67 protein-coding genes (1 of these 67 running past the window's edge) are annotated in these 115,343 nt (G+C 52.6%); 34 read left to right on the plus strand and 33 right to left on the minus strand.

The features are described 5' to 3' along the window. Window positions 1-128: 128 nt before the first annotated feature. From JIN87_RS06115 to JIN87_RS06130, 4 genes are all read right to left on the minus strand, one after another. Window positions 129-1,706 (minus strand): sulfatase, encoded by a 1,578-nt coding sequence (locus JIN87_RS06115; RefSeq protein WP_200354653.1) that lies wholly within the window; start codon window positions 1,704-1,706, stop codon window positions 129-131. A 29-nt stretch (window positions 1,707-1,735) separates the two neighbouring features. Further along, complete coding sequence (locus JIN87_RS06120; protein WP_200354654.1) at window positions 1,736-3,166, minus strand: BNR-4 repeat-containing protein; 1,431 nt, start codon at window positions 3,164-3,166, stop codon at window positions 1,736-1,738. A gap of 136 nt (window positions 3,167-3,302) precedes the next feature. Further along, window positions 3,303-6,158, minus strand: a complete 2,856-nt coding sequence (locus JIN87_RS06125; RefSeq protein ID WP_200354655.1) for an alpha-L-rhamnosidase — start codon at window positions 6,156-6,158, stop codon at window positions 3,303-3,305. Between the two features lie 128 nt (window positions 6,159-6,286). Further along, window positions 6,287-7,432: a thrombospondin type 3 repeat-containing protein gene (locus JIN87_RS06130; RefSeq protein ID WP_200354656.1), complete on the minus strand. Its 1,146-nt coding sequence runs from the start codon at window positions 7,430-7,432 to the stop codon at window positions 6,287-6,289. 186 nt (window positions 7,433-7,618) lie between these two features. Between JIN87_RS06130 and JIN87_RS06135 the strand changes: the two genes are divergently transcribed. Continuing rightward, complete coding sequence (locus tag JIN87_RS06135; protein ID WP_200354657.1) at window positions 7,619-8,527, plus strand: AraC family transcriptional regulator; 909 nt, start codon at window positions 7,619-7,621, stop codon at window positions 8,525-8,527. A 46-nt stretch (window positions 8,528-8,573) separates the two neighbouring features. Here the strand turns inward: JIN87_RS06135 and JIN87_RS06140 are convergent, their stop codons facing one another. From JIN87_RS06140 to JIN87_RS06160, 5 genes are all read right to left on the minus strand, one after another. Continuing rightward, window positions 8,574-9,959, minus strand: coding sequence for a cellulase family glycosylhydrolase (locus tag JIN87_RS06140; RefSeq protein WP_200354658.1), 1,386 nt, complete (start codon window positions 9,957-9,959; stop codon window positions 8,574-8,576). A 109-nt stretch (window positions 9,960-10,068) separates the two neighbouring features. Then, the gene (locus JIN87_RS06145) at window positions 10,069-11,424 is read right to left on the minus strand and encodes an MFS transporter (RefSeq protein ID WP_200354659.1); all 1,356 of its coding nucleotides are present in this window, start codon (window positions 11,422-11,424) and stop codon (window positions 10,069-10,071) included. A gap of 148 nt (window positions 11,425-11,572) precedes the next feature. Continuing rightward, on the minus strand, window positions 11,573-14,890 hold the full coding sequence (locus tag JIN87_RS06150) for a TonB-dependent receptor plug domain-containing protein (RefSeq protein ID WP_200354660.1): 3,318 nt from the start codon (window positions 14,888-14,890) through the stop codon (window positions 11,573-11,575). 309 nt (window positions 14,891-15,199) lie between these two features. Then, the gene (locus JIN87_RS06155; protein ID WP_200354661.1) at window positions 15,200-17,464 is read right to left on the minus strand and encodes a glycoside hydrolase family 3 N-terminal domain-containing protein; all 2,265 of its coding nucleotides are present in this window, start codon (window positions 17,462-17,464) and stop codon (window positions 15,200-15,202) included. Window positions 17,465-17,589: 125 nt separating this feature from the next. Continuing rightward, window positions 17,590-20,265, minus strand: a complete 2,676-nt coding sequence (locus JIN87_RS06160) for an alpha-L-rhamnosidase (protein ID WP_200354662.1) — start codon at window positions 20,263-20,265, stop codon at window positions 17,590-17,592. A 236-nt stretch (window positions 20,266-20,501) separates the two neighbouring features. Here JIN87_RS06160 and JIN87_RS06165 point away from each other — a divergent pair, with 236 nt between their 5' ends. After that, complete coding sequence (locus JIN87_RS06165; protein ID WP_200354663.1) at window positions 20,502-22,076, plus strand: sulfatase family protein; 1,575 nt, start codon at window positions 20,502-20,504, stop codon at window positions 22,074-22,076. A gap of 152 nt (window positions 22,077-22,228) precedes the next feature. On the opposite strand, the gene JIN87_RS06170 is transcribed toward JIN87_RS06165, so the two are convergent. After that, a complete protein-coding gene (locus JIN87_RS06170; protein ID WP_200354664.1) occupies window positions 22,229-24,076 on the minus strand; it encodes a DUF5060 domain-containing protein in 1,848 nt (615 codons plus the stop codon). 832 nt (window positions 24,077-24,908) lie between these two features. Between JIN87_RS06170 and JIN87_RS06175 the strand changes: the two genes are divergently transcribed. Beyond that, a complete protein-coding gene (locus JIN87_RS06175; RefSeq protein ID WP_200354665.1) occupies window positions 24,909-28,859 on the plus strand; it encodes a TonB-dependent receptor plug domain-containing protein in 3,951 nt (1,316 codons plus the stop codon). A 193-nt stretch (window positions 28,860-29,052) separates the two neighbouring features. Here JIN87_RS06175 and JIN87_RS06180 read toward each other — a convergent pair whose 3' ends face one another. Then, window positions 29,053-30,096 (minus strand): LacI family DNA-binding transcriptional regulator, encoded by a 1,044-nt coding sequence (locus JIN87_RS06180; protein ID WP_200354666.1) that lies wholly within the window; start codon window positions 30,094-30,096, stop codon window positions 29,053-29,055. 252 nt (window positions 30,097-30,348) lie between these two features. Between JIN87_RS06180 and JIN87_RS06185 the strand changes: the two genes are divergently transcribed. Next, window positions 30,349-32,421: a BNR repeat-containing protein gene (locus JIN87_RS06185; protein ID WP_200354667.1), complete on the plus strand. Its 2,073-nt coding sequence runs from the start codon at window positions 30,349-30,351 to the stop codon at window positions 32,419-32,421. A gap of 331 nt (window positions 32,422-32,752) precedes the next feature. Here the strand turns inward: JIN87_RS06185 and JIN87_RS06190 are convergent, their stop codons facing one another. From JIN87_RS06190 to JIN87_RS06205, 5 genes are all read right to left on the minus strand, one after another. Next, window positions 32,753-34,318: a sialate O-acetylesterase gene (locus JIN87_RS06190; RefSeq protein ID WP_234033266.1), complete on the minus strand. Its 1,566-nt coding sequence runs from the start codon at window positions 34,316-34,318 to the stop codon at window positions 32,753-32,755. 114 nt (window positions 34,319-34,432) lie between these two features. Continuing rightward, window positions 34,433-35,842, minus strand: a complete 1,410-nt coding sequence (locus tag JIN87_RS06195) for a sulfatase family protein (RefSeq protein WP_200354669.1) — start codon at window positions 35,840-35,842, stop codon at window positions 34,433-34,435. A gap of 133 nt (window positions 35,843-35,975) precedes the next feature. Beyond that, entirely contained in the window at window positions 35,976-36,110 is a 135-nt protein-coding gene (locus JIN87_RS28545) for a hypothetical protein (RefSeq protein ID WP_267909361.1), read from the minus strand. 40 nt (window positions 36,111-36,150) lie between these two features. Next, entirely contained in the window at window positions 36,151-37,554 is a 1,404-nt protein-coding gene (locus JIN87_RS06200) for a sulfatase (protein WP_200354670.1), read from the minus strand. 75 nt (window positions 37,555-37,629) lie between these two features. Next, window positions 37,630-39,552: a beta-galactosidase gene (locus JIN87_RS06205; protein ID WP_200354671.1), complete on the minus strand. Its 1,923-nt coding sequence runs from the start codon at window positions 39,550-39,552 to the stop codon at window positions 37,630-37,632. Between the two features lie 417 nt (window positions 39,553-39,969). Here JIN87_RS06205 and JIN87_RS06210 point away from each other — a divergent pair, with 417 nt between their 5' ends. From JIN87_RS06210 to JIN87_RS06235, 6 genes are all read left to right on the plus strand, one after another. Next, window positions 39,970-41,517 carry a SpoIIE family protein phosphatase gene (locus JIN87_RS06210; RefSeq protein ID WP_200354672.1) on the plus strand — a complete coding sequence of 516 codons (1,548 nt, stop codon included), beginning with the start codon at window positions 39,970-39,972 and terminating at the stop codon, window positions 41,515-41,517. A gap of 186 nt (window positions 41,518-41,703) precedes the next feature. Beyond that, a complete protein-coding gene (locus JIN87_RS06215) occupies window positions 41,704-43,482 on the plus strand; it encodes a sodium:solute symporter family transporter (RefSeq protein ID WP_200354673.1) in 1,779 nt (592 codons plus the stop codon). A gap of 247 nt (window positions 43,483-43,729) precedes the next feature. Beyond that, entirely contained in the window at window positions 43,730-46,438 is a 2,709-nt protein-coding gene (locus JIN87_RS06220; protein WP_200354674.1) for an alpha-L-rhamnosidase, read from the plus strand. A 19-nt stretch (window positions 46,439-46,457) separates the two neighbouring features. Beyond that, window positions 46,458-47,777 carry a sulfatase-like hydrolase/transferase gene (locus JIN87_RS06225; protein WP_200354675.1) on the plus strand — a complete coding sequence of 440 codons (1,320 nt, stop codon included), beginning with the start codon at window positions 46,458-46,460 and terminating at the stop codon, window positions 47,775-47,777. Between the two features lie 444 nt (window positions 47,778-48,221). Then, window positions 48,222-49,304 carry a LacI family DNA-binding transcriptional regulator gene (locus JIN87_RS06230; RefSeq protein ID WP_200354676.1) on the plus strand — a complete coding sequence of 361 codons (1,083 nt, stop codon included), beginning with the start codon at window positions 48,222-48,224 and terminating at the stop codon, window positions 49,302-49,304. 79 nt (window positions 49,305-49,383) lie between these two features. Continuing rightward, complete coding sequence (locus tag JIN87_RS06235; protein WP_200354677.1) at window positions 49,384-50,715, plus strand: family 43 glycosylhydrolase; 1,332 nt, start codon at window positions 49,384-49,386, stop codon at window positions 50,713-50,715. On the opposite strand, the gene JIN87_RS06240 is transcribed toward JIN87_RS06235, so the two are convergent. The 5 genes from JIN87_RS06240 to JIN87_RS06260 all read right to left on the minus strand — a co-directional run bounded on the left by JIN87_RS06240 (window position 50,693) and on the right by JIN87_RS06260 (window position 57,540). Continuing rightward, window positions 50,693-52,327, minus strand: a complete 1,635-nt coding sequence (locus JIN87_RS06240; protein WP_200354678.1) for an SLC5 family protein — start codon at window positions 52,325-52,327, stop codon at window positions 50,693-50,695. The two genes, JIN87_RS06235 and JIN87_RS06240, sit on opposite strands and share 23 nt — an antisense overlap. Window positions 52,328-52,434: 107 nt before the next feature. Continuing rightward, window positions 52,435-52,617, minus strand: a complete 183-nt coding sequence (locus JIN87_RS06245) for a hypothetical protein (protein WP_200354679.1) — start codon at window positions 52,615-52,617, stop codon at window positions 52,435-52,437. 20 nt (window positions 52,618-52,637) lie between these two features. Beyond that, the gene (locus JIN87_RS06250; protein WP_200354680.1) at window positions 52,638-54,050 is read right to left on the minus strand and encodes a purine-cytosine permease family protein; all 1,413 of its coding nucleotides are present in this window, start codon (window positions 54,048-54,050) and stop codon (window positions 52,638-52,640) included. Window positions 54,051-54,281: 231 nt separating this feature from the next. After that, window positions 54,282-56,414 carry an alpha-L-rhamnosidase-related protein gene (locus JIN87_RS06255; RefSeq protein ID WP_200354681.1) on the minus strand — a complete coding sequence of 711 codons (2,133 nt, stop codon included), beginning with the start codon at window positions 56,412-56,414 and terminating at the stop codon, window positions 54,282-54,284. Between the two features lie 43 nt (window positions 56,415-56,457). Next, on the minus strand, window positions 56,458-57,540 hold the full coding sequence (locus JIN87_RS06260) for a LacI family DNA-binding transcriptional regulator (RefSeq protein WP_200354682.1): 1,083 nt from the start codon (window positions 57,538-57,540) through the stop codon (window positions 56,458-56,460). A 275-nt stretch (window positions 57,541-57,815) separates the two neighbouring features. Here JIN87_RS06260 and JIN87_RS06265 point away from each other — a divergent pair, with 275 nt between their 5' ends. Continuing rightward, the gene (locus tag JIN87_RS06265) at window positions 57,816-60,035 is read left to right on the plus strand and encodes a glycoside hydrolase family 3 N-terminal domain-containing protein (RefSeq protein WP_200354683.1); all 2,220 of its coding nucleotides are present in this window, start codon (window positions 57,816-57,818) and stop codon (window positions 60,033-60,035) included. Window positions 60,036-60,039: 4 nt separating this feature from the next. Next, entirely contained in the window at window positions 60,040-60,900 is an 861-nt protein-coding gene (locus JIN87_RS06270) for a hypothetical protein (RefSeq protein WP_200354684.1), read from the plus strand. Between the two features lie 140 nt (window positions 60,901-61,040). Here JIN87_RS06270 and JIN87_RS06275 read toward each other — a convergent pair whose 3' ends face one another. Further along, window positions 61,041-62,789, minus strand: a complete 1,749-nt coding sequence (locus tag JIN87_RS06275; protein ID WP_200354685.1) for a sodium:solute symporter family transporter — start codon at window positions 62,787-62,789, stop codon at window positions 61,041-61,043. A gap of 341 nt (window positions 62,790-63,130) precedes the next feature. On the opposite strand from JIN87_RS06275, the gene JIN87_RS06280 reads away from it, so the two are divergent. From JIN87_RS06280 to JIN87_RS06315, 8 genes are all read left to right on the plus strand, one after another. Beyond that, entirely contained in the window at window positions 63,131-64,894 is a 1,764-nt protein-coding gene (locus JIN87_RS06280; protein WP_200354686.1) for an ulvan lysase-like protein, read from the plus strand. 3 nt (window positions 64,895-64,897) lie between these two features. Further along, window positions 64,898-65,881 carry a Gfo/Idh/MocA family protein gene (locus tag JIN87_RS06285; protein WP_200354687.1) on the plus strand — a complete coding sequence of 328 codons (984 nt, stop codon included), beginning with the start codon at window positions 64,898-64,900 and terminating at the stop codon, window positions 65,879-65,881. A 193-nt stretch (window positions 65,882-66,074) separates the two neighbouring features. Beyond that, window positions 66,075-67,274 carry a prenyltransferase/squalene oxidase repeat-containing protein gene (locus JIN87_RS06290; protein ID WP_200354688.1) on the plus strand — a complete coding sequence of 400 codons (1,200 nt, stop codon included), beginning with the start codon at window positions 66,075-66,077 and terminating at the stop codon, window positions 67,272-67,274. Window positions 67,275-67,630: 356 nt separating this feature from the next. Further along, complete coding sequence (locus JIN87_RS06295) at window positions 67,631-74,074, plus strand: DUF6288 domain-containing protein (RefSeq protein WP_200354689.1); 6,444 nt, start codon at window positions 67,631-67,633, stop codon at window positions 74,072-74,074. After that, window positions 74,071-74,787, plus strand: a complete 717-nt coding sequence (locus JIN87_RS06300) for a YdjY domain-containing protein (protein WP_200354690.1) — start codon at window positions 74,071-74,073, stop codon at window positions 74,785-74,787. Before JIN87_RS06295 ends, JIN87_RS06300 begins: the two co-directional genes overlap by 4 nt. An 83-nt stretch (window positions 74,788-74,870) precedes the next feature. Further along, window positions 74,871-77,669, plus strand: coding sequence for a DUF6797 domain-containing protein (locus JIN87_RS06305; RefSeq protein WP_200354691.1), 2,799 nt, complete (start codon window positions 74,871-74,873; stop codon window positions 77,667-77,669). 141 nt (window positions 77,670-77,810) lie between these two features. Continuing rightward, window positions 77,811-79,217, plus strand: coding sequence for a Gfo/Idh/MocA family protein (locus JIN87_RS06310; protein ID WP_200354692.1), 1,407 nt, complete (start codon window positions 77,811-77,813; stop codon window positions 79,215-79,217). A gap of 134 nt (window positions 79,218-79,351) precedes the next feature. Next, window positions 79,352-80,851: a hypothetical protein gene (locus JIN87_RS06315; RefSeq protein WP_200354693.1), complete on the plus strand. Its 1,500-nt coding sequence runs from the start codon at window positions 79,352-79,354 to the stop codon at window positions 80,849-80,851. Between the two features lie 19 nt (window positions 80,852-80,870). On the opposite strand, the gene JIN87_RS06320 is transcribed toward JIN87_RS06315, so the two are convergent. After that, window positions 80,871-82,355, minus strand: a complete 1,485-nt coding sequence (locus JIN87_RS06320; RefSeq protein WP_200354694.1) for a sulfatase family protein — start codon at window positions 82,353-82,355, stop codon at window positions 80,871-80,873. 21 nt (window positions 82,356-82,376) lie between these two features. Beyond that, on the minus strand, window positions 82,377-85,049 hold the full coding sequence (locus JIN87_RS06325) for an outer membrane protein assembly factor BamB family protein (protein ID WP_200354695.1): 2,673 nt from the start codon (window positions 85,047-85,049) through the stop codon (window positions 82,377-82,379). A gap of 1,108 nt (window positions 85,050-86,157) precedes the next feature. On the opposite strand from JIN87_RS06325, the gene JIN87_RS06330 reads away from it, so the two are divergent. The 6 genes from JIN87_RS06330 (at window position 86,158) to JIN87_RS06355 (ending at window position 94,110) form a co-directional block, all read left to right on the plus strand. Beyond that, window positions 86,158-86,367 carry a hypothetical protein gene (locus JIN87_RS06330; protein WP_200354696.1) on the plus strand — a complete coding sequence of 70 codons (210 nt, stop codon included), beginning with the start codon at window positions 86,158-86,160 and terminating at the stop codon, window positions 86,365-86,367. Window positions 86,368-86,798: 431 nt separating this feature from the next. Beyond that, window positions 86,799-87,650 carry a VPDSG-CTERM sorting domain-containing protein gene (locus JIN87_RS06335; protein ID WP_200354697.1) on the plus strand — a complete coding sequence of 284 codons (852 nt, stop codon included), beginning with the start codon at window positions 86,799-86,801 and terminating at the stop codon, window positions 87,648-87,650. 176 nt (window positions 87,651-87,826) lie between these two features. Continuing rightward, the gene (locus JIN87_RS06340; RefSeq protein WP_200354698.1) at window positions 87,827-88,963 is read left to right on the plus strand and encodes a hypothetical protein; all 1,137 of its coding nucleotides are present in this window, start codon (window positions 87,827-87,829) and stop codon (window positions 88,961-88,963) included. 1,024 nt (window positions 88,964-89,987) lie between these two features. Beyond that, entirely contained in the window at window positions 89,988-91,616 is a 1,629-nt protein-coding gene (locus JIN87_RS06345) for a sulfatase family protein (RefSeq protein WP_200354699.1), read from the plus strand. A 16-nt stretch (window positions 91,617-91,632) separates the two neighbouring features. Beyond that, entirely contained in the window at window positions 91,633-93,357 is a 1,725-nt protein-coding gene (locus JIN87_RS06350) for an arylsulfatase (RefSeq protein ID WP_200354700.1), read from the plus strand. Window positions 93,358-93,396: 39 nt separating this feature from the next. Then, window positions 93,397-94,110, plus strand: a complete 714-nt coding sequence (locus tag JIN87_RS06355) for a 3-keto-disaccharide hydrolase (RefSeq protein ID WP_200354701.1) — start codon at window positions 93,397-93,399, stop codon at window positions 94,108-94,110. 85 nt (window positions 94,111-94,195) lie between these two features. On the opposite strand, the gene JIN87_RS06360 is transcribed toward JIN87_RS06355, so the two are convergent. Further along, window positions 94,196-95,626 carry a sulfatase family protein gene (locus tag JIN87_RS06360; protein WP_200354702.1) on the minus strand — a complete coding sequence of 477 codons (1,431 nt, stop codon included), beginning with the start codon at window positions 95,624-95,626 and terminating at the stop codon, window positions 94,196-94,198. Window positions 95,627-95,824: 198 nt separating this feature from the next. On the opposite strand from JIN87_RS06360, the gene JIN87_RS06365 reads away from it, so the two are divergent. The 6 genes from JIN87_RS06365 (at window position 95,825) to JIN87_RS06390 (ending at window position 102,499) form a co-directional block, all read left to right on the plus strand. Beyond that, window positions 95,825-97,015, plus strand: a complete 1,191-nt coding sequence (locus tag JIN87_RS06365; RefSeq protein WP_200354703.1) for a glucosidase family protein — start codon at window positions 95,825-95,827, stop codon at window positions 97,013-97,015. 240 nt (window positions 97,016-97,255) lie between these two features. Then, a complete protein-coding gene (locus JIN87_RS06370; protein WP_200354704.1) occupies window positions 97,256-98,086 on the plus strand; it encodes an aldo/keto reductase in 831 nt (276 codons plus the stop codon). Continuing rightward, window positions 98,083-99,045 (plus strand): aldo/keto reductase, encoded by a 963-nt coding sequence (locus JIN87_RS06375; RefSeq protein ID WP_200354705.1) that lies wholly within the window; start codon window positions 98,083-98,085, stop codon window positions 99,043-99,045. Before JIN87_RS06370 ends, JIN87_RS06375 begins: the two co-directional genes overlap by 4 nt. Window positions 99,046-99,146: 101 nt before the next feature. Further along, entirely contained in the window at window positions 99,147-100,586 is a 1,440-nt protein-coding gene (locus JIN87_RS06380; RefSeq protein WP_200354706.1) for a sugar MFS transporter, read from the plus strand. Between the two features lie 28 nt (window positions 100,587-100,614). Beyond that, window positions 100,615-101,397, plus strand: a complete 783-nt coding sequence (locus JIN87_RS06385) for an SDR family NAD(P)-dependent oxidoreductase (RefSeq protein WP_200354707.1) — start codon at window positions 100,615-100,617, stop codon at window positions 101,395-101,397. A 7-nt stretch (window positions 101,398-101,404) separates the two neighbouring features. Then, the gene (locus tag JIN87_RS06390) at window positions 101,405-102,499 is read left to right on the plus strand and encodes an Ldh family oxidoreductase (protein WP_200354708.1); all 1,095 of its coding nucleotides are present in this window, start codon (window positions 101,405-101,407) and stop codon (window positions 102,497-102,499) included. A 226-nt stretch (window positions 102,500-102,725) separates the two neighbouring features. On the opposite strand, the gene JIN87_RS06395 is transcribed toward JIN87_RS06390, so the two are convergent. The 4 genes from JIN87_RS06395 to JIN87_RS06410 form a co-directional block, all read right to left on the minus strand. Continuing rightward, a complete protein-coding gene (locus tag JIN87_RS06395) occupies window positions 102,726-104,117 on the minus strand; it encodes a glycoside hydrolase family 99 protein (RefSeq protein WP_200354709.1) in 1,392 nt (463 codons plus the stop codon). Between the two features lie 137 nt (window positions 104,118-104,254). Continuing rightward, on the minus strand, window positions 104,255-105,877 hold the full coding sequence (locus JIN87_RS06400; protein ID WP_200354710.1) for a sulfatase family protein: 1,623 nt from the start codon (window positions 105,875-105,877) through the stop codon (window positions 104,255-104,257). 81 nt (window positions 105,878-105,958) lie between these two features. Beyond that, on the minus strand, window positions 105,959-107,458 hold the full coding sequence (locus JIN87_RS06405; protein WP_200354711.1) for a sulfatase family protein: 1,500 nt from the start codon (window positions 107,456-107,458) through the stop codon (window positions 105,959-105,961). A gap of 21 nt (window positions 107,459-107,479) precedes the next feature. Beyond that, window positions 107,480-108,532: an aldose epimerase family protein gene (locus JIN87_RS06410; protein ID WP_200354712.1), complete on the minus strand. Its 1,053-nt coding sequence runs from the start codon at window positions 108,530-108,532 to the stop codon at window positions 107,480-107,482. A 156-nt stretch (window positions 108,533-108,688) separates the two neighbouring features. On the opposite strand from JIN87_RS06410, the gene JIN87_RS06415 reads away from it, so the two are divergent. Both JIN87_RS06415 and JIN87_RS06420 read left to right on the plus strand, forming a co-directional pair. Then, complete coding sequence (locus JIN87_RS06415) at window positions 108,689-109,747, plus strand: lactonase family protein (RefSeq protein WP_200354713.1); 1,059 nt, start codon at window positions 108,689-108,691, stop codon at window positions 109,745-109,747. A gap of 77 nt (window positions 109,748-109,824) precedes the next feature. Then, window positions 109,825-111,090, plus strand: coding sequence for an enolase C-terminal domain-like protein (locus JIN87_RS06420; RefSeq protein WP_200354714.1), 1,266 nt, complete (start codon window positions 109,825-109,827; stop codon window positions 111,088-111,090). A 105-nt stretch (window positions 111,091-111,195) separates the two neighbouring features. On the opposite strand, the gene JIN87_RS06425 is transcribed toward JIN87_RS06420, so the two are convergent. From JIN87_RS06425 to JIN87_RS06440, 4 genes are all read right to left on the minus strand, one after another. Beyond that, window positions 111,196-112,383: an aldo/keto reductase gene (locus JIN87_RS06425; protein ID WP_200354715.1), complete on the minus strand. Its 1,188-nt coding sequence runs from the start codon at window positions 112,381-112,383 to the stop codon at window positions 111,196-111,198. A gap of 139 nt (window positions 112,384-112,522) precedes the next feature. After that, window positions 112,523-113,461: an aldo/keto reductase gene (locus JIN87_RS06430; protein ID WP_200354716.1), complete on the minus strand. Its 939-nt coding sequence runs from the start codon at window positions 113,459-113,461 to the stop codon at window positions 112,523-112,525. After that, the gene (locus JIN87_RS06435; RefSeq protein ID WP_200354717.1) at window positions 113,458-114,282 is read right to left on the minus strand and encodes an aldo/keto reductase; all 825 of its coding nucleotides are present in this window, start codon (window positions 114,280-114,282) and stop codon (window positions 113,458-113,460) included. The genes JIN87_RS06430 and JIN87_RS06435 overlap by 4 nt, the downstream gene beginning before the upstream one ends. 40 nt (window positions 114,283-114,322) lie before the next feature. Beyond that, window positions 114,323-115,343, minus strand: partial view of a sulfatase gene (locus JIN87_RS06440; RefSeq protein ID WP_200354718.1) — the 3' portion only. 461 nt of this gene lie beyond the right edge of the window; 1,021 of the gene's 1,482 nt are visible here — the last part of the coding sequence; its start codon lies off the right edge, out of view — the gene reads right to left on this strand; its stop codon occupies window positions 114,323-114,325.

The raw sequence follows: 115,343 nt of genomic DNA on the forward strand, positions 1-115,343 counted from the left end.
CAAAAGACGCAACACTTTGGAGCGATGGGACAGACTCGTCACCCAGATGGAGAACTTAAGTTGACGCCAATGTGCATTGCGGCTGACTGGGCCAGTCAGCCCTACCGAGAGCCCCTTTTAGTCTCGTCCTAATCGGCTTTTACCTTGCTCCCCCACCAAGAGGTTTCCGGCTCATAGTCAGGGTGAAGAATTGCCGCGGCTTCCTTCTCTCGTTTCGGTAGCTCTACCTCGACCTTTCTCACTTGGCTCTTGGCAAAGGCTTCTTTGTCGAAGTTCGGATTTTCAGTCGGGAACTGCGCATCAACATCTAGCAACCATTTGTCCAACAGCTCGCGGAGCTCGCGAACCTTATCGGGATAACGCTGAGCTAGATCTCGCGATTCCATCGGATCATCGGCCAAATAAAACAGCTCGTCCGGATCGCCTTCATGATAATGGATCAGCTTCCAGTCCTTGAATTGAACAACGGAACTCGGATCTCCCCCTTGATTTCCGTAGTGCGGATAATGCCAAAACAGCGAACGTTCCGGAAACGACTCTCCACGCAACACGGGGGCGATGCTTTCACCATCGACGTGCTCCTCGAAGCGAGCGGGCAATCCTGCTAATTCTAGGAGGGTTGGGTAAACATCAGTCCCAATCACCGGTGTATCCAGATTTATCATCGGCTCAATGTTACCCGGCCAGGAAACGATAAACGGAACACGAAGCCCGCCTTCCCACTGGTAGCCCTTGCCTCCCCGGAGCGGAAGATTGGAAGTCGCCCAATTATCACCTGAAGACACACCTCCATGATCGGAGGTGAAGAGCACGATGGTATTCTCGGTCTGGCCCGCTTCTTCGATCGCATCGAGGACACGTCCTACCGCTGTATCCATCGCTTCAACAAGGCCGCCGTAAATCGGGTTGTCCTGCACAACTCGAATGGGGCGACGCCGTTCGATCTCCAATCGGCTTGTGGGTTGAGGCTGCGCCTCCGCCTTCTTCCGGTACTTTTCCCAAAGCGCCTCAGTTGTCTGTAGTGGAGCATGAACCGCGTAGAAACAGAGTGTCGCAAAAAAAGGTTCGTCTCCATTGCTCCGTATAAAATCTGCCGTTTCATCCGCGAGTCGCAGAGGCAAGTACTCACCCGGATCCTTATCTTCCATTCGCGGATTATTGTGCGGGGAGAAAAAGCCTCCCGGAGGGGATCCTTTATTGAATCCGCCTACGTTTATGTCGTAGCCGTGATGCTCAGGCCAATCCGACGGATCTTTTCCCAGATGCCATTTGCCAGCAAAAAAAGTCGTGTATCCACCTTCTTGGAACGCTTCTGCAATTGTGGTACGTTCGTGATCGAGTCGCTCTATGTACTCCGCAGGAAGCAGCTTCGTATTTCGTTTCCAATCCGTACCCGCCTTTGCACCAAACCAATCGGTTGTATTCATACGAGCTGGATACTGCCCAGTCATCAGACTCGCCCTCGAGGGACTGCATACCTGGCAACTCGCGTAGCCATTTAGGAAACGCACTCCACCAGCTGCGAGTTCATCTATATTCGGCGTCTCGTAGAAGGAACTGCCCTGGACCGAGAGATCCTTCCAGCCAAGGTCGTCCACCACGATGAGGAGAACATTTGGTTTCTTCTCATCTACTACCGTCTCAGCTGACACGAGTTGTGCCATCAACGAAAACACCAACAAAACTAACGACATCGAATTCTTCATATCAAAAACGAATAAAGGTGAAGCGACTCCTAGAGTCCGAGATCATAGATCAAGAGATGGATTGGCTGAGCACTTCCCTCACCGTTCTCCATGAGGAAATAGTAGAGTTTTCCGTCCCGGATTATAGCATTTCCATGCTTGAACAACGGCCCTTCAGCCGCTTGGTAAATGACCTTCCAGTCGTTCGTTCCCCCTTGAGCAGCGGAAACATACGGGTATCCATTTTCCAACCCTATGAGGTAAACCGTACTGCCCACTGAATACAACTGCCCGCCCGGAACTTCGGTGGACACCTTAAACTCTTTCTCACCCGCTTTTTTGTACGCGTGGACATCTATCGACTTACCGTTGTGACGAGCGTCGTTGATGAAGTGAATCGAGTCATCTTCGGTTACCGTCCAGTCCGTACCCTGCGTGAGATAGAGCGAATTCGGCTCTGCATCCGGATAAAGATCCCCCGGTTCATAGAACTTTAGAGGTGTAGGATCGATGATCGGCAACGCCACGGGTTCACCCTTATGCGTAAACCACTCACCTCGCCCTTCCGGGTCGTTCGAGTAAGCGTAGTGGAACCCATTGTTGTACTTATACTTGTCGGTTTCGATCGCTAGACGCGTCTCGAAGCCGGCTCGCAGTTTTCCATTCTCGAACTTCAAATCGCCATAGAGCCCCCAGTCATGCGGGTGCCCATGCTCGCTTGCCGAGAGGATGTTAAAATCCCAGAAATCGCTCCAAGACTCTCCATCATATTTCGCCAGCATGTATTTACCGTTGTTGTGGCCACCACGACGAATTCGGACAAAAAGCTCATCTTTCTCATTTATATGAAAATATGGATACGTGAGATGCGTATAGTCTTCCCCTTTCTTTAGGTACAGTCGCTTCGGTCCAAACAGTTGCTTGGAAAACTGCTCATCCGATGCGACAGCAGCACCCTTCTCCGAAATTTGATAGCGGAAATAGTCGTTACTCAATGTCCCATTGAGCGGCTTCGTCGGCCCATAGGCATGCATATCATAGAGCAGGTGAATCGTATCGTCGATCGGACAGATTCCCACTGCGATCGTATTATGCGATTCGCCGATGTGCGGGTTGTTCACAAATCCCGTATGTCGATGATCGAACTCTACCGTGACGAGCGAACCTGTCTTCATGTTGTATCGCGATAGCATTACGTTTCTTACCGCCTCCGGACCTTTGTACCAGGTCATGAACACATAGTCCCCGTAAACCTCGATACAATCGCCATGCGGGGTGATCCTCGGTCCATAAGCGTAGTCGTACTTCGGACTATCTGGATAGTCGAAACCATCCTTCGGCTTCACCTTCTGCCCATCGAAATAGAGCCCTAAATCGGAGATTTTTACGGAGTCAATCAATTCGACCTTGCCAACATTGCAGGAACACAAAGCCGCACAAACGAGCGTCGTAGTAATGGTTTTAAGGAGTAAACGAGTCATAGGGTAATTCATTCTAAAAGCGACCAATCGAGCTTAGGACTAAAGAAACGGAAAGCAGCTGAGTCTGGTTCGATACATATGTAGACGACGGGACCGCTTAAGACACGCCCTAATGCACACCGATAGAGAGCCCCTCTTAGATCGACTCCTTTCCGACAAGAAACGAGTATCGGCCAGATCCTAAAGTAACTTTCAGGCTATCTCGTCTCGCATCAAGCGCGGGTTCTACGCTAAGTACTCCATCAACCTGAGAGAGCGGCATGCCAGATTCAGTGACCTTTCGCAGATCGGCAACTGGTAGGTAAACTACTCCCGTTGAGTTGATAGGAACCTCTATTTCCCATGCCAGACCGCCTCTGGTTCGTTTCCAGTCGCTCTTGATAATTCCATAAGGTGTTTCCTTGGAAACACGGGCCCACTCCAACTCCCTTGTCAGTCGCGGACGTAGTTCAAAGGTTTTGTATCCCGCACCTTCGTACAAAGGACGTATGCCTCCAACTCCCTCGTAGAAAAATGCTGCGAAGCCGCCTTGCATGGGGTGATTCATCGAGTTCCTATACCGAGGCTCCTCGTCCCAATTGAACTGTCGCTCCGGCCACGTAGAAAAGCCATGATCCACCAAATATCCCGGGCCGGGAAAGCTCCGGTCGACGAGCATGCGAGCAACCAACGCTTCATGCCCATAGTCCGACAACACCGTGTAGATATGCCGCAGTCCGTGAATCCCTACAGTGTAGTGTCCTTGGTGCTCTACCTCTATATCGTGAACGAGTCCACGAACCACCGCGTCGATTCTTTCTTCTGGAACCATGCCAAACTTGAGAGCCATCACGGTGGCAGTTTGACTGCCGTAGAAAAGCGAGTCCTCCGCTCCTCCTTCAACTAGGTAAGCTTCGTTGAAGGCATCCTTCACATCGGCAGCGAGCTTCGAGCAATAATCGCCATACACTTTATCTCCAAAGACCTCGGCCATGTCGCCCGCGATTTGCAGAGTCCTGTAGAAAAAGGCCGTCCCCGAAACATGAGGGTGGCAAAGCATGTACTCAGGAGCGTGCTTGCGATCCCATAGCGGTGGGCACCAGTCGCCTAAGCCACTGGGCAAGATTTCGTTAGGGCCACGCATCGACTCAAAGTAGGCGACGAAGTTCTTGATGTTCTGGTAATGCCTAGCGAAGACATCGACGTCACCAGTGTGTAAATACAGGTCCCAATTAAGGATAACATAGGCCACCGCCCAATCGATCTCCGCAGGACGATCCGTAACACGCTTACCTGGGGCAACAAAAGTGGGAATTCCCGGGCCATGCCCAACTACCTGATCGTAGCGTGCATTCGTCTTCAGACTATCTTCGATATCGCGAAGGTACTTCCCGAGGAAGCGAGTCATGTCGTAACCATAAAAACTGATATCGGAGGTGGCGTGGGCGTCGCCTAGCCACCCACATTTCTCACGAGCTGGACAGTCCTCCGGAATCGAATGCCAGTTGGCTTCCAGGGTCCTCTGAGTGATCTCGTACTGTCTGTTCAGAGTCTCCTCAGAACACGAGAAGCTTCCAGTCGTTTCAATCTCGCTGTGGACAAGCTTCGCGGTGAAATCACTCTTCTTCGGAGGAGAGCGCAGTCCACTCACCTCCACGTACTGAAAACCGTGATACGAGAAACGAGGACTCCAGCGCTCACGCCCCTCGCCCTTCCCTACATAGATCATTTCCTGTTTTCTGCCAGGAGCTCCACCGGAAGTTCCAGTATTCACAGTAATTCCGTCCGGCTCCATAACCTCGCCTGCGGTGAGCGTTAGAATCTCACCCGCTTCGAGCTCTACATCAATCGCTACCCAACCGGCTAGATTCTCCCCAAAGTCGACTACATACGTTCCATTTCCAACATCCTTTACTTCCACAGCCTCGATTTCACGCTGCACTCGAATAGGAGCGATCAACTGCGAACGCAGCCGATCAGTTGGACACGGTTCCTCCAATACTACTGCGTCTTGCCATTCACTCTCATCGCAAGCAACCGAGGCCCATTCTGGAATCTCTAGTCGAGCATCGTAGGTTTCCCCCCAATACACGTTATCGAAGACTATCGGGCTAACCGTTGCTTTCCAACTCGCATCCGTACCAAACACCTCGCTCGTACCATCTTCGTATTCCACAAAAAGCTTCGCTCGGGCTCGTGGTTGACCGTAATCAAAATCGTGTTTCCAAGCAACATTCTGTCCGAAGAACCCACTACCAAGCCAAAGTCCCAAGGCATTTCGCCCTTTTCGGAGAGCATCAGTGATGTCGTGCGTCACATAGAGCGTATGTGTCTCGTAGTTCGTCTGCCCGGGATCCAAGACTGCGTCTCCGACCTTTTCTCCATTCAGATAGAATTCACTGTAGCCAACTCCCGCGACATAAGCCATCGCTCGCGCGATTGGCTTGGAAAGCACGATCTCCTTCCTAAGCAAAGGCGAAGCATAGGAGCGCATCATACCGGGGCTGTCACGAGGAGCGACAAACTCGCGCTCAGCAAGAGATGACGTTCGTGTATCCTCGCCTAGTCCGATCCAATCGGAACCCTCCCAATCCTCAACCTCAAGCAAAGCCATAGTCCATCGAGCATGCTTTGACCAGTCGCTCTCGACACCAGACTCATCCCAGACACGCACCTTCCAATAACACGCCTGCCGACTCACCAAGGCTTCTCCCGCATATCTGATTAAAACAGAATCGTCACTCTCGACCCGTCCACTATCCCAGAGATCGCCTCTCTCTTCCTGAAGCAGTTCCTTACTAGATGCTACAAGTACACGGTAAGCACTCTGCCCTCGACCGCGGTCAGAATTGGATTCAGCAACAAGCTTCCAACTCAGTTGAGGTCGCTCCACGTCAAGCTGGATTGGATTTTCGAGATGCTCACTCTTCAGATCGACGACAGCGAGCGGAGCCGAGGAAAGTAGCGAGGCAAAAACGAGGAAAATTGCTGAGATAAGAAAAAAACGATTCATAGAAAAAAGTCGAAACTCAGGATCAGTAATGGCCCACCAAGATCGCACGAAGAGTCCCCACTGTTTGGCCGTACTTCTTCGTGTTCATTCGTGCCCTTCGTGGGAGAATATACTGCATTTAATCAGGCTCACTCAGCAACACGTTCGATCCGAAGCTTCATAAAGAAAGCATCGTCGACTGCAGAAACCGGCATTCTCATTCTAGCAATCGAAACTCCTTCAACTCCCGATTCGACAATGTCTTGCACACCGCCAAGAGAATCGTTTTCAGCCCAAGCACCTAGATCAAGCGAGTACGCTGGCACAATCCGATAGAAGGAAACGGCTTCCTCAGAGAAAGAGTATGAGTAATCGAGATAACGCGCCCCATCCACAAAAGCCTGCTCTACTCTAATTCCTTCCGACGGACTCCTAGGATCAGTCCCCAAGACATATTCCATCCCATTGCTTAGTCCGTCACCATCCGGATCGGAATCCGCTTCAAGCGACAAATCAGCGTAGCGCTCTTCAAACGTGTCCGGGAGTCCATCCCCATCCGTATCGACTTCTACATTACGCTTAGACTCAGATAGAGCGTCCATAGGAGCTTCTGACGCCACCCGCCCCGTTACCTTGTCACCAAAATTCTGCAGTGATTGATTCCATAGGACGATACGATCTAACCCGGCACCGGCCGATCTCACCGAGATTTCAAAATAGTACGTTTTGCCTGCTTCCAGATCCCAAGCGAGCGCGACCCCCACTCCATCCAAATTCTTGGAGTCATAGGACCATTGCCCAAGTCGGTTCATGAACACCTTGTACCAATTCGGGTCCGCATCGCGCTCATTTTCGTGGTTCACTGTATCCAAAAGGTTTTCTTCTGAATCCAGAATTCTCGCAAACGCATCATTGTGTTCGCCGCGGTGGTCACCAGTTGTGATCCTCACCTTCCAGTTCAGCTGGTAAACTCCCGAGGTTTCCACCTTGAACGGATATCGCAATTTACCGAGCCCACCCTTTTTGAAAGTGTCCGTTTTACCCACCAGGTACCCGGAACCGCTGTATCCATCAATCGATGTCTCTAAATCCCAATGCTCCGGATCATGTGACATAGATTCCACTTCCATCACAACAACCCCGTCATTTTCCAAAAACACATCCGCTTCCTCCGGATTGAACCCCTCGTCCAGATCTGAGAAAACAGATGCATTAAGCGGTGAAGCAGCTCCAAATCCCAACGAGAGAAGGAGGACAAAACAAAAAGGTCTGAATTTGAGGTATGGGATCTTCATACGAAACGTCTCGCAAAAAAAAGGGCCCGCTTAACAACAAGCCCCTAGCCTAACAGTATGAGAGAACGACCGCGCCGCTCTCGACCCAAGGAACTCGGAAAGGCTTGTATCAATGAGGAAAACCAAGAATTCCAAACAAAAGAAAACAGGATAGACAGAGAACCTATTGAATGTACAAATGAATCTATGTCACTCGATTCCCCTAGCTTCGAAACCGATGGCCCCCTAATCGACCCAGCCGTTTGCAGAGCCGGCTACCTCCAGTTTTCCGGAAGTCGCTTTTTCAACAACCCCTGCGTCCAGAGCAGAGGTTTCTTTTGGTGCAAAAGCGGAAAAGGATCATTTGTGGTAAATGGCACTGAATACCCCCTCGAGGCACAGGATCTTTACCTGCTCCCTTGGAATAGAACCATCAAGTATCAGCCTGACAAAAACGACCCGATGTTCACCGGCCACGTGCACCTCGTACCCTACTACCGGCAAGGAGCAAAGTGGATCCCGAACGTTCCCCATCAACGCTCAGATGAAGAATTCGACTCCCCCGATCGAGCTGACGCCAACTGGCCGGGACTCGAGGACGTCGTTCACTTCAAGATTAAGGTAGGAGACAACATTGCCCTCCTTCTCGACTACATTATTCGCAGCTATCTCCGAAACAAGGGGGCCAACGAAACCGAGTTTCGCCAGCTAGGTAACCTCCTTGTTGGCGAACTGATGCATCTCAAAAGCGCTGAAAACGTCGAAGCTCAGAACTACCCAGAAGAGCTGCTCCGCATGGTCGCCCACGTCGAGGCACGTTACATGCGATCGATCACTGTATCCGAATTGGCTGACATGATTGGCCGCAGCCGCTCCCACGTGCTAAAGCTCTTCCGCAACCACATGGGAATTTCCGCGAAGCACTATATCATCAACCGCCAACTTAAACAGGCTTGCGAACTCCTACTTAGCACCACCCGCTCCATCGCAGAAGTTGGCCAAGCAGTTGGCATCTCCGATCCCTACCATTTCTCGAAACTCTTCCGCCGACACCTCAAAGTCTCCCCCACCGCCTTCCGGACCAGCCACGGCCCGATACGCTTGGCGTCGGACTGATAGGAGGGCAATGCTCCGTCATTGCCGTATTGCGACCTCCAACGACCTAGTCGTCCAGCAGAGCAATACCCGGCGTAATCTTAAGCGTGGTCTCGACACCATCAACTGGCCAGCGAAGCACGATCAACTGTTGAGTCGCGTCATTCCAAACAAAGTCAGCTGGAGCGCTGTTCGCAGGAGCCTTGAGCACACTCAGCTGACCGTTCCCAAGCGGACTCTTTGCCAAAATAAGATCGTCGCCACAATGGATTGAAAAACCATCCGGATAATGGCGATCAGCCGCAACGTAAATGCGTGAAGCGCCTCTGCTATTATCAGTCTTAATATTCACCTCGAGGGTACGCGTCGCGTGGTGAAACATGAAGGAGTGGATATCTCCCGCAATAGCCTGCGGATAAGGGCGACAGATAATGTCCGTTATGTACTTACGCTCAACGGTTCCCGCCGCTCGCTCTTCTACAAAGATAGACCAAGTCGACTCCCCACCTGGCAGAAAATTATTGTACTTCCGCGTCCCCAGAAACCACGCCTTGATCGACCCTACTCCCATCTGATCAAAGACCTCTGCTGTCTTCGCGTAATGAGCAATGTATTCAAGTTGCTCGGACAGGCTGCTGTCAGCACTCCGGTAAGTGGGGAAACCCCACTCCCCAATTAGGATCGGAGCATCCAGCATCGCTGATTCCTTTTCAAAACGCTTCATGGTCGGCTCGATGTACGGAAGTCGTTCTTGATAGATGTGTGGGGCGAACACAACGTTCGGGCGGTCGATCGGCTTCTTGATTTCCGCGTATTGATTGAACTCTATCGCCTCCCCTTTGTTCATGAATATCGTCTGACACAAGAACAACTTCGAGTCACTGTACTGCATACCCGCATCGATCAATTGCTCGTAGTAAGGAATCAAGTACTGTTCGGTGAGTTCATCATACGATATATCCATGGTCAGCTTTCTCGGTTCATTCACCAAGTCGTAACCGATCACCGATTCATCATCCTTGAATCGCTCCCAAATAACTCTCCACGCATCAAGATAGATGCCCTGTTCATTCTTCTCATTCGCCCAGAAAGCCTCCCATCCGAAACCTTTAGCACCATACACCGTGAGCTTGAACACAGTGCTCAAGCCCGCCTCACGACCACGCCGCGTCAAGCGATCCAGTTTCTCAAGATACTCTTCCTCTACCTGACAACCAGGAAAGGAGCTGATCCGTCCCAACTCCAAGCGGATAACTTGATAGTTAGCTCCCATCCGCGTCATGCGAGCATAGTCATCCTCAAAGAATTCTATCTGCCCTAAAGCGTCGTTTGTATTCACAACAAAACCACGCGGAACGACATGTCGCCCCTGAGAATCACGAAGGGCGTGTTTTATCTGCGCCGAGAGCGGTGCAGCAATAACGAGGAATGCAATTAAGATTCGTATAAACATAATTCTAGTTCGAGATCCTTGTGGGAAGCGGCCTTGTGCCGCGATCACTCAGCTAAAGTTCGCGACACAAGGTCGCTTCCCACCTCAACAACAAGAGACAAAAAACGCCTCAGCTTTGCCGCTCCTCTCTATCATCCAAGTTGTAGAAGCGAAGGACCAGAGACGCTGCTATCGCGAGTACGATGGTACCCATACTGAATACCCAGCGCATCGTCTCAAAGGTTCCAGGGGCCTGTTCAATTCCAGCATCATGATCCCAACCCGCAGCTTTGAGTACGTATCCAGATCCTACTGCAGTGAGCGAGAGAGCCAGCTTTGTAACCCACGCTAAACTCGCAGCATACATCCCTTGTCGCGAGGTTCCATGCTGCTGCTCATCATAGGCCGCCACATCCGCCATTAGCGACGGAGCGAGCACGATCACCGCAACGAGCCCAGGTGCTAAGAAAAAGTTAGGCACGATCACCCACCAGTCCGCGTTCGGCACATACACAAAGAGCTTAATTATACCGCCAACTACAATCGATGCGGTGCAAAACTCGAAGGCCTTCCTTTTACCAATCTTTTTGGCAAAGGCTGCCATCAGAGGAATGCAAACGATACCAACCACGTGAAAGGTCGTTCCCCCAATCCCCTTAAAAAAGCCCATCTTCGCTTCGTCTCCTCCAAATACGTTGTAAACCATGAGGAAAAAGCCGAGCGTATCCACCAACAATATACTGGAAAAAATCAGTACAGTGGCGACCGCGAGAACCAAGAAGTTCCGATCCCGCAAGGTAAGTCCCCAGCTCTTGAACAAAGGTACGCGTTCTACCGTTTGAGCTGGATGCGCCACTTCCTTGATGAACAAGGCTGGCAGCAGCCCCGTGATCACGATCACAAGCCCAACCACCGCGCCGACAACTCGAGCTCCTGCGAGTGTTCCGGCAAAGAGCGAAAGCGTCACCAGCCAATACATCCACTGCACTCCCACTCCTGAGAGTTTATGGAAGAACGAACGCCAAGCCATCCAAGCCGTGCGCTCATTTTTCGAGGAGGCGCTCTCCATTCCAAGCGCTACATAAGGTACAGCGAAACTTGTAGTACCGACCGTTGAAATCAGCAGAAACGAAACGAGCCAGTAAAACTGGAAGTCCTTTGAGGCTGCTTCCGGCGTCCACCAAAGGCCAGCAACGCACAGTCCACTAAAGATCGCTCCAAAAGCGATAAAGGGCCTTCTCCTTCCCCAACGCCCTTTCCAATTGTCCGATATCGACCCCATCAACGGATCCGTAAATGCGTCCACTAATCGGGGTATCGCCATCGCCCATCCGACAAGTACAGGATCGACTCCCAAGGCGATCGCGAAGATCGGGTTCACCAACTGAGCAACCGCGTTGACCGAGATATTCTCCGCGAATCCTCCCGGACCGTAGTACTTCTTCAATCTAGATTCCGACTGCAGATGCGCATCATCACTTTTCATAACTCAAATCATTCATGATAAAGATTTCCGTCGCAAGCGACAGGGGCACTTCCCACCCATTTTCGAACAAAAGCGACCTCACCTGATCACAGGCAAGGCCGCTGGATACCGTTTGAATACAAACGCTAAACGTCTAATAATCGATTAGCTAGAAATTAAAAGTATTCGTCCACTGGATATAGCTCTCTCGTCCCGCACGGTAAGCAGCAGGGGTGCCATCCGGATTCATTGCACTCAGCACGATCTTGTCGTCGCCTATCACATTATTGACCTGAAGACGCGTAACCCAATTTACCGAGTCGTTAATAATCTTCTTCCGGTAGGAGGCATTCAAACCGACATTCAAGTCCGAATCGCTAATGAACGGGTTGGCGAGATCGGAAGCAGGACCATTTTCCGTCTGAATAATTGGATACCCAAGCGAATTTCCTTCACGCCAGCGAACATTCGCGCCGATGGACAGTCCCTTGTACTTGCCATCACGGAAGCTGTAGTTGGTCACGAGGTTAGCGGCGTATTCAGATTGCCCTACATTGATCCGACCCTCACCCGCTGCCGCAGTATTTTGAGCTGCTAAGATACGGTTAACAAACTCGTCGTACATGAGCTTGTTGGATGCACGGTCCTGGAATCGGATTCCCTCTTCCGCACGAACAAGCGTGCCGTCCGCTTCAAAGAGCGACCATGGCTGCCAAGTCTTGTCCCAGATAGCGATACGAGCGTCGACGTACTCGTTGAATCCTGGACCAATGTTGTCCTGAATCGTCTGCACCTTCGTCGCGTTGAAGGCCACACGCCAATTCTCGGTAGGATTATAGGTCAATTCCAACTCGTAACCCGTCGCATCCACATCAACCGTGTCATCCACGTTAACAGGGGAGAAGTAGCGAGCTTCCGTATTCGGACCGACCTTATTCGGGGCTTCCGGATCGAACCATGCGTAACGGAAGAAATCGTCCATCTCCTGTTGGGACAGTCGCTGACCATCAAGTTCCATGTAACGACCTTTGTTATAGTCCTTGTTACGGTTGTTTCGGAAGTTGCGAATGGTCGCCCAAGCGAAACGCTCATAGGTGTTCACTCCAAAACGAGCTGTATTCGCGAGCGTACCACGACCGGACACGTTTTTCTGTGACGACTCAAACTTGTTGATCTTAACCTCAACCTTGTTGTCAGGCGTACGCAATACGATGCCTATGTCCTCGCCTACACCGGAAGAGTTCGGGATTGGGTCCAGAGTTGGATAGACACGAGTCGGGCTGACCGCGAAGTTCTCAGATTCGTTGTAGTGAACGGAAAGCCACTTGAAGGGATGGAATACGATACCCTTCGTAGCTGTCGAACCGGTTTGAGCTGGCTCAGAGTCATCAAGGGCAGGTCCCCAGATTTCAGGATTGCTAGGGTCCACGAGACTATCTTCGCCCCTTACCTGATTGGCAGAACGCGAAGCCACCGTGTCTTCACGCCAGCCAAAGGTAGTCGCGATCTTGTTTTCCCAAAGGTAGCCCTGCCAAGTGATCCCCTCACCTTCCACGTCTAGGTCCGCCCAAGAGGCACGGCTGTAGGTGGTTTGAGTCGGAACGGGATCTGCATAGCTCCAGTTAAGAGGATCATTTATGCTAGCGCCGTTGGTAGCGCGGTAGACGGATATGGGAGTGCTTGGATCGATCTCCTGCGTCGTGTAAGTCGTGTAGTTCGGGAAGTCCTGATCTGGCGTAAATGGATCGCCCAAGTACCAAGCTTGAAACACCCAGCTACCATAAATCGAGCGATTCAGACCAAACGTCTCGATATCGTCGGAAACCACAGAACTCGGGCTTCCGCCAAAACTCGTGTTCCACTGCTCGCTGTCAAAGAGCATCCCTGAAAATACGTGTCGGCCTAGGAAGCCAAGCTTGTCGCTCACATCTGCGAAATCAAGATCGTACGCCATCGTGAAACGATGGGCCTCGCTGAATCTCTCAGATTCGCTCAAGCCGCCACGTCCGGAAATATAGGGACGCAGGTATCCAGGATTCGGAGTCACCCCATCCAGCAACACCGGGTTTAGATCGATCGAAACGGCTCGGTCCGCCCCGTTGAATCGCGAAATATTGAGGTTATTCGTGCGATCACGAAACCCGGATAGCTCGAAGTGAAAATCGTTTGTGATTTTCTGCGTCCACGTCAAGTGGTGCGTCTCTCCCTCACGTTTCTGACTATTACCCGGTAGCGCTGCGAGGTTAATATCGTAGATCGGAAATATCCGTGGATCGGATACGCTGGTGTTGATGAAGTTATCAACTTGGTCGAAGGCGCTTCGACTGCGAGCAAGAACGCGTTCCGTGCCTTCCTCTTGCAAGTTTACTTCCTTCGGCGTTCCATCGTCATTGAACTGGCGATAGCCTGTACCCGACTTGGTCGTGATGAACGGCACCGTTGGATCGGAGCTGCCTGGAATGAATAGCTGAATGTTAGAGAACGGGAAAGGACTGTTAAACTCCTCTACCCCTCCGTTCAAGGTCGCCGGTGATGCCGGGTTATCGCTACCCGAAGGCCCACCCGGAAAGTTCTCAGCTGGGAATACACCTACATTCGCCTCGTCACGTATGTCCCATGTAGGACGACCACTTGCCATCCAGTGCGAAATATTGTCGATTGGTAGCGAGTAGTTCGGACGACGCGCATCGTTGTCGGTCATCTCAAAACTGTAGTGGATGCTTGCCCCCTTAAAAGGCTTGGCGAGAAGCGACAAGGTGAGACGGTCATCCCTATCAAACGAAGTGTCGTACTGGCTCTTGGTGTTTTCATCCAATTTCATCAGGCGGATGGCAAACTTCTCACCAATCGCGCGGTTGAAATCAAACGTAGCGCGAAGCGATCCGTAGCTGTCTACCCCCAAAGAGATCTGACTGATGTCCTTACCAACTGTCGCCTTCTTTGTAGTATAGTTGATGATACCAGCTGGACTTCCCAACCCAAACAAGATCGAATTTGGACCACGCACGAGGGCGATACGATCGACATTGTAACGATCCAAATTCCCATTACCAGTCTGGAAAAAGTCGCGCGTCACGTCTGCTCGAGCTAAACCGCGTACGCGGTTGTTACCCGGCTGAGTATTGATATTGCTGTCAGCGAGTTCACCCGCAGAACCTCTTTCGGAAGTATCCGTATTTAGTGCGGTTTCCACGCCCGCAATATAAGAGAACGCAGTCTCGATGTCCGTAGCTCCAACGTCATCTAGAAATTCAGCCGTCAATACAGAAACGGAAGCCGCGACATCCTTAAGCTCCGTATTCAGGCGAGAGCCTGCCAGGGTAGAATTCGCTCGGTAGCCCGAGCTGTCATCTGCTGTCACCTCAAAGGGAGAAAGCTCAAATATGTCTTCCTCTTTGTCAGTATCTTGCGCATGGGCAATCGAGCAAGGAAAGGCGATAATCGCCGAGAGCAGCAAACGCTGCTCGAAACGGGTCGTTGTTTTCATAGTTCAGTCATTAGGGTAGTATCAGCTATGATCCGGATACAAAGCAGACAGCAAATGCGTCAAAGATCAAAGAAGCTGAAGATAGGTAGGCGCTCTACCCCCACTACACCCTACCACAAATGAGAATCTTTTTCACGAATACCTACATTCATAGATCCGCGCAATGGATACATCAAAAGGGTAAGCAGCTCAGATTATTCCGAGCAGCGTAGAGGAGCAATAACACGCTGCGATACTAGCCCAAAACGGTCTCAATTTGCAATGGACGAGCAACAAATCCTTTGTACTTTTGCATTCAAACGTGAGAAACTAAACTAACTCGAAGGAGCTTCGAAGCGAAATATCGACTGAAGATCCCCCTATTTCCAGGTCAAACCAGCCTTTTTCAACAATTCGCTCTCCAGTTCGCCCAGAAAATGACATGTGTTTTTCAGGACACAAAACGATCTTAATCGTAGTCTCCGCACCCACCTCGAGAAAAACCTTCTTAAAGAACACGAGCAACTTATCTGGCCTAACAACAGAGGCGACTCGATCCCGCAGATAGACCTGCACAACCTCCTGACCATCACACGCACCCTTGTTTCGGATTTTCAGCGATAGCTCCACAGTTTCCGACATAGGAACCTGCACTGACTTGAGTCGTAACTCAGAGTATTCAAATTCAGTATACGACAGTCCAAAACCAAACGGATACAGCGGTCCAGGCTCCTCATCCAAATAATCCTTGTAGAACGAGATTCTCTTCTGCGAGTAGTACATCGGCAATTGACCGACTGAGCGGGCAATCGTCACCGGCAAGCGCCCACTCGGGCTACAGTCGCCAAAGAGCACTTTGGCCAAGGCGTCACCATTGGCTTGTCCAAGATAAAACGTGTTCAACAAGGCCACCGACATACCAGCGATCTCAGGGATCGAATAAGGTCGTCCCCCTTGCAGCACAACCACAGTTGGCGTCCCGGTCTCGACCACTCGCTTCACCAACTCCAGCTGATTGCCGAGCAGGTCGAGCGTGGCACGATCTCCCTTGATACCATCCACATAAAACGCTTCGCGGCTGGTTTCGGTAGTACCGCCCACACAGACGACTGCCACATCGGCGGCGGATGCGAGTGCGACAGCCTTCTCGATCGAGTCCTCTTCCTCGGCCAAAGTCTTTTGGGACAAGGTCGTTTGCGATCCATCCCAACCAAGCTCCGCGATCGAGCAACCGCGAGCATGGGAGATTTCGAGATCATCGCCGGCAGCCCCCTTGATGCCGTCAAGGAAGCTGCTAATTTCCGAACGTCCCACGGTATAGTTGCCAACCTGCTTCGAGTCCGCGTTCGGACCGACAACTGCGACTTTGCGAAGAGCCGCTTTCTTCAGAGGGAGAATGCCCCCCTCGTTTCGCAACATCACGATCGATTCCAGAGCGATGTCTTCCGCTACCTTGCGATGCTCCGCGCAATCGACGATCTCCTGAACCGCTTGCTCGTCGACAAACGGATTCTCAAATAGGCCTAGCTCGAACTTGAGACTGAGTATCCGCCTCACACTTACATCGAGCTCCTTCTCTAATTCGGGCCGAATCTCGATCGCCTTGATCAAGTTCGCGTAACCAGCTCCGACAGGCAAATCCATATCCATCCCGGCGGTCAAGGCCATGTCACAGGCATCTTCAACTGTCTCCGCGACACGTTGAAAAAACTCGAGACGCGGCACATCGTTGTAGTCAGAAACCACATACCCGTTGAAGCCCCATTTCTCCCTGAGGAGATCAGTGAGCAAACGTCGATTTCCGTGGGCAGGAACCCCATCGACCTCACAGTGCGATGCCATCATGCCGCGGGCCTTAGCCTCCTGAACCACTGCCTTGAACGGCGGGTAAACTTCGTCCGCCATCGTCAGGCTGTCGATCGGAGTCGCCGCAAAGTTACGTCCGCCCACGACCTGACCGTAACCCGCAAAATGTTTCGGAGCGGAGATGACATGGGTGCTGCCTGGGTCGCCATCGCGGCCGCCCTGGAGTCCGGAGACCGCTGCGAGTCCCATTTGCGTCACGAGATGCGTATCTTCGCCAAGCGTCTCCTCTATGCGCCCCCAGCGTGGATCCCGTCCGAGATCCAAGACCGGCGTATGGGCTTCATGCGCGCCGCGTGCTCTGGCTTCGCGCCCTGCTACGTCGAAGGCTTTTTCCACGAGCTCTACATTCCAACTCGAGGCCATTGCAATCGGCACCGGAAGGATGGTCGATTCCTGTCCGGCGTGTCCGTGGGCGCACTCGCTGCCGATCAAAGCCGGGACACCCAGACGCGTTTCCTCGAGTAAAATCCGTTGCAGATCATTGACCTCCCTCACGCTCTCGATGGGCGTACGAGGATCAAAGGTGTTCTCGATTTGGCCAATCCCCTCAGAAATACCGTCCCGAACCGCTTGCACGATTCCGCCTTCTTCTGCCGCCGTTGAGTCGCGCAGACTGACCGCCTGCACCTGAGCCGCTTTCTCGGCCAAGGTCATTCTGGAGATTAGATCCTCAACACGCTCTTCAATTGAAGCGTTCGGATCTCGATACAATTCAGATTGGGTTTTCATTACGAAAGTGTGTTGTATTCAAATTTTTGAGAAACGTCTCTACTTGGAATATGTTAGAATGAGAGAACCGCGAATGAACGCGAATGGTCGCGAATAGTTAAAACACAGAAGGTCATTAGCGTTAATTAGCGTACATTCGCGGTTAAAAGCTCGGCCTGGAAATGATACCGCCCAGCGGACATATCGAACGATACTCTCCCCTTGTCCACCCTGAGGTCCGTCACCGCCTCATGGATTGAGAGTGGAGCCCCTTTTTCTGACACAGCTTCGCAGGACTTCACTGGCAACGTAATGCTACAAGTAGTATTTGCGGGGATCTCAACTTCGATCTCGAAGCGATCTCCACTCTGCTTCCAAGACGACACGATCTTTCCATACGGCGTCTCCAGCGACGCAGACGCATAGCTCAAGCCCCCTCCCAGTTCCGGAGCAATGAAGAACCGCTTCCAGCCCGGATACTTGGGGTCGAGGCGAATTCCTGCTACCGTCTGGTAAAACCACTCCACCACCGCTCCATAGGCATAGTGGTTAAAAGAGTTCATCCCTTTCGGGTGAAAGCCTTCTTCAGGCGTCCAGCTGTCCCAGCGCTCCCAGATCGTAGTCGCTCCGTTCTTAACGCTGTACAGCCAGCCTGGATACGTTTCTTGCAGTACGACTTTATAAGCCAAATCCGTGTGACCGACCGAACTCAAAACCGGATTGATCAGCGGCGTGCCAATAAATCCAGTGGCGAGGTGGTCATCTTTGATCTCGATCGCTCTGACCAAGTGCTCTACCATCGCAGCACGCTTTTCCTCCTGCACCAAGTCAAAGCCGAGAGCTAGCAGGTAAGCAGTTTGCTCGTCACTCTCGATTTTACCGTCAGCTGAAATGTACTCGCGTTGGAAGGCAGTCTTTACTTCGGCGAGTAACACGCTGTACTCCGCCGCTCTCTCGAATTCACCCAACTCCTCCGCCATCCAAATGGCAATCTGCGTTGAATACGCATAATAGGCGGTCGCGATCATTCGGTACGGCGTAGGGGCTTCGAGCTGCGGGTACCACGGGGCCAGCCAATCCCCCCAGCCTTCTTTGCTGATTCGGATCCCGTCCGGTGCCGACTCACGCATCAGATCCACCCATTCGCAAACGACTGGAAAATTCTCCTCTAGTATCGCCCGATCTCCGCTGTGCAACCAAGCAGTCCAGGGAACCACCGCTCCACCGTCCGCCCAACCAGCAGAGCCACGGGCGAATCCAGTGTAAGGAGCGACACTGCCAAAACCGCCCTCCGGACCGGGCTCGAAACTATCTCTCACCGCCGCAAGCCATTGACGGTAGAAGTTGCTGGCATCCATGTTGTAGAGTGCGGTGTTGCAAAACACTTGAGCGTCCCCGGTCCAGCCCAGCCGTTCGTCGCGCTGCGGGCAATCTGTGGGCAGCTCCAGGAAATTCCCTTTCTGCCCCCAGAGCGTATTTGAATACAGCTGATTGAGAAGCGGGTTCGAACACTCAAAACGTCCCATCCGCTTCAAATCCGTATGCACCACCACCCCGGTAATTGCATCTGCAAACGGCTCTTTAACTCCCGTCAGCTCAACATAGCGAAATCCAAAATAGGTGAAACAGGGCTCCCAGATCTCCACTTCACTACCTCCCTTGGCAATGTAGCGAGCGGTTGCTTTGGCAGTTCTTAGGTTGGCCGTATGGATCGACCCATCCTTTTCCAACATCTCGGCGAAGCGAAGCGTGATATCATCACCAGCCTCGGCCTCCACTCTCAGACGCACCCAGCCAACCATGTTTTGGCCAAGGTCGTAAATGAAAGCACCTGAAGCATTCCGAGCACAGCCCATTGGCTTCAGCTCCTCAATCCGCCGCACAGGCTCAGATAAGCGGGCATCGATCGAAACATCTGGAGTCTCCTCAACCTTAACGGCCTTCCAAGCATCATCCAGCGCTCTTGGACGCGACCAATTCAGATCTTCAAGCCGAGCATCGTGGGTCTCACCAAAATAGATCCCGTGCTCCACGATCGGACCCGTCTTCCATTTCCAATTTTCCCCCGTCGCCACTCTCTGGATACTTCCATCTTCAAAAGACAGCTCGATCCAAGCAGACAGTTTGGGCGTAGACCCATACTGATGATCCAAAAACAAAGTACCACTGTACCAGCCATCTCCGAGCATCAGACCGAGTGTGTTCACCCCTTCCTGCAGCGCATCCGTCACATCATAAGACACATAAAAAACACGCTTCCGATAGTCTGGCCAACCGGGAGCAAAACAGTCTTCACTAATGCATTCGCCGTTAATCCACGGTTTTACGATCCCAAACGCTGAGAAATACAAAACCGCTCGAATGCATTTTTGCGGAATTGAAAAATCAGTTCGGAAATAGCGAGCTGGAGGGGCCTCCCCCACTTCAACCACCCGTCCATCACTAATCCAATCCGCTGGCCATTCGCCGCCCATCAAGCCAGTCTGCAAGCTGGAGAATTCGCTCCAACGAGAGGCACGCCCTCTTTCATCCCAGACGCGCACTTGCCAAACATAGGAAGTCCGGGCTGCCAGCCTTAAACCACTAGCAATCACCCACTGCGACTCGGCAGACTCAAGAACCCCTGAGTCCCATAACACCTCCTCCGCCCCAGGGAAGCTCTTCAGCCGGAGCCGATACGCACTTTGCTTTGCTCCCCTACGCCCCGACTCAATCTTCCACGAGAAGCGCGGGCATGGAGTTTCCACTAAATTCGGATTTTCAGCACCTTCGCAACGAAGACCGACAACACGATCGGGAGTAGAGGTATCAACATTCAGCATCTGAGACCAAACAGTGTAGCTTAGACTCCCTATATAGACAATGGACGCACATCGCTTCTCTTGTCCTTTTGCATTCTTGGACGGTTAAGTTCCAAATCCTCCAATTTACGTAAAAGGACAAAAGATACCCCAAACCTAAGTTCGTCCCACGAGACCTGCCTAACGTATTTCTCTATCCCGCCCAAATCCGAAGGAAGCGACTGACGCATGTCGCTAACCGGAAACACATTTTCAAAATGTCAGATTCAAAACCCAACATTCTCTTCATTTTTACAGACCAATTGCGAGCAGACTGCATCGCAGCACTCGGCAATAGTCAGATCAAAACCCCTAACCTAGACCGCTTGGTTCGCGAGGGTACAACCTTCACCCATTGCTACACGCCAAGTCCTGTGTGCGTCCCGGCTCGCCACGCGCTCACCTCAGGAGTCCCCCCTCACCAAACAGGCTGCGTCGACAATGTTTACATCGAGTGCGACCGCCCAAGCTTCATGGACGGTCTCAACGACTTAGGCTACCAAACTCACGGGATCGGCAAAATGCACTTCAACAAGTGCAAGGGGGACTGGGGCTTCCAATCCCGCGAATACTCCGAAGAGCTAGTAGGAGATTCACCGCGAGACGACTACCGCGACTTCCTCGAAGAGAACGGGTACGGCCACGTTCAAGATCCACATGGATTCCGGAGCGAGTACTACTACCTGCCCCAGCCCTCACAGCTCCCCGACAAGCTTCACAACAATGCTTGGGTCGCAGACCGCTCCATAGAGTTCCTGAAGAACAGGGATAAGGACAAACCATTCTTCCTCTGGAGCAGCTGGATCAAACCACACCCACCCTTCGAAAGCCCATTTCCTTGGTCTCGCCTCTACCGCATGCACGAGATGGACTTCCCGTACTTGCCAGAAAACTACGAGGACCAGCGAAACTTCTGGAGCAAGGTACAATGCCGCTACAAGTACATGGACTCCGGTGACTCACGAAACCTCACCCGCATGATCAGAGCGGCGTACTACAGTGTCGTATCACACCTCGACCATCACATCGGAAGACTTCTCGACGCCCTCGGTCCCGAGATCGACAACACTCTCATCGTCTTCTCCGCAGACCACGGCGAGATGCTAGGCGATTTTGGCTGCTACGGGAAACGCTCGATGCTGGATGCCTCCGCCAAGATCCCGATGCTTGTTCGTCTCCCCGGCACCTTCAAAGCCGGAGCACAGGCCAGCCAAGCCTCCACGCTACTTGACCTCTACCCGACCTTCCTGGAAATCGCTGGAGGCAAAGCACCTGCGGAGCTCGAAGGAGTAAGCCTTCAGACACTACAAGACCAACATCCGAGCGAGCGCTTCGTCCACAGCCAATTCTCCCAAAACCAGCTAGGCCTCTACATGACTGCCAACAAGGATTGGAAGTACATCTTCAGCGCCGCAGACGACAAGGAGTGGCTCTACAAGGATGGCTGCGAAAGCGTGAACCTCGCTGGAGACGCCGAGTACGCAGACGTATTGAAGAGCGTAAGACAAATCGCAATCGATCGCTTCAAAAACGACGGCTACGAGCAGGCAATAGAAAGTGATGATTGGGCCCACTTCCCCAAAGCAGAGTTCCCAACAGAAGCGGATAACGGCTTACTCTTTCAAGACCCGCCGACCCTGCAAAGCGCCCTCGACGATCTCGGTCCTGGCTACACGCGTCCCGAAATCGACAAGACGCGCGATGAGTTCAGCTTACTCCGTCGCCTAGCCCAACGCTCGATGCTCACCATCGATCAAGTACGCGAGGCAGAACTGGCCGAGCAAAAGATCTAAGGCGAAACAATTTCGACGGCGAAAACCGCCCGTCAGTTACAGGACTCAAAACGAAAACGCGAAGACGAAAGTCTTCGCGTTTTTCCATTGGGTAGCGGCCGCTGTCCCTAGCGGCCACAGCATCCACCAATGCCCGTTAGGGACAACGGGTTCTACCTCACAACCTCTCCTGTTTCCACCCGATCCAAAATCACCAACCAATCCTGATGGCGGTCGAACGGTGGCAAGCCCAGCCGCGACACGTAGGTCGTATCCACAACGATCTCACTCAAGCTCACAACACGACGCTTTGGATAACGCTCCTGCCACTCTTCTCCCGTGTAAGGCCCTTCACCCGTACGCGGATTGAACCAACGCACCTCATAGCGACCTCGATACTCGCGCAGATCAATCGTCGCATCCTGCCACTTTTCGAAATAGACAGCATAGGTATCACCTTCCGCTGCCAAGCAATACGCCGGAGCAGCTGGAGCGTTGATCAATTCATTATCCGGATGCATTTCACCGAGCGGCAAATTTCCAAAGACTTCAATGGAATAACGTGCGATATCCCAGAAGCGATCCCGCGTGCGCCAGTCTTGGCAAGTCAGGTCGCTATGCGGTTGCTCGTATCCAAAATACCATTCAACTCCGGATCCACCGGCCATCAGACTCGGGTAGAGCGCGATCCGACGCAGTACACCTTGGTTGTTAGGTTGCTGGGCATCTGGCTCAACGCCCTGCCACGCCATCCCGACTTCATCGATAAAGACCGGCCACTCACGCCCCGCAGCACGTGAGCGTTCAATCCATTTAACGGTCTGGGCGTAAACAACATCGTAGTCATCACGCGTCTGTACGCTCAACACTTCGAAAGTCGGATGACCCAGCATCGGACGGTAAAGTACATTCCATCCGTAGGGCACGGTATGCAGAGCCTTGGGGTGGTCATAAGGATCATTTGCCGCAAAGTAGTCGCAGAAGGATTTCACCTGTTCTGGCGTATTCGTATTTTCCTCACCAAGATTCCAAACGATAGCTGGGTTGTGGGCAAACCGGGCAATCAACTCGCGATAATACATTTTCCGCTCAGGACCAAGCTCCCCACCGTCGAGCAACTGATCATTCTCGCGCTCCTGCGTCACCACGTTGAGAACGACTCCTTTGCGAGTCATGTGCTCAAACACAATTTCCCATTGATCCAGCTTGCTGCAATCGAAGCGAAAGCGTTCGTCATAGTCCGTATACGGCCATACGTCCTGTCCATCTCCGATGATATTCTTGGTCAGGAAATAGATAACATTCATCCCCTTTGAAGAAAGGTAGTTCACCGCACCGATTATCCCCTTACCCTTTCCTCCACGCCAAGTCGGATCCCCTTCTTGCCAATCCCGCACATGCGGAGCCCAATCCTTCAAAAACGCCTTCTTGGGGTTGTACGAATAAGTGGAGTCGAAGTCCTCGAAAGCGAGAAAGTTCTCCGGACTGTCGGGCCCAGCCTTCAAGAAAGCCTCTCCCGTTCCCGCAAAGCGTAAGTAACGGTCCCCGACATAGTCCAGCCGCCCTTTCCCTCTGAAATCTGGCCCCTCCTTGTTGGTCTCACCAATTACAAGGCGTCCGGTGCTCCCATCGAAGGAATGCGCTTTTCCGGCCTCCGGGTCGTCAGATATCGCGACCGACTCACCTGTTCGGAAAGAGGCTTCGTAGGTCCACTCACCGCTTTCATCCGGCGAGAAATAGACGCGCCACTTGTTACCCTCAGTTGCTCCGCTCTCTCCCGCATTTCCATCCGCAGCGTAAAAGCCCGGCACGCGCATCAGGCGATCACCCTTACGAAACGTGACGACTAACCTGTAGTTAAGGAACGGATTCACCTCCGCATCCTCCGAGGACTCGGGGCCGTCAAAAGTAAGAGTGACGCGATGCCACTTGAGCAATTCACCTTCAACTTTCGGAGAGGCAGACAAAGTTGCTACAGCAGCAGCGACAGAGAGAAAGAACAGGGCTTTGAGGGGATTCATGACGAGGTAGCGCTTTGACAAGCGAAGAACAAGTCGGGTCGACTTAATGGGGAACAGTCGTGTGAGCCATCTCACACTAACAAGATAAAACAAGCGCTTCTGCCGCCCGCCAAGGATTTAGAAATCAATACACATTTGCATGTCCTTAGATTCACCGAAACCCAGCCCCACCGGCGCCGGCAGATCGGAAATACGGCTGATCTCCAAGAGTTCGAACGACCGCCCTATTTCGATCGATTTATTCCCATCAGAAAAATCGATAGCTAGCATTAGAATACGGCATCCGAATGTCTCCGCTTTCGAAGTTTCTCTGCTCAATTGAAAATTATTAATAATCAATTCATAAGCAGTACTTCTTCGAATGCAAAAACACAAATCCATCTTCAAAAATTGAGGACAAGAGGTCATCGCCCCATTTGCTTTCCAATTTTGCCCCAACGAGAAGCTAAAACAAAGTAAACTCCCCGTCTCTCTACTATGAGGACTTCACAACCATCTTTGGGCAGTTTTTATCTTTGGAGAAAATTCTCACTTAAAGAACAAACCATCAATCCTCTCATTCTCGATGAGAAAACGCAAAAACACCTCTACGACACCAAACTTCATATGAATCGATTACCAAACCGTTGTCTGTTCACCTCAATTTTTTGTTCATACGAACAACCGAAGTTCGCAGCGACTATTGTTGAACATTCTCCGGCCAAAAACTCGATTACCCCCCAGAACTCCATCCCCCTCCCCAATCACCTACCAACTGCCGCGTAGCCGATTGGTTTGAGCAACTGCAGTTCTTCTGGGTATCCCGAACCGAATACAAACTGCTTCAAAAATTATGAACAAGATCCCAACACGTAGCTTAGTAGCGCTCTCGCTAGCGGCTACATCCCCTTGGGCTTACATGTCTGCCCAAAGCAATGAGCTAGCCGAAGACGACGAAATCTTCGAGCTCTCTCCATTTACCGTCACAAGTGAAGGAGATGACGGTTATCGCGCGACCTCCACTACTGCAGGTAGTCGCTTAAATACACAGCTCAAGGACGTCGCGGCCTCTGTCACTGTTCTAACGGACGCCTTCATGGACGACCTTGGCGCAGACGACCTCGATACCGCTCTTTCCATGGTGGCAGGTGTCGAAACCGACCTTACCACAGAAACTCAGGCAGTTAGCTCTCCAGGCGGCGGCGGATACATCGGTGGCGACTTCGACGACCCGAATGCACGCGAAAGCTCCGTTCGCGTTCGTGGCCTCGGCCGCGCGACCCAATCCGCGAACTACCTTAAAGTACGCGGCCCAATGGATCGCTACAATATGGAGCGTACCGAATTTCTCCGTGGACCAAACTCGCTTCTCTTCGGACTCGGCCTGCCAGGTGGCGTCGTGAACTACACGACCAAAAAGGCCCATCTCAGCCGCGAGATCAACAAGGTCGACTTCTCGGTCGACAACTTCGGCTCTCGCCGCGTTCAAGTGGACTTCAACCGCGCCCTCATCGAAGACAAGCTAGCGGTCCGCTTCGCAGGTGCCGTAAGCGACCAACGCTACATGTCCGAGAGCGCCGAGAATCTAGACCGCAAGGCGTATGTGACTTTCAAGTACAAGCCATTCGAGAAAACAACGATCGACGCTTACTTCGAAACCACCAGCGCCACTGGCCGCAAGCCAAACTACCGCCTTCCACAAGACAACGTTAGCCATTGGCTCGACGCTTGGAACAATGCTGGCGATCAACTCGCAGCCCTGCAAGCTTCCGACCCTGACACCTATGGCAGCATGAGCCTCGACGAGTTCCGCGAGCGGAACTTCATCCACGACGCATCATGGCCATATGATAGCAACGGAAAGCCAGTTGCCACCGGCGACTACGTTTACGACGAGCGTCTCAAGACCAATCCCGATGGAACTCCTCAAGAGTTCAATGGACAGTGGATCCGCCACATGGACGGCAGAGACCGCGCCTTCACCGGCTACTACTCTGGCGATGCGTCCTACTCAGGAGGCGACTGGTTGGTTCCTTGGAGCCCAGCAGGAGAAGGCTACACTTCCATGTACGGCACCATCACCCCTACAGGCGGCCAACCAACGAATGGCAGCGGCGGCAAGGTTCAACCACGTTCCCGTCTACGTTTCGCCCGCAGTGGCAATCCTTACGAAAACCGTGACGGATCTTCCTTCGCCGACCCGCAAGTCATGGACGAAGGCATCTTTCCCTTCATGGACGAAGAGCTCAGCACGCTTCCCGGCAACTACCGCGACGTTAAGAGCAAAAAGCTCGGTTTCAACTTCGAGCAAAAAGTCAACGAAGACCTCTACCTCTCCTTCGCGTACTTGAAGGAAGAATACAACCAGGACCAAAACTTCGGTCCTCTCGCTCAAACACAAGCGATCTCGCTCGACGTCAACCGCTACCTTCCAGGCGCCATCCAAAACCCAGGCTTGTTCTACGGAGCCCCTTACATCAAGGACCTCAAGAACGCCGACGGCACTACGAGCGCGCTCACTGGCGGCGGCACGATTCGCCCAACACTCGAACAAGCAGTGATCCAAGCCCAAGAGGTCATCGATCACATCAACGCAGGCGGTACACTCCGCCAAGTGAAAGCCAAGGCGGACAAGACTCCCGACGAGCTCGCTGAAATCGTAGCCAACAACATGCTCTTCCTAGAGCAGGTTGCCAACCGTGAAGAAAACCCGAACTTCCTTCGCCCATTCTTCCACGGCCGTCACATCAGCGGACACGAAGACTTCGAAAGCGAAGCAGGCCTCATTCAGGCCAACTACGACTTAGACTTCACAGAAAAGTCCGACCGACTCGGCTTCCTCGGCAAGCACCGCCTCACTGGCTTCGCTTCCAAGTCCGAAGAGACTCGACTCTACTGGAGAGCAAGTGACGTAGCAGTCTACAACGAAGACCTAGCCAAGACGGGTCCAAACGAGCAGCACAGCGCAAACCGCTGGTATTGGCCAATCTTCTACATAGGCGATGCCGTAGCGCCTGGGGACACCTCCCTGAACATCACAGGTCTTCCATCCACTACCCGTCCACACCTCAACAATCCAGTCGGACACCACTACTTCTCTAACAAGAACACACACCGCGGCGAGTGGCTCACCTCTGAAGACGGTTTGGACATCCGCCCTGGTATCATCAACAAGACCCTCACTTTCACAGGTCTTGAGCAATCCGGCTACGGCGGTTCCCTCCAGAGCTTCTTCTGGAACAACCGCATCGTCACCACCCTCGGTTGGCGTGAGGACGAAGTGAAGAGCATCACCTACCTCCGTCCAGAGGACCCAACACCGAAGTGGGACTACGAACACGACGGCGACGAGCGCTCCGATTGGGATACCAGCCTCATCAACGAGCAATCAACCGTCGAAAACACGAAGGACCTCACCACCACCAGCGTCGTATTCCACGCCACACCTTGGTTGCGTGCCTTCTACAACGAGTCGGAAAACTTCGACCTCACCTCCCCTTCAGTTGACGGCTTCGGTCGCAGCATCCCGAACCAAGGCGGTGAGACAACCGAATACGGTATCGGCATGACTCTCTTCGAGAACAGGCTCGACCTGAAGTTGAACCACTTCGAAACCGCTCAAGTAAACGAGCGCATGGGACACCTCGTTTGGGACCGCTTGAAAGGTTACGAGCGCCAAGTTCTCGGCCTCCTCACGACTCTGGACAAGAAGTTCATGAATGGCGATCCAACCGAGTTCAACATCGAGGACTGGGAACGCGTGTCAGGTATCGACGACGCAGGCAACCTTCTCGTTGAGCGCAATGGATACCGCATCCCTGAGCTAGATGACGATGGCAACCAGATCATCGATCCAGATAGCGGCATTCCACAATGGACACACGACGAGGAAGACATGCAGTGGTTCCAAGCCACCAACGTTAACACCACTCGCGACTCCGTTTCAGAAGGTTGGGAATTCAGCGCTAACTGGAATCCAAATCGCAACTTCCGTCTCGCAGGTAACGTTTCCAAGCTCGAGAACGCAATCGACAACGTTCACAGCCAAACGCTCGAATACGTTAGCAAGCGTGCCCCCTACTGGAACCAGTTCTTCGACAAGGGTTACCACACAAACGGTCACAACGACGCTTCCAAGTACTACGTTCGCCCAGAAGACGCTGACGAGATCACTCCAGAAAACGGACTCCAAGTCTGGGAAGGCGAGATCTCTGACCTACCGTACAACAGCTACATCGTAGACAACGAAAACGGCATCCCTCAGCCAAGCTCGCTCATCTCAGCCAAGTTCTACTCCGCTTTCGGACGCGACGTAATGACAGCGCTGCAACAGCAAGGGATCTCCAATCACGGTATCTCCGAGTACAACGCCCGCCTCACAGCGAACTACAGCTTCCACGACGGTTTCATGAAGGGCTTCTCCTTCGGAACGAACCTTCGCTGGGAAAGCGGCAAGGCCCTCGGCTACAACGTCATCGAAGTACCAGACAGCGATCTCCCAGCAGACTTCCCTGTCACAGACAGCAACGGTAACGGCCAAAACGACCCAGACGAGTACCTCGTGGTTCGCAAGGACACCGACAACCCAATCGAGGGCGATTCCCACGTCACTGGCGGCATCATGGTCAACTACCGTGGCAAGCTCAGCGGCGACAAGATCGACTGGCGTATCCAGTTGAACGTAGACAACCTCTTCAGACAAGGTGACGACTTCCGCATCACCCGCGTCAACGCAGATGGCAGCTACGTTTACGGCCTCAACCGCCCAACTACCTACAAGCTAACCAACTCCTTCTCTTTCTAGGTTCAAGTTAGTTTAACTTTCCAAGCCTTCGCTCTGCAAGGAGCGAAGGCTTTTTCGTATCTAGAAACACAGGACATATTCGTCGTACCACGCCTAGAGTCGTGCCATGCAAGCGGCATGCCGTAGCGCGGAGCTTTAGCCCGCGTCGCTGCTGCATCATCAATACGCGTCGGCCGCGGGCTAAAGCACCGCGCTACTTCCTCGGGGGAGCTGTCGCGCCATCCACCCAAACGCCTTCGACCAACGTTCTGAGTGGCGTATCCGGAATTCCATACTCAAAGTGGCTCAACAAAGAATCCACTTTGTTCGCGGCAGCCTTGCCGATCAGTTCCGAGCATTGGCTGATTCCTGCGTGGCTACCATCGAGATCGATCAGGTTGAGTTCGGCGAACGCGAGGTCCTCTCCAACGCGAATTCCTTTGTCCTTAGCCCACTCTGTTAGTTTTTCGCTGGAGTCCCCGCTAATGATGATCGCATCAGGGTTCCACTTATCTAGCCATTTTTCGTAACCCTCGATGGAAAACTCCTTGTACATGTGCGGAGCTACGAATCCATCGCCTTCAAGCGTCGGATTCATGCTCAAGAACCCTCCGGAAAACGAACCTGCCACTCGGCCATCGACATGAGCATTCATCACTAAACCAATTCTCTCGTATCCAAGATTCTGCAAGCTCCGGTACGCCAAGCGAATCGAACGAAGTTGATGGTTCGAAACCATGTTCAAAACCGGTTCTCGCAAGGTGTACCCCAAGGTCACAGCCGCAAAATCGGAAAAATCGAAATCAATACTGGTATGGAAGTTTTGCTGAGGCGGGAGAATCAAACCGCGAATTCCCCGAGCCAAGAGAATCTGGCGAAAACGCTGCGCAGAAACCTCAGGGTCGCCCAACCAAAAATCGTAGAGCTGGTAACCAAGCTTTTTCGCCTGTTCCGCCGCGCCCTTTCGGTAAAGCTGGTTCATGCGATGGACCTTCCACCCCTCCTTCGTATCGAAATTTGTCACCCACGCCAAACCCGCGACGATCTTCTCGGACTTCGATTGCGAACGGTAGAGAGATAAGGCGAAGAGATTTGGATCAGGAACGTAGCCAAGCTCCTCAGCCTTTTTCTTGATCGCATCACGGGTTTTCTTCGCAACTCGAGTATCCCCCTTCAAAGCGATGGATACCGTCGATTGGCTCAAGCCTAAGGCACGAGCAATTTCTGCTTGGTTGATACGCGAGTGACCCGGTTTCACACCATCAACACTTATCCAGCTTAGCTCTGGGTCAAGCTTTCAGGGAAGATACCCACTTCGCCGATTCCTGAAGGAGCTAATTGATTCAATACAAATGGATTAAGTCGAACGGAACTTAGAGGGCCGATTCCATTTTCTCCGAACGCCAATCCCCTGATTTCCCCATCCCAGCTACGCTAACAGCCAGCTGCGAAATCCGTACAAAACTTCAAGTACCACGGATCGCGAAAACCGAATTCTCAATCGACTCTCATGCTAAGCCGCCCCCATCTAATCGCTTTCGCAACAACCTGCTTTTCTGCACTGTTCTCGCCGTTACACGCCCTCGAGGTGTTTCAAATCGGCGACTCGCTCATCGACGAGCAAGCCCTCAACTTCCCCGCCGACGAAACCCCATCCCCCTACGGATCCACCAAGTTCGGCACCACCATCAACGGCAGGACGCACCAGCAGTGGCCACTGCAAAGCTTCAACGGCTACCAGTACGCCACCTACTACGATCACGAGCGCCACATCTGTGTGGCCCGTCGCAAACTTCCCTCGGGGGAGTGGCAGGTCATCCGTTTCACAGACTACAAAATCGAGAACAACGACAGCCACAACGTAGCTGTCATCGGTATTGCAGAAGGTGACGGATCGATCCACCTCACCTACGACCACCACAAATCCGACCTCAACTACCGATACACCGCCCCCGGCGTCGCCACCCACCCCGATCAAGTCGATTGGAACGCCTCCTTATTCTCGGCGAATACCGACACCCTCGGCCCCCTCGGCAAGATCGAAGACTTCACCTACCCGCGCTTCGTTCCCATGCCCAACGGTAACCTCATGCTCTACTTCCGCTACTGGACCTCCGGCAATGGCGACAGCATGATTCGTGAGTACGATGCCACTACACACCAATGGACCACCGGACTTGGGAAATTTATCGCCCGCGACAAAGGGAACTACACTTGGGACCACAACGGGGACAACCAGATCGCAACCGACCGCAGCGAAACCAGCCCCTTTCGCTACGCCTACATCAATGCCATTAGCTACGGCGGCACTCGTCTCCATGTATCCTGGATCTGGCGCGACGTCTTCACAAAGACTTCGATGACCAACAACCACGATCTCTGCTACGCTTACAGCGATGACAATGGTCGTACCTGGCACAATAACGACGGTCAACAAGTCGCGATCACAGGCACCGACTCGAAGGACACAGTCATCACGATCGACACTCCCGGCATCACCGTCGTCCCCATTGCCCCCGGTCAAAACGCAATTAACCAGTGCACGCACTACGCCTATCCCGATGGATCCATCCACACGATGATGAGACACTATGTATCCGGTACAACGGATACTCGTTACCATCATCATTGGAGAGACACGAACGGAGACTGGCATAGCAACGCCCTAGCCTTCACAGGCAGTCGCCCTTCCCTCATCGGCGACTCCGATAAAAACCTCTACTTGGTCTATACCAACAATAACCAAACACACATCGCTCACGGAGTTCCCAACCAAGACAAAACCGCTTGGACCTGGAGCAGAGTTTTCACCCAGAACAATTTCAAGGATGGGGGCGAAGGCGTCATCGACTTCAGCCGTTGGCAACAGGAACAAATCCTCTCTACCTACGCTCAAGGATCTAGTCCCAATAGCGAAGAAACACCCACCGCCCTTCATGTGATCGACTACAAAATCTCCGAGGCCTTCATCGATGCTTCCATTGATCCACAAACCAAAGATCTAACCGTCTCTTGGCTCTCAAATGACCAGCGCCTGCAACGTCAAACAGGTGAGCTGTTGGAGGAAAATTGGGAGTTTCTATCCGAGGAAATCCAAAGCCCCATCACCCTGTCGAAAGCGGCAGCCTTCACTCCCTCATTTTTTCGCCTCGCGACTCCACCCGCTCCCGCTGTCTTCAAGCGATTCGATTGGGACGACGGCGAAGAGAACATGTTCACCAAAGACCTCGATTCCAGTATCTCAAACGGAATTTTGAAACTCACAATGACCGCAGATCGCAAGGATCCCTACATTCGCATGAACGAAGGATCCGTCAACGCGGACCAATACTCCCACATCCGAGTCAAGGCTCGTAACCAAACTTCCAGTACAAACTGGCTCCTCTACTTTTCTCCCGAAGGAGGCGGCGAAGCTGGTAACGGAGTTCAGATGAACCCCACCGCTAACAGCGACTGGCATACCTTCGAGATCGACATGCGCTCAGATCCTGACTGGAAAGGCCAGATCAACACCATCCGCATCGACTTCAGCAACAACATAGAAGGCACCGTAGAAATCGACTACATCGAAATCTATAAATAGGAGGGCAACGCTCCGTCGTTGCCACCTGCCCAGCAGAAAACCAAACCAACCACTTCTGCAGCATGATAAAACCTCCGATTCGATCATGCTCACCAGAAGTGATCATCTAGGCCAAAGGCCGTATCATCATCCAAACAAAAATTACCGCCTCAAATTCTGCAAATCATCACTCCTCTTTGCGAACGGTATCAGAATAGTAAACACGCGTGACCTTCAATTGCCGCGTCATGCATACGACGTAGCGCGGAGCTTTAGCCCGCGTCGCTGCTGCGGCATCAATACTCCTTGGCCGCGGGCTAAAGCACCGCGCTACGCCCCCCGTTCTCAAAGACTACTTCTCCCCAGTCACTGGAGCCCAATCGTCCGTACGGAAAGGCGACGCTGGAAAACCGTTTTCGTTGGCTAGATTACAGCCGACGGGATTATCCGCCCACGCATAGCGAACCGCCAAAGGGAATTGCACAGCGTCAGAGCGAACGACAACCGTATCACCTACGATCTTTGCTTCCGCTTCAACGAAGCGACGATCCGAGCCCGCTATGGCGAAGGTCTTCAACTCCGCTCCATCTTGGGATGCCAGTCCGGAACCAATGTCATCAAACTTTAGGACTATCGTGTCACCGACAGTCTCCATCGATCTGTAGAGCGGACCACCAGCGACGATGTCACGCCCATAGGTTTTGGCCAGGGCCTGTTGCGCCAGTCGTTTGCCGATGTCCTGCTTGTTTTTCGGGTGAATGTCTTTCTCCTCACCTACATCGATTCCAACCGCAATGCCCGTATCCGGCACCTCCGCCTGAAACTTCAGGAAGCTCTCCCGAATCCACGACCAGCCCGTATCTTCGACCGGCTCAACCTGAGGAGCTTTAAAGTTAACCAACTGGACCGCATAGAAGGGAAAACGATCTCCCCAGTCCGAACGCCACCCGTCCACCATGTTCTCCAGCAGATCGCGATAGAGCACTGCGTCTTCAATAGAGTGTGCGTTGGCTTCGCCTTGATACCAAATAGCACCACGCATACCGAAGGGAACCAACGGGTAAATCATAGCATTGTACAAATTTCCTGGATACCTTTGACTTTTATGCGGATGGATACGCTTTCTCGGTCTCCGCGGAGCGCTCTTACCATCCTCTTTCGCCTTTTTAACATTAGCCTTCCAATCTTCCAATACACGAGCGAAGCGTTTCTCCTCAGCCGCTTCATCAAAACGCTCCGCTTGAGAATCCATCGTAGCCTTCAACTCCATGATTCCAGAGTACTGCTGCAAAGAAGATAATGAGCTCCAAGATCGGATCGGCGTCCCGCCCCAACAGGAACGAATCAACCCGATCGGGACATCCAGGTCCTCATGAAGCTTACGCCCGAAGAAATATGCAGTAGCTGAAAATTCGCCTACGTTATCAGGAGAACAGACCTCCCACGATCCGGTGCAATCAGCCTGCGGTTCGGTATTCGCCGTTAGATCCGTCAAGAACATGCGGATACGCGGATAATTAGCCGCCGCCTTTTCCTCCTCGAAATTATTCGCTGACTTGACCGGCCACTGCATGTTCGACTGCCCGGAACAAAGCCAAACCTCGCCCACCAACACGTCTTTCACCAATACTGCGTCCGCACCCGAGGTCACTTTCATGGTACGAGCCTCGGCTGAGGTCTTCATTCTTTTAAGACGGAGCATAAACGACCCGTCGTCCTTCGCCTTGGTCTTCCGCCTTTGACCGCCAAAGGATACCTTTACTTCCGCACCTGCATCCGCCCAACCCCACACGGCAATCTTCTGCTCGCGTTGCAGAACCATCCCATCGGAAAAAAGTCTCGCCAGCCTCAACTCGGCGAAACTCGAAGAACCCAATGCTAGTCCTAGCAACAGCACTACAAGTCTACGTACATTCATAATTTCTACCTGATTCTCTAGAAACCCCGTCTCCCGCTTAGCGATCAATAGACAACTATCGATGGATGCGGTTGAGGAAGACAGAATAAAGTCTTGGGACATTTAATCTCCGGCCTATGCCGAAGCGTCCTGCTTGCTCTTGCTTAAGATCGTTTTCGCCTCGTTGGGGTCCAGCTTGGTCGTGGTGAGCGAATAAAACGGGTCGTCGTTCTCCTTGATCCACCGGTCCAACCGCTTCCGCAAGCGACGCTTTACCTTCGCATGCTTCGGGTCCTTGGCCAGATTCTCGATTTCCTCCGGATCGCCCTTTAGGTCGTAGAGCTCTTCCCCCCAGTCCGTATAGAGATTGTACTTCCATCCTTCCCAACGAATGCTTCGAATCGGACTCACCCAAGTCTGCTTGCCGTAATATTGCCCAATGACGTAATCCCGCTCCGGTACGTCTTTCGAGCCATTCACAATCGAAGCCGCCGATTGCCCTTGGCAATCAGGCACCTTCGCCCCGGCAAGTTCCATCAAAGTCGGGACCGTATCCACATTGACCCAGTTATAGTCCGTCCGCTTGGGTCCCGAGCTTCCCGGTACCCGGATCGACATAGGAATCCGCATCATATGCTCATACATGAACGGCCCCTTAAAAACGAGGCGGTGAAACGTATCCATATCTCCATGATCCGAAGTGTTTACGATGATCGTATTCTCCCAAAGCCCGAGTTCCTTCAGTTTCGCCACAACACGCCCCACGTGGTCATCATAGAGTTTCACCTTCTGGCGGTAGAAGTCGCGATAGCCTTTCCAATCGTCTTCATCCCCACCCACGATAAACGAGCCTTGGTTCAACTCCATAAACTCGCGATGGACCGGCGGCACCGATTCGAAATCCTGTTTTGCCCACGACTCAGGCAAATCCACATCATCGATCTTCACCTTACTCTCTCCGGGCTTGTAGTAATAAATGTCGTGAGGATCCAAATACATTAAAAAGAGGGCGAAAGGTTTATCATCCTCTGCACGCCGTTCCAGGAAATCGACCCCGAGTTCAGTTGTCTTCGGATCCGGCCCCTTTTTCCGTTCCTCGTCCCAACCGGCATTGCCATCCACGTTGTGCCCCAGATGCCATTTCCCAAACAAAGCAGTCGTGTAGCCGGCTTCCTGCAGATGACTGCCAATAGTTGGCAACTTCAAATCAGTGCCGCCCGAGGCACCGTGATTGTTCATCATCTCCGTTCGATGGGGATAGAACCCCGTCAGCATCGAAGAACGGCTGGGCGAGCACTGAGGCGTCGTACAGAATGCATTCTCGAACACCGTCGACTCAGCCGAAAGCGCATCCTGGTGAGGCGTATCGAAAAAGGGATCCACAGAGCCTTGAGCCTGCCAATGCTGCTGATCCGAACACAGATACAAGATGTTGTATTTTTTCCTAGGATTCGCGGCCTGAGCCTCAGAGATGAGTTTTGGCACCGTCAACGCGCCTACCACTGCGCTGGTTGATTGAATAAAGGTACGTCGTGTTTGCTTCATGTGAATCGCAAGAGCTTCTAGAGATCGAGCAGGAAAAGGGGGGAATAATTGAGACTCTCCATCTAGCGTCTAGATTTGAGAACGCAACCCCTTGCTTAAGTTCGAGCCAGTTTTGGAAGAGACCATTCTCGCCCTACTTCTTTCGCTTCGGCTTGGCCTTTTCTTCCTCACTCAACTGATCCGCTTCTGCTTTCAAACGCTGGACAGGTCCCTTGTCCCCCAAGAGATACATCTCAACAAAATCCGTGTTTCCCTTCTTCCCCGCCACGATCATCCGTGCGTCTGGATGAGCATCTCAGAGACATCAGCTAATCCCCTCTATAATCCGGATTCAACTGTGTTGGCACAGGTGCCCCGATTTTTTCTCTCCAAGAGTTGAGACGCTTCAGAAGCTCATCGGCTTTTTCCGGATTCCGCCCCACCAAGTCGTGTTTTTCCCCAATGTCGTCTTTCAGGTTGTATAGCTCCAAACGGCCGTCCTCGAAGGACTGGTGCAACTTCCAATCCCCATAACGGATAACGGAACCAGGACGCGTGCGGAACTTTTCATCATTTCGCTCCGGACAGGCCCCCTGCAAATAGATCGGAAAATGCCAGTAGAGGGCACGCTCAGCGAGGCTTTCACCGCGACTAAGAAGCGGCATGAGACTCACTCCATCCAGTACTTTTCTCTTCGGCACGCCAATACCAGCTGCTTCCAAAAACGTAGGGAAAAGGTCGATACCACTTACTGGTGTTTCGCTGGATGATCCTTCCTTAATCACCCCAGGCCAGCGAACAAACAGCGGGACGCGGATCCCGCCCTCAGTGAAGGATCCCTTTCCAGCACGCAACGGCCACTGCTTACTCCATCTCCACACACCTCCATTATCTGAGGTAAACACAACAAGCGTGCTCCGGTCTAGACCATGCTTCTTTAGCGTATCCATGATTTTACCGACATTTTCATCGAGACTTTGAACCATAGCCGCGTAGGTGGGATAATCGTGCGCCTCCGACGCAGTCTTCTGCTCGTACTTCTCCACTAGCTCCTTCTTCCCTTGAATAGGCGAATGAATGGAGTGCGTCCAGAACGATAGAAAGAAGGGCCTATCCTTGTTCCCTTCGATAAAGCGGACAGCTTCCTCTCCCAGACGATCGGTCAAGTACTCGCCTTCCTCTTCCTGGACGCAGTTGGGGAAATCATAAGGACTGTCGTATCCATTTCCTGGAGGGAAGCCCCAATGAGCTCCAGCCACATTCACATCGTAGCCATGCTCAAGCGGATCGGGTCCGAGATGCCATTTCCCGATGTGAGCAGTTACGTAGCCTGCTTCCTTCAGGACCTCTGGCATCGTTAGAATCGACGTGTCCAAATCAGTGGTATTTGGAGTTGGTATCAGTTTCCGGTCCTTCGACTCACCCCTGGCCGATGAGTCGACAGTGTATATTCCATGTCGGGGCGCATATTGCCCGGTGATACACGCAGCACGGCTAGGGGTGCAATTGGAGGACGGAGAATAGCCGTTAGTAAAAATCATCCCTTCTCGAGCCAAGCGATCAATATTGGGCGATTCGTAATAAGTGCTCCCCTGAACTGAGAGATCCATCCAGCCCAAGTCATCAGCATTTATGTAAATGATATTCGGCTTCGCAACGGAGTCACCACCGTTCTCTTCGCCGAACACGATCTGGCATGAGATAACTACGCCCAGAAAAACACTGGCTCTCATAAACCACCTAGCACCAAAACGAAATTTGAACATCACATTAGCTTTCATATAAATGTCGTCATCCAGCCCCAAAAACTACCGCTTCAGCACCCTGATATCAGTCGCAGGGATCTCGACGTCTCCGTCGACGGATTCACCGCTCGATGCATCCACCCAGCCACTACCGATCGACATCGACTTCGTTTCCTCTGCCCAGTTCAGCAAGAAGAGTAAGCGGTAGTTGGCACAAACCCGCTCATAGACAGTCACGCCTTCGACTCGGTCAAACGCCTGCTCGATTCCCGCTTCCGAAGTAAGCCAATTCACAAGCGGTTGCATTTCCGACTCATCGAGACGCACGCCGACATAAATCACCTGTCCCTCGCCCACTCGATTACGAGTGATAGCAGGCAGCCCTTTGCGCCAACCACTTCCATGAGTCGCAACCACTTCCGCCCCTTCGAGATTGATCTCATCGGAAGCGACACTTGCTTTCAAACCATTCAGGTTAGGCACGGCCTCACTTTCCAGACTCAGATCCAGCCCTTCCGCACCCACGAAGTCGCTACACCAAATCCCAGCTAAGTCGCTGAGTTTTCCAGGACGCGGTTCAACAAAGCACTTCCCAACTTCATCCACGATTCCAGAGCCTGCAGTCAGACAGAGAGTGCCCCCCGCTTCGACGAATGAGCGAAGGTTCTTGGCTACGGCATCATCAATCAGCCACATCCTAGGAGCGACCACCAAACGGTATTTCGATAAGTCTGCTCGCGGATCGAGGCAATCCACTGAGGTCACAACTTTTGCCAAGGCCTTGTGCAGATCAACCGCTTCGTACACGGGATCGATTTCATCCCCGTAGACACTCGCCTTTACCGCCCAACGCGACTCGTAGCTGTATGTCAGGGCCACTTTTGACTCTGGTTTCGTCAGTTCGATCACATCCGCTAGAGTCTCCAACTCACCTCCCATTCGAGCAAACTCCTTGAACAAACGTCCTTCGCGACTGCTGTGCGGCAGCAAGCCATCACCGAACTGCTCGCACCCGTAACGACACTGACGCCAACGAAAGAAGATCAAGGCGCTCGCCCCATGAGCGATCGCCATCCACGCCCAAAGTCGTGTCCAGCCAGTCGGCGAATCTATGGCAGCCAAGTGCGACTGTTGCTCCAATACCCAGACTTCTCCCTTGTCACCGCGCAGGCAATCGAGAGCCATCTCAGGTGTGCGAGCCGGATAATGGTTCATGCCATTCACGTCGATCTCGTTCGAGAGTGCATGGTAGTCAGTATGATCCCAATACAAGTTCTGGAAGTTCGTCGTCACCGGTTTATCAGGATCCGCCGCCTTCATCATCTGGTAGCGCGACCTGCCAAATCCGACATTTAGCGAGGACAAGAAGCGACGGTATTCGAGCTGGATGTGTGGATTCTCCAGCGGCCGCGGCACATCCTTGAACTCCTGGATCTGAAACGCCCAGAAATGCTCGCCCCAAGCTTCGTTTAAGGCCTGCGGCGTTTTGTACTTTTCCTTCAGGTACGCATGAAATTGAGCCATGCTTTGGTCGCTGTAACAGTCATTGTGGCAACCGATCTCGTTATCAATCTGCCAAGATACGATATTCTCGTTCCCGGCAAAGTACTTGATCATTGCCTCGTCGATTCGCAGCGCCTCTTCAAGAAACCTAGGGTGCGACATCGCTACTGCGTAACGACCATCCTGATACCGAGTCACCCCATGCTGGTCCTCGGGTAGCATCTCCGGGTGCTTGCGATACAACCAAGGGGGCGGCGTACGCGAGCAGGTACAAAGGATGGTCTTGATACCTGCTTCGCCCATCATCGCGATCGCGCGTTCCATCCACGAGAAATCCAAATTCCCCGGTTCGGGCTCGAATGCGCTCCAGCTCAGGTCGCCCATGCGAACGTACTTTACGCCCACTTCTTTCATCTTAGCGATATCTGCAGCCCACTGGCTTTCAGGCCAATGGTTCGGGTAGTACTGAACACCAAATTTCATATAAACTGTATTGGGAAAAGCACCACAGTGCCTTGCAAAATCGAACACCCGCCGACGGCTAGATCGGCGGGTGACAAGAATCAAGTCGGCCTGCGTGTACCCCAAGAGGCCGCCCTGTATAAGTTTACCCCAAAGATTCGACCTCCCTATAAAGTTGGAACTGAAAACGAGTGGAACCGTCCAACCAGGGATATGAACCTTTAAAAAGAAGACTGCCCTTTTCGCCCTGCTCAGCAACTCCCACACAATCGATACTTATTACATCGAAATCGAAGCCCTCGCCCTCATGGAAACTGATACTGCGAAATCGGCATTCCGTACAATCGCCGAGTCTAGATTGCTAAAAACGAGAAGCAGCTCGACCTTGCTTCTGTCCACGTTACCGCTACCTGTTGTCTAAAAATTAGCTGCAAAGAAATGAAAGTCCTGAAAGTCAATTGTAACGCTCGTGTTTCTGATTGGCTTTCACGCACCCATCCCGAGCTGGAAGAAGAGTCTGTCGAGAGCGATCTTCCAATCAGTGGATGCTACGAGCAGGTAGACCTGGTCATAGTGGGATCCACAAGCACTTCACTTCTGGACCTTGCTAAAGCGATTTCCGACTGGCCCAGCGCTCCACCCACGATATTCACCCTCGAATCCTCAAACGCTACGTCGTTCGCCGATCGACTGAGCTTCGAGCCTGGGATTGGCCGAAACATTTTTTCATGCGAGCTCGAGGAAGGCGACTTCGCAAGGGCGTTGAACGAGGCCCTGAACATCTGCGAAAAGCGCAAGCAGCTAAACCTGCAGTCCGACCAACAACTCGTTTCGATCAATCCGAACATGTCGCCGGGCTGGCTCTTCAAGCTCATGCTGAAGGATCTTCCGGAGTACATCTATTTCAAGGACGCAGCTGGGCGTTTTTTGGCATCTAGCGAATACATGGCCAAAGGTAGCGGACTTTCGGATACCAGCCAAGCCATCGGGCTTACCGACTACGATTTGTTCGACAAGGAACACGCCGACGAAGCAGCGATCGACGAAGCAAAGCTCGTCAATGGCGAGCTGCAAAAGGTCGAGAAGGAGGAGTTCGTCACCTGGGAAGGGAATGAAATTTGGGTACATTCCCTGAAACTCCCGATGGTCTCCCAGTCGGGACACCCGCTTGGAACTTTCGGAATCTCCCGAGACATCACGGAACGCAAGCGACTGGCCCAACAATTGGAAGAGCAGCACAAAATCCTCGAGGAAGAGCTTACACTGGCGCGCAGTCTTCAGCAAAGCCTACTCACTAAAGGGATCCCCCAATTCCAGGACGAAGACGGAAACGCTCAGCTCACTTTTGCAGCGAAACACATCCCTTCCACTCAGCTGAGCGGCGACTTTTACTCTGTCATCAAAACACCAAGCGGAAACGCGGCCATATTCCTGGCCGACGTCATGGGCCACGGAGCGAGCGCAGCGATGGTCACAGCCATGCTCTACGCAGCGGTAAACGAAATTAACCACCTTGCCGACTCCCCTCGGAGCTTCATGCAAGAGATCAACAACATGCTCTTTAGTTGGTTGGGAGAAAAGGGACACATCATTTTCGCATCAGGCGTTTTTTGCCTGATCAACCTCAAAGAAAAGTCGGGAGAAATCTGCGTCAATGGCGGCACCCACGCCCTCCTCCCGCAAGAGCCCGAGTCCCCGATTCCCGTGAATCCAGCACTTGGCCTGATCCCCGGGGTTGAGTTCGAAAGCCATCGTTTTCCGATCCAGACTGGGGAGCAAATCGTATTCTTCACCGATGGAGTCCTCGAGGCAATGTCGCCCGAGGGTGAAGAATTCGGAGCAGAAGGAATCGCGAGATCGATCGCCAAGAGCGAATCCAAATCTCCTGAAGAAAAACTGGATACCCTCATCCACGATGTTCGCCGTTTCACCGGCAAAGACCAAGAGGGCGACGACGTTTGCCTTCTGATGGCTCAGCTCGCCTAGGAAGACCGCATCCCTCCGAGTCAAATTTGCTGGGTAAACGCAAAAAGACATCCCTGCGTATTGTCGTGTTAAGCACCGTACTGGCGCGACTCGATCTGTATTAAATCCGCATCGATTGATTTGGGCACCGCTCGCCTGCGAAACTTCCCCGACTCGCAAGAGCGTTACTTTCCCAATCCCCTTACAATGACTCAATACGACTACATCGTAATCACGGCATACTTCTGTTTGCTTCTAACAGTAGGATACTTCACGTCCAAATTCGTCAGCAATACGAGCGACTACTTCCGCGGCGGGGGAAACATGATGTGGTGGCTCGTCGGAGCCTCAGCCTTCATGGTCCAGTTCAGCGCCTGGACGTTCACCGGTGCCGCTTCCGCCGCCTACAACGATGGCTGGGGAGTCGTCACAATCTACGTCGGCAACGCCCTTGGATTTACCATCAATTACTTCTACTTCGCCGCTCGCTCGCGCCAGATGCGGGCCATCACTACCGTCGAAGCCGTCCGCGAGCGCTTCGATAAGTTTAGCCAGCAATTCTACACCTGGCTGAGCATTCCTCTCGGCGTGGTTGGCGGATCCGGTTGGCTCTTCGGTCTCTGCCTTTTCATCTCCATCTCCTTCGATATCCAGCTCGAGATGGCGATCATTATCACGGGATCCATCGTCATCACCTCCACCCTACTCGGTGGCTCTTGGGCGTCTTCCTCGAACGACTTTGTACAACTTCTCGTCATGGTGCCGGTGACCATCGTCGCTGCCGTTTTCGCGATGGATGCAGTCGGCGGCCCCTCTGGTTTCGTGGAAAAGATGCCAGAAGGCCACCTCGACCTTTCCGCACCATTCACTTACGGGCTACTGGGCTTTTGGATGCTCTCGAATCTCGCTCGCCAAATGGTCAACTGTAACAACTTGATCGAGTCCGGACGATACCTTGCGGTTAAGAACTCCCAGCACGCTCGCAAGGCAGCCGCTCTAGCAGCGATTCTCTCCTACATCGGCCCAGTCATCTGGTTCATTCCCCCACTGGCCGCCGCCATTCTCTACCCGGACATCGGATCGATGTTCCCGGAACTCAACAATCCGGAAGAAGCCGCTTACATCGCGGTTGCGCTCGACTATCTGCCGATGGGAATGATGGGCCTCATGATCTGCGCGATGCTCGGAGCCACCGTTTCCTGCATGGATACAGGGCTCAACCGAAATGCCGGCATCTTCGTACGCAACTTCTACCTTCCTGTCCTGCGCCCCAATGCGAGCGAAAAGGAGCTCATGCTCGCCAGTCGCCTGACCACGATTTTCCTCGGCGCGCTCATCATCGGCTGCGCCTTGGCTCTGGCCAACATCAAGAGCTTCGGCCTCTTCGAACTCGTACAATGGATGGGCTCTATGGTGGCCTTCCCGATGACTATACCACTCGCACTCGTCATCTTCACCCGCAAGGCCCCATCCTGGGCGGCCTGGACAACGACCTTAGTCGGTTTCACAACTTCCATCTGCGTAGCGAACTTCCTCAACGTCGACTGGCTCGCAGATATGCTCGGCCGCGAGCTTACCGAAACCGAACGTCGCAACTGGATCCCAAGCTTCGGCCTCTTCGCGAACCTCACGACCTGTGGCAGTTGGTTCTTCTTCACCATGCGCTTCTGGAATCGCATGCCTGAAAAACGCCGCCAAGAGATCGAAGCCTTCAACAAACGCATGCGCACTCCGATCTCCGAGGAGGAATCTGGCTGCGAAAAGACCGACTACAAGCAAGGCCTCCTCATGGGCTCAGTTGCCATGGGCTTCGGTAGCTTCATTCTGCTGCTCAGTCTGATTCCAAATCCGCTCTCTGGCCGAATCGCCTTCCTATTCTGCGGCGGTGTAGTGCTTGGCATCGGAATTCTCCTGCGTCGCTCCAGCATCAAGCTTCGCGACCGGGAACTCATTTCAAAGGCTCAAGAACTGGTATCCTCCCGTTAACTACAGTTGGAGTGCGTGAAAGAGTGCCCTCCTAACTCGTTACCGGAGGGCAATGCTCCGTCATTGCAACGCCTGCCAGCCACACAGTTTATCAATAAGTATGGATTTGGTACGGTAGACACTCCCCTTCCACTCGGACACGATTTCATAACGAACAACCCCATCTCCCCAAGCTACTGACGCACCGGCGGATCCCCGCCCGGTTCCCGTCGGCATTCACAGCGTACACCTCGAACACAGTGGGTACATGTCTACTCCCCAATCAAACGCATTCGCGACCAAGCTTCGTGTAAACCTCCGAACGAACCCGATCGGCATCGGAGACCGAACCCCTCGCCTTTCATGGCAACTCCATGATCAACGCCCCGGCGCTGCTCAAATGGCCTACCGGCTGCAGGCGTCGTTGGACGATCCCAACTTCGAACCACACCATCTTACTTGGGATACTGGGCGAATCGATACAGACGGCAACACCGACATCGCGTACGATGGCCCACCCCTCAAATCCCGCGAACGCATTTACTGGCGAGTCGCAATATGGGACGCATGGGGGCAACTGAGCCAATGGAGCGATCCTGCATTCTTCGAAGCAGGCCTTCTCGATGAGAACGATTGGAAGGGAGAATGGATCGGTCGACTCGACAACGGAGACAAGCTGACTGTACCCGTTCCATACCTACGCAGAGAGTTTCAGCTTCCTTGCACCTCAATCGTTTCCGCTCGACTTTACATCTCCGCTCGAGGCCTATTCGAGGCTACCATAAATGGACAACCAGTGACCGAAGATCGCTTTGCACCTGGTTGGACCGAATACGAGAAGTCGATTCCTTACCTCGCTTACGACGTCACCCACCTGACCCGCAAAGGCGACAACGCGATCGGCATCGTACTCGGCGATGGGTGGTATCGCGGGAACCTCTTTCATCCCCCAGTTCGAGCAAACTACGGCCCTCAGCTAAGCGTGATCTGCCAGCTCGAAGTTCTGCTGAGCAATGGGGAACGTGAAATCATCGCAAGCAATACGCGGTGGCAGAGCTCAACCGGTCCGATCAGAGCGTCCGACATCTATGACGGTGAAACCTACGACGCTCGCAAGGAAATGCCAGGTTGGGACAAAGCTGGATTTGAAGGAAAACGCTGGAGCGCTGTAGATCGCTTCGCGCCCCCAGCAGCCGAGATCGTACCACGCCAAGGCCCCCTCACCCGCAAACAAGAAGCCTTGTCTCCACAGTCCATCAGAAGTCGAGGAAACGGCATCTACATCTTTGACTTTGGGCAGAACCTCGCCGGAGCGGCCCAATTAAGAGTTAAAGGCCCACGTGGGCACAAGGTAACGCTTCGCTTTGCAGAAATGCTCGACGAAGACGGTAGTCTTTACGTCGAGAACCTACGCCAAGCCAAAGCGACCGACCACTATTTTTGCAGTGGCGAAGGAGCAGAAACCTTTTTCCCTAGTTTTTCGTATCACGGCTTCCGATACGTAGAAGTGTCCGGCCTGGCAAACCGCCCCACAAAGAAAACGCTCACTGCGATCGCACTTCACAGTGAAATGCCCGCCACCGGTTCCTTCGAATGCTCGAACACTCACCTGAACCAATTACAGAGCAACATCCGCTGGGGACAAAAAAGCAATTTCCTTGAGATCCCCTCCGACTGCCCACAACGCGACGAACGACTAGGGTGGACCGGCGACGCTCAGGTATTTATTCCAACTGCCGCCTTCAATTTCGACGTATCCAGCTTCTTCTCACAGTGGATCGATGCCCTCAACGATGGGCAAACCGCAGGTGGTGCCTACCCGGATATCGCTCCGGATGTCTTCTCGGTCCGCAAGGAACTGAAGTTCTCCATCGACACCCACTCGCGGCGACACGGCAACGCTGGTTGGTCAGATGCGGGAGTGATCTGTCCCTGGGAAATCTACAAGGCCTACGGAGACGCAACTCTGCTTGAACGTTGCTATACCCACATGGTCAGCTGGATAGACTACCAGGAAAAGACGAGCAACAAGCTGATCCGTCCCGCGACTGCATACGGCGATTGGCTGGCGGTCGATGCGATTAAGCCAGAGTGGGCACCGACTCCTTGCGAGCTCGTGGGCACCGCCTACTTCGCGCATACGACTTCCCTGATGGCAAAGATCGCTGGTATTTTTGGATACGAAGAAGATGTTGAGCGATTCTCAAAACTGAGAACAAAAATCGGCAATGCATTTCGCCAGGAGTTCGTAACCCCATCTGGCTTGCTTGCAGGCGATACACAAACCGCCTACCTACTCGCGCTCTCGTTTGATCTCCTTGAGGGAACGCATAGAGAGAGAGCAATTCTTCGCCTCGTAGAGCTCATTGAACGCAAGGAAAACCATCTCTCCACGGGGTTTATCGGAACGCCACTCCTTTGCCCTACTCTCTCCCGCTTCGGTTTAACCGACCTCGCCTACCGCTTACTCCTGCAAAAGAGCTATCCGGGATGGCTCTATCCTATCGAAAATGGAGCGACCACAATGTGGGAACGCTGGAACAGTTGGACAAAGGAAAACGGGTTCGGCGACGATGGCATGAACTCATTTAACCACTATGCGCACGGTGCCATCGGAGAGTGGCTCTACCGGACCGTCGGCGGTATCGACCAATTGTCTGACAGTGTTGGCTACAAACGCCTACTCTTTCGGCCACAACCCGGCGGGGGGCTCGAATGGGCTAAGACCTCGCTCGAAACATCACAAGGAATGGCGCGTTGCGAGTGGAAGTTAAAAGGCACTCAGTTCGAACTCGAAGTGGAGATTCCACCTAACGCGATTGGCGAAATCCACATTCCCGCTCGAAATAGCGATTCCATCGAGTTTCTGAGCGACCCGACTTGGGAACGTATCCACACGAAACCATACAAGTATAGCCAACAAGCTGGCATCTACACACTCCCTGCAGGGATCTTTCGCTTCCGTTCCCAAAGTTAGTTCCGGAACGACTTTTCAAATGAATAAGAAACAACTCACCCTCTCCTTTTTATTGATGTTCTTTTGCAGCCTATGTGCAGGAGCGAAGAAACCTAACGTAATTCTGATCATCAGTGATGACCAGACTTGGGACGATTACGGATTCATGGGACATCCCCACGTACATACTCCCCATCTCGACAAACTCGCCAGCGAATCGCTCCTTTACGAACGCGGTTATGTATCCGCTCCCTTGTGCCGTCCCTCCCTCGCAAGTTTGGCGACGGGCCTGCATCCACACCAGCATCTTATTCGAGGAAACGACCCTGTCCTCCCTGGTGGTGTCCATCATCGTAAAGCACCAAAGCTCTCAGCCGAATGGCGTCCGAAAATGACCGCTCCAATGAAGAAGATGCCAAACATGATCCAGTCTCTCAAAGACAATGGATACTTAACCTTGCAGACCGGCAAGTGGTGGGAAGGTGATCCTCTTGAGAACGGTTTCACCGATGCGATGACACACGGTATTGTCGAAAAAGGCGGACGGCACGGAGATGAAGGTCTCAAAATCGGTCGCACAACCCATGCGCCTTACTACAACTTCGTCGACAAAGCGATCGAACAGGAAAAACCATTCTTCGTCTGGTATGGAGTCTTCCTGCCACACACTCCTCACGATGCGCGAGAAGAGTTGTATTTGAAGTATAAGGACATTGCCTCCAGCGAGTCAGAAGCCAAGTATTGGGCGAATATCGAGTGGTTCGATGAAGTGTGTGGAGATCTCCTAAGCTACCTCGAAAAGAAAGGAATCGCTGACGATACGATTATCGTCTACACCTGCGACAACGGTTGGGTCTCAAATCCAGCACAGATTGAGCGCTCCGTTCGCTCTAAGCGCGAGCCATACGAGGACGGTATCCGCACGCCAATCATGATCAAACACTCAGGTCAAGTGACTGCCAAGCGGGATACTACGACCCTCGCCAGCAATATCGACATCGCCCCTACCATCCTCAAAGCCTGCGGTATTGAAGTACCAAGCGAGATGGCTGGCCTCGATCTTCGCGACCCAGCCGCTCTCGCAGCACGCGACACTGTATTTGTCGAAGACTACGCTCACGACATCGAGCTATCTCAGCTAGAAGACGTTGATTCTGACCTGGAGTCTCGAGTCATTATCAGTGGATGGGACAAACTGATCGATTGGAGAAAGGGCAAACGACATATCGAACTCATCAACCTTGAGAACGATCCCAACGATTTAAAGAACCTCGCCTCGAAGCAGCCAGACAAAGTAATCCGACTCAACCAGGAGCTCACCAAGTGGCTCGAATCCTCTACCAAACCCGGTCTGAACTAATTTAGAATCTCCTAGGAACAGCAAAGAACCGAAAGAGACTTTGTTACCCCCATGGCAGCTACCTGTAGGTAGCTGCCTTTTCTGGATACATTCCCAGGAGGGCAATGCTCCGTCATTGCCGCATCATGAAGATCCACTGCAAGATGATAACGAAGCATTCCCCTCACAAAAAACACCCTGCCTTGCGACAGGGTGCTCTTCGTAGTGTTATGGAGAAAAGGAATCCGCGGTATTTTGGGTAGCTAGAACCAGAGCGAGGAGGAACTACCCACTAGACTCCCCGCTCTGGCAATTGAACAACTACATCTTAAGATTAGATATTAAAGTGCCCCTGTCCTTCTCCCTCTCAACCGAATCCAACTGTATGAAATCTAAAAACGCAGTCACAGCAGGGTTGCCGAAAGAGGCTTACTCCGCTTCACTTCCAAGTAGTCACTTATCGAAATGACCGCCCCCAAGCCAAAACCAGAGAATAAAAGCGATCGTCGTGTTACTGTTCGCGAAATCGCAGCGGAGATTGGTGTTCATTTCACAACGGTTGCCGAAGCGCTGCGAGACTCGCCAAGAGTCAAAGAAGCCACCAAGAAAAAGGTGCGAGAAACAGCTGATCGCATGGGCTATCAAGCAGATCCGATGCTCTCTGCCCTCTCCGCTTACCGCACCCAAAATCGTACTCCAGCATTCCAGGGAATCCTCGTCTGGATAAACGGATTTGAGACACGTGATTTCTTCTCTAAGGGAAAGGGGTTTTACCAAGATTGTTACCTGGGAGCTCAACAACGGTGCCAAGAGCTTGGATACAAACTCGAACCATTTTGGATGTCCGAACCGGGCATGACCGCCTCGCGAGCGTCTCAGATTCTCCACGACCGCAATGCATCCGGAGTCATAGTAGGTCCCATGCCGCACAACGTAGACGAGCTAAATCTCTTCTGGGACACCTTTTGCTCGGTGCGAATCGGCTATTCGCTCAAGGACTCCGAACTCACCAACATTACAGCCGATCAATACGAAAACGCACGTTTGCTCTATACGAAGCTGCATGACTTCGGATTCAAACGAATCGGATTCAGCTGCTCCCAGCTCATGAATGTCCGGACCAACAACCTTTGGCTCGGAGGCTACCTCGCCGCACAAAAAGACCTCACTGCTGGGATGAACCTCACGCCATTTCTGGAAAAAGACACCGCAGATGATGGAAGAGAGTTCCTGAAATGGGTCAAGGAGCAGCAACCAGATGTGATCATGGCGGCTGACGGTTTGCGTTATATCAGTTTGTTGCAAAAAAGCGGATACACCTTCCCTGGAGATATGGAGGTCGTCTCCCTCCATGCGGATACACCACAAGGAGATCTTGCAGGGATCACCCAAAACGGAATGAACGTTGGCATTGTCTCGGTCGACCACTTGGTTGGCATAATCCATCGCTTTCGAGTAGGACTGGAAACCCATACAAAGACAGTAGCAGTCGTTGGAGAATGGAAGGATAGTCCTAACTTCAAACGCCCCTCGGCTCCTTCAAACTGAAATCCTACAGTTAGCGGCGGCCTAGGAGTGAGAGCTCTGCTTTTCCCGCGTAGGCTAGCAGTCTATTCCCATTTCAAAAGTGTCCCAAACGAAACGTTACGCTCCACCGCTCCCTACCAAACCCATTAGCCTAGAAGCCTTGCAAGCTCAAGGCGTCACAGATCCGCAAATACGGATATTCGAAGACAAAGCCTGGCTGTACGCTTCCCACGACTCGGATCCGGATGCCCAGAGCTTCATCATGCCCGATTGGCAGCTTTGGAGCAGCGAGGACCTGGTAAACTGGAGCTTTGAAACAACACTTTCTCCAGAACAAACCTACCTCGGGAAACCATTCCATGGGTGTTGGGCGGGCGATGCGATCTGCAAAAACGGGACCTACTACTGGTGCCTTTCGATCGTCGATGAAACCGTCGGCACCCATGAAATCGCCCTCGTAAGCGCTCCCACACCAACCGGTCCCTGGAACGATGAAACGGGTACCGCCTGGATCAACAGCGATGCGGCAGACACGCACGTCTACGACCCCGGTTTCCTCCAACTTGATAATGGCGAAACCTACATCGTCTTCGGTGTTTGGGATTACTACATCGCTCGACTGAAGGACGATATGAGCGGACTCGCAGAGAAACCGCGCAAAGTCCAGATCCTGAATCCCAGCGGTCCCTACGGCGACGGTAAAACCGACGATAAACCGTTCCTCCACAAGCACGGCGACCTCTACTACCTTTCCTGGGGATGCTTCTATGCGACTTCGAAGTCTCCGTATGGCCCTTACCAATACAAAGGCTGTATCATTGATCCGGATTGCATGGAGGAGAACTTCAAGCAAAAGACCTGGCCGCAAGGTCCGCAACAAGGTCGCCACGGTTCGTTCTTCGACTGGAAAGGGCAAAGCTACTTTATCTATTGCGATATGAGTTTCTCGGGAAATCGCTATTATCGCGGTTCCTGGATCAGCTACCTCCATTATCGTGAGAATGGAGAAATCGCCCCAATCGAGATAAACTCTGACGCAGTCGGACGTCACTCATGCGAAAAACCTTTCTCAGCTGCAAATTACTCCACAGGATCAGGCATCCGAAAAGTGGAAGATGAACACGGGAACTTCGGAATCACCCCTTCCAAACAAAACGCCACTCTCTGCTATCCAAATATCACAGGCCTCACATCCAATTCGGCTGGCGTGGTGATCTCCCTCAGCACTGGCGACTCCGACTCTTCGATCACTGTCTCAAACGGAGAACTCTCGCAGACGCTTTCTGCATCTCGCCAGTCCACGCAAACCGAATACAAGCTAGTATTCCCGGAGTTCGATCCCAAACTCGGCGTGACGCTGAGCTTTGACGACGGCCCCAATCCCGAGCTCGTCGTTCACAGTCTGGCAATCACCAAAACGCCCAGTAAATAGCGACGGAGGCAAGTGCAACGACCACAACCCAGATCGCAAACTGGCGGTTCTCCTTGGGAGTCGCTTCCATGTTCATCAGGACCACTCCGCGAGAAGCCTCGTAGCCTTCCCTTCCCTTTTCGCCAAAAAGTAGCGAAACAGCGAAGAGCACCACGAAACTCGCGACCGTCAGAACTGCTCCGGCGTGCAGGAAGTTCATCTTCATGAAATCGAGGCCAAGCTGATCAACGATTCCGCCTACCCAAGCGTTGTCTACAGCGAGCCACATGAGAACGCCCGCTAAGGTGCCGAAAATGAGAGTCACGATTCCCCCAACCCGATTGGGAATAGGCGACATCAGTCCGCCCAGAAAACAAGCAAGCACACCGCCCACTGAGTAGGATCCAAATTTCGCGAGGTAATCGAAGAGGAACTTGAAATGAGGTATAACCCAAAGAGCCCAAACCACCGCGGAGATGACAAGGATCGCCCCCGCAATTCGCCCAGCGATTACGATCTCTCGCTCGCTGGCCTTCGGACGCATTGGCTTGTACCAATCAAGTGTAATCAGACTCGACGCAGAACAGAGGAAGGAATCAACGGAGCTCATCAAAGCAGCCACCAGCCCAGCGAGAACCAGCCCCACCAAACCCACTGGAAGCAAAGAACGAATCATCGTCGAGTATACCTGATCAGGAGATTCAGGGGGAACCTCAAAGAATCCGTCCCTCATCAGCATCAACCCAATAACTCCAGGCATCACGATGAGAAAGACCGTCGAACACTTGAGCAGCGCTGCAAAGATCCCACCCATCCGGGCTTGGTGAATACTCTTCGCCGCCATGGCGCGCTGCACCACCGAATGATTCACCGCACAGAAATAGAGCGAGTGTATCGTTAGCCCAAATACCACTGCGGTCCAAGGGATGTTCGGATCATCCGCCGGTCTCACCATGGAGAGCAAATCAACACCCTCCTGCGAGCGAAAGTCCTCTGTCTTTTGCACGAAGACATCCCATCCTCCCACGGCACTTAGGCCAAAAAGCAGAACCATAATTCCGCCAGCAAGCAGGATGAACATCTGAATAAAGTCGGTTATTACCACCGCCCTTAAACCACCGATCACCGCGTACAAACCGGTGGTCACTGCGAGAATGAGAACGCCTGGCAGCAAGGATTCCCAACCAAACAGGTCGCGCATCACCTGCCCGCCCGCATAAAGAGAAACAGGAATCGCATTGATCGCCAAAAACAAGATCTGGAAGATGGATACAAACCGATAGGAATCCTTCCCGTACCGGACCTTCAAGAATTGCGGCGTAGTAGCGATCCCAAGCCGAATATAGACAGGTAAAAACAAGATCCCCATCAAAGCGAATCCTAGAACGCCCGCCATCTGATAGTTCGCGACCGCTAACCCGAGGGCCATGGCAAGCCCAGCCTGCCCTACAAACTGTTCCGCAGAAATGTTAGTCGCGAAAAGCGAGGCCCCGATCATCGGCCAACGCATACTGCGTCCAGCAAGAAAGTAATCCTCCGAGTTCTTAACACCTCTCCCAACGCGTATCGTAATCCAAAATACGAATACGAAGTAGCAGAGTACAATAGACAGATCGAGAGATGAGATATTCATGCAAGCACAAGTAACAGGTAGCGGCCGTTGCACGCCCGTCGTAGCTCTTCGAGCGGAGTCGGGTCCCCAACGGCCACAAGCAAAAAGATGTCCTGTAGCAAAAGTCGCTACTCGCTCGAAGCAGGCACCAGACGGCTCCGCACGATCGCCACTGCGAACCAAACAACCATCCCAATCGTCATGGCGAGCTTCAGCTTCTCCATGCTGAGCGCGTCGAAGAGGAAGAGAAAAGAAGGGACAACCGTTAGCGCGAGTCCGACCCATCCGATAATTCTGAGTAAAGTATTCATATTCTTGAGTTATCTGAGGGTTAAGCGGCTGCAGGTTTCTTGCTGAGTAGCAGGTAGAGAACACCGGTAATCAACCAGCAAGGAAGAACGAAGTTCACAGCGGTGTATCCTTCGTAGACGATTAGGTAGAAAGCCGGCACAACCGGAATCAGCCACGCGAGCAAGACGGGGACACTGAATGAAGTCGCTGGAGACGACTTTTGAAAGGCCGAGGCATCCCCCTTTTGACGGAAATACCAATCGAAGAAAATGACTCCGCCCATCGGAGCGAGAATGGTTCCATAGAGGCCTACGAAGCCAAGCAGCTGCCAGGCAAACGCTGGAAAAGCCCCTGCAACTGTGGCGATGAGCCCAGCCGCGAAGGTCGCCCAAAATCTGGATACATTCGGGAAGATCGTCTGCGCCATCGCTTGAAACGCCAAACCGGCTCTATAGATGGTAGGGTTTGCCGTCGTCCACCCCGCGACAACCACACAGATGATTCCCGCAAGCCCAACCACGTTGTTCGCCATTGGCCCCGGTACAGGGTTTGCATCCTGATTCAGTTTGATTTGAGCAGCGAGCATGAAGGCCGCCGCAATCCAAGCCATATAGTGGCCGACGTACATGCCAGCACTCGTCGCCCAACCAGCTGAAGCTTTCTTGGCAAAACGGAAAACCGAAAGATCCGCCATCCCCACGTGCATCGCTGCATTACAGAACCAGGCGAATAGGAAAACGCTCCAGAAACCCATCGTCGACTCGCTCTCGCCATCTTGGGCAAATAAAATCGACTCGCTCCAAATCGCATTGAGCTCCTCCCAGCTGCTGGCGCCCAATTGTTTGAAGGCGACAATCCCGCAAGCGAGGAACACGAGCACCATCCAAGGAGAAGCGATGTTAGCGAACTTCGCCACCGTATCGTATCCAAGCGAGGCGACCGTTGCGATCAGGAGACCGACCGCGAGCACAACAACCACGAACATAGTGCTATTCGGCAACCAGTCGTCAGTGGTCGGCATCGTCATATCAAACGGAATACCCACCGCAGTGGCCGAAACCGTAATCATCGCCCCGGCGAGAAAGCAGAAAAGCAGTCCGTTAGCCAAATTGTAGAGCAGCACCAGCCACTTGCCTGCAATCTTCTCCAAGTGATGGTAAAGCGTGTAACGGGCCTTGGTGGCGATCGGCACACAGACATAACGCCAGCTCAGAACCGCCATGAGATTGCCCAGCAAAAGGCCAAAAATGATGTTTTGAAGCGAAACCCCAGCCAAGAGGAACAGCGGTCCGATCATGAACTCAGTGCCTGCCGCATGCTCTCCCGCATACATGCCCCAGAACTTGCCTGCTCCCTTGAGCGACTTCTCTGGGACGGGCTCTCGCTCGTATTCGTTAGCAACAGAGTCGGAGCGGGATGCTTCGACCGGAGGTGGGGTGTTCGCAGGGGGCATAGACAACTCGTAATTGGTTAGCGTGGGGAAGCCAAAGTTCGAAAGCGTTCAGCCTCCGAGCGAAGCGCTCCATTCACAAGAAATTCAAACTGTATGAATAAACATCTTCGCCAAAAGGTAGCGGCCGCTGAAAAGGTGGCACGGCTTTGAGCGCTTCGCTTTGTCGGCAAGCCTCGGCACCGAAGACGTCTAGATCGCCTTCGGAGAAGTCGATCCACCCAACAAATTCCTTCAATCAAACGACAACTCGATCTCGTGGCTTCCGCTCCCTAGATCCCTCAACTCAATCGTACCTGTTTCCTCCACGGTAGCTCGAGACTCCCCATCAACAATAAGCGCGACCAATCGTCGCCCATCCGGCACTTTAAGTGAAACTGTGGGCTTTGTGTTTCCAGGAATCTTTAGCGACACGTTCATCTTCTCGCCAAGTATCTGCCGAACCGATACATCGACGGGTCCACGAATAGTGGGGACCCACCCTTCGACGAACTCCAAGGAACCTGGCCGAGGAGCGATCAGCATTTCAGCAAAACCCGGCGTTAGCGGACGAACGCCCAACATAAATCGAGCGATCGCATTACCTGGAGCCGCCCCCCAAGCATGATTCCAATCCTGGTTTGGCTTAAAGGAATCATCCCAAGCCTCCAGGGTTATGGTCGACCCTACAGCCAACATGTTTTGCCAACTGCGAACGCCTTTCATGGTCATCAAGCGCAGTGCTGCATCTTCTCGTCCCCCTTGATAAAGGGCCTCCAATAAGTACTGGGCTGCGTAAACGCTGCAGGCCAAATCCTTGGATTCCACAAACGCAGCGACCTTCGCTCGACGATCCTCGGGGACCAGTCCAAATGCTAACGGAAACAGGTTCGCGTGAAAGGCAGAGTGATCCGTACCGATCCCATCGACATAGAGGCCAGTTTCTTCATTGAAGAGCTCTTGATTAAACACTTTGTAGAACTCCTCTGCCCGTCGGGTGTAATCTTCTGCATCAGTTTCGATCCCAAGGGATTTCGCAAGCTCCGCCATTTGCAGCAGATTCAAATAGTGGAAGGAGTTTACCACCGTGTTCACTTCTTTGAATACGTAGTTGTCTCGTTCACCGGGCGGCCAATCGACAATATCCGCAGAGTCCCCCGTTCGTTTGGTATGATTCGGATACGGATGCGACACCAGCAATCCATCCTTGCGTGCCAGATACTCGAGCGTCTTCTCCTTCTTGAGCCGCTCGTAAGTCCTGCGAATCGACGAGGAATCTCCAGTATACATCAAATCGATGCCGGCCATCATCACAGAGTGCTGTTTCCACTCCGTTGGCCAGGTCGAGAAATCCATCAAGTACTCATGCGTGTACCTGCCGATCGAATACTCGCTGTCCACTGCGTAGTGAGACAACATATTAATGTAAGCATCCGCCTCGTAGGGTATGCGCTCACGGTCCCCATCGACATATACGCCGGCAAAGCTAGTGGCCTTCATGCTGTATTTGCAGAGGTCCCAGAGAGCGTTCAAATCCTCATTGGAAGAGCGAAAGTACGAAGCGTATTCATCCCATGGATAATGGAGAGCAATCTGATTCGCGACCAGATTCTCTAACTCAATCCCATTCGTCTCGATCTCCACATAACGAAAGGGAGCAATCGTTCCAAAACGCCCCGGTATCGCGATGGCAACCGGTTTGGTATTACGATAGTTCTTTGGCGGATGAACACCATATACGCCATTTCCTTTCGAAACAGCCTGCTCTACCTGATAGTAGCGCACACTCGATTTCTCAGGCAACTCTCTCAACACGCCTGATTCACTTCCCCTTTCACCAAAATGCACCGATAGAACGCCCTCTTCGGGAGCGATGAGATCGAGCTCGAGAAATCCGAAAGCGACTTTGCCAAAATCAATCAGGTAACGCCCTGACTCTAACTCCGCGACCGAGCGTGGAGCAACGACTGTCGCTTGCGTCGGATGAGCTGAAGGAGCATCTTTAAGGTCCACCGCCATGGTAAAACGTTGAGGCTCCGACCAATGTCCAATCTCACCGTCATTCAGTCCAACCCGCACCCGCCACTTATAGGTTTCGGATGCTTGCAACTCCGATCCACCGTATTCAACTGCCAACGACTGTGACGAATCGATGACTCCAGAGTCCCAGCTTAACGCTCCCTCTGAAGCGAAGTCGCTTCCTGCACGAGCGACTTGGACCTGATAGCTACTCTGACGCCCTCCTTCTTCAACAACAGGGACCACCCAAGCAAAATTGGGTGTTGGGTCGGAGATGGAAATCAGCACATCCCCCTTCAGCAATTCGCACCGCAAGTCAGTTGGTGCCGGCGTTTTCGCTACAAGAGACGTCGCTGCAAGAAGGGACATAAATAAAAGATTCTTTGCGTTAAACTTCATCACCAAAACTTTTCTAGGAAACGAGAAGAGACGGATCACAGGACGTGTGTCCTCTCCACGTTCCAGCCGTCATAATCGTTTTCGGGACACTCTCGATCCCAACATGCGAACGTCCAATGATCCCATAAACCTGATCCACGGCGATCGAGCCCACGACTCGAGCCTCTTGATCCACACCAGCACGGTGAGCGATTTCGCTCGCCTCGAGCGAGACAGATACCACCTGAATATCCTGAGGGACCTTCATTCCCATTCGTTCCAGATAGTTCGCATAGGGAGTCGATCCACCGACAATGAGAACGCTCGGTCGATGCCTTCGTATCCACTTTTCAAATTCCGGGTAGTCGTCCTCCGTCTTCCCAATAAACATCGGCTGATAGCGATCCGAATCTCCAGTGAGCTGCCGAATTTGGTACGCCCCTGACCACTTGTGCTCTACTCGGAGATCTATCCACTCTCGAGTTGCAAAACCGATCCGCGGAAAACCGAGCTCCTCGAGATTGTCGCACAAGAGATTCATGTTACCAAACTGATCCGCCACCACATTCGTGAGCGGAACATCGGGGATAGAGTACCCAATTCGCACCGAGCAAAACGAGTCCCAACGCATATCCAGCTTGTCGATACTGTGCGGCATCGGCGCTACGATAAGACCTGCCTCACCCCGACTGTGAATGATTTGCGAGGCACGCTTCGCAGACATCCCTGGCTCTCCATACCAGAACGTGACCAACTTGAACCCCAGCTCCTCGCAGCGAGCTTTCGCCCCTTCGTAACACTCCTTGCCGAAGCCAGTCGCCGTCGTTTCATAATAGTCCGGCGAGTCGAAACCGTTAATCCAACTGATATTCCCCCGATATCCTTTCTTCAGATGGCGGCTCCGATAACTGCAAAAGGCAGACACGAATGGGTCCGCTTGATAGCCAAGTTTGTCAGCCGCTTCCCGAACTCGTTTCACCGTATCAGGCCGAACAAGATCAGAATCCTTCAGAGCGCGAGCGACAGTAGTAAAATGCAGGCCCACCTCGGCAGCTATGTCACGAATGGTGACTCGCCTCTTCGAGGGCTTTGCTGCGTTGCCTGAGCTCTGTTTCATTGGGGAAGTGAGGTAAGGTTCGATCGGCTGATGCCGCTGTCGGTCTGGCTAAAAAACCCTAAGCGACGCCGAATCTCAAGTGTTCAGGCCCAAAATCCTACAATTAGCATCAATCTCCTAATCCACAGTCCCGTATAGGCTCGAAACCGCGACAGCCATACATCCTACTGTTAGCTATCTCATCGTTTTGTGAGCCTGAGGCGGAGTTAGAATCCTACCTTGGCCCAGCAAATCAGCCCTCTCGGCGGTCAGAGGGCGAAATCACTCCCGACACGATGCAGACAATCGAAACTCCCTTACTACCTAAAGCGAACAAATCCATGGACGACATCGAGACCAAGGTTGACGAGCTCCTCTCCAAAATGAGCTTGGAGGAAAAGGTCGGGCAGATGCGGATCGTTCACGCCCAAATCGGCGTCGAGCTCGGCGAGGACGGGCAACTCGTCCTAAGTGACCACTTCAAGGAGCAGGTAAAACACGGAATCGCAGGTATCAAGAACCCCGGTGAGCACGACTCCCCGGAAACGGCTGCTCGCATCAATAACCTCCTGCAAAAGTACCTCGTTGAAAACAGCCTGCACGGCATTCCCGGCATGTTCGTTACCGAGTCCTACAACGGAGTAGACGCAACCGGTACCACCGACTTCAGTCGCCCCATCAACATGGCTGCGAGCTGGAATCCAGAGCTCGTGCAGCAGGTCTGGGACAAGGTCGGACGAGAAGCCCGCGCCCGCGGCATGCACATGTGCCACTCCCCCGAAGCCGATCTGATTCGCGACCCTCGTTTCGGACGCATGAGCGAGGCTTTCGGTGAGGACACACACCTCGTCAAAGAGATGGTCGTCGCGGCCGTCAAGGGCGTGCAAGGCGACTACGAAGGGCTCTCCTCAACCCATATCGGAGCTGTCACCAAACACTTCGCCGGTTACGGACAGGTAGAGGGCGGACGAAATTTCGCTTCGGTTCAAATCTCCGAACGCGACCTGATCGACCAAATACTCCCGCCCTTCAAAGCGGCCGTACAAGAGGCCAAAACACTCGGCATCATGGCATCCCACGGCGACCTCAACGGAATCGCCTGCCACGCCAACAAGGATCTTCTCACAGGTATTCTTCGCGACGAGTGGGGATTTAATGGATACACCGTTTCCGACGCTAACGACATAGGACGTCTCTTCTTCTTCATGAACGTGGCTGAAAACGAAGATCACGCGGCCCTGCTCGGCCTCGAAGCCGGCATGAACGTCGATCTTTACAACGAAGACTGTTACGTCCGCCTGCCAAGGCTGGCTCGCGAAAACCCGTCGCTCATCCCTCTCATCGACAAGGCCGCCGGAAACGTGCTGCGTACCAAGTTTATCCTAGGGCTCTTCGACAATCCCTACACCGACGAAGCGGCAGCGAGCTTAATTAGCCGAGCCGAAGACTCTCTGGAACTCGCCCTCGAGCTAGATCTCGACTCCCTGATCCTACTCAAAAACGAGAACAACACGCTCCCGATCTCTTCGACGAAGCCGCAAAAGATCGCCCTTGTCGGACCGCTTCTCAAAGAGAACACACTCTCGCAATTCCAAGAGGTAGCCGGGGAATCCATTGAGTTCCTTGCAGAGAAAGGCTTCGCCCTCACCAACGGCGATCCCAACTACCCTGACCTCCTCACAGCTGACGAATGCGCACCGGGAATGGAGAAAGCAGTCGCTGCCGCAGCAGAAGCAGACGCGTGCATTCTCTTCGTAGGGGGCGACGAATTCACATCCAAGGAAGCCTTCTTCGCTTTTGCCATCGGCGACCGGGCCTCCATCGATCCGGTTGGCGAACAGGTCGAGCTATTCAAGCGTATCAAGAATCTGGGGAAACCCGTCATCGTAGTGCTCAAGCACCGTCGTACGCTTTCCATCAACGCGTTTGCGGCGGATGCCGACGCCATTCTCGACGCATGGGATCCGGGCGAACAAGGCGACCGCGCGATCGCTATGACTCTCTTCGGACAGTCCGTGCCTTCTGGCAAGCTACCTGCCACCCTCCCGCGAACCATTGGTCAGCTTCCCTTCCACTACAGCCAGAAGAAGATCAACTACAAGAAGGGCTACATGTTCATCGAAAACGGCCCACTCTACCCTTTTGGATACGGCTTGAGTTACAGCAGTTTCGAATACGCGAACCTCACCCTTTCCGCTTCAGAAATCGACACCGAACAATCGCTCACCGCAAGTATCACACTATCCAATACAGGAAAGTTCACAGCCAAAGAGACGGTTCAGCTTTATATCCAAGACACACACGGCTCCGTCATCCGCCCTGCCAAGGAGTTGAAGGCATTCGCAAAGGTCCAACTAGAGGCTGGCGAGTCGCAAATAGTTACATTTGAAATCACTCCCGAAATGCTCGCCTGCACGGGAGCCGACATGGTTCGCAAAGTCGAACCCGGCACCTTCGTGGTTCAAATAGGCGGTTCTTCGGAAGACACTATGAACGCCAGTTTCTTGGTAAAGTAAAGCCATGCGAATCCTGCTTGCACTCCTCTCTGGCTGCTTAGCCTTCTCGATCTGCAACCCTCTTGAAGGGCAAGCCCGGTTCAGAAAGAAAGCCAGAGTGCTTACCGCTGCTTGGGCGAGTCCTGAGTTTGAAGCCCAACGACAAACTCCTGATGGTCTGGCTCACATGAGCTACCACATCTACCCAGGAAATTTCCACCAGGGCTTAGTCAATGATAGCAGCCTAGAGAAAATCTCGCTTCAAGAGATTATGGAAACGCTTGCACCAGAAATGGCGGAGCAAAACTTCACCCCAGCAGCAACCTTCGAGGAAGGCGAAATGGTCATCATCGTTCACTGGGGCGTGACCGCCGTGCAGGAGGATTGGGCTGATCTTTTTCCAGAGGCAAACGATGGAGATACAGAATACGACGAAGACGGCAACGAAACGGGATACGTGGATTCGGAGCTTTCCCACATCGCCACCATGGACCGACCCAGCGTCGCGAGCAATGCTCAGCTCACCGGCATAAACCGCGCACTCGAGAAGAAAGGACTCCTTCCCTCAGACCGTGAAGCGATCCGATCCTTATTGGAAGACGAACGCTATTTCATCGTTCTGATGGCCTACGACTGGCCTCTTCTACGAACAGAAAAGCAACATAAACTCCTTTGGTCATGCCGTTTCAGCCTCCCCGCACAATCGACCAACTTCGTCGACGCAGTCCCCTCCCTAGGTCGTGCCGCAGCCCCGTTCATGGGCACCAACTTAGATGGGCTTGATAAAACCAAAACTCAACTCGGCTGGGGCAAAGGAACCGTTGGAGAACTCGAAGTCGTAAGCGAAGTCAGCGAAGAAGAACTCGAGAATATCCAGAGCGAGTAAACCCGGGAAAGCTGTAGACGCGATCGCTGATCGCGTACGAGATCAACGATCTCGTCCACAATCCAAGGCAAAAGTTCCGTATTCTCTCTTCAAATACATGTTCACTGGGAGCCGATCCGCAACGCGCCCACGCCAACAGCCTACTCCGAGCCTTGCTCTTCCTTGCGCTTTTCTACACGCGCCGCCCAAAGCAACAGCACTCCAATACCTGCGCAGAAACCGCTGATAAACAGGACGCTCAAAATCCCAGCCAATTCGTTCGGAACAAAGAGCAGGAGCAACAGAGCCAAACCGACACCAACTGATGAGCGGCCGAGCAGTACCAACTGCCCGTACGCACGCGACACACCTTCGTGCTCGTCATCTCGAATCGGTGTACGGATGAGCTTGTAGAAATCCTCAACCTTGCGTTTGTACGCGTCAGAAGTGCGACGGTAGAACGGCATACAAACCAACGCCCCAATGATGCCGTAGATGAAAATCCACATCGCACGCTGCTGGATCGTGAACCCTTCCCCTGTCGTTTCCTTCAGCCAGAACGAGTAAATCGACGGCAGAAGACAGAATCCGAACATGACGAAGTAGGACCAGCTCGGCAGCTTCTTAACCCAGAACCCGACAAGCATCGGGAACACCAATGGAATCGTGATAATCGAGTTGATCATCAAGTAGGCGTCAAACAGCGCCAGCTCCTTGTTCTGCGAAAACAGATAGCTGTATGTGATAATCAAACACCCGATTCCAATGGTGGAAATCTTGCAGAGTCGCAGCTCCCCTTTCGGAGTCATCTTTTTGGTAACTCCAAACATCTCGCGGACTTTCGGAACGATGTTTCGCACCAAGGCACCCACTTGCATATTCAGCCCGGAGTCCATTGAGCTCATGGTTGCCGCGAACATCGCCGCGATCATGACGCCCATCAGGCCATTCGGCAGAACCTTTTGAGCGATGTAGGAGTAGCTTGAGTTTTCGGGATTCTCAATCGCCTGCGCCATGATCTCGTCGCCATAGAGAAAGCGAGCAACCATCGGTGGGAAAAACCAGATCAGCGAACCGATCGCCATGAGGATCGCCCCAAGATAGGCCGACTTGGAGGCGGCCTTACCGTCCTTAACCACGAGAAAGCGAGCCGCCGAAGCCAAGGTAATCTGGTGGTAGATCGTCATGATGAAGATCACCACGATCCACTGGAAAGAGAATTTGCCATCCGCCCATTGGTCAGGGTCTTTGACGAACTTGAAATCCTCGGCAAACTCCGGCTCCGAGAAGTATCCAAAAAACTCACTCAAACCACCGATCTTGTGATAACAGAGCACCGCAACAAGAATGGTGATCGAGAGGAGGATCAGACTCTGTACAAAGTCGGTCGCCATCACCGCCCATTTACCTCCTGTCGTTGAATAAAAGACAACCACCGCACCGATCACGAAAATGCAGTACTCTATGGGAACGCCAAAAGTAGAACTCGCGAAGACCGAAAGCGCCCAGAGCTGGATCCCTGCCGCAAAAGGAGCGATCAAAATGCCCGTGTAGGCGGAGAACTGCTCGACCGCTACACTGAAGCGCGACTTTACGACATCAGCAGGTGTGTAAGCCCGCGTTTGCCGGTACCAAGCCCCCAGAAACAGGCCACAAATCAGCATCGCTGTCACGTTGGCAGCATAGATAATGAGGACCGTCGGCCCCGCCTCGAATGCAGCCGATGCATTACCCGTAAAAGTGAAAGCGCTGATGCCTGCCATCAAGATACTCGAGCCCGACAGCCACCACGCCACTTGGCCGCCCCCCCGAACGTAATCGCTCAAGTTATTGTTAAACTTGGAAAACAACACCCCAAGTAACGGGAGCAGAATTAAATAGGCACCAAGGGTGATGTACTCGATTGTCATATTGTTTTGGGGGCTTGCGGAAAACCGCGGAAATTGGGATAGCTTCCGGTCATTAGCTGAGCGGGCTTCCGCGACGAAAGCATCAGACCTCGATCAACTCGCAAAAGAGCAAGAAAGCTAACAGTAGGAACATTTCCTAGCATAATACAATTAGCAACATGCTCGAATGGCACTGGAAACTCATTTGCACAAATATTTGTGTAAATGTACCCTCCCCCAACGTTTTCGTATCCCAGAGGATCGCCCCTATCGCCCCCATCTAGCAGGCAGATTGCCCTCACACCGCCCCGGGAAAACGCATCCACCTTCAGACCTAGCAGTAAGCATTTATCCATCTAAGCATGAACGGAATAGCGAGCGAACTTTTGAAAACGTGGTGCGATGGGATGATTTCGACGCAAATCCACGAACCGGAAGACCCAACGCGTCATGGAGCGCTGTATTGCCCAGCCTGCCAATCCATCCACGGACGCTGTATGGACGCTGTCTACCCGCTGCTCCACATGGCAAAGAGCACCGGCCAAGACAAATACCTCGAAGCAGGAATCGCCGTTTTTGAATGGTCCCAAAACGTCTCGTGTCCAGATGGGAGCTGGACCGTCGTCGCCGATCCAAACTCCTGGAAAGGCATCACCGTCTTCGGAGCCACAGCGCTCGCAGAAGCACTCCATCATCACGGAGATCTCCTCGACTCCGCCACCCGAGAACGCTGGACCGAGCGCCTCGAGCAAGCCGCAGAGTATGTATTCAAAAACTTCGATCTTGAGTTTGCCAACATCAACTACGGCTTCTCTGCGATCTACGCTCTGAACCTGTTAGGTAAATATCTCAACAATCCTCGCTACGTCGAACGAAGCAAAGAATTGGCCAAAGGAGTGAAACGCTACTTCACCGCGCCAAACACGCTCATATTCGGCGAGGCCAAACCGGTCAACCGCCATAGCGCCCGCGGACTCTTGCCCGTAGATCTTGGATACAACGTTGAGGAATCCCTCAACGGACTCGCCCTCTATGCACAGAGCGAGAATGACGAGGAGCTACTCGACCTCATCGATCGTTCATTGGCGTCTCACCTCGAGTTCATGCTCCCCGACGGAGGCTGGGATAATAGCTGGGGCACCCGCCAATTCAAGTGGACCTATTGGGGCAGCCGCACCAGCGACGGTTGCCAGATCACCTATTCTCTCCTCGCTGACAGAAACGCGGCCTTCGCGAAGGCCGCCTTCAAAAACACTCACCTACTCCAACGCTGCACCTCAAGAGACGGACTCCTGTATGGCGGCCTTCACTACGAGCAGGAAGGGATTGAGCCCTGCGTCCACCACACCTTTACCCATGCGAAGCCACTCACCTTTTTGCTTGATCACGCCATTGAGCTGAAGACGCACGTTGCTCATCTGCCGAGGGAAGATCGCTACGGGATTCGCAGTTTTCCGGAGATAGCGACCCACCTTGTCTCCATTGGCCCCTGGCGGGGGACGATTACGGCTTACGACTTCCTCTACCGTCCAAACGTGCAACAAGCAACCGGAGGCGCCCTCTCACTGCTGTGGCACGAAGCCGCCGGGCTGCTGTGCTCCGCAAGCATGGCTCAATACGTCTTGGTAGAACCGCACAACCAACAAACCCCAAGCAATCCCGAAGATTTGCCTTTAACACCTCGCTTGGAGTGCGAACGCCAAGGTCAAACCTACTCAAACCTTTTCGACCTCTCCGCTGAGGTCACGGTCAAGTCAGACAGCGAGTCCACCAGGTTCGACGTCGATACTCACTTAACCAACGACGCCTATGTATCCCTCCCGAACTCATGTCACCTCTCATACCGCTTCGCATACGAAAGCGTATCCATAGAGGTTGAAGCACCAACAAGCTACTCCTTCGTTTTGCCCATCATCAGCTCAAGCAACGAAACTATCGACCACACCGATGCTTGTGAAGTCCTGATAACAAAGCAAAAGTCACGAGTAAGAGTTCGTTCCAACAATCCAATATCCGTGGGCCATCGCTTCTTCAATCTAGTCCCTGGCCTTCAAGCCGTACCAATCAAGGCCAAGATCGAAGGCGACTCCCCGCTTGTCATCAACATCTCAGTAGACTCGATTTGATCCATGCCTGAAAATCCAACACGCACAATATCCTGGGGAATAATCGGTTGCGGCGACGTAACCGAACTCAAAAGTGGCCCCGCCTACCAAAAGACACAGGGCTTCGAGCTCACTGGCGTGACTCGACGCGACCTCGCCAAAGCCGAAGACTACGCTGCCCGACACGGCGTGCCCAGAGTCTTCGCCTCTGCCACAGAGCTGATCGAGTCTCCAGATATTGATGCTGTCTACATCGCGACCCCTCCTGACAGTCACAAACAATACGCCTTGGAAGTCGCCGCTGCAGGAAAGCCCTGTTGTATTGAAAAACCCATGGCGCCTACCTACCAGGATTGCCTCGAAATTCTGGCTGCTTTTGAAGCGAACACTACACCCGTCTACGTAGCGTACTACCGCCGAACACTACCACGCTTTCTCCAGGTAAAAAAATGGATCGATGATGGTGCCATCGGAAAGGTTCGGCACGTGCACTGGCAATACAGCAAGCCTCCTTCCGAAATCGACTTATCCGACAACTACAACTGGCGTACCGACGCGAAGATCGCGAAAGGTGGACACTTCGATGATCTCGCCAGCCACGGCTTCAATCTATTCTGCTACCTCCTCGGTGACGTAAAATCTGCCAGTGGGATCTGCGCAAACCAACTCGGGCTCTACTCTGCCTACGATTCAATATCCTCGAACTGGATACACGAATCAGGAGTAACTGGGACTGGTTTCTTGAATTTTGGCAGCTTCGAACACGTAGACCAGGTCGAAATCCTAGGAAGCGAAGGAAGAATTCACTTCCCCGTCTTCGCGGAGCAACCCATCACACTTGCGAGCGCATCGGACAGTCAGAGCTTGGAGATTAAGCATCCAGAAAACGTCCAGCTTCACCACGTCGAGGCATTGAGGGACGATTTATTCGGAATACGCACCCATCCATCCCTAGGAGCGACCGGGGCTCACACGAACTGGATTTTGGACGAAATTCTCAAGTCCTGAGAGAGGCAGTCCAAAGCCTTAACTGCAAGATACGCACAAGCAATGACTGAGTGAATACATCGCGTAGAGGACACCTTACGGCAATCGCTGATGAAAAGGTATAAGTTACAGCCTCTATACTCCGCTAATAAGCTGTAACAAAACTCTTTTGACTTGGCAGAATCCCTCGCCGTCAAAGATTCTCAAGCTTATCATGACTTGCTCCTTGTATCTGATCCGTACCTATTTCGTCGCTATTGGAGTTTTCCTTCTGGCATCTCAATCGTGGCTTTCTGCGAGTGAGACAAAAACCTCCTCAGCTCCTCAAATAGTAACTCATTCAGCGAGAAAGCCCGACGTATCACTCCGCAACGAGATCGACATCGCCATCAATCGTTGCCTCACTCTCCTTGAGAGAAACCAGGAACCTAGTGGCTACTGGTCCACCAGCGATTACCCAGCGCTCACCGCGCTCATTTTGAAGGCGTTTGTAGAAAGCCCGACCGACAATGAGCGCTGGCGTAACTCTCCCGCTGTCGGAAAAGCACTGGATTTTATCCGCTCAAACGTTCAGGAAGATGGCGGCATCTACTCTAAAGGGCTTTATTCCTACAACACCGCCATTTCATTGATGGCCCTCAAATCGCTGGAAGACGATTCCCTGGAGAGTATCATGCTAGACGCTCGGATCTATCTCGCAAAACAGCAGCAACTCGACGAATGGGACGACAATGACGCCGTGTGGGGAGGTATTGGATACGGTAACAGCTATGAGCACTCCGACCTATCAAACACCTCGCTCGCAATTCAAGCCCTTCATGAAACACGCGAGCTCATTGGCCCCGAGCAAATTGGAATAGATATCGACTGGGACGCCGCCATTCGCTTCGTCGAAAACTGCCAGAATCTTCCGGAGGAAAATGGTCAACTTTGGGCGAGCGGAGATCCTGAGAATTACGGTGGGTTCGTCTACTATCCCGGCAACAGCAAGGCGGGTTCCCAAAACTTTTCGAATGGGCAAGTCGCTCAACGCTCCTACGGAAGCATGAGCTATGCAGGCCTCATGAGCTACATGTACGCCCAACTTAAAAAGGATGATCCCCGCGTCGCGACAGCCGTTGCATGGCTCGAAAGGAATTTCACACTCGAGGAGAATCCTGGAATGGGCCTCGAGGGACTATACTACTATTACTACACCATGGCCAAAGCGCTCGATGCCTACGGAGCAGATTACCTCCACACCGAGGACGGCCAAAAAATCGACTGGCGCAAAGAGCTTGCCGAAACACTCCTTTCCAAACAACGCGGACTCGGATTCTGGCAAAATGACAATAGTCGCTGGATGGAAAGCGATCCTTACATCGTCAGCGCCTACACAATTCTCGCCCTAGAAATCCTGTATCCAAAAATTTGAGAACGCTTAGAATAGATGCCCCTACCCGTGCCAAAACCTAAGGCACCTCTGTGCATCTTTTCTAAATTCGAAAAATCTGTAAGTAGCTCCCCCATACACAGGCATGATTTATTAAAACTTCATGCCAATCACTCATTTACAGTAAAGTCGGCCCGATAAGCGAAACGAGCTGAGTACTAGCTATGTGGAAGTGGTTCGTTGCGCTATACCGCACTCATGAAGTGTGGAAATCATTCTGTTTGTGTTCGAAGTCGAATCTTAAGCGATTCGCCTCCATTGGGCTGTTGGCAATCGTCATTACCGCAGTAACCGGTTTCCCACACCTTCAGGCTGCTCATCCCACAGAAAACTTCCTAATGGGCCCGACAGGTGCCTACGCCCGATCGTTGTCCGGCGACACATTCATGACCGTGATGGAAGTCCCCGAGAATACTCCCGCCTTTGGGATCCTTCAGTTCGGGGATACAGTCCACTCAGCAAACGGGGTTCAGCTTTCAACGGGGCTTTGGGACGCAACCACTCCCAAGATGGACATCCGCATTCCACTCGGCAATGCCATCACCGAAGCGGAAGCCACCGATGGCAAACTCACACTCGGAATTCAACGCGAAGGTGAGCACCTCGAGGTCGTCATCAATCTCCCAGTACTTGGGGCCTACTCCGCAAGCTGGCCTCTCGACGACACCAAATCCGACATCATCGTCAACGCTTACGCCGATTCCCTCATTGAATACATCCAGGGCACCAAAAACGGTCTAGGTGGATTTCGAGGCTCTACCGGCATAGCATTCCTTCTTTCAACTGGCCAAGAAGAGCATCTCGACGCAGTCCGCGACATCATCCAAAACTACATGGGTAAATGGAACGGCACCAGCGTTGGCACCAACAACTGGAACAACGGCTGGGAAATGATCGCCCTCGGCGAATACTATCTCCGCACAGGCGACGCCATTGTTCTCCCTAAACTCAAAGCCTTCGTGGATGACGCATTCGATCGCGACGCCAACGGCGGCTGGGGCCATTGGGACTATCCAAGTCCTGGATACGTGGGTTCCGGACTCGTAAACGCTGCCGGCGGTTCGGTCTTTGTCGGCATCGTCCTCGCCCGCGAATGTGGCGTCGAAATGGAGGACGAGGACTTCGAAAAGACCCTTCGTTACTTCTATCGCTTCGCCGGATATGGAGGCCCTGAATACGGCGACCATCGTCCCAACCCGGGTGGCGCCAACAACGGAAAAACCGGTATGGTCGGCGTCGGACTCTCTCTCCTCAACAAACCCTACTCAAACGCTGCTCCTCTCATCGGCCTTCAGTCCGCTTGGAGTGTCGCTGGGTTCGAAGGAGGTCATACCGGCAACTGGACCAACGTTCTTTGGCGTGCACTCTCCTCCGCCCATGTTCCGGCCGAACGCTCAGACTACTATTTCAACTACCTCAACAAAATGCGCTGGTATCTCGAGCTCGCCAGACGCCCCGACGGTAGCTTCGAGATGCTTCCCGGCCAATTGAATACCAAATTCAAAGGTCAATATTGGGGAGGCGCTGTCGCACTTAACTACACCGCTGGACGTAAAAACCTCCGCATCACCGGTGCCCCTCCAACTGCGCACAGCGTGATTAAACACCAAGCGGAAGTGTACCCAAAGAATGAGGACTTCTTTAAAACCACCCATGCGGAGGGCTACACCGACGACGACTTCGAATCCGAATGGCCGGCTATCGGGCGCGTAATCCCGTACTCCCCATACAACGTATGGTACAGCTCCCGAGGCCCAATTGCGTCTCTCGAATACCTAGAAAAGCACCTCCGCCACTTCGATCCTCTCATTCGTTCGCAAGCCGCCTACTCGGTCGGCTACCACGGCGACAAAGCCGTCCCCATGCTTATAGAAGCCATCCAGAGCGATGACGCTCGTGTACGCCAAGCCGGACTGATGGCCATCGCCGGCACCTCCGGCTTCCACATGGACGACTCCTCTCAGTTCAAATATAAAGCCGAGGGTAAAACAACTCTAGCGCCCTACGTCATCAGCGTCCTCGAAAATCCCAACTCTGATCAATGGGAACTCGATGCAGCTCTCTTCGCCATGGTGGTCATGCCGCAGGAGATCATCATCGAAAACCTCGACCTCCTCGAAACCTTTCTCACCCACGAAAGCTGGTGGGTTCGCGTCGCCGCTTTTAAAGCCATCGGCGAAGCCGAGGGCGCAGCCTCCTCAATCTTCGACTCCCTGATTGAGTGCTTCGTCCGCGAGCAACACGGCGTCCCCCGAGCTGAGTACTCCTCAGCCATGTATCACATTATCTATGACTCCGAGTTCGACATCAGCGAAGAAAGTCGTTCCCGGGCCATCGAAGCCCTCGGCGCCGACTTTCAAGGCGGCGTCTACCCTCGCGACCGCGCTTACAGTAAGTCCGGAGCCTTTTTCTACGAGAAATTCTCTAGCCGCGTCCTCGGCATGTTCCCGGCAGACGAGCTCCTAACCATCAGCGATGAACTCAATCTCGCCTTCGCCAACATGGGGCATCCCGTCCTTTCCAAAGGCAAGAGCGCCGACAACCTAAACCAAAGCCTCGAATACCTAATCTGGGATATCGAAGCGATAAGCACCGATAAAGTCGGCCCACTCGTCCCCGGACTAAAAGCCCTAAACGCAGGCGGCATCGAGGTCATGACCCGCAAAACCAACGATATCGACTACACCACAAGATCCGCGGCGTCAGTAGTTTCTCAATACGAATCCCTCATCGGCGAAACCGTTGCCGCCACCCAAGCCCGCAAGATCGACTACTCCACCCCCGAGATTCTCAACACAATACCCACGCCCGACGACCTCCGGGTCATGATGCATCACCCCCTCAACGAAGGCAGCGGAGATAAAGCGGAAAACCATGCCATGTTCGGCTCCAAGGCGGACGTCACCCTTGAGAATAATGCCGCCTGGACCAACCAAGGCCTCGCCCCCATCAGCACAAGCAGCCTCAACGCCCAAGCAGGATATGCCTCCTCCAACCATGGAAGCGACAGCAGAGTCGGCAGAAACGTCTTCACCCTCTCCTCCTGGATTCGCCTCCCGTCCTCACTATCCAATACCGACGCCCACTACGTCGCCTACTCAACCGTCGGCAAAGAAGGCTGGAACCTCGGCGTACGCCGTATGCAAGTCGACGGACTTTGGAAAAACGTTCCCTTCTTCTCCCCCAAATACGGCGGAGACGAACTCCTTACTCTTAACGATAGTCTCTCTCGCCCAGATGTATTTCTGGAAGCAGACAAAAACTACTTCATCGCCCACATCCGCAACATCACAGAATACGGCGATGAAGATCCCGAAAACTCCCAACTCGTCATCTACGATCCCGAAACCGATGCTTGGCTGACCAACAACGGCGACATCGCTCACACCAACGGAAAGTTCAGCTCCGGCAATACCCACATCGGTATTGGTGCAGTCGATACAGACAGCGTCGAAGAAACGACCCGTTTCCCTGGCCTTGTCGACGATCCCCAACTCTGGAACGTCCCCCTCACTGCCGCCGAACTCTTCCTCATCGCCAACCGCAGTCGCATGACCGAACTCTCGGACACCCCCGAGATCGCCACCCTTCCCGCTACCACAGTCGGCAGCACCACCACGGATCTCAACGCCCTCGTCACCCCGATCACAGACGGCAACCCCAATGTCATCTTCTACTACGGCACAGTCGACGGCGGCAAAACCGCCAGCGCTTGGCAACATGCTATCGACCTAGGCCAAACTTCAGGCAGCGTACAAACCACCGCCATCAATCTCTCAGGCGAAACCACCTACTACTACCGCGCCTTCGCTTCCTCGTCAGCCGGCGACTCCTGGTCAGACGCCGTCCACAGCTTCACTACCCTCGTCGTCCCCGATCCTCCTCAAGTCGACTCCGCCCCCGCCACAGGCGTCGGCCACAATTTCGCCACCTTCAATGCCTCCATCGTTGCCAATGGCGGCGAGAATCCGAGTTCCAAATTCTACTACGGAACCACCGACGAAGGAACTAACCCTGATCAATGGGAAAACGTCATAGATCTAGGACTACAAAGCGGATCAATCTCCGAGGGCGTCCAAGGCCTCACCGGCAACACCACTTACTACTACCGTCTCCAAGCCTCCAACCCTGGAGGTGAAGACTGGTCCGCCCCAATTTCCTTCACCACCTTCGATCCGCTCATCGGCGGCACCATCAACAGCTCCGCAGACGATGGCTATTGGATGAGTCCCGACAGCTGGGACGGCGTCCTAGCCCCAAGTCCTGGGGATGTGAATACTTGGTACCTTCGTCACTCTCTCATCGGTCAAAACCTTGTCGACACCTTCGAGGGCGGCACTCTCCGTATCGGCGAAGGTGGTGGACTAAGGCGTACTCTCAACGACAACGTCGAATCCTGGAAAATCGACAATCTCATCGTCGAGGCCGGAGGCCGCACCCTCCACGGCTCCGCCAACCGTTCGAATCACTTTAAGGGCACGAACCTATTCCTAGAAGACGGAGCCATCCTCACTTCCTACCGCACCACTTCCTACGGCTACGACTACTGGATGGGCGACGAGGATGCGACCGTCCATCTCGAACTCGGCGGCTTCATGAGCTTCACCAACGGCCCAAGCGGAAGCTCCGACCTGCAAGCATTCCGAGGCACCTTCGATGTTTACGCTTCCGCCCACACCGGCCCCGAATTTCAAATCAACTTCAGCATCCCACCCGAAAAAGCCACCTTCGAACTCAAGCTGTGGTCCCGTCCACCAGAAGAGGGAAAGACCTTCAAAAAGTCCGTCGTCTACAATCTACGCTCAGGCATCCATCACGCCTTCACCGGATTCTCCATCCGTCTGTATTCGCTCACCAACGACGATGGCGACAACAAGCATGAACCGGAACTTGGAGAAACTTACACGAGTCAAGATTTCGTTCTCCCCGTCGGCACTTACAATTACACCGACCTGCTCGAAATCGACGAAGCCCTCGCCGCTGTCTTCAACGACGACGGCGAACGCAAAGGCACCATTACCGTCATCGACACCACCCCTCCAAGTCTCCCAACAGTAGAGACCCGCACCACCAACATCAATCACTTCAACAGCCTCGAATTGAAAGGCGAAGTCACCTCCACCGGCGGCGATGCTCCCACCGTCCACATCTACTACGGCACCACCGATGGCGGGACAAACACAGCGTCCTGGGATGCCTCAGTGGAAATCGGACCACGCTCAGGCGAATTCTCGCAAGTGGCCACAGGTCTCACCATGGACACCCGTTACTACTACCGAGCCTACGCGACCAATTCCGCTGGTTCTGCCTGGGCAAGCAGTACCGAACATGTCGATACATATGGTCTCCCCGCCGTACAAAACGAACCTGCCACCAATATCGATTTCGATCTCGGTACTCTCCATGGATCTGTCACCAAACTCGGCGGCGACACGCCAAATCTAAAGCTGTATTGGGGTCGCTATGACGGCGGTACAGATCCCGATGCCTGGACCGGTTCCATCAACCAAGGAAAGAAAGACGCCTCTTTCAGCCAAAAGCTCACCAGTCTCACCCCCGGCACCACCTACTACTATCGTGCCCACGTCGAAAACATCGCCGGTGGAGCATGGGCTCCCTCAACCGCTTCCTTCACTACGCTCAGAGCACCAGATCCCGCAGTCGTATCCATCACCGGACATTCCACTCCAACCGATCGCGATGCCATCGTCTACTGGAACATCGACGACGTCAAAGGCGACCCTCCTACGGTATGGATCTATTATGGTACCTCCGACGCGGGAGAAAATCTGGATGCATGGGAATTCTCCCTTGAAGCAGTCAGCAACGGAGCCGCCCAAAGCTACGAAACCAAGCTCCCCTACCTCCCACGCGGAGCGACCATCTACTACAAGCTCTATTCCGAAAACGCCGCGGGCGGAAGTTGGTCGAGCTCCACTGGAAGTTTCACCACTCTCGAAACGCCTCATGAAGGTCTCATCCCCATCGACAATTACATGGACGACATCAAGGTGAAGAGCGATTCGACCTATTACGCTGACCTCGATACCGGCGTGTGGGGAGCCAACAACCACAACGCCTGGTACGCCCACAAAACCAAAGAAACTCTCCAAGCCCGAAACTTAGGAAGAAACCACAGAACGGGACTCTTCTTCAGCGTCGACGAGCTCCGAGGCCAAGGTTGGCAACTCGCTTTCCACGCCAACCTAAGCGATGAAAAATTTAGCCTCAATCTTTACCTCGGTAAAGACGACGGCAACAACGCGCCAGAAGATCTCGTCCTCACAAACGCCTCAAGCATCGCGCCAGAAAATGACATTGTGGAAGGCGAATGGCACCAAGCACTCTCGATCAACGGGAACACCATGGCCAATCGCATCAATGGACAAGGCTTCTATTATTTTGACCTCCCGGCAGACATCAATCTCAGCCATTACGACGTAGCCGTAATTCAACTACTTTCGAGCAATGTCTCTGGTTACCTCGATAACTTCGGTTTTATCAGAGCGTACGATCCAGACGATCCTGCTCTATCGATCAAGAGCATTGATTTGCAAAGCGGAACCGCAGTCCTCTCGACTCTACTCGAACCTAGCACATCCTATGTAATCAAATGCAACAGCGACCTTAAGGCAGCATCATCCCAAAACGCCACCATCACCCGCGTCTTTACAGGAGAGGATAAAAATGATGGATTCACGACCAACTCCTACGGGTACGCTGAATTCGAATGCACGTTCCAACCAAACGACAAGATCTTCTTCTTTGTAGAACCACAATGATGGCTCGAGTCCTTCTCATTTGCTGCCTCACCGCAATTCATTCGACAGTGTTTTCTCAAGACAACGCTTCAGCCTCGAGAGAGCAGATACAAATTCCTAGCGTTCCCCATGTATCCATCAATGTGAAACAGCGAGCCGTCGACGTCGAAGCGGTCGTCTGTCTCCATGAGGGACTACTGGAACTCGTAGCTTGCACGGAGGGAACGAAAGAGCACGAGTCAATCGTTTCGGTAAAAGCCCAAGCCAAGCACATCCACCTCATGCTCAACCTCCTAGGGGCCAAAGAAGGCAGCCCAGCCACCACCGCGCCCCTCGACGATACGGGTGAACGCTTTCGTAACGTCCCTGCTCACGGTGCCCCCGTCGACGTCTTTCTAGTGTATCCAAACCAAGAGGGTGAACTCGAAGAACATCCAATCAACAAATTCATCCGCAACAAAGATGAGACCGCATTCGATGGTAACACCTTTATTTTCACTGGATCAGTGCTGAGAGCTCGTGAAAACCAAAAGCCAACTTACCAGGCCGATAAATCCGGGAATGTCATAACGATATCCAGCTTCGGAGACGAACTCCTCGGCCTCCAAAAGCACTTCTCCCACGTCAACGACGACCTGCAATGGGAAGTTTCCGCCGCCGATCTTCCACCCGTCGAGACATCCATCCTGCTCCGACTACGTCCTCAGGTGATCTCGGGCTCGTCCAAAGAGTAGCGCTACCTCCAACGAATTTGTTGCCAAAGAAGTTTATCCGTTAAGCGGATGCTCGGAAGGTATGGCTTCTGCTAGTTCAAGCCATGCTTAAGATTCGATTCTCGTTCCAAAACAGTTATCGATGGATATCCGTGTTCACGATACACATCGGGATCGCCCAGGCTATTTCCCAAACGATGGAGTCGAATCTCCCCTATCTCGATCCAGCGGAAGGGCGTTCAGAATACACCCATTCATCCTTTCCAGACAACGAGAGCAGAATCTACGATTTCTACAGCCGACAGGCGAGATTCCACTTGGAGCAGAAGAGCTTACCCTCCGTCTTGCCACCATTTCCAGGATTGGATGGCGAATCCTTTGGGCACTGGGGTCGGCACTCGAAAATGGACAAGGTTGAGGATCGCTGGAGCAAACAGGTTCGCGGAGGAGCTACCGGTGTCATCCTTTCCCTTGCCGACTATTCGGTTACCAAAGCAGTTGTGGCACGCTTGGGTACCGGAGCGACTCAGTTCTCGGCTTGTTTCGATCCGGAGACGCTAAACTACAGCGCGATCTGGCAGGGCGACCTAAAGCTCCCTGCCATGCGATGGGGACTAATGGGACGAATTTCGCCTGATTCTCCAACGCTCTTCGAGAGCAGTAGAGAACGAGCTTGGCCCGAGGCGAAAAGCGCTGTCTATCACGGCTATCACAACGGAGCCAACTCCACGGTCTTCGAGTACTCGGTCGACGGAACGACAATCCTCGACCAGACAGTGACCGACGAAGGAGTCCTAGTACGATCAATTGAATTCCTAGGAAAATCCTATGGCCAAACCCTCGCACTCTGCCAATTCGGAGAGTCCTGGAAACTCGAAGAGTACCAACCCGATCAGTTAACCTTTAATTCTGGCCATAATACGAGAAGCATCAAGATTTCGGGAAATGGCACTCGACTCAGAACAATCGACAATTCCGTTATTTTGGATCTCGGGCGACGGGATGCAGGGGACACGATCCAGATAGTCTATGCCACCGAAAGCTTGGCTAAATTAACCGATCCGGGAAAACGGCTTCGGCCATCCGAGCAAATAAAGAGCTATCCAAGGAACTGGGATCATTCGATCGTAATGCCTGGAACCTTAAGCAGGAAAAAGCAAAGCTACGTCGTCGACACCCTTCCCGTCCCCCTGAGCAACCCCTACGCTTCGCCGATGTTCCTAACCGGCATCGATTTCTTCGAGAACGGCGACGCCGCTGTATCCACATTCTTTGGCGATGTGTGGATCGTGTCGGGAATCGACGAGAACCTAAGAAGCGTCACTTGGAAACGCTTCGCAACAGGACTCAACCAACCCCTGGGGCTGAAAGTGATAGACGGGCTCGTATACACGATCGGAAGAGACCAGATCACCAGACTCCATGACAAAAACGACGACAAGGAGGCAGATTTCTACGAGTGCTTCAACAATAAATTCGAAAGTTCTATCGGTAGTCATGATTTCAATACGGGACTGCAAACAGACGAACGCGGATACCTCTACTTCGCTAGCAAAACCGAGGGGATCTATCGAGTATCCCCGGACGGAGCTGAAGGAGGGCCAATCGCTAGCGGCATTCGCAACCCGAATGGGTTAGCTGTCACGCCAGATGGAACAGTTATCACCTCTCCGCAGGAAGGGCAACTGACTCCAGCTTCAATGATTATCAAAACGAAAGGAGATCAGTTTTTCGGTTACCAAATGGGTGGATCACCTAAATCCTTCGATCTACCGCTATGCTATATCCCGCGGGGGATCGACAATTCAACCGGAGGACAGGTTTTTGCTGACTCCACACGTTGGGGTCCCCTCTCTGATCATCTAATCTCCCTATCTTACGGTTACTGCTCCCATTATCTCGTTCTGAGCGACCAGAATCCCGAGGCTGATCAAGGGGCGATCGTTCCCCTTTCAGGCGAGTTCCTCTCCGGCGTTCACCGTGGGCGGGTCAACCCAGTCGACGGACAGATGTACCTCGTGGGGACTCAGGGATGGGGCACCTACGCGCGATTTGACGGTAGCCTTGAACGTGTTCGCTATACTGGTCTGGCAAGCTACTATCCGACGGGCTTCGAAGTACTTGAAAATTCGATACGCGTAGAATTCAGCGAACCACTTTCCGCCGAAGAGTCACAAAGCACTCGAAATTTCTTCGCCCAAAGCTGGAACTACCAATACTCACCCGCCTACGGCTCTCCCGAGTACTCGATCAAAGAACCAGAAACCCCGGGCCATGACCCTATCGAAATATCTGGTATCACCGTCCTAGCCGATCAGCGCAGTTTATTAATCGACTTCCCCAAGCTGGAACCTGCGATGCAGTTTCATCTCCACCTAAATCCCTCCTTTGCCTCTGGTGTAAAGGCATCGAGCGATATATTCCTGACATTGAAGTCAGTGCCCACAGACACAGGACGCGAAACTCTCAATGTCCCCGCTATATGGGCAAAGCAGAGCGATAAGCCGGCTTCAATCACCACTAGCACTAAGGCACGAACCATTGAACTATCCGCCCTAGCGAGTTCAGCGTATAGCACCAGTAGCTTCTCCGTCCAAAGTGGACAGGCCATCACTCTTCATCTGAAAAACGAAGCCTCGACCCCTAGAAACTGGGTGCTCGCTGATAGCGGCTCGTATCTAGAACTTGGACAGCTCGCTGACGCACTCGCAAAGCGGGATCCCGACAATGAAAATGGTTTCGTCCCTCAGAGTTCCAAGGTCATCGCCCACACTGGCGTGGTACAACCGGGAGAGCTAAGCTCGGTCATATTTGTTGCTCCAACAACACCGGGGAGCTATGTGTTTTTCTGCTCCCTCCCCGGGAAGTGGAAGCAGATTCGTGGCACGATGATGGTCTACTAACTGATCGCTTGAGTATCTAGTTGTTTCTAGCCGACAGAATCACAACTTTGACGCGTAAGTAATTGTGGTTTCAAGGAGTTATCCCCTGATAGCGAACTAGCAGAAATCGATAACTCACTTTGTCCCAACACTTAGAGAAATATGGCGAAAGACACCCCAAACGTTAACAGACGCTCCTTTATTAAATCCGCAGCTGGCGCTTCCGCCCTCGGCCTCGTGAGTTTCCCTCACATTATGTCGGCACAGGCGGGAAAGCCGTCAGCGAATGACAAGCTCAATATCGCCTTCGTTGGTGTCGGCGGAAAAGGGGTAAGCTCCATCGTCCCCATTAGCCGACTTGGCCACAACATTATCGCGCTTTGCGATGTGGATCAGAAACGCGTCCAAGATTCGAAGAAGAAACGCGACGGAGAAGAATTCATGCGCGTCATTGAAGACGCCGCAACCCGAGGAGCAAAGTGGTACAAGGACTACCGCAAGATGTTCGAGGAACTAGGAGACAAGATGGACGGGGTTGTCATCTCCACACCTGACCACATGCACTTTCCGATCGCGTTGTCGGCAGTGAACCTAGGCATCAACGTCTATTGCGAAAAGCCGCTCACTCACACCGTTGAAGAAGCGAGAATCCTTGCCAAGGCTGCTCGCAAGAAAGGCGTTGTCACTCAGATGGGTAACCAAGGCCATTCCAACGAAGGCGTTCGTCTCGCCAAGGAATGGATTGCTGCCGGTGCTCTCGGGCAAATCCACGAGGTCTATTCTTGGACTAACAGACCCGTCTGGCCGCAGGGCTTGAAAAAGCCAGATCACTCAAAAGGAGCTCCAGATGTGCCAAAGGATCTGGATTGGGACCTCTGGCTGGGTATCGCGGATAAACGAGCTTACGACCCAGCCTACATGCCGTTCAAGTGGCGAGCTTGGTGGGACTTCGGATGTGGCGCGGTTGGCGACATGGCCTGCCACGTAATGGACGCCGCCTTCTACAGCTTGAACCTTGGGCTCCCTGATTCTGTTGAAGCTCTCGCCACTTCAGTGAATGACCACTGTGCGCCCAACGCCTCCGCCATTACCTATAAATTCCCTAAGAGAGGAAAATTCGATCCCGTCACCTACCACTGGCTAGACGGAGGAATGCTCCCTCCTGCCCCCAAGGGCCTTCCTCATGAACTGCTAACCAAACGCGATAACAGCGGCACCCTCTTCATCGGCGAAGAAGGATATCTCCTAGCCGACACTTACACCAAATCCATTCGCGTCTTCCCGGACGAGCGTTTCGACGAAATCAAAAAGAATCGTCCTCCAAAGACCATCAAGCGCATCAAGGGAACCCACCAAGGCGACTGGCTAAACGCGATCTCCACCGGTGGCCAGGCCTGCTCGCACTGGGACTACGCCTCCGAGCTCACTGAACTCGGACTTCTCGGAAACGTTGCGATCCGCTCGAAAGCGAAAATCAAGTACGACGCGAAAAAGATGAAGGTCACCAACATCCCAGAGGCCAACAAGTTCCTGAAAAAGGAGTATCCAGACGGCTGGATTCTCTCCTAACAAAGATATCTGTTTCTGAACTCAAGCAGCCTCTCAATTTTCCTCAGGATTATTGGGAGGCTTTTTTGCAATTTCCTGTGGAGGGTAAATCTGATTCCCTAATTTTCCCCCAAAGATAAGATGCTCACCCAAAAATGAAAACGTCGCAACTGGCACTGCTTCTCATTGGCGCTACCGCCATCGGATTTGGAGTTGGCCGATTCTCGTCCCCTAAATCTGAAAATACGGAATCACAAGCGATCGAGAATCAGGCGACGCGAATCACTTCCGCACAAGAAATACAGGACCAGACGAAATCCAGCATCCTGCCCGTCATAGTCCCCGCATCCGGTCCCCAACCACTCAAAAGCGTTGATGACATCCTCGCAAGCGAGAGCATCGTCGACGCGATCTCACACTTTGATCGCCATCTGGAGAACCTAAGCACCGACAAAGCCTTTAGCGTTTTGGAACGACTCCAGTCGATGCCAGCTTCTCGCAAAAAGAGCATTCTGATGAATCGACTCTTTCACAAATGGGGACAAACCGACGGAGCGGTAGCCTTCGAAACGGCTCAAGCCCTCGAAGGGCGTGATCGCTTGCGTTATCTTGGCGAGGCCGCCGCGGGCTGGTCTACGACAGACATAGTTGCCTCTTGGGATGCATTGATGATCGCCAGCAATGAAGGAGCCCTTCAACAACTCCCGCTCGGCCCGATGCTACATGAGGTTGCAAAGCAAGACATCTCGCTGGCTATGACTTTGATGTCTGAGGCGGGTGGAACCAACGCCGGCTACAACCGATTCAAATCCATATTGCGAGCCGCCGAAGAGAACGGTCAGTTCGGCGATGTCTTCAATGAGCTCGTTTTCAATGACGACGTTCCTAACAAGGAACGCTATGTCAGAAGTCTATTCGAGGAGTGGGGTAAGTCAGATTTGAATACACCGTTCCAAATGCTGAATAGCCTCGGCGATGACCCGTTGAGCAATCAAGCAATGGCAGGAATCATGCGCGGCTGGGCGACGATTGATGGTCAGGGAGCATTTTCTTATGCACTTGCAAACAGCAATGATCCCATCGTCGCGAGATCCCTGCCCATGATAGCCAAGGAACTGGTTAAAAGTTCCACCGCCGAGGAAATGTCCACGCTCTTCAGCGAAATTAAGGACGTCGATCAGCAAAACAGCATTGCGAAAACGATTATAGGTGACCTCGCCAACGCAGATCCTCACTCCGCATTCGAGTGGGCGAGCCAGCTTCAAGACGAAAAAACAAGGGCAAATAGCATCGCTAGAGTCATCGGCACGTACGCAAAAAACGACTACGAAGGAGCGAGAGATTACTATCTGACTTTGGACGACCCTTCGACCCAACTTCAGGCGGTTACTGGCCTAACCTACTCTCAATTTAGAGAAACCAAGAACATAAATCTCTCAGAAACTTTCGAGCTCATCGACGCGATAGACGATGCAGATTCCCGCGAAAAAGCAATCGAACGCGTAGCTGGTATCGCTAAATCTTTAAAGAAAAGAGACAGTATAGAGTTCACCGACGAATACATCACGATGATCGAAGGACGAGACGATCTCTCTCGAAGCAAGAAGGACAAACTGATCAAGCCCCTCCTTCCCAACAAAAAGAAGAAGAAATAGTCTCTAAGAGCGATCTGTATTATTCATTCCAGTACATTCTTCCTCTGCTCATCTCACGTTGAAATTGCACGATCATGCCACGAAGCTTGCTTTGCATTCTTCCGTTCATCCAAAACTTCCGATCAGCTGGATTCTGTGGCGGTGTCTTGTCGTCAAAAAGCCATGGAGCACGTAGCGGGATACTCTCCTTCGGATCGTCCTTCAAATTGAAGAGTTGTAGCTTGCGGCCGAGAACGAGTTTCCAGTCGCCATACCGTACTCCCGTGAGTTCTCCATGAGAACCATGATAGAAGAACGCGTTCAGGTATTCTTCTTCAGTAAACCACTTCGCCCATTCACTCGATGGATCAACGATACGACGAAGTGGGACTTCCGCGTTCAGCGAAACGGAGCGATCAAACGCTGGTGTACCTTCAACTTCACCTAGCATCATCGCACTCAGATCACGCCCGTCCAAAAGCATCCCCTCCGGAATCTTGATTCCTGCAATCGAAGCTAATGTCGGATACCAATCCATAGCATGGGCCAGGGTTGTTGATTCGAGACCACCCTTTACCCCCAAGCCTGGACCGTAGGCGATACATGGCACACGCATGCCACCCTCGAAAGTGGTCAGCTTAGATCCCACCAGGGGTTGGTCCTTATTACGACCAGGCCAACGACCATTGTCAGACATGTATATGACTAGCGTCTCGTCATCGATTTCCAGACGCTCAAGAGCATCGACGATACGGCCTACATTGTAATCCATCTCCTGAATCGCATCACCGTACTCTCCCCAATTGGAACTGCCCTTGAATTTCTCACTGACGCCAAGCGGATCATGCAGCATCGTATGCGGTAGGTAGAGAAAGAAGGGCTCATCCCCCTTAGTCGCCTTCTCCTCAATCCACGAGATAGCCTCCGTCGTGTACATCTCTGTCAAATGATCAGGGCTCGTCCCACGCTCTAGGACCTCGCGATTACGCTGCAGTGGCATACCGCCCTCGTCATCAAAGTGCGAAACTTCAAAGGAATCCAGGTTGTGCAAAATGCCATAGTAGTAATCAAAGCCTTGGTTCCATGGGAGACTCTCTTCGTCAAAACCAAGGTGCCACTTCCCAATGCAAGCAGTCGCATACCCAGCTGTCTTGAAGAGTTCAGAAACGGTCAAAACCTCAGAAGGAATCCCCTCTGTCGACTCCGGTCTGTGTACCCAAACATGATTTCCGGTGCGGCGTGGATACAATCCCGTGAGCAAGCCCGCACGCGAAGGGCTACAGATCGGAGCAGCCGAATAAAAGTTCGTGAAACGAATACCTTTCTCAGCCAAAGCGTCGATGCGTGGCGTATTCACTTCCGTAGCACCATAACACCCGAGATCGTAGTAGCCCTGGTCATCGATAAAGATGAAAACCACGTTAGGTCGTTTAGACGCGCTGGCCTCTGGCAACCAGCTCCCAAATGCCAGCATAAACGCGATGAGGACTGCCAAGGGCAATCGATTTAAGAAAGGTGTTCTCATGGTCTAACCTCTCTTCCGTCTCTACTTGATCGCGTGAACGTATCCGTCTCCAGCGAGTGCATACACCTTGTCGCGGTAGATACAGAGCGTTGATTCCTCTACGCGTTGACCAAACTTGTAGACCCAGTGCGGTTCCCCCGTAAAGGCATCCAAGCAGTAAAAGAGCGGCGTATTTCCGGAAGCAATGTACAGTCGGTCACTAGCTATCGCCGGAGCCGAAAGGCCACCACCGTCTGGAAAGGTCCAGTGAATCTTAGCTGTTTCTGAGTCTACACTGTAGACCTTGGAAGCCATCGGAACACCACGTAGTCCCATGCCAACGCGAGCAGTGTAATACGCCCGTCCCTTGAAGAAAGCAGGTGTGGCATTGAAGTTCGTGTACTGCCCCTTTTCAGCATCGCTCGTATTTCCACCACTAAGAAGCTCGCCTGTCTTTGCGTCGAAGTACTTGAAGATGCTGCTGTGGTGCGGCAGGTAGATTTTTCCATCAGTCGCAATGAGTGTTCCTGAATCGAGGCCCACTCCATTTTCCTTCCAGACAATTTCACCGGTTTTCTTGTCGAAGGCATAGAGCGAACGACTCCAAGATCCGAAGTAAACGAGATCACCATCAATCGCCGGCTCAGCTGGGACTGACTTGGCAGTTGGATACATCCAGACAATGTGGCCAGTTTCGCCGTCGAGACAGACCGCATGGCCATCAACCGTCGGAACATAGACAAGACCATCATCTACAGTCGCAGACCCCCATACCCATCCTCCAGGGACTGTCTGTTTCCAAACAAGGTCACCGGTTTCAGCATCGAGACAGTAGAAGAAGCGCTCGCCACCCTGTTGACCGGTATAAATCTTTCCATCCGCGCAGGCTGGACCTACTGAAATCGCCGCACCCATTTCAAACTTCCAAACTTCCTCACCTGTATCCGCGTCGACCGCGTACATGAAACCTGCTGGATTTCCAAAATAGAGTTTTCCTTGGTAGGCTGTTGGCTTGGACTGGTAGTAGGTGCCACCAGAGAGTACGTCAGTGAACACACGTTCGCCCTCCTCATTCTCGTATGCGTTAAGAACACTACGCTTCCACTTAACCTCGCCCTTTTCACCCAAACAGTAGAGCCAAAGGTCACTATCGCTCACCAGCACACCTGCAGGACTGTCAACAAGGTCAGCATAGATCGGGTGCGTGCTTACTTTCTTTGTCCATAGCTGCTTCCCCTTCTTATCGAGGCAAGTAACACTACCATCCACTGTCGCGACAACAACACCCTCGTCCGTTAGGGCAGGTTGGGAGCGGACCCAATCTTTCGCCTTTTTCGACCAAAGAATCCTGCCACTATTCGTATCAATCGCGTAGATACGGCTATTAGCCGCTCCCACGTAGAGCACATCGCCATCGACTGTTGGCACAGTAAAGTGCTTACGGGTACGTTTCTCGACATCCTCAACTTTCGTTTCCCAAACGAGAGATCCATCGTCTTCATCCAAGCAGTAGAGCGTACCCCCGTTACTACCGAAATAGACCTTCCCTGAATCAACAGTAACAGAAGTGTGGATCTGTCCATCTGCGTGGAATTTCCAAGCAATCCGCTCGTCGCGATTGTGACCTTCCAACTTCAAGGCGTACAAGTACCCTTCTGAAGTCCCCTGAAAAACGAGCGTGTCGGTCATCACCGGCTCAGCGAGGGCATCGATATCCCCCACATTAAAATCCCACAGTTTCCGCTCGTTTCCTGCATCCGCGCAGATCAAGCGATTAAAATTCTGACAAGTCGGCTTGTATCCATAAATATCATGCAGCCCAAACGGATAAGTCACAAACTTCCCATTGGTCGCCACAGGAGCTACCTGAGTGCGGTAGTCAACGTGACCTGCGTACTTTCGCTTCTTCGTTTCACCCGTCTTTTTGTCTACGTAAACCAGATTGCGAGCCTGGCCTTCGTTTCCGCCATGAGAGTTAACTTCGCGCAACACGATCTCGTCTCCCACAATAAGCGGAGTGGAGGCGATAGCTGGATATTTGTAGATCCCCAAAAGCGGATGCGTCTGAGTAGACTTCCAGATTTCTTCCCCCGTATTCACATCCAAGCACAAGCTAGTGGTGTGCATACCTGGCGAAGCGAGATATACACGCTCACCCTCAACGGTTGGACGCGCATACCAACCGAGCCCGACCGGGAACTTCCAAGCGAGTTCTCCTGTTTTGGGGCCGGGAGCGTCTGTGTATCCAGTATTGTGCTTATTACCCTGAAACATTGGCCAATCGGCCTCCATATCTCCCCCCTTGGGGAATCCCTTTTTTGAACCTTTAAACGGCTCATAGAATGGACCTTCCGTCTTTAGCTCAGTGTAGATTCCTTCCATGACCTGGAAGCCCTCATCGATCACCTTGCAGATCTCCTGAATCGCCTTCTCGCGTTCGGTATCTGGACCACGCAACGTACGTGGCTCCCAACGATAGTAAGCTGTATCCACGTCGAAAAACGGGCGCGTATCGGCAGACTGCTGCTGCACGCTTCCCAGCCAGACATAAAGGATGAGAGAACGATAGCGGTAGTTTTCCGCAGTTGTCGCTTCCTCTTGAACCGCTTTCCGAACCGCGTCGATATCGTTGCTCCCACTCGTATAAAACGTTGAGCCGAACGCAGTCGCGCTCACCGCAGCCACAGCAAAAAGCAGAGAAATCAGTCTTTTCATTAGTCTCATGTAGCTAATCACGTTCTACTCCTTCATCCCTAAAATCATTACGAGCTAGAGTTTAAACGAGCTGGCCAAGGGCTCCTTTTCCCTGAGAGTTGATACAGCTCGTTGAAACGCGTTGAGATCGGTGCACATCCCCGAAGTGACCGGCCCATTCTAATTCTGCCATCGATTGACGCCAAAGCATCCTCATACAGGTATCCAACAAAAAAATACCTCCCCTGGTGCAGCAATCGTGGCAATTCGATGCCCCAACGGATCAACGCTTCTAGCACGAACACAACGATCACCCCATACAGCCCAACAGGACGAATTCCTGACCAAAGAAGATACACTTTCCCCCTTTTGTAGATTGTTAACAATCCAAGCAAAAACAATTCTCCCCGTTCCAATTGAAGATCAAGTTTACCAGTTTACCAACGGTAGATGTACATGTTGGCAAAAATACAATCCGTGAGATTCTGTCTCGAGCTCAAGCCAACCTTAGCAACCTGTATCCCTGTCTGTAAAATACGTTCGCGATCCCATCACTCAGGGATCCCGCTAGGAAATCATGACCGGTAAATTCAATACTCGAGAACCACTGCCTGAAGTTCCGCTCTAGAATCGAGAGTATCGCCGACTCAGAATTTCACCGTATCATTCTAAGCTGAAGCCGTCATCATGCGCTTGAGTCAGTCTAGTTGTAGCAGACGGGCGGCATTTGACTCCACTACTCTCGACACAAGAAACTGATCGAAAGCCACGCTGAGCACAAAGCAATCTTCGAGACGAAATGAAGCCTGAGATCAGGTCGAGGTGATCCGAAAAAACGTGATGCCCAATTAATCAACCTCTTATCTGATGGCCATCAACGATGACACAATTGAAGAGCTAGGGATCTTTGCATTTTGTAGAATGGGAAGCGATGCGTAGAACATCCCCAAGCCAACCGGCAGCACTACCCTAGAAGTCGAACATCCTATTCCCAATTTTCATACGCTAAAGAAATGCAGAATCGCTCCCGTACTGGCATCCAATAGACCTATGCCTTTCTAATGGATGCCCCAACGACTTAGCCTCGGTCAACACTCGCAGCGTCGGCAAGGAGCCTTGATCCATACGCATGATTAAGCGAATCAGGCATCTCGAGATAGGCTTTTTGAAGACGGGAACGTCGAGTCGCCCAACCCGTAACTGGCACTGCTTCGAGAACGTCAGCAAAAACCGAACGGGCGACATTCTGGGCGATTGTCCGGCAAGCAAGAATCGACGAGCAAACATGATAGACCAAGATTTCGCTTCCGAGAACAATGACCTCTGTACGCCATTATAAGAGGCTCTGTAAATCTAGATAGGGAATGTCTCGCTCTCTGGAAAATCTCATCATCGATGATCTTGGCTTTGGCTTCTGCTATAAAACCTCTCCTTTTTAATCTAATCTGCGGTTTTGTCGGTTTATTTTACTAAAAAAACTCAATCTCCTAACCCACTCACGATCTGAAGTTTACCCGTCAACTAGCTAGTCCGAACATAAACACAGCAAGAAACAGTTAGGATAGTTTACAAAAAACCGATAGGTGAAAAACCGATCCTTCAAATATGCGAAACCTTAGGCGCTTAAGATCAGTCTCTTAGAGAATCAGAAGATGATCGCTCAAACACTTGGCATCGTACCTGCTATGATCCGTTTACGATAATCTGATCCGTTTACGATAATCCAATCCGATGCAGGTATGCATCCCATCAGTAACACCACGAATACCTATGAAAAATTCAATTCCTGCTAGTTTTAGACTTTTGGCATTCCTGTTTGCCGCCATCGGATTCATCAGCACAGCGAGTGCTGTCAGCTTCACCGTTACTCAGGTTGGCTCAAGTTTTGACGACTTTCAGCACAAAGAGGGCTACACGTACAATGGTTACAGCTGGAAAGACAATACCTCCTCTGCAGTCGGTCACACACTACTTGCCACATTCAACCTCAATTATGACCCATCAAATTTGGCGGCAGGTTTTTCCGGCGCTTTTCAATTGGGTTACTACACGGATGTACTCGACTCATCAACGCTCGCTGCCAATTCGCTGTACACTGCGACCCTTAATCCTGCGACCACCGTCGTAGGAGTCACCGGCGACTACTTGTATTTCCAAGCGTTTAGAACAACCCCAAGCGCAAATCCCGCAGACGCAGCCTTTACCGGAAGTGGAGCAGATGGCGACAACGTCTATAATAAAAAGGCTCCCTTTACTCTGGCGAGCGACACCGACGAGCGGTACTTCGAATTTAGTGTAAAATTGAACAGTGGATCATGGGCCGGCTTAGCCAACAACATCCTCGATCCCACTGCCGACATTAAGGAGATGAAAGGCCTTGTTGGCTGGGCGGGCTGGGAGACAAAGGCTAAAGATGGTAATCTTTTTGCGGGCGGTAAAGATCGGGATGAAAATGTTGATAAAGATTGGCGATCAGGGACTAAAGTAAACGCCTCAGGCAAATTTGCAGTCGGCTCGTTGCAGGAATACGCCGTCCCGGATGCGTCAAGCACACTGCTCATGCTAGGATTCGCGTTCGCAGGACTACTAGGTCTACGCAAGTACAAGGCTCGCCGAAACTAAGCTTAGAGTCAGAAATACTAGTTTTCTGGTCTCTGAGACCTTCAATCCGTCTTGGCGAGAACTCACAGCATTAACCCCATTCGCGATAACGAATTCTGATGGGATCGGCGAGCTGTTCATATCCTATTTCAGTCGATTCTCGCACGCGACTAGTTGAGACCCTGTTCTTCTTTTTGTTGAGCACGGGTCTCTTTTCATTGGCGATTGTTGATCGCCAACTGTTCGACACCTTGATGTGGGAAGACAACATCGGGGAATGGTCCACATTCTTTGCGTTTATGCTTGCTGGACTGATCGGATTGAGATCCGTGTTCTCCAAGAAATCAGCACCCGGAGCGAATAGACTCCTAAATACAAACTGGGTCGCTCTGCTGGGACTTTCAGTCTTATGCCTATTCGCAGCAGGAGAAGAGATCTCGTGGGCTCAACGAGTCTTTGGATTTCAACCGCCAGAGGTATTTCAGCAACAGAATTTCCAGCAAGAGCTGAACGTTCACAATGTTCTGCAAGCCAGAGGTTTTGCGCCGTGGATCTTTTTCACCGGCATCTGCTTAGGCTACGGACTGCTCCTTCCTATCTTGGCATCTCTTCTTCGAAATCGGTTCAAAGACGGATTACTTGGCTGGATTCTCTCAGCCGCACCATCCATCCATCTCGCACCTTGGTTTACACTCACCGGTCTCGTCTATTGGCATACAATTTCAAATATGGACCTAGAAGCAGCAGAGCTGATGTTCGGGATGCTGTTTCTGGCGGATGTGTCTAATCGGGCTGCCTGCTTACAACAGCACGAGTCTCATACCAAGCCTGTAAGCAGTGCTAAATCCCTAATCTTGCTGATATGCGCAATCGCGCTTGGCGGGCTAACGAACCCGCTTCTTGAACGTTTCGTTATTAAGGTCGATCCCAATTTGGTCGCCCAAACTTTGAATGAGCTCCAAGCGATCGGGCGAGAGCTCGAAGAGTATCAAGGGATCAACCCGGGAATTATTGAAAGTGGCGTGCTCGCTGATTTTCGCCTCTACTTTGGTGTACGTCGGGATTGGTTGAGGTTTCCGGACAATGGGTCGGGCTTTCTGAACAGTGAATCATCCGACGAGTCACATTCAAATCTGAGAAGAGACTACTTTCTAGATCCTTGGAATAACGCTTATTGGATTCGATTCCAAGGGACTCAGCCAATCTACCTCTACTCGTTCGGCCCAAACCGCCGATTGGACACAATCATGGGAGATGACATGGGAGTTCCAAATCCAGATGATGTCCGCGGCGATGACATTGGAATCTGGATTACTAATATGAAGTTCAACTGATCCCAATCGGCAGAGCAGGACTACACATCCCAGTTCGCGTTCATCTTACCCTAAAGAAAGCGGCGAAAATGTGCACCGCAGAATTCATAGCCAATTCACGCCACCATGCCTCACCTTCAGGCTGAACCAAGAGATACAGGACCTCGGATATCACCACGAGACCATTGGGTACCCCCATTCGTTGTATATCTATGCCAACCGTCATAACTTGCGTATCAAACTGCTCGTTACAATCACTGACAAACATCGTCGGTGGATCGGACAGATCGAGACGACGCTGGTCCAACCTAGTTGATAGAGAGCTTCGTTCTAACGATCGAGTGGACTCAGTCAAACCACTCGCAAAACGTTTGAGCAAACAGCCCCCCCCCCCCCCCTCAACACAGTGGCCACTAGAGACAACGGCTGCTACGTTTTGGGTCCTACAAATGATCATTCCGTTTTGCGGGTGGTATAAAATCTCGCACCAAATCTTCAGAGCGGATTTGATACTGGCCTCACACTACCCTTGGGAAAACGGAGATATAGCATCAGGCTACCGTATCCATCATTAGTATACTAGACACCAAAAGCCTGATCGTCCTCACCGTAACTTACTTGCACCGAGTAAACGAGCACAACTAGCAGAACCCAATACTTAAGCTCCAATATGCTAAGTTGCTTTTTCTGTCGCTTCGCGAACTTAATCGCTACGCTGACTAATCGACCCCACCAATCGTTCTTTTCTTCGTAGTAAGGCAGTCGAGCGTACTTGGTAAATTCTCCGCCAACCCCGAGATGCGGGCACAGGTCCCATCTTTTGGATCGGAGATTAAGCCGACGAATTCCACGGAGGTCTCAAGCCATACACACCAAGAAGCTCCCCCAACGAACAATCCCTTACTAGCAGCCATCCGAAAAAGCACACCCAATGAGGGGCCTCCGCAGCTTAGTTCACGGGATTAACAACAACTGTGTCTGAAATACAGTTTCTTTCCGTAAGACTCTTTAACCACGCGCAGTATACAGATGCGCACAGAATCTTATGAGACACTTATTCGCCCCGATAATCCTATTGGCAACCGTCGTCGCCTGCACACTCTCCGCAGCAGACAAACGCCCCAACATCCTTTTCATCTTCACCGATGACCATGCCCCGCACGCCATAGGAGCTTATAGCGACTGGCTCAAGGACGTGAATCCCACCCCAGAGATCGACAAGCTTGCCGCCCAAGGCATGCTCTTCGAGAACAGCTTTTGTACCAACTCCATCTGCGGACCAAGCCGGGCCGTCATCCAGACCGGCAAGCACAGCCACAAGAATGGTTTCATGAACAACGGAAACAGTTTCGATTGGAATCAGCAGACATTCCCGAAACTCCTCCAAAAGGCCGGCTACCAAACCGCGATCTACGGCAAGTCTCACCTCAAGGGGAAACCTCAAGGCTACGACGACTGGGCAGTTCTTCCTGGGCAAGGCCTCTACTACAACCCCGACCTCATCACGCCTAAAGGTAAGATCACTGTCGATGGATACTGCACAGACATCGTCACCGACATGGCGGTCAACTACCTCAAAAACAAGCGCGACGAAGACAAGCCCTTCATGCTCATGGTCCAGCACAAGGCTCCACACCGCAACTGGATGCCCGCAGCTCGCCACCTCAATCTCTACGACGACATCGAGATCCCTGAACCCGACACCCTCTTCGACAAGTGGGAGGACAATGCTCCAGCTGCCCGTCACCAAGAATTGGAGATCGATCGCCACATGCACCTAAACTACGATCTCTTCGTCGATCTCACTGCCGACTTCAAAGACCCCGAACCAACAATGAGTACCGACCGCTCTGCTTGGCACAACATGCAACGCATGTCGCCAGAACAGTTGAAAGCCTGGCGTGACGCCTACGCGCCAAAGGACGCGGCATTCCACAAAGCCAACCTGAGCGGCAAGGACCTTGTCCGCTGGAAGTTCCAACGTTATCTCAAAAACTATCTCCGTTGCATCAAAGGTGTAGACGAAAGCGTAGGCCGCCTCGTGGATACACTTGAAGAGCTCGATCTCGACGAGAACACCATAGTGATCTACTCCTCCGACCAAGGCTTCTACCTCGGCGACCATGGCTGGTACGACAAGCGCTGGATGTACGAAGAGTCTCTCAAAATGCCTTTCATCGCTAAATGGCCCGGCGTCACAAAACCAGGCTCGGTCAGCAAAAAGATGATCCAGAATCTCGACTACGCGGAAACCTTCCTCGATGTAGCGAATACTCCGATACCGGACGACATGCAGGGTCGCTCCCTCGTCCCCCTTCTCAAAGGCAAAAAGCCACGCGACTGGCGTAAGAGCATCTACTACCACTACTACGAGTACCCAGCGACTCACATGATTCCTCGCCACAACGGCATTCGCACCGAGCGCTACAAACTCATCAACTTCTACCAGTTCGACGAATGGGAATTCTACGATCTCAAGAACGACCCAGAAGAGCTCAACAATCTCTACGAGAATCCGGAGTTCAAAAAGCTGATCGAGGAACATAAGGAAAAGCTCAATGACATCATCGCTCACTACGACGATACCAGCGATCGTGCCGTAAAGCCTGAGGAGTGGCAAAAGCGAGTCCGCGCTGAAGGCCACGCACGCAAGCCACGTCCAGAGAAAAAATAGCTTCACCGTTCAGGAAATGCGCCCCATCCCCGTCCTGTTCGCTACAATCCTTTGCTTCGCCTCCTTTTCGGCGGCGGCAAAGGAGCTTAGCCACCCAAACGTCGTCCTCATCATGACGGACGACCAAGGTTACGGAGATTTTGGAGTTCTCGGAAACGAGATCATCAACACTCCGCATCTAGACCAGCTAGCACGGGAAAGCGCATCCATGACGGACTTTTACGTTAGCCCGGTGTGCTCCCCCACACGGGCTAATCTCATGACAGGGCGCTACAACTACCGTACCCGCGTTGTCGATACATACAAAGGTCGTTCCATGATGGATCCCGAGGAGTACACGCTCGCCGAAGCCCTCTCGGACTCCGGATACGCAACTGGCATTTTTGGCAAATGGCACCTAGGCGACAACTATCCGCTCAGGGCCACCGACCAAGGCTTCCATGAATCCTACCTTCATCTCGGCGGTGGCCTCGCTCAACCTTCAGAGCCAATCGAGAACGAACGCCGCTACACCAACCCAATTCTCTTTCACAACAACAAGAAGATCGAGACCCGCGGCTACTGCACCGACCTCTACTTCGAAGCCGCATCAGAGTTCATCGACAAGGCGATCGACGACGAACAGCCCTTCTTCGCCTACATTGCCACCAACGCTCCTCACGGCCCATTCCACGACGTTCCGGAAGCGTTGTACCAAAAATACAAGAGCATGGACCTTAGTAGCATCATGCTCGGTGACTACGAATACGAAGACAATGTCGCTCGCGTCTTCGCTATGATCGAAAACGTGGACGAAAACATCGGACGACTTGTTGATCAACTCGAACGCCGTGGAGTCACTCGAGACACGATCGTAATCTACCTCAACGACAACGGCCCAAACTCCGTTCGCTATGTCGGGCCTTTCCGCGGTCGCAAGGGCGAGATCTACGAGGGCGGAATCCGCTCTCCGCTTTGGATGAAATGGCCAGCTCGCCTAAAAGCTGGAGCGGAAAGCGACCGAGTCAGCGCCCACTACGACATCATGCCAACGATCCTTGAGGCAGCGAACGCAAAACTTCCAGCAGGCGTTCATCTCGACGGTCGCAGTCTGCTCCCCCTCCTCGAAGGCAAATCCCCCAATTGGCCAGAGCGCGACATCTTCATTCAAGCCCATCGCGGAGACGAGCCAACTCTAGAGCACAACATGATGATGCGCAGCCAGCGTTGGAAACTCCTACGAGCCTCCGGTTTCCATAACGAAAAGCCTGACGTAGAAGTTCCTTTTGAACTCTACGACATTCTCGCCGATCCATCCGAATCGAACAACCTCTTCCAGCAGCGAAAAGACGTCGCCAATGCGATGCTCGAGCGCTACCACAACTGGTTCGAAGATGTATCCAATACACGCCCCGACAACTATGCGCCACCACGCATGCGCATCGGAGACCGCAATAACAAGCAACTCATCCTCACCTGGCAAAACCGACGTGTCACCCCCACCAGCTTCGAGTGGCTACTCCAAGCGGATCGCAAAGGTTCCTACGATTTAGAGATCCAATGGGTATCGCCAGTTTCGACTTCTAACCTTGAGATCACGATCGCCGAAAAGCCCCATAGCGTAAGTTTCAATCCCGAGACGGAGTCCTATCTCATCAAAGGTGTGGGGTTAGAAAAAGGAGCATTCAGTCTCCAAATGTCGTTACCGCAAGGATACAAGAAACAAGACCTTCCCTACTACCTGATACTCAGGAAGTCATAAATCTCTCACGAATCTTTAACTTAAGCCCCCAAACCATTTATGAAGAAATTCGCCGCACTCGCCACTGCCTGTTCGCTACTCCTCGTAGGTTGCTCAGAATCAGACAACACCCTCAGCCAATCCGAAACGTCAGAAGGCTGGGAGCTTCTCTTCGACGGTGAAACATTGTCTGGTTGGACAGGCTACATGGGCGCACCGATCGAGGACGCATGGAGCGTGAAAGATGGAGTTCTCTCACTTAAAGGCGGATCGCCTAAAGGAAGCTACGTCAATATTCGAACCGAAACCGAAGCCGACGACTTTGAGCTAAAGTGGGATTGGAAAATCGAGCCGGGTTCGAACTCAGGTCTTATGTTCCACGTCAAGGAAGGCCCCAAGATGCCTTATCTCACTGGGCCAGAATATCAGATTTTGGACAATGAAGGTTTCCGTGGTGGCAAAGGCGAGCCCGTCACAAAAGTCGAATACACCGCCTCGCACTACGCCATCGAAGAAGCCTTTGAAGACATGACAAACCCGATCGGCGAGTGGAATTCCAGCCGCATCAAGGTCGTGGGCAATCACGTGCAATTCTTCCTCAACGGTACGCTAACCGCTGACTACACCATGCACAGCGAAAAGTGGAATAAGCAGATCGCCAACGCTAAGTTCAGCAAGTGGAAGCTTTTCGCTACCACCGGCGAGGGACATATCGCTCTGCAAGACCACGGCCAAGCCGCCTACTTCAAGAACATCAAGCTCAAGCGACTTTAGAAGTCCGAGGTAGGGCTCGACCGCCGGGCGAGCCGACTTGCAGGATCCATTCTTCGCGGCGTGCCCGGCGGTCACGCCCTACCCTCTAGTCCCCCCGCGAGATCTTTTTCAGTCGCTTCCTCAACTCAGTCGTTAGCTCCGGCATCGAGCTCGCCAAGTTCTTTGTCTCGCCGGGATCATTCTCAAGATCGTAGAGCTCCTCTTCCACCTCTGGCGCTTTCTTTACCGATTCAGGGTGCTTGTCGGTTATGTACTTGAAATTGCCCGACACGAGAGCTCGGCGACCCTTTACATCACGTAAAACAAGTTCCTCTCTCTCGTAGTCGGTTTTTGGATTCAACAGCAGCGAGCCAAAGCTAGCGCCGTCGATTTTCTTTTTGTTAAGTGACTCTCCAAGGACGTCAGCAATGGTCGGAAAGATATCAATCGTCGAAACCCGACCATCAACCACGCTTTCTTCCTGAACCTTGCCCGGCCAACGTACCATCATCGGTACGCGAAAACCGCCATTGTAAACCTGATGCTTGTCTCCTCGGTGATCCCCGTTCGGCTTGAAGCCGAGGTCTACGGCTTGGTTTTCCGGCGAATACGGACGATTAGTCGGAATGTCGCCGCCATTGTCACTTGAAAAGATGAAGATGGTATTCTCGGCCAATCCACGCGTTTTGAGCGCATTCATCAGTTGGCCCACCGAGTAGTCCAAATCGTGAATAAAATCACCGTAAGCTCCGATACTACTGGTGCCGCGCATTCGGTCTGAAGGCATGATCGGGTGATGCACCGCAACCGCCGCGAAATACATGAAGAACGGCTTTTCCTCGTCACGATTATCGATCCATTCGATAGCCTTCTCGGTCGTCGTCTCCATCACCTGGGGCTCGTTACGCTGCGGTGCGTCGTAACCAATGTAAGGTTTGCCGTAATAGCTTCTTCCATAGGTCGATACACGATCGCTACGGAGACCATAGATCGAGTCATTCTCCACGTAGACCTTATGTAGATCGTCCATGTTGTTAGGCACGCCAAAGTGATAGTCGAAGCCTACCTTGTTCGGCCCCGTATGCATCGAATCCAACAAGGTGGAACCTTTTTTGTCGCCGTAACCCAAGTGCCATTTTCCGAAATGCGAAGTCTGGTAGCCACGTTCCTTCAACCAAGAGGCGATCGTCAGTTGGCCAGGTTTCAGAAGCATCGGATCACCTGGATTCACCACTGCAGATTTCATGTAAGTACGCCACGAATACTGTGAGGTGAGCATCGCGTAACGGGTTGGAGAACAGACAGACCCCGTCGTATAAGCGTTGTCGAAACGCATCCCTTCTTCTGCGAGTTCATCCAGGTTCGGGGTTCGCACCATAGCTGGATCAGCTCCATAAGCTCCTACCGATCCGTATCCAAAATCGTCAGCGAGATATAGAACGATGTTTGGTTTTTCGTTCGCGACAGATGATTTCACGATAATGCCGAGAAGCGCTAACGCGAACAACTTAGAGAGTTTTCTAACGGGGTTGTGCATAGGGGAATTTCTGATCTGAGGAGGAACATGAAGGGACTTGGTTCGCCTCTTGTTACATCCCCAAACCTCGCAGCAATTACGGCTGTTGTTTAGCCAAACGTAGGATAACGCGTAAACTTGAAGCCGTATTCAAAGACTGCCCCGTCTCTTTCACCTTAACTCTCCGAAGAAAGATAGTTAGATTAAGATCAAACAACCATGCCTTTACCCCAAGCCCCACATTCCCTACTCGCGGTCAGTGCATTTCTAGCGACCACTCTGTTTGCTTCCTTTAGCGACACCCAAGCCAAGCCCCCATCCTTCGAAGAAAACGCGGAATGGATGCGGGCCGAAATGGCAAGACTCGTGCTAAACTCCCGTGGCGAGCTTCCTGACGGGCGGACCGTGTTCTTTGCGGATAAGACAAAGCACTACAACTTGATCTTCACGCGCGGTTTCGGGTACTTGCAGGAATGGGTAGGCGATCTGCTTACCTTTGAAGAACGAAAGGGATACCTCGAATACCTCCTCGACGGTCAACGCGAAGATGGCTGTATTCCCGATCGCGTTAACTTTAAAGGTCGCCCCATCTACAGCCCAGGCGGAGAGAACAAACCACTCGCCGACCACGCAGTCGACAACGCCTCCTTCCTCGCCAGCTCTGCTTGCCTCTACTTTCAAGACTCCGGAGACATCGCCTTCTTCCGAGACGCTGAGCCAAAGCTCCGTCGCGGGCTCGACTTTATCCGACGTGCCGACAATGGTCTCGTTTTCAATCCCACCGACAATCCAGAGTGCGTTTACGGCTTCACTGACATTGTTCAAAAAACGGGGCACCTTCTCTTTTCGTCGGTCCTCTACTACAAGGCCTGCCGGGATATGGAGGCTGCCAGCGAACAAACTGGAGTCGGCAATCCGGCTGAGTACCGACGGCGAGCGGACCTCATCAAAGAAAACATCGGCCTCCTCTGGGACAAAAAATCAGGCGCCTTTTTCGCTGCCGATGAGCAATGCCACCAGATCGACATCTGGGGAACCGCCTTCGTCATCTACCATGGTCTTGCCACCAAGAGACAGGAACGCAAAGCGCTCAAGTTCCTAGTGTCCGAATACGACAACTACGCTCAGAACGGCCAAATCCGCCACCTCCTATCTCCAGAAACCTGGAGCGACCTCTTCGTCGACAAACCAGCTGGGGTTTACCAAAACGGAGCCTACTGGGCGACTCCTCTTAACTGGTTCATTCCTGTATTGGAAAAAGCATCACCAGAACTCGCTCAAAAGACACTTGAAGAGTGCATCACCGATTTCAAAGCCCGCGGAATAAACGAGTGGGTATACAATGAAAACGTGAAACTCCCTGGCTATCTCGTCAGTGCCTCGAGCGTGTATTCGCTCATTCGCGAATGACTCCGAGTAGGAGGCCCCCTGAAAGCGAGAGGCCAAACCTCGAACATTAACGGGTAAACCGGTGGATCCTTTGAGCTAGAGGAACCAGTTCGTTCATTCTCATATCGTGCCCTTCCCCCACCCGTGGCTTTCGCGTTGCCGACAGAATTATCACGTCTGAGCAAAACGAGCATTCGGATCTAAACACTTTGATTGAGGGCTTACCTTACCTCTCAAGCAACCCTGGACCGAAACAGAAAGATGAAACTAAGCCGTCGTGAATTCACCCGCTCCCTAGGCTTCGGGATCAGCAGTATGACCTGTCTCGCTCTGTCAGGTTGCGGAAAGCGAACAGGAATCTCTGAAAATGGAAACTCCGCCAGCGCCGCATTCCCGAAGATCGGTTTCGATGGATTTTTCGTTGGCCAAAGAGGCGTTGACGACGCCCAAGCTCTGATCGAAACAGCCATTGAAAATGGCTTTCACTTTTTCGACAACGCCACGACCTACATTGAAGGAAGATCTGAGCGGCGCTATGGATTCTACCTCACCCCCAAGTACCGCGATCAGATTTTTCTCCAGTCGCGAACGAAGTCACGCACCAAGAGTGTTGCTCAAGTCGACATCGACCTGACTTTGGCTCGCCATCAAACGGACTACCTCGACTCCTACCTGATGAACAGCGTCGTCCCCTACCACAGGGATCATCAAGTCGAAATGCCCGACGAAGATGTCTTCGAAGCCCTCATCGAGGCTAAGAAAGGAGGAAAAACAAAACGAATCGGTATCCGTACCCGAGAAGACACTACAGCATTGCAGGCGCTCCTCAAAACCTACGAAAGCGAAGTGGATTGCGTAATGGTCCCTAACTCGCTGTCCCCCAGTGACAAGGCGATCGTACACTGCAAGAAACACGGCATCACTGTGATCGGAGCTGTCGATCGTGAAGCGCAGCCAAACTGGCTAAAATCCGGACCCGATGCCGCTTTACCCCAAGCGCACTTGGACAGTTGGGTACTCAGTCTAAGGACTCCTCAGGAAGTCGCTTCCTTCGCCTCGAAAGCAAAGGGACTCAAAGGAGGAATATCGTGAGCGCGTTGAAAAAGATCGATCCATCCACAAAACAAGTCCCCGGCAGTTCGGACCGCCTTGGGGCGGTATTGCCAAAGAGGTCGTTTGGCCGTTCTGGAGAGCTTGTTACCAACTTAGGCGTCGGAGGCTGGCACATCGGCAACGCCGATGGCGAGTCGACTGCCCAAGAAATAATCGAGAGTGCCCTAGAAGAAGGTATTCGCTTCTTCGATACCGCTCCGAGCTACCAGGATGGGCGTTCTGAATACAGGTACGGCAAGTTTCTCGTTCCCAATTACCGCGACGACGTTTTCCTGCTCACAAAAACCAAAGCGAGAACCGGTGCCGAAGCCATAGCAGAAATCGAAACAAGCCTCGCTCGCATGAAGACGGATCGAATCGACGCCGTTCTCATGCATGCGATCAGCTCTAATGACGATGCGGATGAACGGCGAGCCCTCGAGGTCGTCGAAGGATTTCAAAAAGCGAAAGAGCAAGGCAAGGTCCGCTACCTAGGCTTCTCAGGTCACCTCGACACAAAGGCCAACCTGCATGCCCTAGAAATATGGGGGGAAGCAATCGATGTTTCCCTCTGCCCAGTCAACGCGATTGATCCATCCGACAGCGATAGCTTTATCACGAACGTGCTTCCTAAGATGGTGGAAATGGGCGTGGCTCCCCTCGCCATGAAGTCCGCAGCGTATGGAAACTTCTTCACTCAAGCGGTCGAGATTGAAGGATTGGATACAGTCCCTGTGATTCCGGGGAGAGTTAGCATGAAGGATGCCTTCGAGTTCGTATTGGCTCAGTCGATATGTTGCTGGGTCAGCGGAATGGATAGTCCTGAGTTCGTCGCAAAAAACGCCAAAATAGCGCGGGAGTTCAAAGGCATGGACAAGGCAAGGTGCGATGCGATCGTCGCGCAAGTAGCAGCCTATCGGGACAACAAGGAAATCGAGATTTATAGACGTTGGGGCTGAGTCCCCGTCTTCACATACACCGCTAGAAGACACCGAACCATCGGAGATCTTTCTAACACAACAGAACATACTGATCCTAGAGTTGGATCAAATGAGCTACTATGGAAACAGCGAGCCAAGCAACTGTCCTTGATCAAGAGGCAAACCATCACGAATCAAATAAAGGAGCGTTTATGGTATTGGCGCTGCTCTTTTTCATGTGGGGATTCATCACCTGCCTGAATGACATTTTGATCCCATACCTGAAAGCCGTTTTCGAGCTGAGCTATTTTCAGGCGATGCTCGTACAGTTCGCATTCTTCGGAGCATACTTCGTAGGATCAGTCGTCTACTTCATCGTCTCTTCCTCAATTGGAGATCCGATCGCCAAGATGGGGTACAAGAACGGGATCATACTCGGACTCGTCATCTCCGCTACCGGCTGCGCCCTATTCGTTCCCGCAGCAGCCTATCACGTTTACGCGTTCTTCCTCGGAGCCCTGTTCTGTCTCGGCATTGGATTAACCGTTCTGCAAATAGCGGCTAATCCTTATGTCGCCATATTGGGTAAACCTGAAAACGCCTCGAGCCGTCTAAATCTCGCCCAAGGCTTCAACTCGTTTGGTTATACGATCGCTCCAGCGATTGGTGGATACCTCATCTTCAGTTTCTTTGGAGGAGAAGGCGTAATCGGTTCGGACGCACTCAAGGTACCCTATCTCGGCTTAAGCGCCCTCTTTCTGCTACTCGCCTTCTGCGTCAAACTCTATTCCTTGCCGAACCTAACGGAAGGCCAGCACATTGAAAAGGGCTTGGCTGTTCTCAGGTATCGACACCTCGTGCTCGGAATTATCGCTATCTTCATGTACGTCGGAGGAGAGGTTACAGTGGGTAGCCTCTTGGTTAACTTCTTCGGTCTACCTGAGATCGCGGGGCTTAATGAACATGAGGCCTCCGCCTACCTATCTCTTTTCTGGGGCGGAGCCATGATCGGACGCTTTCTCGGCGCCATCTCGTTGAGCGACATGCAGGACAGCCGAAAGATGAAAATCATGGTCGGAACCGCTGCCGCCACCTTGCTGGTTATCTATCTCGTCACCTATCTCAACACCGGTATTTCGTTTCTCGAGATCTGGCCTTTCGTTCTTTTCATTTTTCTTAACCTCTTCGCATTCAAGCTTGGACAGTCAAAAGCGCACCGCACCTTAGCAGTCTTCTCGGTCTCGGTCATGGTCCTCCTTGCCCTTGTGGTAACGACAACAGGAGCTGTCGCCTTCTGGTGCGTGATAGCGATAGGCCTCTTTAACTCAATCATGTGGTCAAACGTATTTACCTTGGCGATACGTGGGCTCGGAAAGCACACCAGCCAAGCCTCCTCCCTCCTGGTCATGGCGATCCTAGGGGGTGCGCTCGTACCCTTAGCTCAAGGAGCACTCGCCGACATCGCAGGCGTGCAATTGTCCTTCGCCCTCCCAATAATCTGCTACGCCTATCTCTGCTATTATGGCGTAAGTGGATACAAAATACGCTCCTCGGACTTCGCGCAAAAAGGAGAGAGTTAAATTTAATCACAACCGGAGAATCAACATTATGAGACTTGAAAACAAAAAGGTTGTCGTCACTGGAGCTGCATGCGGGATCGGCAAAGCGATCGCTCAACGTTTCGCCCGCGAAGGAGCAACGGTGTGCATCTTGGATATTAACGATGGCGAAGCAGCCAAAGTGGTTGAAGGAATTCGCGAGAAAGGTGGAAACGCTCACGCCTTTCATTGCGATGTCGGCGACTCCGCTGCAGTCGGAGCGGCCTTTGACGCTGCCCTTGAAACGATGGGAGGCATCGACGTCTTGATCAACAACACAGGAGTCATCCGCCAATCTCCCGTCATCGAGACTTCGGAAGAGGATTGGGACCATATCATAAAGACGAATCTAAAGAGCGTCTTCCTCTGCACTCAACGGGCTTTAAAAGAAATGGTAGCAGCTGGAAATGGCGGGCGAATCGTAGGTATTTCAAGTATCCACTCCGTATTGAGCGAACCGAACTGCTGCCACTATACGGCTTCGAAAGGCGGCATGGAATCCTTCTTGCGAACAGTGGCCACAGAGATGGCTCCTCACAAAATCACAGCTAACTTCATCCGCCCGGGAGCGACCTACACGGAACTGACTGTACCGATGTACACCGAATCAGTCAAAAACGCTCTCTACAAACGAGTGCCTCTAGCTGAGATCGCAGAAGCTTCTTGGATAGCGAACGCTGCCCTCTTTTTGGCAAGCGACGAATCACGCTACATGACTGGCCAAGATATCACCATCGATGGTGGATTCGTTATGGATGGGTCGCTTCCGGATGCGGAATATTGGGAGGAGTAAGCAGAAGATGGCTTCAAACAGCGAACGAGAAGAACTGATCGACGTCTCAAGTATCCACATACAGTCTGATGAATTACGCTCTTGGGGCATATCCTGCCTTGAAGCGATGGGCGTACCATCTGCTCATGCTGAGATAATAATTGAGGGGCTCGTAAACACGAGTCTCTGGGGAATCGACTCTCACGGGATCGCTCGCTTACCCCACTATCTGAATAGACTGGAAGCGGGCTCTCTAAACCCTTCCCCTGAAGTCAACATCGAGAGTACCGGTCCCTGCTCATCCAATGTCAATGGCGACCATGGGCTCGGTATCTACGTCATGCACCGAGCTGCGGAAGAAGCGATCCAAGTCGCTCAAACCAACGGTATCGGCATTGTTGGAGTACGGGAATCGTCGCATTGCGGAGCGATCGGCCTATACGGGAGAATGATTGCCGAACAGGGATTACTAGCAATCGTCTTCACTCACTCCGATTCCTTTGTAGCCCCACACAATGGATACAAGAAATTTCTCGGAACCAACCCGATCTGCATTGCGACGCCGAACAAAAACGGCCCGCCCGTTTGCCTCGACATGGCAACCAGCGCGATCCCCTTCAACTACATCATGAACGCCCGCAACGAGGACCGTGAGATCCCATCAAACGTTGCGTATGGAATGGATGGGGACGAAACCACCAACCCACATGAGGTCACGAGTTTGCGTCCAATGGCTGAACACAAGGGTTATGCGCTCGCCATGATGATCGACTTAATCTGCGGACCACTCAACGGCATGCCGTTCGGCTTGCACATCCCCCAGATGTACAACGACCTCGAGCACAAGCGGCATCTGGGATCTTTCCTTATGGCCATTGATCCCAATCGTTTTTTTGGAGGAGAGTCCTTCTCTACCTCAGTCGCGTCTATGGCTAATGAAGCCCGCCAGCAACCGTCAAAGCGACCAGAAGAACCGGTTCTCGCTCCCGGAGATGATCAATACGCCTCGAAAAAGAAGAGGCTCGAGACCGGAATTCCAGTAGAGGCAGGTCTCGCAGCCCAGATGAAAGAATGGTCAGCGAAGCTGGCAGTTGAATTGCCAGCCGGAATTGCAGGCAAATAAACGGCACACCATTATCGAGCCAACCTCTTCAAACGAGCTAGCCCAAACGCGAGAACTACAAGCAAAAGCGTCCACAAAACAACGCTTCCGTTCCCAGACTCCACTCCCGCACTATGGGAATGAGGCACCGCTGAAGAGTGAGCAAACGCAGTTGTCGCAATAGAGCAGATTGCAAGTAGTAGAGAAATTTTAGGCATCTTCATTTTAGGACTTTCGTATCCAGTTTTTAGTTTTGTTGATATTTTCTCACAGGGAGATCACCCGTGATCTTGAGCTCGCGACGTAGAAGCCTTCCACCTTCCCCCGTGAGCCAAAGGTAGTGGTCATCGGGAACAACCCCGTAATCAAGGAAACGGGATTCGCCCACAGGAGGGTCTTGATCCACTTTTAGGATACAAGTCCCTTCGTCGACCTCATCGAACATGGCAATGTAAACCGTCTCGATCCCAACTCTAGCAATCGTCTCGAACTGCGACCAAAGAAACGCTCCCTCTAAGCGAGGAATTTGATTGTAGGTTGCCGTAGCTACCCTGCCCTTCTTCAAATTCCCCCAACTAAACCCAGGGAATGCAACAGGCAGGTACTCGATCCCACGCTCTTCGCACCAAGCGAAGTCTCCCTTGTAGTAAAGCTCCGCCTGCAGAGCCGCTTGACGCGGAGTTCTGTAGCGCCCGACGCTCCAAGGACTAATCACATCCGCCAATTCAAAAATGGGATGCGCATCTTCGATCGCTAGGGCATCGCGTTCTCCAGTACGCCATGCGTAAGGAACCCCCAGCATCACAGAACACCCGCCAAACTCAGGATCGTTCTTCAAAAACTCAACCAGTTCCCTACACTCCTCCAAAGTATAGCGACGATCTTCGCTCGCAAATCCAACTCCCCAAATGGACACCAGAGGCTTTCCGTTAACCGTCATGTAATTTGGCTCGTCCGTCACCTTCATCAACCCCTTCAAACGCTTCCAGTCTTCAATGACGAGATCCCGGATCTCACCCTTTCTCAAGCCACTTAAGTCATACATCACCGCATAGCTACGACCATGCCGGCGGGCTCCAGTGCGAACATTGTCGAGAACGACGTTGCGACTCCCGTATCTGCCGGGCGAACGGAGAGCGACCCCAAATCGCTGGTAAAAGGCCCCGTCGATTCCGTACTCTTTCATCCAGGAAAAGTGGCGATCCACAGTATCCGGATGCATGCTAGAAATCACGTTTGCCACCCGACCGTCCTGGTGACGAAACTCCGTTGGGTACAGCTCAGTCGGCCCAGCGTCCTCCGTGTTATGCCAGAAATCGATAGCGGCTACGCCCGGCTCAAAGATCCGCTTCTTATTCTCGGATAAACCGTAGTGCATCCACTCGACGCCTCCACCATCACCTTTGGGACCAAACCAACCTTGATAGCCAGTCAGCACTTTGCCGCGCAATCCCTCCGAGTCGACAGGGGCGGCTGGAATCCCCTCATCAATCGGTTTCATGTCAGCGAATACCTCTGCAAAGTTCTCTCCAATCTCCACATAGAGAGGAGCTGTCGTGCTCGCGTTTTCGAACGTCGTACACGAGACCGCAAAAACCGCGATTAATGCCAATGCTGCACTATTAAAAATTCCCTTCATCAGTTTCATACTCCGCTCCGGCGGTTTCCTTACTATTTACAATATTTAGGCTCTGCGGTGCGTCGCAAGCGACGACCCTACAATATCGATTTGTAGGGCTGGCGCTCGCCGCCATGCCGCTTCAGCAACTCTCCATTTCACTCTGAAAACTCCCCAAACGGCCGCTCCTCGAAGGTCCTCAAATACTCGCTCAGTTTTGCTTTCATCGCTTCAACCACCTCAGGGTTCGAGGCCGCGATGTTCTTCTCCTCCATCGGATCGGCATGCAAATCGTAGAGCTGATCCTTGTCGAAATAGTGCGGATTCGTCTGGGCGGCGTGATAACCGAGGTGGCTGTTTCGAGTCAGGTAAGGTAGGTCGCGCTTCGGCCCCTGATACTCAGGAAAACGCTCACCGCGGGCGATCTGCTCCTGTACATGCTTGGGGTAGCGAACCGCGATGTATTTCCAACGCTCCGTCTTTACCCCGCGAGCATAGCCGATTTCAGAAAAAATCGTTTCGTGAATACGCGTCTCTCCATTGGAATCAAAAACAGGCGTCAGACTCTTTCCGTCCAGAGATTCACTATCCTCGACTCCAGCGACTTCGTAAAAGGTCGGGACCAGATCAACGAGCGAAACCAAGCCATCAAAACGGCTACCTTCCTTAACCTTCCCTGGCCATCTGACAATCATCGGCACGCGCATTCCTCCTTCGTGCAGAGTTGCCTTACCTGTTCTCCACGCCCCGTGATCCGAGATCAGAATAACCAACGTGTTTTCAGCCACACCTACATCCTCAAGCTTCTGCATGAGGGCACCCACTCCAGCATCCATCCAGCTCAAGTAAGCCGTATCTTCTGGAAATCCCTTTTCGACGACAGTCTCAACTAGCTCCGAACGCTCCGGCATGAAGGAATAATCATACTCTTTAATTCCTTCCGCCGTAATTCGCGGGTCCGCGTCCATGGAGTACTTGTACTTTCCGGTCTGCTTATCTTTCACCCAAGGATTAGGGCCGTGCGGCAACGTGGTCGAAAAGTAGAGAAAGAAGGGATCATCCTCTTCCTCAACCGTATCCAGAAATTGAAGCGCTGCTCGAGTCGTCCACTCTAGATTGTGCACCTCGGCCTCCCGATTGTACTGCTCCTTGAGGTTCGCCGTATAGAAGCCATTCACGTAATCCCAGCCAAACTTCTGCATCCAACCCGTCCATACGCCATTGTTGTGTTCCATCGCCGCTGACACCCTTGGGTCAAACGGATCGTCGTCGAGACCGTAAGAACGAAGCCCCTTCCGATCCCACCTCTTCGGTCCATGAATAGCGTCATGGCGGATCAAGTGCGATTTTCCAACAAAAGCTGTTCGGTAACCACCTGTTTTCAACACACGCGCAACATTCGACCGATCCTCCTCAAGCTCGATCACATTGCCGGGACGCGCCATTTCTCCCTTGGGAAACAACTCAAGAAAACGCGGCCCTTCGCAGCGACTCGCATACCGTCCGGTTAAAAACGAGTACCTCGACGGACCGCAAACTGGAGAAGCCGCATTCGCATCCCCGAAGATCATCCCCTCTGAAGCGAGCTCGTCTACGTGCGGCGAATACACGTTCGCTCCGTAGGCTCCCCAGGAGTCGGGTTCTCGCTTACCGGGATACGGCTCTGCAAACGGGCTCTGATCGTCTGTAACGATCAAGAGGATGTTGGGACGTTCCGCGTTTTCGGCGATTAGACTGAGAGCGGTCGCAAATATCGCGAGAATGATGGTAACTGTCTTCATCTCTAATGTTTGTAGGGTCGTCGCTCGCGACGCACCGCACCAGAAAGATCAAACCAACGCGGCGTGACGCAAGCGTCAGCTCTATAGCTCCATTTTTTCATCCTTTGGCTTATAATTGTCACCGTGGATACCTGCATCATTCCCGTGCCAGCGGATCCCATACTCTCCATCTGATTCACTTTCCGTTTTGTAGCCGTAATTTGCGTACGAACTCGTTGCCAACCAATCAAGCGTAGCCAGTTGCAACTCCTTTCGCCGAGCCACGAACTCTGGATCATCCCAGAGATTGTTAATCTCGTTCGGGTCTTCATCCAAGCGGTAATACTCACCGTAGGTTGCACCGATGTAGTGCACGATTTTCTCATCCTTCGTCCGCCGCATCACCTGGTAATTGTCTTCGCAATACACCGCAGTACGAGCCTTACAGGCCGCCCCCTTTAAATAGGGAGTCAGCGATCGGCCTTCTAAGCGAGTAGGAATCTTACCCCCTGCCATTTCTAGAATAGTCGGACCGATGTCCATCAGAGATACAAGATCATCGCTTTCCTGACTCTCCCCAAGACTTCGAAAATCTTTAATCATCAGCGGAACTCGCGTAATCGAGTCGTACATCAGCCACTTGTAAGCAGAACCATGATCTCCCAGCATTTCGCCGTGGTCGGAGGAAAATATCACGATCGTATTCTCCAAGTGCCCCGTCTCCTTGAGTGTATCCAAAACCTTCTGCACCTGCTGATCAACATAAGAGATCTTAGCGTAATAGTGACGCCGCATTCGCATCACATCATCGAGCTCCGCGTTGGGCATATCAATGCGAGACTCATGATCCGCACCCGCGTGAAAAGCACGAATAGCCGCTTGCTGGGGCGGCTTATTGCTTAGATCACTTGGAAAATCAACGGGCTCCGGCAGCTCGATTCCTTCGTACAAATCGACGAACTCTTGGGGTGCATCCCAGGGCTCGTGTGGACCGGGAAATCCCAATTCCATGAAGAACGGCTCATCATCCGTCTCGCGAGCCTTCAGCCACCCGCATGCAGCGTTCGCCGTAAACGCATCGCTATGCAAATGCTCATCCAAGTGCCATGGCACTCCTTGCCATTTCTCCAACCACTCGGGATCCGATTGGTGCCGATAGTTGGGACGCTCTTCGCCATGAAAGCTCAAGTACTTTCCCCAATCGTCATCGCCGTTCCCTCCCCAATTTCCAACGCTGGTCGGGTTCTCGACGACTACGCGCTCATGAAATCCACCCGATACATCACGCGGCTGGAAATGCATCTTCCCCACATTGATGCACCAGTATCCGCTATCTGCGAGATCGTCCACCCAAGTCCGCTGGTGTCCCCACTGGTTGAAACTGTAGGTCCCGGTATTGTGAGCGTACATGCCGGTGAAAATCGCAGCACGCGAAGGCGTACAGGTAGCCCCTGGGCAGAAGCAGTTTTTGAAAGACATCCCACCCTCGACCAAGGAATCCATAGCAGGTGTAGACATATGAGCATACCCCCAAGCTTTGATAGTATCCGCTCTTTGCTGGTCGCTCAGGATGAAAATGATGTTCGGCTTTCGCTTTTCCATTTTTGTGTAATACAAATCTGGCTACAGTGTTTCTGGCGTTCGAGCAATCAATTCCCTCGCTTGATTCCCGCGCTCGACTACCCTGAGCGTGTCCCCATCCAAACGAACCGATTCCACTCCTTCAAAGTCTTCCGGGAGTCGCATCAGAAAGTTAACATAAGAAAAGCGCTGAGTCTCACCCGCATCAATGAAGCGAAGAGCAGGCTTCCCCCAAACCGACCCTTTTTGATGGAGGACATCGGCTTCACGGTGTAACGGGGCAGTACCAAACTCAAGGCCCCGTGCCCAAGGTTTACCGTTTTTCGGTTCCCTCCACATGTGAATCCAAGGGAACTCCTCGGCACGCCAGACATAGCCGATGAGAAGGCGTTTCTCAGGATTGATGGCCGTTATCCAGCCAAATTCCTCTTCAACCAAGAATGACGTCAGGTGCGGCACTCGATCCGCACCGAGCCGACGCAGGTCGACCTCTTCTCTATTCACCGGAGCATAAGGCCACATAAACTCATTCGATTCTGGAGACATTGCCTTCTCGTTTTGCCTAAATCCCCTACCGCCGTTGCAGTCGACGATCACATTCTCGTCCAGAAAAGGGGCACCCAAGGAGGGATGCTGTACAAAATTGTAGAGACGGCTTAGCGGACGTACATTTCGAACCTTTTCCTGCACGAGAGCTACCGTACCCAACAACTCGATACTACGTTCGATTTCCAGTCCAGCAAGCGACAGCTCAGCCGACATCCGGGCTTGCCCCTTCCTTAGGGATTCGGATTTCCACAACATGCGAGACGCTTCCCCGTGAGTAAACATCCCCGCTCGCTTTTCGCCAGGACTCGGCGGTCCCCAGCGATCCAAACAGATAAAGTGTCCTTTCGGAATCGGATACCCGCTGACCACTCCTTCCTTTACCGGGGCTTTCCAAGAAAGCGGGTTCAGTTCATCCCCGCTCAGCGTAAACGACTCCAATGCTCCACCTTCCAAATCGAATACCAGCTGAGCCTCTCCGCTCTCAAGGATCAGACTTCTTTCTGGTTCCTTCGAGCAGGCGGATACGGAGAAGGCTAGAGTTAGCATAAGCAGAGTAAAACACATCGGGGGTGACACGTTCAGAATTCATCACATAAGGCAGAAAAAACACGCTCCCTCGAGTTAACTCGTAAACATACAAAGCCCTAGCAAATCACCTGAAATTGGAAAAAAGTGTCCTCATTACTTGGCCCCCATTTCCATATGAGTACCCTCTACGTCGGCTCCTACTCTCCCCCACAAAACGACGGGATACACGTCTTCCACTTCGACGGAAAAGACGCTTCGCTTCACCCTCTTCAGAGTGTGAGCACGCTTGGCAATCCATCCTTTCTCTGCCTATCTCCTAACAAGAAATTCTTGTACGCAGTCAATGAACTGAGCGAAAAGACCGGTGGCGGCCAGCTCTCGGCCTACGCTATAGAAGAAACAACGGGAAAGCTCCGTTTCCTAAACAGCCGACCCAGCCACGGGAACCACCCTTGCCATGTGAGCCTTTCGCAAAACGGGCGTTACTTGTTCGCGGCGAATTACGGTTCTCCCACCACTTGCATTTACCCGATCGCCACCGACGGCTCCATCGGCGAGAACGCCCTAGTACAAAGCTATACCGGCTCAGGGCCCAACAAGGATCGCCAATCCTCGCCTCACCCGCACTGCATCCTGCAATACCCCAATTCGAACTTCGTATACGTGAGCGATCTCGGATCCGACTCGATTCACCGGATCGACCTCAGCTCTGCCCAATCAACACAACAGCCTCCAGAAATTGCCTATCAAGCAGTTCCTGGAGCCGGACCACGCCACCTTTGTTTCCACCCGACACGCCCCTTCCTCTATCTCACCACCGAGCTGAGCAACACCGTTTGCACCTTGAAAGTCGACCAATCAAACGGACATCTTCGAGAGATCGCCCGTGATCACCTTTTGCCTCAAGACACTCCAGGCCCCAACAACAGCGCAGACATCAAGTGCCATCCCAACGGTAAGCACCTCTATGTTTCGGTAAGGGGTCACGACAGCATCGTCCAATTCAAAATCAATCGCAGTTCGGGAAGACTGAGTCACGCCGCAACTACCAGAACCCTTGGCCGGATCCCTAGAAACTTCACCATTCACCCACAAGGCAAGTTCCTCGTAGTCGGCAATCAGCGATCGAATGACATCCGAGCATTCGAGATCGATCCACAAACAGGACACCTCCAAGCAACAGGCATCAGCACCGAAGTACGCAACCCGTCCTGCCACGTTTTCAGAGCCTGATCTGGAGTTGACGAGTTAACTCTCAACGCAATTCACCAGCCTCCGGGATTTGTTCAACCTGTACAGTGCCCAAATCTATGCCCGAATCTGTACAAATCCCCATCCCCGAAGCAGCCACCCGTAGTGAGAAACCGATTACAATTCGCAAGGTAACAGCGATCGCGACCGCTCCGGAAGGCACCAATCTCATCGTCGTAAAGGTCGAAACCTCCGAGCCTGAACTCTACGGACTCGGCTGCGCCACCCTCGCCTACCGCCACAAGGCCGTGATCAGCGTCGTTGAAGATTATCTCGACCCACTCCTCAAAGGTCGAGACGTCGACAAGATCGAGGAACTCTGGGCCTTGATGAACCTAAACGCCTACTGGCGAAACGGCCCAATCGGCAACAATGCCATATCAGGTGTCGACATGGCACTTTGGGACATAAAGGGCAAGAGAGCGAATATCCCACTCTACAGTCTACTCGGCGGCAAATACCGCGAGGCTGCCGCCGCCTATCGCCACTCCTACGGTCGCGACATCTCGGAAATCGAAGACAGCGTTCACCATTTCCGAGCCATGGGCCTGAAACACATTCGCATCCAATGGCGAGGCTATGGTGGAGCGACAAACAACTATGGCGACGTTCCCCCAAGCACCCCACTCGGCGCCGAGAAAGGCATCTATTACGACCCAAAGGTCTATACTCGAAAAGCGCTCGAACTGATCGATCACGTCCGTAACATTTTCGATCAGGATCTGGAGCTCTTGCACGATGTCCATGAGCGGCTCCCCACCCCTCACGCGATCCAGTTCGCCAAAGACCTAGAGCCCTACAAGCTCTTCTTCCTCGAAGATCTAGTCGCTCCCGAAGAACCGGAGGAGTTGGAAAAAGTACGAGCCCTAACGTCGACCCCTCTCGCCCTCGGCGAACTCTTTGTCTCTCCTCTCGAATACGTTCCTTTGATCCAGAAGCGACACATCGACTTCATGCGCATGCATATCAGCTGTATCGGCGGCATCACTCCGGCTCGCAAGGCCGCGGCACTCGGTGAACTCTTCGGAGTGCGCACCGCCTGGCATGGTCCCCCAGATGTTTCTCCCGTTGGTCACATGGCCAACCTCCACCTAGACCTCGCTGTACCCAACTTCGGTATACAGGAATTCTGCCACTTCAACGGAGAAATCCACGATGTCTTCGATGGATTACCCGAACTGAAGGAAGGATACCTGTACTCCAACGAGCGCCCCGGAATCGGCGTCTACATCAACGAAGAAGCAGCAAAGGCGTACCCACCGATCGAAGACGTCACCCTCTGGACGCAGATCCGTCTGCCGGACGGTAGTCTGCATAGACCGTAGGTAATCGAGCGGCCAGACCACTTAAAGATGCCCTGTAAGCACACCGCCCCGACCTACAAAGCTTCAAACTGTAGGTCGCCGCGCTGAGGCGACACTTTCCAGCATCTACACTTTCTTTAACTCCACCTTGCGACCAACGATAGACGAGTTGTCGGCAACCATCTCCCGTGTCATCATTTCGGATACACAACACGAGATATCCGGATTCTGCAAAGCCCACAGGTAGGTCTTAGCGTGCAAAGAGACATCTTCTGAAATCGTCGTATTCAACTTGCTGGTCAGCCATTTCGGAGCCCAATCAACAGTCAGAACACGGGCAACCTTCATTGCCACGATCCCCATACCAATCGCCTTAGCCTTTTGGATAGATCGCTCGAGCGAGGCATGATTACCAATGTTGTACGCAAGCATCGCTCCATCGTAGTGCCCAAGTTCTATCGCTCTGTCTAAAATGCCAGCCACGTCATTGTGAGCGGATACAGCAGAGAAACGCATCTTACCCTCTGCCTTGAACTCTTCGAAAAATTCGCGGATGTTTTCGTCGTCCAACATTTCCGGCATCGCAACACCATGCGGGCAATGGAGCACGTCGTAGTAATCAAGCCCCATGGCTGAAAGCGAATCCTCCGCGATCTCCCTCATACGTTTCTTTATTCGCGGCTTCCAGCTCTTGAGACGTCCGTAGTCCTGAATCACCAAATGCCGTATGTAGGCCAAAAGGAACTTCTTATCCTGAGCTTTGAAATATTGGAAATGATACCCTGGTTTAGTAACGCCACGCTCTTCGATCAAAGCAGCAGCCCGCTTCTCGATCTCAGTTCGTTTCTCTCCGGGCAATCCACTGAGAATCTCCTCCGCCAGCTCTGTCATGAACTCGTCGTAGAAGCTGATCTTGCTGGATACAAAAAACTGATCCCGTACCTTTCGCTCCTTAAGATAGCGCCCTACAACTCGTTCGGACTGCCCTCTCTGATACTGCGGAGCCACGTCAATGTAATTGATCCCCTTCTCTAGGCCAAGATCAAGCACATCGAAGTACTTGTCCTCATCATCCCAACTCGAAGACCCAAAAACGATTTCGGATACCATCATTCCCGTATTCCCGAACATACGGTAGGCCATGCCCGCTTTACGGTTTCTCCACTCCGCTGCCAGTGGCTTGGCACGACTCGCAGCTCCGACACGAGGAGCATCCGCACCTTTCAAAATCTGGGGAGCAAGCGATACACCAACCGCTCCTGTTACCACTTTGCGAACAAAAGCTCGTCGTTCCTGTTTATCGTTTCCTCGCATATGTACTTTAAACGGTAGCGTCCACCGTCCTCAATGGACATTCTTAAAGCAAAGTCGCGTCAATGCCCCGACCGACAGAATGCTAAACTGCAGGTCGCCGCGCTGAGGCGACACCATCACGCCGAGCCCACAGAAAAAATCAGCCCCACTTACGGTAGCCTTCAACTTCTACGTTGTCGCGATAAGCTTCCACTCGTGCGACGATACTCTCCATCTGCTGGTCATCGAGCTTGGAAAAGTTGCGTGCGATCTCAGCGTTTTTCTTCACGAATTCCGCCTTATGCATCCCGCTAACCCAAACTGAAATCGGAGTCGAAAGCACGTACTGAAAAGCTTCCTCCATCGAAACGCGGCCGGGTACGATCGTAGTGGCCGCGATATTTTCGACCGCGACTTCCTTCTCAAAGAAATGCCCAAACGCTGCCGACTTCATGGAAAGCGGAGCAACGCCCATCTTGTTCATGACCGGTAGCACATTCTTCACGAAACTATCGCTGTCAGAAGGATCCACTACATTGACCGGCATGAGCGAGACATCCACTTGATCACCAAGCAGCTCCAATGCTCTCAAATTCGCATCCGTATTCAAATGTCCAGAGAATCCGAGGTAACGCACCTTCCCCTGCTCCTTCGCCTTCAAGAAAGCCTCGTACACGCCATCGCGAATACGCTCGCCTGGCTCGTCGACAGTGGCGATTGCATGCATCAGAATCGCATCGAGTCGATCGGTTCGCATACGTCGTAAGCTGGACTCGATTTCCGCGGTAGCCTCTGCCCCAGTGCGAGCCTTGGTCTTGGTCATCAAAAAGACGTCGTCCCGATACTTCGGACAGAGATATTCACCATAGCGGTGCTCCGCCCGACCGTCCTGATACTCAGCGGCCATATCGAAAAATCGGATACCTTCCTCAAGTGCCGTTTCAACGATGGCTTGAGCTTCCTGTTCACTCTCGGCCTTGCCGACATGGAATCCGCCCACACCGAGCTGCGTGACCCATTCGTCCGCTCGACCAAATTTACGCTTCGGCAAGCAAGCGCCTAAGCGATCTGAAACGACCGTTGTCTTAAACAGGCTCATGCCGCACCTCCCGCGAGTTCATCGAATCGTCCGATTATGTCCTTGAACGTCTTTGGATCAGTAAAGGAAACGACCCAGCTCGATAACCCCTTCGGCAATTGGTCGACACCTGCTTTATCGGTGAAAATCTGTTGCTGCAGCTTACGGTCTCCTTCCGCTATCAAATCAAAACCGTAACGCTGGGCTTGCCTCATCAGCTTTGTGTCATCGCCCATTCCAAAGGGAATCATCACGATCTCAACATGCTCGCCGTAGAGCTTGAGCAGACGATCTAGTTGCTCGCTCTCCTCAAAGCCCCGCAGACCGATCTTACGAATCTTCCCTGCTTCTTTCGCTTCGATCAATGCTTCGAAGGTATTCTCGTCAGGGATCTCGAATTGGTCGTCGATCTTGTTGCGCACTTCGGTATCCAGCAAGAAAGCATCCAGGTAATCGGTTCTCAATCGAGCCAGCGAAAGTTCGAGTTCGGAGGTAGCGACCTCCTTGCGACGCACTTTCAGTCGCGATTGGACAAAAAACTGATCGCGTTTCCGATTCTCGAGAAAACGCCCAATCCTTCGCTCAGAACGCCCTGCGATATGTGTCATCGAAGTATCGATGTAGCGAATACCGTGATCATAGGCAGCCTGCAAGAGGCCCGCGGTTTTACAACGATCACCATGCGCAATCATCAAACCATCGAGTGCAAGCGTGGGCTTGGCTTGGGTTCCGATAGCGATGTGACTGCTCGACGGAGAAGCCTTAGCGAAACTCAGTCGGGAAGCGACGGTCCCTAACGCGAGCCCAGAACCGACGGCCTTAACAAATTTTCTTCTGTACATAACAATATATCGAAAGTGAGCGCGGAGGACGTTGGACAGATCAGGACTCCGGAGCAGCTTTGCTCGCGGCAAAAGCTTCCATGATTTCCAGGCGATAGCGCATGGCCTTCATGACCGGTGCGTATTCTGGAGAGTTCGCGAGGTTCTTGTGTTCGTGAAAATCGTTTTCCAGATCGTAAAGCTCTTCGCCGTCGATCCACTTAGAGTAGCGCCAACGTTGCGTACGCACTGCTTTTCCCAAATTCTTGCCACGAGCAACTACGGTGTAACTGACATCCTTCCCTGCCACGCTTGGGTCCTCGAGCATCGGAACGATGCTTTTGCCCTGCACGTGATCAGGAATCTCGATCGAGCAGAGATCAGCCAAGGTCGGATAGATATCGATCAACTCAACCAAACCTTCGGAAGAGGAACCGGCGGTCGTCATTCCGGGAGCTCGCACGATAAACGGAACGCGATCGCAAATGTCGAATAGCGATACCTTCCCCCAAAGGAAATGCTCACCTAGCTGGTATCCATGATCCGAAGTGAACACTACGATCGTATTATCCGCTTGTCCGGTTTCTTCCAAGGCATCGAGCACCAGCCCGAGCTGAGCATCCAAGAAGGTGATACAAGCGTGGTACGACTGCATGTAGTCGCGACGGAGATCAGAATTCTCCTTGCCGAGCTCGAATCCAAATGCCTCAAAACGAGAGTCGCGGGCGGTGCGAGGGGCTTGGTCCCAGAAATCACTCGGCGGCAGTACATACTCCAAGCCTTCCTTCGGGTAGTGCTCGAAGTACTTATCCGGAGCAAGATAAGGGACGTGCGGTTTTTGGATACCCATCGCGATGAAGAACGGCTGATCTCCGTAGCTTTGCTCCTCCAACCAAGATACGACCTTGCGGGCATTCTTGCCATCCTTGTGCTGCTCATCCGTTAGCCCGGACGGTCCATAACCGATGTTCTGGTCACGTGTCTGAGTGGCGATGTTAAAGTAAGTTTCCTTCCAGAGCTTCTTGTTCTTAGGAAGATCCACTGATCCATGCTCCTTTTCGAATGCTTCGCGAATCGGAGTC

The organism is Pelagicoccus mobilis (assembly GCF_016595505.1).
GTDB lineage: Bacteria > Verrucomicrobiota > Verrucomicrobiia > Opitutales > Opitutaceae > Pelagicoccus > Pelagicoccus mobilis.

Coding starts and splice junctions, on each gene's coding strand:
- JIN87_RS06160 (WP_200354662.1), bottom strand. CDS start 20,265: ATGCTGAATGTTGATACCTCTACTCCCGATCGTGTTGTCGGTCTTCGT.
- JIN87_RS06330 (WP_200354696.1), top strand. CDS start 86,158: ATGATTAAGCGAATCAGGCATCTCGAGATAGGCTTTTTGAAGACGGGA.
- JIN87_RS06135 (WP_200354657.1), top strand. CDS start 7,619: ATGTCACTCGATTCCCCTAGCTTCGAAACCGATGGCCCCCTAATCGAC.
- JIN87_RS06355 (WP_200354701.1), top strand. CDS start 93,397: ATGAAGAAATTCGCCGCACTCGCCACTGCCTGTTCGCTACTCCTCGTA.
- JIN87_RS06140 (WP_200354658.1), bottom strand. CDS start 9,959: ATGTTTATACGAATCTTAATTGCATTCCTCGTTATTGCTGCACCGCTC.
- JIN87_RS06240 (WP_200354678.1), bottom strand. CDS start 52,327: ATGAATATCTCATCTCTCGATCTGTCTATTGTACTCTGCTACTTCGTA.
- JIN87_RS06275 (WP_200354685.1), bottom strand. CDS start 62,789: ATGACAATCGAGTACATCACCCTTGGTGCCTATTTAATTCTGCTCCCG.
- JIN87_RS06305 (WP_200354691.1), top strand. CDS start 74,871: ATGCTTAAGATTCGATTCTCGTTCCAAAACAGTTATCGATGGATATCC.
- JIN87_RS06230 (WP_200354676.1), top strand. CDS start 48,222: ATGACCGCCCCCAAGCCAAAACCAGAGAATAAAAGCGATCGTCGTGTT.
- JIN87_RS06345 (WP_200354699.1), top strand. CDS start 89,988: ATGAGACACTTATTCGCCCCGATAATCCTATTGGCAACCGTCGTCGCC.
- JIN87_RS06325 (WP_200354695.1), bottom strand. CDS start 85,049: ATGAAAAGACTGATTTCTCTGCTTTTTGCTGTGGCTGCGGTGAGCGCG.
- JIN87_RS06175 (WP_200354665.1), top strand. CDS start 24,909: ATGAACAAGATCCCAACACGTAGCTTAGTAGCGCTCTCGCTAGCGGCT.
- JIN87_RS06120 (WP_200354654.1), bottom strand. CDS start 3,166: ATGACTCGTTTACTCCTTAAAACCATTACTACGACGCTCGTTTGTGCG.
- JIN87_RS06195 (WP_200354669.1), bottom strand. CDS start 35,842: ATGAAGCAAACACGACGTACCTTTATTCAATCAACCAGCGCAGTGGTA.
- JIN87_RS06295 (WP_200354689.1), top strand. CDS start 67,631: ATGGGCCCGACAGGTGCCTACGCCCGATCGTTGTCCGGCGACACATTC.
- JIN87_RS06190 (WP_234033266.1), bottom strand. CDS start 34,318: ATGAATGTACGTAGACTTGTAGTGCTGTTGCTAGGACTAGCATTGGGT.
- JIN87_RS06415 (WP_200354713.1), top strand. CDS start 108,689: ATGAGTACCCTCTACGTCGGCTCCTACTCTCCCCCACAAAACGACGGG.
- JIN87_RS06430 (WP_200354716.1), bottom strand. CDS start 113,461: ATGAGCCTGTTTAAGACAACGGTCGTTTCAGATCGCTTAGGCGCTTGC.
- JIN87_RS06410 (WP_200354712.1), bottom strand. CDS start 108,532: ATGCTAACTCTAGCCTTCTCCGTATCCGCCTGCTCGAAGGAACCAGAA.
- JIN87_RS06420 (WP_200354714.1), top strand. CDS start 109,825: ATGCCCGAATCTGTACAAATCCCCATCCCCGAAGCAGCCACCCGTAGT.
- JIN87_RS06365 (WP_200354703.1), top strand. CDS start 95,825: ATGCCTTTACCCCAAGCCCCACATTCCCTACTCGCGGTCAGTGCATTT.
- JIN87_RS06350 (WP_200354700.1), top strand. CDS start 91,633: ATGCGCCCCATCCCCGTCCTGTTCGCTACAATCCTTTGCTTCGCCTCC.
- JIN87_RS06165 (WP_200354663.1), top strand. CDS start 20,502: ATGTCAGATTCAAAACCCAACATTCTCTTCATTTTTACAGACCAATTG.
- JIN87_RS06225 (WP_200354675.1), top strand. CDS start 46,458: ATGAATAAGAAACAACTCACCCTCTCCTTTTTATTGATGTTCTTTTGC.
- JIN87_RS06400 (WP_200354710.1), bottom strand. CDS start 105,877: ATGAAGACAGTTACCATCATTCTCGCGATATTTGCGACCGCTCTCAGT.
- JIN87_RS06320 (WP_200354694.1), bottom strand. CDS start 82,355: ATGAGAACACCTTTCTTAAATCGATTGCCCTTGGCAGTCCTCATCGCG.
- JIN87_RS06435 (WP_200354717.1), bottom strand. CDS start 114,282: ATGTACAGAAGAAAATTTGTTAAGGCCGTCGGTTCTGGGCTCGCGTTA.
- JIN87_RS06150 (WP_200354660.1), bottom strand. CDS start 14,890: ATGAAAACAACGACCCGTTTCGAGCAGCGTTTGCTGCTCTCGGCGATT.
- JIN87_RS06390 (WP_200354708.1), top strand. CDS start 101,405: ATGGCTTCAAACAGCGAACGAGAAGAACTGATCGACGTCTCAAGTATC.
- JIN87_RS06300 (WP_200354690.1), top strand. CDS start 74,071: ATGATGGCTCGAGTCCTTCTCATTTGCTGCCTCACCGCAATTCATTCG.
- JIN87_RS06425 (WP_200354715.1), bottom strand. CDS start 112,383: ATGCGAGGAAACGATAAACAGGAACGACGAGCTTTTGTTCGCAAAGTG.
- JIN87_RS06265 (WP_200354683.1), top strand. CDS start 57,816: ATGCAGACAATCGAAACTCCCTTACTACCTAAAGCGAACAAATCCATG.
- JIN87_RS06405 (WP_200354711.1), bottom strand. CDS start 107,458: ATGGAAAAGCGAAAGCCGAACATCATTTTCATCCTGAGCGACCAGCAA.
- JIN87_RS06185 (WP_200354667.1), top strand. CDS start 30,349: ATGCTAAGCCGCCCCCATCTAATCGCTTTCGCAACAACCTGCTTTTCT.
- JIN87_RS06380 (WP_200354706.1), top strand. CDS start 99,147: ATGGAAACAGCGAGCCAAGCAACTGTCCTTGATCAAGAGGCAAACCAT.
- JIN87_RS06250 (WP_200354680.1), bottom strand. CDS start 54,050: ATGCCCCCTGCGAACACCCCACCTCCGGTCGAAGCATCCCGCTCCGAC.
- JIN87_RS06315 (WP_200354693.1), top strand. CDS start 79,352: ATGAAAACGTCGCAACTGGCACTGCTTCTCATTGGCGCTACCGCCATC.
- JIN87_RS06285 (WP_200354687.1), top strand. CDS start 64,898: ATGCCTGAAAATCCAACACGCACAATATCCTGGGGAATAATCGGTTGC.
- JIN87_RS06360 (WP_200354702.1), bottom strand. CDS start 95,626: ATGCACAACCCCGTTAGAAAACTCTCTAAGTTGTTCGCGTTAGCGCTT.
- JIN87_RS06270 (WP_200354684.1), top strand. CDS start 60,040: ATGCGAATCCTGCTTGCACTCCTCTCTGGCTGCTTAGCCTTCTCGATC.
- JIN87_RS06245 (WP_200354679.1), bottom strand. CDS start 52,617: ATGAATACTTTACTCAGAATTATCGGATGGGTCGGACTCGCGCTAACG.
- JIN87_RS06210 (WP_200354672.1), top strand. CDS start 39,970: ATGAAAGTCCTGAAAGTCAATTGTAACGCTCGTGTTTCTGATTGGCTT.
- JIN87_RS06260 (WP_200354682.1), bottom strand. CDS start 57,540: ATGAAACAGAGCTCAGGCAACGCAGCAAAGCCCTCGAAGAGGCGAGTC.
- JIN87_RS06395 (WP_200354709.1), bottom strand. CDS start 104,117: ATGAAGGGAATTTTTAATAGTGCAGCATTGGCATTAATCGCGGTTTTT.
- JIN87_RS06220 (WP_200354674.1), top strand. CDS start 43,730: ATGTCTACTCCCCAATCAAACGCATTCGCGACCAAGCTTCGTGTAAAC.
- JIN87_RS06215 (WP_200354673.1), top strand. CDS start 41,704: ATGACTCAATACGACTACATCGTAATCACGGCATACTTCTGTTTGCTT.
- JIN87_RS06370 (WP_200354704.1), top strand. CDS start 97,256: ATGAAACTAAGCCGTCGTGAATTCACCCGCTCCCTAGGCTTCGGGATC.
- JIN87_RS06310 (WP_200354692.1), top strand. CDS start 77,811: ATGGCGAAAGACACCCCAAACGTTAACAGACGCTCCTTTATTAAATCC.
- JIN87_RS06130 (WP_200354656.1), bottom strand. CDS start 7,432: ATGAAGATCCCATACCTCAAATTCAGACCTTTTTGTTTTGTCCTCCTT.
- JIN87_RS06170 (WP_200354664.1), bottom strand. CDS start 24,076: ATGAATCCCCTCAAAGCCCTGTTCTTTCTCTCTGTCGCTGCTGCTGTA.
- JIN87_RS06145 (WP_200354659.1), bottom strand. CDS start 11,424: ATGAAAAGTGATGATGCGCATCTGCAGTCGGAATCTAGATTGAAGAAG.
- JIN87_RS06280 (WP_200354686.1), top strand. CDS start 63,131: ATGAACGGAATAGCGAGCGAACTTTTGAAAACGTGGTGCGATGGGATG.
- JIN87_RS06125 (WP_200354655.1), bottom strand. CDS start 6,158: ATGAATCGTTTTTTTCTTATCTCAGCAATTTTCCTCGTTTTTGCCTCG.
- JIN87_RS06155 (WP_200354661.1), bottom strand. CDS start 17,464: ATGAAAACCCAATCTGAATTGTATCGAGATCCGAACGCTTCAATTGAA.
- JIN87_RS06255 (WP_200354681.1), bottom strand. CDS start 56,414: ATGTCCCTTCTTGCAGCGACGTCTCTTGTAGCGAAAACGCCGGCACCA.
- JIN87_RS06385 (WP_200354707.1), top strand. CDS start 100,615: ATGAGACTTGAAAACAAAAAGGTTGTCGTCACTGGAGCTGCATGCGGG.
- JIN87_RS06290 (WP_200354688.1), top strand. CDS start 66,075: ATGACTTGCTCCTTGTATCTGATCCGTACCTATTTCGTCGCTATTGGA.
- JIN87_RS06205 (WP_200354671.1), bottom strand. CDS start 39,552: ATGAAATTTGGTGTTCAGTACTACCCGAACCATTGGCCTGAAAGCCAG.
- JIN87_RS06115 (WP_200354653.1), bottom strand. CDS start 1,706: ATGAAGAATTCGATGTCGTTAGTTTTGTTGGTGTTTTCGTTGATGGCA.
- JIN87_RS06200 (WP_200354670.1), bottom strand. CDS start 37,554: ATGAGAGCCAGTGTTTTTCTGGGCGTAGTTATCTCATGCCAGATCGTG.
- JIN87_RS06335 (WP_200354697.1), top strand. CDS start 86,799: ATGAAAAATTCAATTCCTGCTAGTTTTAGACTTTTGGCATTCCTGTTT.